The sequence below is a fragment of the Streptomyces malaysiensis subsp. samsunensis genome, assembly GCF_024519315.1.
Lineage (GTDB): Bacteria > Actinomycetota > Actinomycetes > Streptomycetales > Streptomycetaceae > Streptomyces > Streptomyces malaysiensis.
This window is the reverse complement of record NZ_JANIIC010000008.1, coordinates 114,176-219,257: the sequence shown is the minus strand read 5'-3', so window position 1 is coordinate 219,257 and position 105,082 is coordinate 114,176. Positions and strand designations below refer to the sequence as shown.

Annotated in this window: 78 protein-coding genes and 1 pseudogene (1 of these 79 only partly in view); 46 read left to right on the top strand and 33 right to left on the bottom strand. The window is 72.3% G+C overall.

All coding sequences use genetic code 11. From position 1 onward, the window contains the following. Both NQU54_RS10140 and NQU54_RS10135 read right to left on the bottom strand, forming a co-directional pair. A partial coding sequence (locus NQU54_RS10140) for a HelD family protein (RefSeq protein WP_372505841.1) occupies positions 1-2,137 on the bottom strand: 2,137 nt, incomplete at its 3' end. Between the two features lie 443 nt (positions 2,138-2,580). Then, positions 2,581-4,230 carry a DNA repair helicase XPB gene (locus NQU54_RS10135; RefSeq protein WP_257630754.1) on the bottom strand — a complete coding sequence of 550 codons (1,650 nt, stop codon included), beginning with the start codon at positions 4,228-4,230 and terminating at the stop codon, positions 2,581-2,583. A 713-nt stretch (positions 4,231-4,943) separates the two neighbouring features. Here NQU54_RS10135 and NQU54_RS10130 point away from each other — a divergent pair. Further along, on the top strand, positions 4,944-5,408 hold the full coding sequence (locus NQU54_RS10130; protein WP_308408476.1) for a VanZ family protein: 465 nt from the start codon (positions 4,944-4,946) through the stop codon (positions 5,406-5,408). Positions 5,409-5,450: 42 nt separating this feature from the next. Here the strand turns inward: NQU54_RS10130 and NQU54_RS10125 are convergent, their stop codons facing one another. Next, positions 5,451-8,906: a helicase-associated domain-containing protein gene (locus NQU54_RS10125; protein WP_257630767.1), complete on the bottom strand. Its 3,456-nt coding sequence runs from the start codon at positions 8,904-8,906 to the stop codon at positions 5,451-5,453. A 285-nt stretch (positions 8,907-9,191) separates the two neighbouring features. Between NQU54_RS10125 and NQU54_RS10120 the strand changes: the two genes are divergently transcribed. Then, the gene (locus NQU54_RS10120; RefSeq protein WP_257630753.1) at positions 9,192-10,475 is read left to right on the top strand and encodes a hypothetical protein; all 1,284 of its coding nucleotides are present in this window, start codon (positions 9,192-9,194) and stop codon (positions 10,473-10,475) included. A 249-nt stretch (positions 10,476-10,724) separates the two neighbouring features. On the opposite strand, the pseudogene NQU54_RS10115 reads toward NQU54_RS10120, so the two are convergent. The 6 genes and pseudogenes from NQU54_RS10115 to NQU54_RS10090 form a co-directional block, all read right to left on the bottom strand. Further along, positions 10,725-11,563, bottom strand: a pseudogene (locus NQU54_RS10115) (ABC transporter ATP-binding protein). 17 nt (positions 11,564-11,580) lie between these two features. Further along, positions 11,581-12,603, bottom strand: a complete 1,023-nt coding sequence (locus NQU54_RS10110; RefSeq protein WP_257630765.1) for a FecCD family ABC transporter permease — start codon at positions 12,601-12,603, stop codon at positions 11,581-11,583. Positions 12,604-12,854: 251 nt separating this feature from the next. Continuing rightward, entirely contained in the window at positions 12,855-13,040 is a 186-nt protein-coding gene (locus NQU54_RS10105) for a hypothetical protein (RefSeq protein ID WP_257630752.1), read from the bottom strand. Beyond that, positions 13,037-14,071 (bottom strand): FecCD family ABC transporter permease, encoded by a 1,035-nt coding sequence (locus NQU54_RS10100; protein ID WP_257630751.1) that lies wholly within the window; start codon positions 14,069-14,071, stop codon positions 13,037-13,039. The genes NQU54_RS10105 and NQU54_RS10100 overlap by 4 nt, the downstream gene beginning before the upstream one ends. An 83-nt stretch (positions 14,072-14,154) precedes the next feature. Continuing rightward, positions 14,155-15,399, bottom strand: a complete 1,245-nt coding sequence (locus NQU54_RS10095) for an IS630 family transposase (protein WP_257630750.1) — start codon at positions 15,397-15,399, stop codon at positions 14,155-14,157. Between the two features lie 459 nt (positions 15,400-15,858). After that, a complete protein-coding gene (locus tag NQU54_RS10090) occupies positions 15,859-16,431 on the bottom strand; it encodes a TetR family transcriptional regulator (protein ID WP_257630749.1) in 573 nt (190 codons plus the stop codon). Positions 16,432-16,538: 107 nt separating this feature from the next. Here NQU54_RS10090 and NQU54_RS10085 point away from each other — a divergent pair, with 107 nt between their 5' ends. The 4 genes from NQU54_RS10085 to NQU54_RS10070 all read left to right on the top strand — a co-directional run bounded on the left by NQU54_RS10085 (position 16,539) and on the right by NQU54_RS10070 (position 19,312). After that, a complete protein-coding gene (locus NQU54_RS10085) occupies positions 16,539-17,078 on the top strand; it encodes a cupin domain-containing protein (RefSeq protein WP_257630748.1) in 540 nt (179 codons plus the stop codon). 217 nt (positions 17,079-17,295) lie between these two features. Next, a complete protein-coding gene (locus tag NQU54_RS10080; protein ID WP_257630747.1) occupies positions 17,296-17,889 on the top strand; it encodes a carboxymuconolactone decarboxylase family protein in 594 nt (197 codons plus the stop codon). Between the two features lie 334 nt (positions 17,890-18,223). After that, the gene (locus tag NQU54_RS10075) at positions 18,224-18,463 is read left to right on the top strand and encodes a hypothetical protein (protein WP_257630746.1); all 240 of its coding nucleotides are present in this window, start codon (positions 18,224-18,226) and stop codon (positions 18,461-18,463) included. A gap of 90 nt (positions 18,464-18,553) precedes the next feature. Then, complete coding sequence (locus tag NQU54_RS10070) at positions 18,554-19,312, top strand: HAD family hydrolase (RefSeq protein WP_257630745.1); 759 nt, start codon at positions 18,554-18,556, stop codon at positions 19,310-19,312. A 77-nt stretch (positions 19,313-19,389) separates the two neighbouring features. Here NQU54_RS10070 and NQU54_RS10065 read toward each other — a convergent pair whose 3' ends face one another. Continuing rightward, the gene (locus NQU54_RS10065; RefSeq protein ID WP_257630744.1) at positions 19,390-19,698 is read right to left on the bottom strand and encodes a hypothetical protein; all 309 of its coding nucleotides are present in this window, start codon (positions 19,696-19,698) and stop codon (positions 19,390-19,392) included. Positions 19,699-19,866: 168 nt separating this feature from the next. On the opposite strand from NQU54_RS10065, the gene NQU54_RS49730 reads away from it, so the two are divergent. Further along, positions 19,867-20,250 carry a cold-shock protein gene (locus NQU54_RS49730; protein WP_069870586.1) on the top strand — a complete coding sequence of 128 codons (384 nt, stop codon included), beginning with the start codon at positions 19,867-19,869 and terminating at the stop codon, positions 20,248-20,250. Positions 20,251-20,507: 257 nt separating this feature from the next. Here NQU54_RS49730 and NQU54_RS10055 read toward each other — a convergent pair whose 3' ends face one another. The 4 genes from NQU54_RS10055 to NQU54_RS10040 form a co-directional block, all read right to left on the bottom strand. Further along, the gene (locus tag NQU54_RS10055; protein WP_257630764.1) at positions 20,508-21,374 is read right to left on the bottom strand and encodes a 1,4-dihydroxy-6-naphtoate synthase; all 867 of its coding nucleotides are present in this window, start codon (positions 21,372-21,374) and stop codon (positions 20,508-20,510) included. Between the two features lie 8 nt (positions 21,375-21,382). Next, a complete protein-coding gene (gene mqnB / locus NQU54_RS10050) occupies positions 21,383-22,213 on the bottom strand; it encodes a futalosine hydrolase (protein ID WP_257630743.1) in 831 nt (276 codons plus the stop codon). A gap of 214 nt (positions 22,214-22,427) precedes the next feature. Then, complete coding sequence (locus NQU54_RS10045; RefSeq protein ID WP_069870582.1) at positions 22,428-22,934, bottom strand: hypothetical protein; 507 nt, start codon at positions 22,932-22,934, stop codon at positions 22,428-22,430. Positions 22,935-23,074: 140 nt separating this feature from the next. After that, positions 23,075-24,787 (bottom strand): MFS transporter, encoded by a 1,713-nt coding sequence (locus NQU54_RS10040; protein ID WP_306278536.1) that lies wholly within the window; start codon positions 24,785-24,787, stop codon positions 23,075-23,077. 168 nt (positions 24,788-24,955) lie between these two features. On the opposite strand from NQU54_RS10040, the gene NQU54_RS10035 reads away from it, so the two are divergent. Beyond that, complete coding sequence (locus NQU54_RS10035) at positions 24,956-25,861, top strand: DUF3027 domain-containing protein (protein WP_069870581.1); 906 nt, start codon at positions 24,956-24,958, stop codon at positions 25,859-25,861. 1,007 nt (positions 25,862-26,868) lie between these two features. Continuing rightward, positions 26,869-30,321: a sacsin N-terminal ATP-binding-like domain-containing protein gene (locus NQU54_RS10030; protein WP_257630763.1), complete on the top strand. Its 3,453-nt coding sequence runs from the start codon at positions 26,869-26,871 to the stop codon at positions 30,319-30,321. A 6-nt stretch (positions 30,322-30,327) separates the two neighbouring features. Here NQU54_RS10030 and NQU54_RS10025 read toward each other — a convergent pair whose 3' ends face one another. Together NQU54_RS10025 and NQU54_RS10020 are read right to left on the bottom strand one after the other, a co-directional pair. After that, entirely contained in the window at positions 30,328-31,146 is an 819-nt protein-coding gene (locus NQU54_RS10025; RefSeq protein ID WP_257630741.1) for an SAM-dependent methyltransferase, read from the bottom strand. A 456-nt stretch (positions 31,147-31,602) separates the two neighbouring features. Beyond that, positions 31,603-31,881: a DUF2530 domain-containing protein gene (locus NQU54_RS10020; RefSeq protein WP_069870577.1), complete on the bottom strand. Its 279-nt coding sequence runs from the start codon at positions 31,879-31,881 to the stop codon at positions 31,603-31,605. Between the two features lie 202 nt (positions 31,882-32,083). Here NQU54_RS10020 and NQU54_RS10015 point away from each other — a divergent pair, with 202 nt between their 5' ends. The 4 genes from NQU54_RS10015 to thpR all read left to right on the top strand — a co-directional run bounded on the left by NQU54_RS10015 (position 32,084) and on the right by thpR (position 36,542). Beyond that, positions 32,084-33,553: an NCS2 family permease gene (locus NQU54_RS10015; RefSeq protein WP_079258033.1), complete on the top strand. Its 1,470-nt coding sequence runs from the start codon at positions 32,084-32,086 to the stop codon at positions 33,551-33,553. A gap of 210 nt (positions 33,554-33,763) precedes the next feature. Further along, the gene (locus NQU54_RS10010; protein WP_257630740.1) at positions 33,764-34,225 is read left to right on the top strand and encodes a MarR family winged helix-turn-helix transcriptional regulator; all 462 of its coding nucleotides are present in this window, start codon (positions 33,764-33,766) and stop codon (positions 34,223-34,225) included. Between the two features lie 33 nt (positions 34,226-34,258). Further along, positions 34,259-35,653: an MFS transporter gene (locus NQU54_RS10005; RefSeq protein WP_257630739.1), complete on the top strand. Its 1,395-nt coding sequence runs from the start codon at positions 34,259-34,261 to the stop codon at positions 35,651-35,653. Between the two features lie 304 nt (positions 35,654-35,957). Next, complete coding sequence (gene thpR, locus NQU54_RS10000) at positions 35,958-36,542, top strand: RNA 2',3'-cyclic phosphodiesterase (RefSeq protein WP_100806937.1); 585 nt, start codon at positions 35,958-35,960, stop codon at positions 36,540-36,542. 238 nt (positions 36,543-36,780) lie between these two features. Here the strand turns inward: thpR and NQU54_RS09995 are convergent, their stop codons facing one another. Both NQU54_RS09995 and NQU54_RS09990 read right to left on the bottom strand, forming a co-directional pair. Further along, a complete protein-coding gene (locus NQU54_RS09995) occupies positions 36,781-37,776 on the bottom strand; it encodes an aldo/keto reductase (protein WP_257630738.1) in 996 nt (331 codons plus the stop codon). Between the two features lie 224 nt (positions 37,777-38,000). Continuing rightward, positions 38,001-38,510: a hypothetical protein gene (locus NQU54_RS09990; RefSeq protein WP_257630737.1), complete on the bottom strand. Its 510-nt coding sequence runs from the start codon at positions 38,508-38,510 to the stop codon at positions 38,001-38,003. 528 nt (positions 38,511-39,038) lie between these two features. On the opposite strand from NQU54_RS09990, the gene NQU54_RS09985 reads away from it, so the two are divergent. Beyond that, the gene (locus NQU54_RS09985; RefSeq protein WP_257630736.1) at positions 39,039-40,043 is read left to right on the top strand and encodes a hypothetical protein; all 1,005 of its coding nucleotides are present in this window, start codon (positions 39,039-39,041) and stop codon (positions 40,041-40,043) included. A 78-nt stretch (positions 40,044-40,121) separates the two neighbouring features. Here NQU54_RS09985 and serC read toward each other — a convergent pair whose 3' ends face one another. Beyond that, a complete protein-coding gene (gene serC / locus NQU54_RS09980) occupies positions 40,122-41,240 on the bottom strand; it encodes a phosphoserine transaminase (RefSeq protein WP_257630735.1) in 1,119 nt (372 codons plus the stop codon). A 236-nt stretch (positions 41,241-41,476) separates the two neighbouring features. On the opposite strand from serC, the gene NQU54_RS09975 reads away from it, so the two are divergent. From NQU54_RS09975 to NQU54_RS09935, 9 genes are all read left to right on the top strand, one after another. Continuing rightward, positions 41,477-44,608, top strand: a complete 3,132-nt coding sequence (locus NQU54_RS09975; RefSeq protein WP_257630734.1) for an FAD-binding and (Fe-S)-binding domain-containing protein — start codon at positions 41,477-41,479, stop codon at positions 44,606-44,608. A 274-nt stretch (positions 44,609-44,882) separates the two neighbouring features. After that, positions 44,883-45,785 carry a TIGR03084 family metal-binding protein gene (locus NQU54_RS09970; RefSeq protein WP_257630733.1) on the top strand — a complete coding sequence of 301 codons (903 nt, stop codon included), beginning with the start codon at positions 44,883-44,885 and terminating at the stop codon, positions 45,783-45,785. A gap of 74 nt (positions 45,786-45,859) precedes the next feature. Further along, positions 45,860-47,500 carry an acyclic terpene utilization AtuA family protein gene (locus NQU54_RS09965; RefSeq protein ID WP_257630762.1) on the top strand — a complete coding sequence of 547 codons (1,641 nt, stop codon included), beginning with the start codon at positions 45,860-45,862 and terminating at the stop codon, positions 47,498-47,500. Positions 47,501-47,579: 79 nt separating this feature from the next. Then, entirely contained in the window at positions 47,580-49,178 is a 1,599-nt protein-coding gene (locus NQU54_RS09960; RefSeq protein WP_257630732.1) for an acyl-CoA carboxylase subunit beta, read from the top strand. A gap of 339 nt (positions 49,179-49,517) precedes the next feature. Next, on the top strand, positions 49,518-51,590 hold the full coding sequence (locus NQU54_RS09955) for an ATP-binding protein (protein WP_257630731.1): 2,073 nt from the start codon (positions 49,518-49,520) through the stop codon (positions 51,588-51,590). A gap of 85 nt (positions 51,591-51,675) precedes the next feature. Continuing rightward, complete coding sequence (locus tag NQU54_RS09950; RefSeq protein ID WP_079258023.1) at positions 51,676-52,836, top strand: acyl-CoA dehydrogenase family protein; 1,161 nt, start codon at positions 51,676-51,678, stop codon at positions 52,834-52,836. An 86-nt stretch (positions 52,837-52,922) separates the two neighbouring features. Next, complete coding sequence (locus tag NQU54_RS09945) at positions 52,923-54,506, top strand: 4-coumarate--CoA ligase family protein (RefSeq protein WP_257630730.1); 1,584 nt, start codon at positions 52,923-52,925, stop codon at positions 54,504-54,506. 221 nt (positions 54,507-54,727) lie between these two features. Then, a complete protein-coding gene (locus NQU54_RS09940; RefSeq protein WP_257630761.1) occupies positions 54,728-55,567 on the top strand; it encodes an enoyl-CoA hydratase family protein in 840 nt (279 codons plus the stop codon). Further along, positions 55,564-56,199 (top strand): TetR/AcrR family transcriptional regulator, encoded by a 636-nt coding sequence (locus tag NQU54_RS09935; protein WP_257630729.1) that lies wholly within the window; start codon positions 55,564-55,566, stop codon positions 56,197-56,199. The genes NQU54_RS09940 and NQU54_RS09935 overlap by 4 nt, the downstream gene beginning before the upstream one ends. A gap of 1 nt (position 56,200) precedes the next feature. Here NQU54_RS09935 and NQU54_RS09930 read toward each other — a convergent pair whose 3' ends face one another. Then, positions 56,201-57,304, bottom strand: coding sequence for a citrate synthase 2 (locus tag NQU54_RS09930; RefSeq protein ID WP_079258021.1), 1,104 nt, complete (start codon positions 57,302-57,304; stop codon positions 56,201-56,203). 350 nt (positions 57,305-57,654) lie between these two features. Here NQU54_RS09930 and pdxH point away from each other — a divergent pair, with 350 nt between their 5' ends. Both pdxH and NQU54_RS09920 read left to right on the top strand, forming a co-directional pair. Next, positions 57,655-58,356 (top strand): pyridoxamine 5'-phosphate oxidase, encoded by a 702-nt coding sequence (gene pdxH, locus NQU54_RS09925; protein ID WP_257630728.1) that lies wholly within the window; start codon positions 57,655-57,657, stop codon positions 58,354-58,356. Positions 58,357-58,836: 480 nt separating this feature from the next. Continuing rightward, positions 58,837-60,396 carry a PAS domain-containing protein gene (locus NQU54_RS09920; RefSeq protein WP_257630727.1) on the top strand — a complete coding sequence of 520 codons (1,560 nt, stop codon included), beginning with the start codon at positions 58,837-58,839 and terminating at the stop codon, positions 60,394-60,396. Positions 60,397-60,632: 236 nt separating this feature from the next. Here NQU54_RS09920 and NQU54_RS09915 read toward each other — a convergent pair whose 3' ends face one another. Continuing rightward, positions 60,633-61,388 carry an SIS domain-containing protein gene (locus tag NQU54_RS09915; RefSeq protein WP_069870533.1) on the bottom strand — a complete coding sequence of 252 codons (756 nt, stop codon included), beginning with the start codon at positions 61,386-61,388 and terminating at the stop codon, positions 60,633-60,635. 153 nt (positions 61,389-61,541) lie between these two features. Here NQU54_RS09915 and NQU54_RS09910 point away from each other — a divergent pair, with 153 nt between their 5' ends. From NQU54_RS09910 to NQU54_RS09895, 4 genes are all read left to right on the top strand, one after another. Beyond that, a complete protein-coding gene (locus tag NQU54_RS09910) occupies positions 61,542-62,234 on the top strand; it encodes an iron-dependent transcriptional repressor DtxR (RefSeq protein ID WP_037958355.1) in 693 nt (230 codons plus the stop codon). 795 nt (positions 62,235-63,029) lie between these two features. After that, entirely contained in the window at positions 63,030-63,899 is an 870-nt protein-coding gene (locus tag NQU54_RS09905; RefSeq protein WP_257630726.1) for an alpha/beta fold hydrolase, read from the top strand. A gap of 324 nt (positions 63,900-64,223) precedes the next feature. Further along, entirely contained in the window at positions 64,224-65,411 is a 1,188-nt protein-coding gene (locus NQU54_RS09900) for a lactate 2-monooxygenase (RefSeq protein ID WP_257630725.1), read from the top strand. Between the two features lie 174 nt (positions 65,412-65,585). Further along, positions 65,586-65,930, top strand: coding sequence for an SH3 domain-containing protein (locus NQU54_RS09895; protein ID WP_069870524.1), 345 nt, complete (start codon positions 65,586-65,588; stop codon positions 65,928-65,930). Between the two features lie 218 nt (positions 65,931-66,148). Here the strand turns inward: NQU54_RS09895 and NQU54_RS09890 are convergent, their stop codons facing one another. The 3 genes from NQU54_RS09890 to NQU54_RS09880 all read right to left on the bottom strand — a co-directional run bounded on the left by NQU54_RS09890 (position 66,149) and on the right by NQU54_RS09880 (position 69,422). Further along, a complete protein-coding gene (locus tag NQU54_RS09890; RefSeq protein WP_257630724.1) occupies positions 66,149-67,834 on the bottom strand; it encodes a transporter in 1,686 nt (561 codons plus the stop codon). Next, positions 67,831-68,640, bottom strand: coding sequence for an ABC transporter ATP-binding protein (locus tag NQU54_RS09885; RefSeq protein ID WP_079260525.1), 810 nt, complete (start codon positions 68,638-68,640; stop codon positions 67,831-67,833). Before NQU54_RS09885 ends, NQU54_RS09890 begins: the two co-directional genes overlap by 4 nt. 116 nt (positions 68,641-68,756) lie before the next feature. Next, entirely contained in the window at positions 68,757-69,422 is a 666-nt protein-coding gene (locus NQU54_RS09880; RefSeq protein ID WP_079153567.1) for a bifunctional DNA primase/polymerase, read from the bottom strand. A gap of 415 nt (positions 69,423-69,837) precedes the next feature. Between NQU54_RS09880 and NQU54_RS09875 the strand changes: the two genes are divergently transcribed. Together NQU54_RS09875 and NQU54_RS09870 are read left to right on the top strand one after the other, a co-directional pair. Beyond that, positions 69,838-71,235, top strand: coding sequence for an NsdA family TPR-like regulatory protein (locus tag NQU54_RS09875; RefSeq protein ID WP_167502086.1), 1,398 nt, complete (start codon positions 69,838-69,840; stop codon positions 71,233-71,235). A gap of 321 nt (positions 71,236-71,556) precedes the next feature. Beyond that, positions 71,557-73,188 carry a hypothetical protein gene (locus NQU54_RS09870; RefSeq protein WP_257630723.1) on the top strand — a complete coding sequence of 544 codons (1,632 nt, stop codon included), beginning with the start codon at positions 71,557-71,559 and terminating at the stop codon, positions 73,186-73,188. A gap of 94 nt (positions 73,189-73,282) precedes the next feature. Here NQU54_RS09870 and NQU54_RS09865 read toward each other — a convergent pair whose 3' ends face one another. Further along, positions 73,283-74,596 (bottom strand): ABC transporter substrate-binding protein, encoded by a 1,314-nt coding sequence (locus NQU54_RS09865; protein WP_257630722.1) that lies wholly within the window; start codon positions 74,594-74,596, stop codon positions 73,283-73,285. A gap of 171 nt (positions 74,597-74,767) precedes the next feature. Between NQU54_RS09865 and NQU54_RS09860 the strand changes: the two genes are divergently transcribed. Then, positions 74,768-75,214: an SCO4402 family protein gene (locus NQU54_RS09860; protein ID WP_208973081.1), complete on the top strand. Its 447-nt coding sequence runs from the start codon at positions 74,768-74,770 to the stop codon at positions 75,212-75,214. A 31-nt stretch (positions 75,215-75,245) separates the two neighbouring features. Then, positions 75,246-76,115 (top strand): formyltetrahydrofolate deformylase, encoded by an 870-nt coding sequence (purU, locus tag NQU54_RS09855; RefSeq protein ID WP_257630721.1) that lies wholly within the window; start codon positions 75,246-75,248, stop codon positions 76,113-76,115. 114 nt (positions 76,116-76,229) lie between these two features. On the opposite strand, the gene NQU54_RS09850 is transcribed toward purU, so the two are convergent. Together NQU54_RS09850 and NQU54_RS09845 are read right to left on the bottom strand one after the other, a co-directional pair. Next, on the bottom strand, positions 76,230-77,909 hold the full coding sequence (locus tag NQU54_RS09850) for a zf-HC2 domain-containing protein (protein ID WP_257630720.1): 1,680 nt from the start codon (positions 77,907-77,909) through the stop codon (positions 76,230-76,232). Continuing rightward, positions 77,906-78,484, bottom strand: coding sequence for a sigma-70 family RNA polymerase sigma factor (locus NQU54_RS09845; RefSeq protein WP_167502080.1), 579 nt, complete (start codon positions 78,482-78,484; stop codon positions 77,906-77,908). The genes NQU54_RS09850 and NQU54_RS09845 overlap by 4 nt, the downstream gene beginning before the upstream one ends. Before the next feature lie 309 nt (positions 78,485-78,793). On the opposite strand from NQU54_RS09845, the gene NQU54_RS09840 reads away from it, so the two are divergent. Continuing rightward, entirely contained in the window at positions 78,794-79,171 is a 378-nt protein-coding gene (locus NQU54_RS09840) for an STAS domain-containing protein (protein ID WP_257630760.1), read from the top strand. A 254-nt stretch (positions 79,172-79,425) separates the two neighbouring features. Here the strand turns inward: NQU54_RS09840 and NQU54_RS09835 are convergent, their stop codons facing one another. The 3 genes from NQU54_RS09835 to NQU54_RS09825 form a co-directional block, all read right to left on the bottom strand. Then, positions 79,426-80,820: a sensor histidine kinase gene (locus tag NQU54_RS09835; RefSeq protein ID WP_257630719.1), complete on the bottom strand. Its 1,395-nt coding sequence runs from the start codon at positions 80,818-80,820 to the stop codon at positions 79,426-79,428. After that, positions 80,817-81,485 carry a response regulator gene (locus NQU54_RS09830; protein WP_069870503.1) on the bottom strand — a complete coding sequence of 223 codons (669 nt, stop codon included), beginning with the start codon at positions 81,483-81,485 and terminating at the stop codon, positions 80,817-80,819. Before NQU54_RS09830 ends, NQU54_RS09835 begins: the two co-directional genes overlap by 4 nt. A 455-nt stretch (positions 81,486-81,940) precedes the next feature. Then, the gene (locus tag NQU54_RS09825) at positions 81,941-83,644 is read right to left on the bottom strand and encodes a helix-turn-helix domain-containing protein (RefSeq protein WP_257630718.1); all 1,704 of its coding nucleotides are present in this window, start codon (positions 83,642-83,644) and stop codon (positions 81,941-81,943) included. Between the two features lie 67 nt (positions 83,645-83,711). On the opposite strand from NQU54_RS09825, the gene NQU54_RS09820 reads away from it, so the two are divergent. The 6 genes from NQU54_RS09820 to NQU54_RS09795 all read left to right on the top strand — a co-directional run bounded on the left by NQU54_RS09820 (position 83,712) and on the right by NQU54_RS09795 (position 94,351). Continuing rightward, positions 83,712-85,070 (top strand): alpha/beta fold hydrolase, encoded by a 1,359-nt coding sequence (locus NQU54_RS09820; RefSeq protein ID WP_257630717.1) that lies wholly within the window; start codon positions 83,712-83,714, stop codon positions 85,068-85,070. Between the two features lie 149 nt (positions 85,071-85,219). Beyond that, a complete protein-coding gene (locus NQU54_RS09815; protein ID WP_257630716.1) occupies positions 85,220-86,587 on the top strand; it encodes a M64 family metallopeptidase in 1,368 nt (455 codons plus the stop codon). Between the two features lie 502 nt (positions 86,588-87,089). Further along, positions 87,090-88,784 carry a serine/threonine-protein kinase gene (locus NQU54_RS09810; RefSeq protein ID WP_257630715.1) on the top strand — a complete coding sequence of 565 codons (1,695 nt, stop codon included), beginning with the start codon at positions 87,090-87,092 and terminating at the stop codon, positions 88,782-88,784. Positions 88,785-88,871: 87 nt separating this feature from the next. Then, the gene (locus tag NQU54_RS09805; protein WP_257630714.1) at positions 88,872-90,719 is read left to right on the top strand and encodes a serine/threonine-protein kinase; all 1,848 of its coding nucleotides are present in this window, start codon (positions 88,872-88,874) and stop codon (positions 90,717-90,719) included. A gap of 121 nt (positions 90,720-90,840) precedes the next feature. After that, entirely contained in the window at positions 90,841-92,451 is a 1,611-nt protein-coding gene (locus tag NQU54_RS09800) for a succinic semialdehyde dehydrogenase (protein WP_257630713.1), read from the top strand. A 109-nt stretch (positions 92,452-92,560) separates the two neighbouring features. After that, entirely contained in the window at positions 92,561-94,351 is a 1,791-nt protein-coding gene (locus NQU54_RS09795) for a GMC oxidoreductase (RefSeq protein WP_257630759.1), read from the top strand. A 114-nt stretch (positions 94,352-94,465) separates the two neighbouring features. Here NQU54_RS09795 and NQU54_RS09790 read toward each other — a convergent pair whose 3' ends face one another. Then, entirely contained in the window at positions 94,466-95,494 is a 1,029-nt protein-coding gene (locus NQU54_RS09790) for an LAETG motif-containing sortase-dependent surface protein (RefSeq protein ID WP_257630712.1), read from the bottom strand. Positions 95,495-96,259: 765 nt separating this feature from the next. Further along, complete coding sequence (locus NQU54_RS09785; RefSeq protein WP_069870491.1) at positions 96,260-96,529, bottom strand: chorismate mutase; 270 nt, start codon at positions 96,527-96,529, stop codon at positions 96,260-96,262. Between the two features lie 308 nt (positions 96,530-96,837). Between NQU54_RS09785 and guaA the strand changes: the two genes are divergently transcribed. The 5 genes from guaA to NQU54_RS09760 all read left to right on the top strand — a co-directional run bounded on the left by guaA (position 96,838) and on the right by NQU54_RS09760 (position 102,097). After that, positions 96,838-98,424: a glutamine-hydrolyzing GMP synthase gene (guaA, locus tag NQU54_RS09780; protein WP_257630711.1), complete on the top strand. Its 1,587-nt coding sequence runs from the start codon at positions 96,838-96,840 to the stop codon at positions 98,422-98,424. A 139-nt stretch (positions 98,425-98,563) separates the two neighbouring features. Further along, complete coding sequence (locus NQU54_RS09775; protein WP_257630710.1) at positions 98,564-99,175, top strand: Uma2 family endonuclease; 612 nt, start codon at positions 98,564-98,566, stop codon at positions 99,173-99,175. A 65-nt stretch (positions 99,176-99,240) separates the two neighbouring features. After that, positions 99,241-100,038 carry a class II aldolase/adducin family protein gene (locus NQU54_RS09770; protein ID WP_257630709.1) on the top strand — a complete coding sequence of 266 codons (798 nt, stop codon included), beginning with the start codon at positions 99,241-99,243 and terminating at the stop codon, positions 100,036-100,038. 105 nt (positions 100,039-100,143) lie between these two features. After that, positions 100,144-101,439 carry a hypothetical protein gene (locus NQU54_RS09765; protein ID WP_257630708.1) on the top strand — a complete coding sequence of 432 codons (1,296 nt, stop codon included), beginning with the start codon at positions 100,144-100,146 and terminating at the stop codon, positions 101,437-101,439. Between the two features lie 76 nt (positions 101,440-101,515). Beyond that, complete coding sequence (locus tag NQU54_RS09760; protein WP_370685161.1) at positions 101,516-102,097, top strand: DoxX family protein; 582 nt, start codon at positions 101,516-101,518, stop codon at positions 102,095-102,097. 103 nt (positions 102,098-102,200) lie between these two features. On the opposite strand, the gene NQU54_RS09755 is transcribed toward NQU54_RS09760, so the two are convergent. Continuing rightward, complete coding sequence (locus tag NQU54_RS09755; protein WP_372505840.1) at positions 102,201-104,009, bottom strand: serine/threonine-protein kinase; 1,809 nt, start codon at positions 104,007-104,009, stop codon at positions 102,201-102,203. 122 nt (positions 104,010-104,131) lie between these two features. On the opposite strand from NQU54_RS09755, the gene NQU54_RS09750 reads away from it, so the two are divergent. Further along, on the top strand, positions 104,132-105,082 hold the 5' portion of the coding sequence (locus tag NQU54_RS09750; RefSeq protein WP_257630706.1) for a PspC domain-containing protein. The gene runs 360 nt beyond the window's last position; 951 of the gene's 1,311 nt are visible here — the first part of the coding sequence; the start codon lies at positions 104,132-104,134; its stop codon lies off the right edge, out of view.

Below are 105,082 nucleotides of genomic sequence, written 5' to 3'. Positions count from 1 at the left end.
CCAGTCGCTCCGGCAGGGGTGCGCCGTGGACGACCGTCAGGCCCGAGACCGCGCGGGTCAGGGCGACGTACAGGCGGCGCAGCCCGGTGCGTTCGTCGGGTTCGCCGTCGACCACGGCGGCCGGTTCGTCCAGTACCACGTAGTCGTACTCCAGACCCTTGGCCAGGGTCGCCGGGACGAGGGTGAGGCGGGCCTCGGCGCTGGTCTCCTCGCCGGGGGAGAGGTGGGTCAGGCCCGCCGCGTCGAGGGCCTCGGCCAGGGCCGGGACGCGGGCGTCGGCCGCGATCAGCCCGATCGAGCCCTCATGCCCCAGGGCCTCACGGCAGGCGGCGAGCACGGCCGCGTCCAGCTCGTCCGGGTCCACGGCCCGTACGGAGAAGTCGCCCGCCGCCTCGCGGATCGAGGTGGCCTCCGAGAGGCCGGGGGCGATGGCGGGCAGCAGCCGCGAGGCGTACGCGATCACCTCGCGTGGCACCCGGAAGCCCTGGGTCAGCTCCTCGACCGCCGCCCCGTCCTTGCCCAGATGGGTCAGGGCCTCCTCCCAGCTGGCCGTCGCCCAGGGGGTGGTGCCCTGGGCGATGTCGCCGAGCACGGTGGCCGAGCCGGTGCTGCAACGGCGGCCGACCGCGCGGTACTGCATGGGGGACAGGTCCTGAGCCTCGTCCAGGACCACATGGCCGAGGGACGGGGTGCGCTCGATGAGGTCGGCGGCCTCGTCGATCAGCACCAGGTCCGCCGGGGACCACTTCGCGGACTTCACCCCGCGCCCGGGCTTCGCCCACAGGATGGTCTTCTGCTCGTCGGCGTCGAGGATGCCGTCGGCGTGGGCGGCCAGGAAGTCGGCGTCGGAGAGCAGCCGCAGCACCAGCTTGGCCGGGTCGACCGGCGGCCAGATCGTTTTGACGGCGGCCTTCACGGCGGGGTTACGGGCCACCGCGTCCTGGACGCGGTCGTCGGGGGCCTCGCCCGCCTGCTCCATCCGGATGAGCACGGCGTGCGCGATGCGCTGCGGAAGCGCCTCGCGGGCCGCGCCGTAGCGGATGTCGCGGGTGAGCAACTCCTCGACGATCTCCTCCAGTTCGTATGCGGGCACCCGCCAGCGGCGTGAGCCGCGCACCACCACACAGGGTTCGGCGGGGGCGGTGACATGCGAGCGCAGGGCGCGGCGCAACACCTCGGCCAGCCGTGCGTCGCCCTTGATACGGGCCGCGTCGGCGGAGTCGGTGCCCCGCGACTCGGCGCCCAGGGACGGGCGGGTCACCAGGTCCTCGACGGTCGCCTGGGCCACTTGCAGTTCGCCGAGGGCCGGCAGGACCTGCTCGATGTAGTGGAGGAAGGACCGGTTCGGGCCGATGACCAGGGTGCCGGAGCGGGCCAGCCGCTCGCGGTGCGCGTACAGCAGATACGCCACCCGGTGCAGCCCCACGGCCGTCTTACCGGTGCCCGGCGCCCCCTGGACGCAGATGGTGCCGCCGATCCCCTGGCGGACGATCTCGTCCTGCTCCGGCTGGATCGTCGCGACGATGTCCCGCATCGGGCCGACGCGCGGGCGCTCGATCTCGGACTGGAGCAGCTTGCTGGTCTGCTCCGCCTCCTCGGGGTCGGAGAGCCTTTCGTCCTCGTACGCCGTCAGCTCGCCGCCCGTGTAGCCGAAGCGGCGGCGCAGCCCGATGTCCATCGGCGCCTTCTTGGACGCCTGGTAGAAGGGCTGGGAGACGGGGGCGCGCCAGTCGATGACCATGGGGTCGCCGTCCCCGTCGTGCACATGGCGGCGGCCGATGTAGAAGCGCTCCCCCGCCGCGCCCTCCGCCGACTCCGCGCCCGGTGTGTGCAGATAGTCCAGACGGCCGAAGAAGAGCGGCGTGTCGGCGAGGTCCGCGAGGGCCTTGATGCGCTCGCTGACCTGGTGGTGCAGCGCTTCGGCGTTGACCCAGTTCGCGGAGACGTCCCGGAGGTCGAGGGCCTCGACGTCGGCGCGCATGGCGCGCAGCGCGGCGCGGGACGCGGTCAGATGGGCGCGCTCCCGCGCGAGGGGGTCCGCGAGGGGGTCCGCGTGAGGATTCGTGAGGGGGTCCGCGAGCGGGCCTGTCAGGGGGTCTGACAGGGGGCCTGGGTGGTCAGGGGCGTGCGAGGGCACGGCGTAGCCTCCGGCGAGCGAGTACACAAAAGCGAGTGCACGAAGTGGGTGCGCGGTACGGATGACGCGCGGTACGAGATGCCGCCCGGTTTCCGTCCGGGCAGCGGCTCTCCCCGTTCGGGACGCGGGAGGCGGCAAGACCGGCGATTGTAGCCAGGGCATGTCGGGGAGGCGAATGAATTATGACCGGCCCGGGGGAGTGGGGCGGGCGGGCTCATGGGTCGGCTCGTGGGCAGGCCCCCGGTCCCAGGTCACGCCTTGGCCCACCGGTCACGCCTTGGCCACCGGCCGCGCCTTGGCCCACGGCCGCGCCTTGGCCAGGTGAGTCGGCAGGGCAGCCGGCGATCACCCGTCCCGCACGGCAGAAGTCATGGGGGACGGGTGAGTGGGACGGGCGAGTGATGACGGGTGACGGTGCCGGAGCCTGCGCCGGACCTCAGACGTCAGACGTCCTCGTCCGCCAGCAGCGCGCTCGCGTCCACGATCCGGTACGCGTACCCCTGCTCGGCCAGGAACCGCTGGCGGTGCGCCGCGAAGTCCTGGTCGATGGTGTCGCGCGCGACCACCGAGTAGAAGACCGCCGGGTGGCCGTCCGCCTTCGGGCGCAGTACGCGGCCGAGCCGCTGGGCCTCCTCCTGGCGGGAGCCGAAGGTGCCGGAGACCTGGATGGCGACCGTGGCCTCGGGGAGGTCGATGGAGAAGTTGGCGACCTTGGAGACGACGAGCACCGACAGCTCGCCCTCCCGGAAGGCGTCGAAGAGCTTCTCCCGCTGGGCGTTGGTGGTCTCGCCCTTGATGACGGGCGCGTCCAGGTGCTCGCCCAACTCGTCCAGCTGGTCGATGTACTGGCCGATGACCAGCGTCTGCTGCCCCCTGTGCCGGGCGACCAGCGCCTCGGTGACGATCCGCTTGGAGTCGGTGGTGGCGCAGTAGCGGTACTTCTCGTCGGTCTCGGCGGTCGCGTACGTCAGCCGCTCGGACTCGGTCAGATTGACCCGGACCTCGACACAGTCGGCGGGCGCGATATAGCCCTGCGCCTCGATCTCCTTCCAGGGCGCGTCGAAGCGCTTGGGTCCGATGAGCGAGAAGACATCGGACTCGCGGCCGTCCTCCCGGACGAGCGTCGCCGTGAGCCCGAGCCGCCGCCGGGCCTGGAGATCGGCGGTGAACTTGAAGACGGGCGCGGGCAGCAGATGCACCTCGTCGTAGACGATCAGGCCCCAGTCGCGGGAGTCGAACAGCTCCAGATGCGGATAGATGCCCTTCCGCTTGGTGGTGAGCACCTGGTACGTGGCGATGGTGATCGGGCGGATCTCCTTCCGCGTACCGCTGTACTCACCGATCTCCTCCTCGCTGAGCGAGGTGCGGCGCACCAGCTCGTGCTTCCACTGCCGGGCGGAGACGGTGTTGGTGACCAGGATCAGTGTGGTCGACTTGGCGGTGGCCATCGCACCCGCCCCCACCAGCGTCTTTCCCGCACCGCAGGGCAGTACGACAACACCAGAGCCGCCGTGCCAGAAGCCCTCCACGGCCTGCTTCTGATACGGCCGCAGCGCCCAGCCGTCCTCGCGCAGCTCGACGGGGTGCGCCTCGCCGTCCACATAGCCGGCCAGGTCCTCGGCGGGCCAGCCCAGCTTCAGCAGCGTCTGCTTGATCTGGCCGCGCTCGGAGGGGTGGACGACGACGGTCTCCGGGTCGATCCGGGCGCCGACCAGCGGCTGGACCTTCTTGGACCGCAGGATCTCCTCGAGGACCGGGCGGTCGCTGGTCTCCAGGACCAGACCGTGGGTGGGGTGCTTGAGCAGCCGCAGCCGCCCGTAGCGGGCCATGGTCTCCGCGACGTCCACGAGGAGGGCGTGCGGGACGGGGTAGCGGGAGTACGCGACGAGGGCGTCCACCACCTGCTCGGCGTCGTGCCCGGCGGCGCGGGCGTTCCACAGCCCCAGCGGGGTCACCCGGTAGGTGTGGATGTGCTCGGGCGCCCGCTCCAGCTCGGCGAAGGGCGCGATGGCGCGGCGGCAGGCGTCCGCCTGCTCGTGGTCCACCTCGAGCAGGAGCGTCTTGTCGCTTTGGACGATGAGGGGTCCATTCACGCGCCTGGGTCCTTTCGTGCTGCCGGCCAAAGAACCAGTGTCCCTCATCGAGAAGGCGTGGCGGAGAGCCACAGGGATACTCCGGGCGGCTACGGGCAAGCGGCGAAGACGGATTGGATCGACGGGGGCACGACAACTGAGCCCGAGCTACCTGGGCGGGAGGGAGTCCCTGTGATCAGCATCGCTGGATGGGAGATCCGGCGGACGGCGGACAAGAGGACGACGGTGAAGCGGGCGGCAGAGGGGAAGTCGGCGGAGGGGAAGTCGGCTGAGAGGAAGTCGGCGGAGAAGCGGACGGCGGCGAAGCGGACCGGGGAGGGCTCCCGGTCGACCGGGAGCCAGACGAAGGGGAGCGGCAAGGAGAAGGGGGCGCGGACGGGCGGGGGCCGACGAAGGGGGCCTCAGGGACCGCGAAGCAGCAGACCGCGAAGCGGCAGACCGCGAAGCCTGGGTCAACGAAGGCCCGGACGACGAAGGCCCAGTCCACGAAGGCTCAGTCCGCGAAGGCCCGGACCACGAAAGCCGCCCCGTCCGCCAAGGACCAGTCCGCGAAAGCCGCCCAGTCCGCGAAAGCCCCCCAGCCCACGAAAGCCCAGTCCACCAAAGCCCGAACCGCCGAGTCCCAGGCACCGGAGCCTCCGGGCGTCCCGGAGAAGGCGCTGCTCCAGCGCAAGTCGTTCGGCGCGCGCGTCGCGCGGGGGCTGGTGCTGCTCGTGGCGTTCGTCTGCATGGTCGGCTTCGCGGCGGCGCTCGCCAAGGCCACGCTGGTGCCCTCGCCCGATTCGGTCGACCTCGTGCACACCAATCTGCATCCGGGGCGGTCCCTGCGCACCTACATCGACCAGCCCGCCTTCCGGGACACGGTGCAGCAGATCGGCGGCAATGTGCTGCTCGGCGCGCCCTTCGGAGTGCTGCTGCCGATGCTGGTGCCCAGGGCGCGGGGCGCGGTGCGGGTGGCGGTGGTGACGGCTTTGGTGATGGTGGCCGTCGAGACCGTTCAGGGGCTGATCGTCGAGGGCCGGGCCTTCGACATCGACGACGTGATCCTCAACACGACGGGTGCGCTGCTCGGCTATGTCGTGGTCGGGCGTCGGCTCGGCCATGCCCTGTATCCCCGTCGCCGCCACTGGTGGCACCGGTGGACCCGGCGCGGGACCCAGCCACCGCCCGCCGCGTGACCTGTCGGCCCGTGGCTGCGGCTGGCGGGCTGTGGCCGTGGCCTATGTCGCGTCCTCGGCCAGTTCGGCGGCGCCCGTGATGCGGTGCAGTGGGTACGTACGGACTTCGTCCGAGGTGTGGTCGTACGCGGTGACGAAGCCGCCCTCGACCCGGACCGGGGCGATCACGCGCTGGGTGGCCGCGCCGTTCGCGTTGACGTAGCCGATCCAGACGTTGGAGCCGGTCAGGGCCGCCGCCTGCATGGTGGCGAGGGTGTCGGCGGAGGTGGTGCGGGGCAGCCGGTCGCCACCGGCCCCGGAACCGCCCCCGGACCTGGCGCCCCTGGCGCCGGACCGCGAACCGGCCCCGGAATCCGCCCCGGAACCGGCCCCGGACCCATGCGGCCCGGCCTCCGGCCCCGGCCCGGCTCCGGACGCGGCCACCGTTTTGTGGGGCGCGGTCGCGGCCAGGTCCCCGGCACGGATGGCGCGTACCGCCGCGCCCAGCAGGGTGGCGTCGGGCAGCGGCGGGCCCTCGGGGACCGGGACGGGCGGCGTACGGGGCGGGGTGCGCTGGGCCTCGGGGCGGCTGACCAGCACATCGCCCTCGGCGGACTCGGCGGCCGGGGCGTACCCCATCGCCCGCAAACCCTCCAGCAGCGTGTCCGGCGGCGCCTGCGCGGCCAGCACGGTGGGGGCGAGGCGGCGCAGCCGCAGCCCCGCCGAGCGGCGGTCGGCGAGGATCTCGGCGAGCAGCGTGTCGTCGTCGCAGCGCAGATACGCGGAGGCGGCGCCGATGCGCAACCGGCCGTGCTTACGGGCCACGTCGTCGACGAGGTAGCTGAGCGGCTGCGGTACCGGGGTGCGGGAGTGCGCGGCGAGGAAGGTGTGCACATCGTCGGCGGTCCGCCCGGCGTCCAACGCACGGCGTACGGACTCGGGCGTGAAGCGGTAGACGGTCGCGCCGCCCTTGGACTCGACATCGGCGAGGACGCCCAGCGTCTCGGCGAGCGGCCGTTCCAGGGGGCCGGGCGCGACGGCGGTGAGGTCGGCCTGGAGCAGGACGTGGTCGAGGGGCTCGGGGAGCAGCGGCGCGAGCAGCCGCGCGGCGTGCGCGGACGCGGTGTCGCTCCCGGCGGTGGGCGGTTCGTCCGGGTGGCGTTCCAGGAGGGCGCGGCCATGGGAGGAGAGCGCGGCCCGGCCGGTGATCCCGAGCATCTCGGCCTCCGCGATGGTCCAGCGGGCCAGCCGCGAGCGCAGGTCTTCGCTGGTGGGTGAGGTGGCGCCGGGGGCGGACCCGGTGGTTCCGGTAGGCGAGGTGGTGCCGGGGGTGGTTCCGGTGGTTCCTGTGATTCCGGTGGTTCCGGCGGACGATGCGGCCCCGGGGGCGGCCGCGGCGGCGGCTCCGCGGTGGCCGGTCGGCCGCTCCCACCGCAGCCGGGCCAGCAGCACCTCGGGGGCGGCAGCGGCACCGGGCGGCAGGGTGGCCAGGAGTCCGAGGATCCGGCGGCGGACCTCGGGGGCCGGGGAGCGGTCCAGGTCGGGGCCGAGCGCCGCGAGGGTACGGCCCCTGCCGTCCCGGCCGCCGACCAGCCCCGCCGTACGGGTCGCGGGCAGCCAGGCGGCGGCGAGCCGCGCCCAGCGCTCCTCGGCGGGCAGCCGCAGCCAGTCGTCGTAGGCGGGGGTGGGGGCGTAGCGCTCGTCGGTCTCGCCGTCGGAGGCCAGCAGCCCGGCCGCGTACGCCAGCTCGATCCAGAAGGCGGCCACCGGTTCGGACACGTCGAGTGCCACGGCGGTCCGCTTGAGGTCGCGGACGCTCAGCCCGCCCGCGCGCAACACGGGCGGCCCGGCGCTCTCCCACTGCCCGAGCAACTCCTCGACGGTGGCCAGGGCGGTGAAGGTCTGGCCCGCGGCGGTGTTGTCCACAGCCTGTGGATTGTGTTCGGTGGTGGGCGAGAGGGGCGGGGCCAGCGGCTCGGGGGCGCGGTGCGCGCGGCCGTGGCGCAGATGCAGGGCGACCTCGCGGGGCAGTACGACATTGCGCGGCCCGGACGGCAGCAGCAGCCCACGGTCCAGCAGCCAGCCGACGGGCGGAGTGGGCGAGGCGACGGACGCCTCCCCGTACGGCGGCCCCCAGGTCAGCTTGGCCAGCACGGCCAGCGCGCCCGCCGGCGCTCCGTCGAGCAGCGCCGCCATCCGGGCGCGGTCCTGGAACAGCTCGGCCAGGGCCGCCACCGCCGTGACCGGATCGTGCGTGGGCGCCAGCCCGTCCTCCGCCAGCAACTCCTGCAACCGGCCCGGCGACATCCCGGAAGCGGCCTCCTGCACGGTCGGGCCGAGACCGGTCGGGGAGGGGGAGGTGGGGGAGGGGGCGAGCAGTTCGCGGGCGGTACGGACCAGCCGGAGCCGGTCGTCACCACCCCAGACCAGGGCCTGCTCGCGCAACGTGGCCACAGCACGCGGCAGCTCTGCCGCGATCGCGGCGCGCTCCTCGGGGCTGAGGGGGGTGGCGATGTGCGATGCGGCGCCGACGCCTGCGGCGGTTTCGGCGGCCGGGGGGGGGGGGGGGCCGATGCCGGATGCGGGCCCGGCGGCCGGGATGGGGTCGATACCGGATGCGGGCCCGGCGGCCGCGGTGGTTCTGGCGCCTGGCGCGGGCCCGGTGCTTGGCGTGGTTCCGGTGGCCGAGTGGGTTCCGGTGTCTGGCGCGGGCCCGACGGCCGAGGGGGTCCCGGTCTCTGGCGTAGTCCCGGTGGCCGAGTGGGTTCCGGTGCCTGACGTGGTTCCGGTGTCGGACGTGGGCCCGACGGCCGAGGGGGTCTCTGCGGCCGAGGGGGTCCCGGTCTCTGGCGTAGTCCCGGTGGCCGAGTGGGTTCCGGTGCCTGACGTGGTTCCGGTGTCGGACGTGGGCCCGACGGCCGAGGGGGTCCCTGTGACCGAGGCGTCGCTCGGGCCTTGGGCGTTCCCGGTGCTCGGGGTGCCTCCCGGGCCCTGGGCCTCGCCGGGACGCCGGGCGTCCTTGAGGCCCGGGGCTTCGGCTGTGCCCCGGCCGTACTTGGGGTCCTGGGTGTCCCCTGGACCCTGGGCGTCCTGCGGCCCCCGGGCGTCCTCCCGGCCCCGGGCATCCTGCGGACCGTGAGCGTCTGCCGACCCCCGGGCGTCCCCGGGATCCTGGGCGTCGTCTGGCCCCCGGGCGCCCCCCGGCCCCCGGGTGTCCCTCGAACCCGGCACTTCCCACGCGCCCCGCGCGTTTTCCGTGCTGGCGTCGCCCGTCAGCAGATCGCGCAGGGTTTCGTACGGGCATGGGTCGGGTGCGATCGCGAGGGCCTCGGCGGTCTGTTGGGCGAATCGGTCGAGCCGCTCCACGGCTCGTACCACCGAGGCGCGGGTGCCGGCCCGGGTGGCGAGCTGGGTGAGGTCGTTCGGCACCGGGGAGAGCAGATCGGGGCGGGCGCTCAGCAGGGCGGCGAGGGCGTCGTCGGGCCGGGTGCGCAGCTCCTCGGCGAGGGTGCGCGGCACCCCGCGGCCGCGGTCGCCGTGGCCGCCGTTCCGTGGGCCGACGGTGCCTGGGCCGCGGCCCTGTGGGCCGCCGTCCCCGTGGCCGGTGTCTGCGGGCAAGTCATGCCTCCCGGTTGCGCGAGCTGGTCTCTTCGGGCATTTCAGCGCTCCCGATTCCATGAGCTGCTCATTCGATCCACAGTACCCGCGGGGTGCGGGACGCAGGGGATGCGGCGGGATTCCGCTTCCGCGCGGTAACGTCGGAGCGGACTGATACGCCGACGGTGCGCATTCTCAGGGGTCTTGGTGGGGATCGAGAGCGAGAAGCTCGTCTATGACTATCTGAGCCGTGTCGGTGACCTGGCTCAGCAGCAAGGTCTGTCGTCCGGTGAACGTATGCGGCTGGTCTCCGGACTCCGTGCCGATATCGACCATCGCCGGGCCACCGGAGGGGCGGACAGCCCGGCCGGAGTGAAGCGGATCCTGTCCAAGCTGGGCTCACCGGCCGACGTGGTGGCCGCCGCGGGCGGGCGCCCCGACCCGGGCTCGGGAACGGGCGGTGAGCCGGGCGGCGCCGAGAGCGGTGGCACAGGCGGGGCGGCCGGTGGCGTGGCGCCGCGGGGAGCGGCCGGGGCGGCGCGGGCGGCCCGCGACAAGCTGGCCGGGCTCGCCAAGAGCAGCGGTCTCACCGGTAAGGTGCCCTCCCCGCGCGAGGAGGACGCCCCGGGAGTGCCCGGCGCCGGCCGGAACGGCGGGCGGAACGGGAGCGGCCCGTCCGGGGGCGCCCCGGGCGACGGCGCCACCTCCCTGATCAAGCCGAGGCCCGCCACTCCCGCCACGCCCCCGCCCGACGCCGCCTCGCCACCGCATCTCGCGGGCGAGGACGAACTGGGCCCGCGCGAGTCCAACATGGACTGGTGGCATGTGGAGCCGGGTCCGTTCGCCCAGCCCGAACGGTCCGACGCGCAGTACGGCGCGGTGGAGGGGTTCACCGGCGGGATCGAGATCCCCGAACTGCTCGGCAAGGGCAAGTCGCCCGAGCAGCAGCGCCAGGAGCGGCGGGAGGCCGAGGAGAAGGCGGCGGCGGAGAAGGCCGCCACCGAGGCCAAGGCCGCCGAGGAGGCGAAGGCGAAGGACCAGGCGAAGGCCGAGGCCGGAGCCAAGAAGCGCGGTGCGCTGCGCCGTGTGCTGCTCGGGCCCGGTAAGGCGGGCGGTGAGCCCGCGGCCGGGGGCGGCGTCGTCAAATGGCTCGCCGGGCTCGGCCCGGTGCTGCTGGTGGCGGTCGGACTCCTCGTGGCGGGCGCCGGCCTGGGCAACTTCATCCTGATCGCCTTCGGCTGGGTGATCGCGTACTACGGCACCTACCGCCGCTCCCCGGCCGAGGCGAAGTGGGCCGCGCTGGGTGTGCCGGGCCTGGTCGCGGCCGGGGCCGTGGTCTGGCTGTGGGGACGGTCCGACGGCAAGTGGGGCGAGCCGATCCCCAAGGACGGCTGGCAGGACGTCCTGACGGACACCTGGCCCTACGTCGTCCGCGGCGCGGCCATCGCCTCCGTGCTGTTCCTGCTGTGGCGCGCCCGTCGCAAGGGCTGACGACAGGAGCCCCGTCGCCCATGAGCCGCGTGCCTCGCATGGCTGAGCCCCGTGCCTCGCATGGCTGAGCCGCGTGCCTCGCGTGGCTGAGCCCCGTGCCTCGCGTCGCTCAGCCTTGTGCCCCGCGTGGTTCAGCCCCGTGCCCCGGCGCGGCTGAGCAACGCGCCGCTTCGGCCCGCGCCCCGCTTCGGCCCGTGCCCCGCTTCGGCCACGCCCCGCTTCGGTCCCGCCCCGCAGGCCCCGCCCCGCTCAGCCCTTCTCGGCTCCCCAAGGCGTGCCCGGGACGACGAGGGGGTGCCTGTGACCGGGTCCGGGACGACCGCCGACTCCAGGCCGAAGACCTCGTGCACCAACTCCGCCGTGACGATGTCCTCCGGGCGGCCGCGGGCGACGATTCGGCCCGTCTTCATCGCGATCAGGTGGTCGGCGTAGCGGGCGGCCTGGTTGAGGTCGTGCAGGACGGCGACGACCGTACGGCCGCGTTCATGGTTGAGCTGGCGCACCAGGTCCAGCACGTCCACCTGGTGGGAGATGTCCAGATACGTCGTCGGCTCGTCCAGCAGCAGCAGATCGGTCTCCTGCGCGAGCGCCATCGCGATCCAGACGCGCTGCCGCTGCCCGCCGGACAGCTCGTCCACCGGGCGGTCGGCGAGCGCGGTGACGTCCGTGCGCTCCATGGCGTCCGTGACGGCCCGTTCGTCCTCCGCCGACCACTGCTGCCACCAGTGCTGGTGCGGCTGGCGGCCGCGGGAGACGAGGTCGGCGACGGTGATCGCCTCGGGCGCGACCGGGGTCTGCGGCAGCAGCCCCACCGACCGGGCGATCTTCTTCGTGGGGATACGCGCGAGATCCGTGCCGTCGAGCAGCACGGCGCCGCCGCGCGGCCGCAGCAGCCGCCCGAGGGCGCGCAGCAGGGTGGATTTGCCGCAGGCGTTGGGGCCGACGATGACCGTGACCTCGCCATCGGGTATCTCCAGGTCCAGCCCGTCCACGACGGTCCGGTCCTCGTAGGCGAGGGTCAGCTGATGTGCGGTGAGCCGGTTCGCGGTGGCGGGGCCCGCGGGACCCGCCTCCGGGCTCGTTCCCATCGTGGACGCCGAAGCGGTCATGCGGCGGTGCCTCCCTTACGGCCGCGTCCCCCGGAAGACAGCAGCAGGTGGATCAGATACGGGGCGCCGACCGCGGCCGTCAGCACGCCCACCGGCAGTTCGGTCGGCGCGAACAGCTTGCGGGCCAGCAGATCGGCGGTGACGACGATGAACGCTCCGGTCAGGGCCGAGCACAGCAGCGGGATCTGGGCGGTCCGGGTCATCCGGCGGGCGATCTGCGGGGCGAGCAGCGCCACGAAGTCCACCGGGCCGGCCGCGCCCGTCGCCATCGACGCGAGCACGATGCCGAGGGACGCCAGGCCCAGCCGCACCCGCCCGAGCCGTACGCCGAGCGCGGTCGCCGTGTCGTCGTCCAGCGACACCGTGCGCTGCGCCCGCGCCGCCCACAGCACACCGGGCAGCAGCACCAGCAGCGCCCAGCCGAGCGGAGCGGCCTCGCCCCAGCCGCGGCCGTTGAGCGAACCGGTCATCCACACCTTCGCCTGCTGGGCCACCAGATAGTCGCCCTTGGTCAGGAAGAGATGGGTGATCGAGCGCAGCGCGACGGCGAAGCCGATGCCGATGAGCACGAAGCGGGCGGCGTGCAGCCCGCCGCGCCAGGCGAAGACGTACACCAGCGCGGCGGCGGTGAGACCGCCCGCGACGGAGAGATAGGGCAGGACCGTGAAGGAGCCGATCCCGTAGGTCATCGCGCCCACGGTCACCGCGCTCGCGCCCTGGCTGACACCGATGATGTCGGGGCTCGCGAGGGGGTTGCGGGCCACCGTCTGGATCAGCGCGCCCGCGATCCCGAAGGCGGCGCCGACCAACAGGCCGAGCGTCATCCGGGGGAGCCGCAGCGTGCCGACGACGAGGTCGTTCGGGGTGGCCGGGCCGAGGCCCCACTGGGTGTGCAGAACGGCCTTCACGGCGCCGGCGGGGGCGACGAAGCCCTCGCCGACGCACAGATATGCCACACAGGCGGCGGCGGTGGCCAGGGCCAGCCCGATCGCGACGAGGGCCGAGCGGCGATGCAGCAGGAACGATCCGCCACGTACGCCATACCCACCGCGCGCACCACCACCGCGCCCAGCGCTTACGTCGCGCCCAGCGCTTACGTCGCGCCCAGCGCTTACGTCGCGCCCAGCGCTTACGTCGCGCCCAGCGCTTACGTCGCGCCCAGCGCTTACGTCGCGCCCAGCGCTTACGTCGCGCCCAGCGTTACGTCGCGCCCAGCGCTTACGTCGCGCCCAGCGCTTACGTCGCGCCCAGCGTTACGTCGCGCCCAGCGTTACGTCGCGCCCAGCGTTACGTCGCGCCCAGCGCTTACGTCGCGCTCGCCGCCCTTGACGCGGATCAGGCCGTACCCGGCGGGGCGGACGCCCGTACGGCCACACGGCCGGGCACCCGGCCGGGCACCCGTACGGACGGTACGGCTTTCGGCACCGTCGTCGGTGCGGCTCTCGGTGGTGGTCATGCGGCCACCGCCTTCCGGCGGACCAGCGTGACCAGGAAGGGCACCCCGATCAGCGCGGTCATCACACCCGCCGGGACCTCGCTCGGCGGGAAGAGGATCCGGCCCACCACATCCGAGACCAGCAGCATCACCGGGCCGATCAGCGCGGCCATCGGCAGGACCCAGCGGTGGTCGGTGCCGACGATCGCGCGGGCGATATGGGGGACCGCGAGGCCGATGAAGGCGAGCGGACCGGCGGCGGCGACCCCGACGCCGGTGAGGATCGTGGCGCCGAGGGCCGCGACGATCCGTACGGCGGCCACGTTCTGGCCGAGCCCCTTCGCGACGTCCTCGCCGAGCGCCAGTGCGTCAAGACCGCGTGCCACTGCGATCACCAGCACCGTGCCGACCAGCAGGAACGGCCAGATCTGGCCGACGAGCGCGGTGTCCCGGCCGGCGAGCGAGCCGATCTGCCAGAAGCGGAACTCATCCAGGGCCGCCGCCTTCGTCGTCAGCACGCCCGTTGTCACGGACACCAGCAGCGCGTTGATCGCGGCGCCGGAGAGCGCGAGTTTGACCGGGGTCGCGCCGCCCCGCCCGCTGGTGGCGATGGCGTAGACGGCGACCGACGCCAGCCCGGCGCCCGCGAAGGCGTACCAGACATAGCCGGTGAGCGTGTGCACCCCCGCGAAGGCGATCGCGAGCACCACGCCCACCGAGGCCCCCTGGCTGATGCCGAGGATGCCGGGGTCGGCGATCGGGTTGCGGGTGACGCCCTGCATCACGGTGCCCGCCATGGCGAGCGCCGCGCCGACCATCAGCCCGATGAGGGTGCGCGGCAGCCGCAGGGACCGCACGATGTCGGCGGCGTCGCTCGAACCGCCGTGCAGCAGCGCGTCCAGGACCGCGCTCGGCGCGATCTGGCGGCTGCCCACGGCGAGGCTCAGCAGGATGGCGAGCAGCAGGGCGGCGACGGCCACGGCCGTCCAGCCGAGACGACGGCGGACCAGGGAGGCTCTGGGAGGGCGGCTGCTGGCCCGGTCGGCGGTCATCGCTTCCGTTCGTTCGTCTCGCTCGTCGGCTACGAAGTTAGGCGAGGCTAAGTGATCGGCTCCGTAAATCCTTCGGGGGTTGATCATGTTGCTGGTGCGGCGGAGGATTCTTCTGGGTGGTCGGTGGTGTGCCGGTCGAGTCTGGCCAGTAGATCGTCCAGGTCGGAGGTGGTGGACGGCTGTGCTGTGGCGTTGTAGCGGTCTTCGAATGCTCGGAGCCGGTCTGCGACCTGGGTGAGGTCGGTGAAGTCGTTGAGCGAGACGACCTTGCGCTGCACGACGGAGAAGTAGATCTCCACTTGGTTTAGCCAGGAGGCGTGTACCGGGGTGTGGACCATCACCGCGTTCGGAAACGCGGCCGTCAGACGGGCGGCGGCTTTCTGGCCGCGGTGGGAGGAGCCGTTATCGACGATCCAGAACACGCGCTTGGCACTGGCGTAGGGTTCGGCGGTCATGACCTGGGTGACCAGGTTCATGAACGGGTTGATGCCTGTGGTGGGTTCGGTGCGGCCGAATACCTTCGCGTGGTGGACGTCGTAGGCGGCCAGGTAGGCCAGGGCGCCGCCGCGGCCGTAGGTGTGGTTGACGCGCATTGCCCTGGCCTGACCGGGGGCGAGGGTGGGGTGGCAGCGGCAGCGGGCCTGGATGGAGGTCTTCTCATCCGCGCTGATGACGTACTCGTCGTCGCCGAGCCCGATGCCCTGCCAGGTGCGGGCGTACAGGTCCAGTACCCGCTCGGCCTTGAGCTGGAAATCAGGGTCGGCGATGAAGATCCAGGAGCGGTACTGCCAGGGCTTGAGCGCGTTATCGGCCAGCCAGCGGCGCACGGTGGAAGCGGAGACCGAGCCGGCAATCGCCCGGGCGACGACCTCGCGGGCCAGTTCCGGGCATGACCAGCGGGCCAGTGGCACGCCGCTCTCGGCGGGCAACTGGCAGGCCAGGGCCTTGGCCTGGGCTACCTGCAACGCGGTGAACACCGGTGGCCGCCCCGACCGCTCGCGGTCGCTCAGACCGGCCAGGCCCTGCTCGGCGAACCGGCCGCGCCAGCACCGGACCGTGTCCACATGCAGGCCACTGTCACGGGCAATGCGCGCGTTGGAACGTCCCCGGGCGGCGTGCAGCACCACTTGCGCGCGCATCCGCAGCCGGTACTCGCTCTTGTGGCCGTAGGCCATCAGCTTCAGCCGCTTGCGCTCGGCGGCACGTAGAACAATCGGGCGGGCAACAGCGACAGGCAAGGCAGGCAGACCGATCGGCAGAAGTGGATCATTGGCAGGCCGAAGCCTGCCGCATCCGGTGACCAGCCACTCGGGCAGGATGGGTGCCATGCCCACGCCCTCGGAACACACCCGCCTCTCCCTGGAGGCACGCCTCAGCGAGCGCGCCCGCACCGCCTGGCCGCAACTTTAACCAGAGTGGCTACGCGGTCGGGGTCGCCGGCCTCGGCTATGGCTTCAGCCACCCGTGCCAGGACCCCCACCTGCCCAACGGGGGCGATGATGGAGCAGGCGATGGCCCAGCGCGCTTGACCAAGGCAGTCGCGCGATCGAGGTCGCCTGCCTCGGCTACGGCTTCAGCGCGTTTGCTCGTGCTGGATTTCCGTTGCTACGAAAGATGATCCTGCACGCCAGGTAGGACGTGCCCGCCAGCTCAAGCCTAGTTGATCACGCAACTTGGCCCAGATCCCCCAGTCACACCACTCGTTTTGACACACCCGCCACCGGGTGCCAACGCTTGACCACAGCGGACAGCCCCAGTCCCATGCGCGGATCGCAGAAGAGGACGGTCTAGCTCAGGCTGGCTGCGGCGCGGGCGGTCCGGTCGAGTTCGCGGTGGGCGAAGCCGGCGAACCTGCGATAGGTCGGGCTTGCGGCCCAGCGCGCGTATGCCGCGCCGAACGCCGCGGTGCCGGCCAGTCCGGCCAGCTCGGCCGTCCCGGCGGCGACGCCCCGAGCCTGCAGCGCTTTGGCCATCGTCTGGGCAAGCGCGGCGCGCTTGAGCACGGCCCGCTCGTGCAAGGTCGCCGAGGAAGCGATCAGGCGTTGACGGGTCGCGGCATGGCGGTGCCGGTCGGCGTCGAAAACGGGGTCGGCGGCGAGGACCGCGGCACGCACGAGCTCGAGTGGCGAGGCACCTGCCGCGCCGTCCGCGATGGCCTGCCGGAAGGTGTTGGCGAGCAGGTCTTGGCCCCAGAACAGCACCTCGGGCTTGTCGGGGAAGTGGCGAAAGAAGGTCGCCTTGCTCAGTCCGGCGCGGCCGGCAATCTCGGCGGCCGACACCGCCTCGAATCCGCGCTCGGCGAACAGCTCAAGGGCGGCGTCCTCCAGCCGTGCCTGTGTGTCCGGTTGCCAGCGGGCCATGACCCCACTATAGCGGTGCATTGCGACTCGGTCTCGTCACCGTATACGGTGTTGAGACCGAGACTCATCACTGGGTCTTGTTTGGACGCATTCGAGGAGAGCACAGCATGACGGTTCGCCGGGTCGTCACCGGGCACGACAGCGAGGGCAGGTCGCGCGTGGTCGACGACCAGAACGTGGAGCCGATCACCTCTGCGCTGACGCCCGGCTTCGCCGCTTACCGACTGTGGGGACGAGACGAGCCGCCCACGTTCCCGGACGACGGGTCGCCCAGCGGCGTCGAGACGTACTTCCCGCCGCGGGAGGGATCGCGCTTCGTGATCATTACGCATCCCCCGGAGGGAGTGACCCCACCGCCGGACGTGGACGCAGCCGCGGCTTCTGCCGAACTGGAGCGGCAGATGCCCGGCGTGATGGCCTCAATGGAGCCCGACGGCTCAGGGATGCACACCACCGACACGATGGACTACCTGATGGTCGTGCAAGGCGAGGCCACGCTCGAACTCGACGACGGCGAGCGAGTCGTGTTGCGGGCAGGCGACGTGGTCGTCCAGAACGGCACCCGGCACGCGTGGCGCAATTACGGGACCGAGCCCTGCACGCTCGTCGCTGTCTCGGTCGGCGCGGACCGCACGACAACCCGTTAGTCCCGCGCACCCCAGGGACATGGTCGGTCGGCCTCGAGACTCGATGCTCTCTACTGCCACCGCCTGAGTTGGCGGTGGCAGAGGAGAGCGCAGGACCGTTGGAGCAGCCCGAGGCGCAGGCCGGCATCAGAGGCGGACAAGGCCGGGAGGACCGCCACCTCGAACCTCTGCGAGATTCCGGCCAGCCTCAAACCACAGAAGCGAACGGAGAACACCAATGGCGGCCATAAATCATGATTTGGGCGGGCGTCTCCCGCTCGTCGACGCCACAGCACTGAGCCCAGCGCAACAGCGTTTCTACGACGCCGCGATGGCTGAGCAGTACCCGTGGTCTCTGGACGCGGGCTTTCAGTTCGTCACCGACGACCAACGTCTGATCGGGCCGTGCAACGCGTTCCTACGCCGTCCTGAGATCGCCGAAAAGTTTCAGGAGTTGGCCAAGGCCGAATCTCAGCACACGTCTCTGTCGCCGCAGCTGCGTGAGGTCGTGATTCTCGCGGTCGGGTCAGCCTGGGGCTCGGACTACGAGGTCTACGCCCACCGGATCCTGGCGCAGGCCGCAGGGATTTCCGCCGGCGATGCGGACACATTGGCCGCGGGTCGCTCCCCCGAGCAGCTCGGTCGCGAGGCAGAGCTTGTCTTTGCTCTCGTGCGTCAGCTGACCATTGAGCATCACATCGAGCAGACGCTCTACGACGAGGCCCTGTCCACCTTCGGCGAGCACGGCCTCTTTGACATCGCGGCGCTGATGGGCGTCTACCTCACTGTCAGTAGCGTTCTCAATCTCTTCGCCGTCCCCGCGCCTGAGTAGCCGGTCCTCTTCGACCTCACAGGATGCCGACAAAGTCGGTCGGCCGGTGCTGCGGTTGCGCGGATCAGCAGCCAGTGCCGTCCGGCCAACCCAGCGGGAGCGGGCTGCTCGGGTGGCGTGTCGTCCTTGGCCAAGGGTGTTTTCTGGTCGCTGGTGTCGATCAGGGCCAGTCGTACCAGCGGTGCACGTGAGCTTCCTGCCTGCCGACAGCCGCTGTCAGCCCGCGGCGGGCATGCTGACGGCGGCTTTCAGGCGGACGGCCTTCTCCTCGCGAGCACGGAAGCACAACACGAACATCGGGCTGAGGAATGGAGCACCCCCGGAATTTAAGCAGTTGCACGTCCGCCACCGCGGAGCCTTCGCCTACGTGGAGGGGGAACTGGCCGACGACGAACGGGTCAAGCTGATGCGGCTGCGCTACACCGGCGCCGTCGGCAGGTGGGGCCTCGCCCTCTACTACGCCAGCAGCGACCGCTACGAGGACTCCCTACTGCCCACCGGCAGCCCCACGGGCACCCCCGCAGATGCGCTCGACTGCGCCTGCCGACTCCACCTTGCCGCAGCTGACATCTGACCGGACACCGACCACAGCACCGCCTCCGAAGGCAACCCCCGAAGGATTTCCGGAGCGGACCACTAAGTGTATGGGGTGGACCAAGGCACAATGGCGGGCATGTCTTCGCAATCCGCTCCGTCCCCCGCCGCCACCACCGAACCGGGTCTCGCCGCGGACGCCGGGTCACACACGGTGACCGTCGGCTTCGACCTCGACATGACCCTCATCGACTCCCGACCGGGCATCAAGGCGACGTACGAGGCGCTCTCGGCCCGGACCGGCGCCTATATCGACGTCGACCTCGCGATCACCCGGCTCGGGCCGCCGCTGGAGCAGGAGTTGGTGCACTGGTTCCCCGATGAGCGCATCGAGGAGATGGGCGAGCTGTACCGCGAGCTCTACCCGGAGTACGCGATCCGGCCCACCCCGGCCATGACCGGGGCCCGTGAGGCGATCGAGGCCGTGCGGCGGGCCGGGGGCCGGGCTATCGTCGTCACCGCGAAGCACGAGCCCAACGCCAAGCTGCACCTGAGCCACCTGGGCATCGAGGCGGACGCGGTCATCGGCTGGCTGTGGGCCGAGGCCAAGGCGGAGGCGCTGCGGGAGTACGGGGCGACGGTGTACGTCGGTGACCACACGGGTGACGTACGGGGCGCCCGTACGGCCGGTGCGCTCTCCGTGGCGGTCGCCACCGGGCCCTGCGCGGCGGATGAGCTCCTTACGGCCGGCGCCGATGTCGTCCTGGACGATCTGACGGCGTTTCCGGCCTGGCTGACGGGCCACATGGACGGCCGTATGGACATGAGCGGCCGTATGGATATGGACGGTCGTACGGACATGGGCGGTCGTACGGCGACAGCGGGCTGATGGTTCCTGGCTGCCTAGGGCGTTTCAGCCCCTCGGGGTGTTTCAGCCCCTCAGGATGTTTCAGACCCCGGGCTGATTCACCCGGACGGCGGTACGGACGGCGGTGACACCTGGGCGGGCGCCGAGGCTTCCCGCCGCTGTGCCGCGATGGAGCGCAGCAGCCCGACGGTGGCGAGCGCGAAGCCGACGCCCATCAGCATGCATACGAAGTACGCCACCGACGGCAACGGATCCGCGCCCAGAAAGAGCGGTGCGACGGTGACGAGCGTGGCCACCGCTCCAATGGCGAAGACAATGACGCCGAACCGGATGAGCCGGTCGCCGGGAAGGGGCGCCTCCCGGGGGTGGCTGGGGGCGCCACCGTTGTGCGGGGTTTCATTACTCACCGGACCAGGGTAGATCCGTGCCAGAGCGCGCATAGGAACCACCCGGGTACGTCTTGTCACCAGGCTCGGGACCATTAGCCTTGGTGGTGGCGGGTCTTACGACCCGCTGTAGTGCTATCGAGAGCTGTTTTTCCGTGTTTTCCGACGAGCGACGAGGACGAGACAGACGTGCCTACCGGCAAGGTCAAGTGGTTCAACAGTGAGAAGGGCTTCGGCTTTCTCTCCCGCGATGACGGCGGCGACGTCTTCGTTCACTCGTCGGTGCTCCCAGAAGGCGTCGACTCACTAAAGCCGGGACAGCGCGTGGAATTCGGCGTGGTGGCCGGAAATCGCGGAGATCAGGCACTGTCCGTCACCATTCTCGAGCCGACCCCTTCCGTGGCGGCCGCTCAGCGGCGCAAGCCGGACGAGCTGGCGTCCATCGTCCAGGACCTGACCACCCTTCTGGAGAACGTGACGCAGCAGTTGGAGCGCGGCCGCTATCCCGACAAGGCCCATGGCCACAAGATCGCTGGCATGCTGCGCGCGGTGGCCGACCAGCTCGACGTATGACCTGATCCGGCGCGTGGGCGTATGACGCGCTGACGGTATGAAGCGCTGACGTATGACGCGTAGACGCCTGACGCACTGACGTATGAGGCGTAGACGTATGACCTGAACGGCCCGGCGGCACGTATTCCGCCCGGCATGTATGACGTTCCCGGATGGATACCCGCCAGGCCGAGCCTGACAGGTATCCATCAGCGGGAACCTGACGGGTATCCAGCAACGGGTATCCACCAACGGGAATTCGCCGGAACGCCGGAATGTCAGACGGCCTCCAGCGCCCCGGGGCCGAGGGGCGGCACCAGTCCCTCGGCCGCCGCGCGGGTCAGCAGCCCGCGCACCGCGGCGTAGCCGCTCTCGCCGAGGTCGGCGGTGAACTCGTTCACATACAGCCCGATGTGCTGGTCGGCGACGGCCGGGTCCATCTCCTGGGCGTGCTCCAGGACATACGTCCGCGACGCCTCCGGGTCGTCCCAGGCCATTCGCACCGATGTCCGGGCGGCATCGGCGAGTTCCCGCAGCCGCTCGGCGCCCAGTGAGCGCTTGGCGATGATCGCGCCGAGCGGGATCGGCAGACCGGTGGTCCGCTCCCAGTGCTCGCCCATGTCAGCCAGGCAGTGCAGCCCGTAATTCTGATAGGTGAACCGGGCTTCGTGGATGACGAGCCCGGCGTCGACCTCGCCGTCCCGCACCGCGGGCATGATCTCGTGGAACGGCAGCACCTTGATCTCGCCGATTCCGCCCGGCACCTCGGCGGCGGCCCACAGCCGGAAGAGCAGATACGCCGTCGAACGCTCGCTCGGCACCGCGACCGTCTTCCCCGCCAGGTCCTTGCCGGTGGGTTCCGGCCCCTCGCCGGGCCGCCGAGTGAGCACCAGCGGACCGCAGCCGCGTCCGAGCGCCCCGCCGCAGGGCAGCAGCGCATAGTCGTCCAGCACCCATGGCAGTACGGCGTAGGACACCTTCAGCACATCGAACTCACCGCGCTCCGCCATCCCGTTGGTGATGTCGATGTCGGCGAAGGTGACATCGAGCGCGGGCGCGCCGGGGACGCTGCCGTGGGCCCAGGCGTGGAAGACGAAGGTGTCGTTGGGGCACGGCGAGTAGGCGATCTTCAGAGGCTCGGTCAGGGGCTCAGTCACTGCCGGGTTCCTTCCGGGTCAAAGGTCCAGGTGCCGAGGAGGGGGGCGATGGTCGCGAAGGCGCTCGTGAGCGCCTCCATCGCCTCCCCGATCCGCCAGGCAGCGCGGTCGCGCGGCCCGACGGCGTTGGAGACCGTCCGTACTTCCAGAGCGGGCACGGCCTGGGCCGCGGCGGCCTCCGCCACGCCGAAGCCCTCCATGGCCTCGGCGACGGCGTGCGGATGGCGGCGCAGCAGCTCGGCGGCCCGTTCGGCGCTCCCGGTCACGGTCGACACGGTGAGCACGGTGCCGCGCACGGCGTCCGTCGCCTCGGCGACGGCGGCGACGAGCGGGGCGGGTGGGAGATGTTCGACGGTTCCGAAGCCCAGGTCGGTGACGGCGGCGAAGCCGTCGGGAGTCTCGGCGCCCAGGTCGGCGGCGACGATCGCGTCGGCGACGACGACGGAGCCGAGGTGCGTGGCGGCGGAGCCGGGGCGCGTGGTGGCGGGCGGCGCTGTGGTACGCGGCGTGGTGGCGGGCGCTGCCGTGGTGGGCGGCGCGGTGGTGAAGCCGCCGCCGATACCGGCCGATACGGCGAGGTCGTAGGGGGTGCGGGCGACCGCGGCCGCGGTCAGGGCGGCGGCGGTGCCGGCCGCCGCGGCCGCCGGGCCGACCCCGGCGGCCAGGACGTCCACGGTGAGCGGCCGCCCGGTGGGCGGCACCGGGCTCAGCCGGTGGATCACGCCGCCGGGGACGGGGAGTTCGGCCACCTCGGGGGCCGTGGCGGCGATGCCCCGTACGACGGCGTCCCGCTCGGCGGGTACGGCCGTGACGATCAGTACGCGCATCAGCGGCTCCCCCTTGTGACGGCTCGGCCGGTGCCCCGGCGTGTCCGGTCCTCCTGGCCTTCCCGGTGTGTCCGGTTCTCGCGGTGTCCTGGGTCCTCCTGGCGGGTACGGGCCCCGTACGACGGTGCCTCGTACGACGGGGTCTCGTCAGACGTCGCCTCGTCGGACGTCCCGCCCGGAGTTCCGTCCGGGGCTCCGCCCGGAGGGCCGTTCGTCAGGAATCCCGTTCCAGTGTGAACCGCCAGATGCCCTTGACGCCCTGGCTGCTCTTGCCGAGTTCGGCGATCGTGATCGTGACCTTCTTCTCGAGCGTGGTCTGGCCCGTCTGCGGGTTCTGCCGGGCGAAGAGCGTGTCGCTGTCGAAGCTGCGGTACGTCTCCTTGCTCGCCTCGGCCATGACCGGGTTGTTGGCGATCAGGCCCCAGCTGGACTTGGCGATCTCGGGGTCCACCCCGATCCGCACCTTGTCCCCGGGGGTCACCTTGATCGTCTTCTCGGGCTTGGCCGACAGGCAGTCCTTGAACTTCTGTGAGCTCAGGTCCTTGCCGTCCCCGTAGCAGCCGTTGCTCGCCTCGGCCGTCACGGTGTCCGAACCGACCGTCACCGTTGCCAGCGGGGTCGGCTTGTCGCAGGCGGAGAGGGCGACGAGCCCGAGGGACACGGCACAGGCGGCGGTGACGGCGCGGCGGCCCTTGCCCCTGGAAAACAGCGCAGCGGTCATGCGGGCAGGCTATCTGGCCGCCCCGATCGCCTCGCGCGCGGGTCGGGCCACGGTTCGGGGTAAGGGGCGGGTCACAGGCTCGCGTGCGGGGCGGGTCACAGGCTCGGGTGCGGGGTGGTCCGCTCGTGTTCCCGCGCCGGTCAGGCCACCCGTGGATACGGCGCCCCCTGCCGGGAGGCGCTCAGCAGCCCACGGACGCTCAGCGCCGCGCCCAGCGCGATCACCGCCGCGGCGACCGCCATCCCCAGCACCCCGTGGAGCGGCAGCGCGATGCCGATGGCGCCGCCGACGACCCATGCCATCTGGAGCGTTGTCTCGGAGCGGGAGAACGCGGAGGTGCGGACCTCCTCCGGGACGTCACGCTGGATCAGCGCGTCGAGCGACAGCTTGCCCAGCGCCTGGGAGATACCGGCGGTGGCCGCCACGGCGGCCACCGCCACCGCGCTGTAGAAGGCCGCCGATACGACGATCACGGCCAGGGCCGAGCTCAGCACCACCGCGATGATCAGCTCCGGGCCGCGCGCCCGCAGCCAGGCGCCGATCGCGGTGCCCAGCGCGTTGCCGCCGCCCGCACAGACCGCGGCCAGGCCGAGCGAGATCTCCGGGCCGAGCCCGCCCAGCGGCTGGTCGCGGAGGAGGAAGGCGAGGAAGAGGGTGAGGAATCCGGACAAGGTCTTCAGCGCGGCACACGCCTGAAGGGCGTGCAGGACGGAGGGGCCGACCGTACGGAGGCCGGGCCGTCCCGACCGGTTCCGCCAGAAGGCGGCCCTGCCCAGGGCGGTCCTGGCCCCGCCGACCCTGGCCTTGGGCTTGCGCACCGTCACCGGCAGATGCAGATGGTGCTGTCCCGAGGTCAGCTGCGCCTTGGCCTCACCCTTCGCGGAGTCCACCTTGTGCGGCAGGGTGAACGACAGGAATCCGCCCAGCAGGAAGATCACGGACGCCCCGTACAGCGGCCAGCCCGGACCGATCTGATGCAGCCCGGCCCCCAGCGGGGCCGCCACGCCGGTGGCCAGCAGCCCGGCCAGGGTCACCCGTGAGTTGGCCTTGACCAGGGAGAAGCGGGGTGGGAGCAGTCGTGGCACAACGGCGGAACGGACGACTCCGTACGCCTTGGACGCCACCAGCACGCCCAGCGCCGCCGGATACAGCTCCAGACCACCGCCCACCACCGCGCCCGCCATCGTGAGCGCGAGCACCGTACGGGTCAGCATCGCGCCCGCCATCGCCGCGCGGCGGCCGTGCGGCAGACGGTCCAGGAGCGGGCCGATGACGGGGGCGAGCAGCGCGAACGGCGCCATGGTGATGACCAGGTAGAGCGCGACCCGGCCGCGGGCCTCGTCGGTCGGGACCGAGAAGAAGATCGTGGAGGCGAGCGCGACGGTGATCAGCATGTCGCCCGCGGAGTTCACCGCGTGCAGTTCGATCAGCTTGCCGAGCCCCGACTCCCCGGCTCCATGGGCGTGGGTGGCCCGGCGGATGCCCCGCCCGGCCGCGGTGAAGGGGAGGCGGAGCGCGAATGGAAGACGGAGCGCGTGGACGACCCAGCGGCCCGACCGTTGGGTCGGGCCGCCGCCGTACCATCGCTTTTCTGCCACCTGACCATGGTGCAGCCAACACGGCCCGAGCGTCAGACCTTCGACGGCTTTCCGGATGGCGGCGTCGCAGAAGAGGACCGGCAACGCCCTGCTGTCCAGCGGAAATGCGGTTTTCCCGGGGTGGGCGGACGGGGGCCGCGCGGCGCCGGGGCGGGAGGCGGGCATGAGACGGGGGTAGGGGCGGCGCGGCCGGACAAGGTAGCGTGCGTAACCGCGCCACCGAGGGCCGTTCCTGGCCGTGTGCCGAGTAGCCATCCCGCAGAATGGGACGTACAAGGTGCGCCCCAAGGCCCGGATGGGGGCGGACGTCGACGCGGCCCCATGGTCCGCTCCGTCCGCGGTCCCGCGTTCCGGCCGTACGGCTGGCGCACCAGGTCAGACGGCTGCGACGGCGTGGAAGAGAGAATCGATCCTGTGAGTGCGATGCGAAGCCGTACCCCCGACCGCCTGTGCGCCGAGGCGGTCGAACTCGCCCGCGAGGCGGCCATGGAAGCCGCCCATCCGGGGAAGATCGCCGAGTATCTGGGCGCCGTCGCCGAGGGTGACCGCGTCGTCACGCATCTCTTCGAGAGCGCCGAACCGGGCTATCGCGGCTGGCGCTGGGCGGTCACGGTGACCCGCGCCTCCCGCGCGAAGGCCGTCACCCTGGACGAGACGGTGCTGCTCCCCGGCCCCGACGCGCTGCTCGCGCCGGAGTGGGTGCCCTGGAGCGAGCGGCTGCGCCCCGGCGACATGGGGCCGGGCGATCTGCTCCCCACCGAGGCCGAGGACCTGCGCCTGGAGCCGGGCTACTCGGGCGAGGACATCCCACCGCCCAACTCGGTCGTCTCGGAGGAGATGCAGCAACTCGCGGCGGTGGAGGATGCCGACGTCACGGCCGGCGCCCCCGCCGCGCAGACCGCCGCTCCCACCACCGGCTCGATCGCGGCCGTCGCGGAGGAGCTGGGCATGCGCCGCGCCCGGGTGCTGTCCCGCTACGGTCTCCACGTCGCGGCCGACCGCTGGGACGAGGCGTACGGCCCCAAGACCCCCATGGCCCAGGCGGCCCCCGGCACCTGCGCGTCCTGCGGCTTCCTGGTGTCCCTCGGCGGCTCGCTCGGGCAGGCGTTCGGGGTGTGCGCGAACGAGTTCAGCCCGGCGGACGGCCGCGTCGTCTCCCTCTCGTACGGCTGCGGCGCCCACTCGGAGGCGGCCGTGATGCCCAAGCCTCCCCGCCCGGCCCCGCCCGTCGTCGACGAAACCGTCGTCGAGCCGCTCCCCCTCCACCCGGACCGCACGGGCGGCTCCGTCGAGCCGGACACCCCACCGGAGGAACTGGGCCACAGCTGAGGCCGCCGCCCCGGCACCCCTCGCCGGACGCGCCGCCGTCACGAGGGCGGCCGGGAGCCCGCGCGGTCCCCGATCCACCGGGCGGGCCCCCGCGCCCGCGGCCCGCGCCCCTCGGCGGACGGCCTCGCACGACGCGTCCGGGCCGCGCCTGGCGCGGTACGCCTCTGACGCGTAAATAGAAGCGTTCCAAGGTCATCAAGCCCCGCACGCCTTCGATTTTCCCGTCCCACGGCGGGCGGCGAAGCCGCCCTGGGCCGCTGACCTGCGGCTGTGTGAACCGGCGCCGCTGCTGACTTGTCGGGTGATGGCTGTTGCCCGCCGTGGGGCGGGCTGGGGTCCTGCGGGGGCCCGGTGGGTGGTCTTGTGTGTGGTGTGGCCTGGCCGCGCCTGGCGCGGTGCGCCCTCGGCCTGGGGCTGTGGGGCCCAGGCCGCTGCTGACTCGCAGGGGGTGGCCGTTGGCCGCTGCCGTCGCTCCGGGCGGGGTCCTGCGCCCGGCGGGCGGTGCGGCGTGTCCGCGTTCCCCCGGTGCGTGCCTACGGTCCGCTCGCCGCTTCCCTCGTCGGGCCTCAACGGCGAGCCCGGCCGTATCCGTTCCGCCCCTGCGGCCTGCGGGTGCCCTCCCGGTGGCCTCCCGGTGGGGAGGGGCGGGCCGGTCCGTGCGCTTTCGGCTGGCGCCTGGAAGGGCCGGGGCGGCAGCGCCCCGGGGCGGCGGCGTGACGGCTCCCATGGCGGTGGTGTGAGGCTTGGTGTTGGCCCGAGATGGCGGGGGACCCCGCGGCGCGGGCCAGGCCGGTTCTCGCGGGGGAGGTGGGGAATCCGGTTGTGTGGGGCCCGAGGCGTCGTTCGGGCTCGGATAGCGGTACGTTCGCGGCTAGCAAGGGCGACACGCGAGAGAACGGCGAGCGCGGTGGGGTGATCCGCACCGCGGGGGACTCGACGGTGTGGCGCCGCGGCGCGGGACGGACCCCGACCAGGAACTCCGGAGGCAAGACGTGAGCAGCACGGCGATGGTGCGAGGCGCGACCGAGGACGTGGACCCGTTCGGGACCGCGCGGCTGCGGCGCGGCGTGCTGGACGCCTGGGCCGCGTCGCCCGCCCGGTTCCGGGAGGACGCCAACGCCGAGGAGGACCTGGCGCTGGGCGGCCACCGCGACCGGCTGGTCGTGGAGCTGGCCCAGAACGCGGCGGACGCCGCCGCCCGCGCGGGGGCGCCCGGACGGCTGCGGCTGACCCTGCGCCCGGCCACCGACGGCGAGCCCGCCGTGCTGGCCGCCGCCAACACGGGGGCGCCGCTGGACGCGGCCGGGGTCGAGTCGCTGTCCACCCTGCGCGCGTCGGCCAAGCGGGACGAGCCGGAGAGCGCGGTCGGGCGGTTCGGCGTCGGCTTCGCGGCGGTGCTCGCGGTGAGCGACGAGCCCGCGGTCGTGGGCCGCACCGGCGGGGTGCGCTGGTCGCTGGCCGAGGCGCGGGAGCTGACCCAGCGCGCCACCGCCGCCGCCCCCGGCCTCGCCGAGGAGCTGCGCCGCCGCGACGGCCACGTACCGCTGCTGCGGCTGCCGCTGCCCGCCGAGGGGATCGCCCCGGACGGCTATGACACCGTCGTGGTGCTGCCGCTGCGCGACGGCGCCGCGCTGGACGTGGCGGAGCGGCTGCTGGCCGGGGTCGACGATGCGCTGCTGCTCACCCTCCCCGGCCTGGCCGAGGTCGTGGTGGAGACGGTCGACGGCACCCGGACGCTGCGCCGCCGCCAGGAGGGCGCGTACACCGTCGTCGAGGACAGCGGCCCGCGCGGTACGACGCGCTGGCGCACCGAGAGCGCCGGTGGGCGGCTGGACGCTGAGCTGCTCGCCGACCGCCCGGTGGAGGAGCGGCTGCGCCCGGTGTGGTCGGTGACCTGGGCGGTCCCGGTGGACGCGGAGGGCGCGCCGACGCGCCCCGCGACCTCCCCGGTCGTCCACTGCCCGACGCCGACCGATGAGCCGCTGGGCATGCCCGCCCTGCTGATCGCGTCCTTCCCGCTGGAGCCCACCCGCCGCCACACCGCCCCCGGGCCGCTCACGGACTTCCTGCTGGACCGCGCGGCCGAGGCGTACACGACGTTGCTGCGCGACTGGCATCCGGTCTCGGTCGGCACGATCGACCTGGTCCCGGGCCAGCTGGGCCGGGGCGAGCTGGACGGGGAGCTGCGTCGGCGGGTGCTGGACCGGCTGCCGAGGGTGCCGTTCCTGCCGAGCGCCGCCGCACCGGCGGTGGGCGCGGGCGCCGAGGCCGTGGAGGGCTGGCTGGGCTCGCCGGACGCGCTCGGCCCGGACGCCGCCCAGGGCGGCCCCGCGGCGGGGGAGCCGGCCACCGCCCCGTCGGCGTCGCCCGCTCTCGCCGACTGGGACGACGATGTGCTGGCGCGCGGCGGCGCCGAGGGCGAGCCGTACGCGCTGCGGCCCCGGGACGCCGAGGTCGTCGAGGGCGCGGGCGCGGAGACGGTGGAGGTACTGGCCGAGCTGTTCCCGACGCTGCTGCCCGCGGGTCTCGAGCGCCGCTCGGAGCTGCGGGTGCTGGGCGTGGCCCGGGTGCCGCTGGGCGAGCTGATCGACCGGCTCGCGGGCGTGGAGCGCACCCCGGTCTGGTGGCGGCGGCTGTACGACTCGCTGGGCGGAATCGACCCGGACCGGCTGAGCGGGCTGCCGGTGCCGCTGGCGGACGGCCGGACGACGATCGGGCCCCGGCAGGTGCTGCTGCCGCTGCCGGGCGAGGCCGACGGCGATCTGGGCGACCTGGAAGCCGTGGAGATCGCGCGGAGAGTCGGGACCGCTGGGACTGTCGGGACCACCGAGACCGGCGGGGCCGGCGGGGCGGCGGAGACCCCCGAGCGCGGCGGTACGGTCGGCGAGACGCATCGCACCCTCGCCCGCCTCGGCCTGAAAGTTGCACATCCGGACGCCGCCCATCCGCTGCTGGAGAAGCTCGGCGCGACACCCGCCACCCCCCGCGCCGTGCTGACGACCCCGCAGGTGCGGGCCGCCGTCGCGCATTCGCTGGAGGCGGAGGACGAGTACGACCCGTTCGCCGAGGAGGGCGAGGCCCTGGGCGCGGCGCTGGACGCGGACACGCTGGCCGACACCGTCCTCGGCCTGGTCCAGCAGGCCCGGTTGGCGCCCGGCGACGAGCCGTGGCTGGCCGCGCTCGCGCTGCCGGACGAGGACGGAGAGCTCGCCCCGGCCGGTGAACTGGTCCTCCCCGGCAGCGCCTTCGAGCGGGTGATGCGGGAGGGCGAACTCGCCGCGTGCGACGCCGAGCTGGCCGAGCGCTGGGGTGAGCAGCCGCTGGCCGCGGTCGGTGTGCTGGCGGGCTTCACGCTGGTCAGGGCCACCGATGTGGTGCTGGACCCGGATGAACTGGAGCCGCGTGACGGCGACTTCGCCGAACCGGACGACGTCGGTGTGCTGGACGCCGTCGACGTGTGGTGCGAGGACGTGCTGGACCGGCTGCCACAGACGCCGGTACCGCCGGTGGCCACTGAGATCGTGGCCGTACGGGACCTGGACCTGGTGGACGACGACGCCTGGCCGCGGGCGCTGGCCATGCTCGCCCAGCCGCCGCTGCGCGACGCGCTGACCGCGCCGGTGCGGGTGCTGCTGCCGGACGGCACGACGGAGATCGTGCGCTCGTACACCGCGTGGTGGCTGCGCGGCCATCCGGTGCTGGACGGCCGCCGCCCCGCCGGGCTGCGCGCGGCCGGGGGCGATCCGCTGCTGGCCGGGCTGTACGAGTCGGTGGACGCGGCCGGGTTCGAGGACGAGCAGGTGCTGCGGGCGCTGGGGGTACGGACCTCCGTCGTCGCGCTGCTGGACGAGCCGGGAGGCGCCGCCGAGCTGCTGGCCCGCCTCGCCGACCCGGACCGCGAGGTGACCCCCGCCCAGCTGCACGCCGTCTATGGGCAGCTGGCCGATCTGGAACCCGAGCAGGTGACCCTGCCGGACGAGCTGCGCGCCGTCGTGGACGGTGAGCCGGCGGTGGTAGAGGCGGGCGAGGCGCTGGTCGCGGACGCCCCGGACCTGATGCCGCTGGCCGAGGCGGACGGCCGGGCGCTGCTGCCGGTACGGCCGGCGCGGGCGGCGGAGCTGGCCGAGCTGTTCCAGGTGCGGCGGCTGAGCGAGGCGTACCCGGCGCGGGTGACCTCACAGGGCGATCCGCATGAGGTGCCCGAGGCGGTCCGCGAACTCCTCCCGGGCGCCCCGCTGTCGTACATCGAGCACGAGGAGCTGCTGATCGAGGGCGCCGAGGGCGAGGCCGAGCTGGACTGGCGGTATGTGGACGGCACTCTGCACGCCTCGACGGTCGAGGGTGTCGCGGCCGGTCTGGCCTGGGCGGCGGGCCATTGGGCGCGCCGGTTCGAGGTGGCGGCCCTGCTGGAGGATCTGACCCGTACGGAGGAGCTGGCGCGGGCGCGCTGGTTCGACTGACGGACGTCAGGGCTTGCGCGCCACGCCCGCGAAGATCCACAGCTCCCTGGCCTCCGCCTCGGCCCTGGCCTCCTCGCTCCCGGGCTTCCAGCGGTGCGGCATCACCACGCCCGGATCGATGAGCTCCAGTCCGTCGAAGAACGGAAGGATCTGCTCCTGGGTGCGTCCCTGCACATGGATGCCGCTGCTGCGGTAGAGGGTGGTCACCGCGTCCGAGACGCCGGGGCGGGGGTCGAGCGCACCGTGCGAGAGCACGAGATAGCTGCCCGAGGCCAGCGGCTCGACCAGTTGCCGCACGATCTCGTACGGCTTCTGCTCATCCGAGATGAAGTGCATGATCGCGTTGAGCGACAGGGCGATCGGCTGGGACAGATCGAGGGTGTCGGCCAGATCCTCGGAGGCCAGGATCGCCCGCGGGTCGCTGACGTCCGCGTGGATGTAGGCGGTGCGGCCCTCGGGTGTGGAGAGCAACAGGGCCTGGGCGTAGGCCAGCACTATGGGGTCGTTGTCCGCGTAGACGACGCGCGAGGACGGGGCTACCTCCTGGGCGACCTGGTGGAGGTTGGGCTCGGTGGGGATCCCGGTGCCGATATCCAGGAACTGCCGGATGCCCGCCTCGCCCGCGAGCCAGCGGGTCGCGCGGTGCATGAATGACCGGTTGGCGCGGGTCCACGGCTTGACCTCGGGCCAGACGGCCTCGACCTGTTCGGCGGCGTGGGTGTCGACCGCGTAGTGGGTCTTACCGCCCAGGAAGTAGTCGTACATGCGGGCCGAGTGCGGCTTGCTGGTGTCGATCTCATCGGCACGAAAGCGGTTACCGGTCATATCCCTCACATTACTGATGAGTTGACGACCACAAGCCGGTAGTTCCCGAACAAAGTGCCCGTCGTGAGGCTTCCGCAACATTGTGAACGAACCGTGAAGATCGTGCAGTTGGCCCATCCGGCTCCGCCCGCGCGTCCCCGCGGCGGAGCCCTCATCTTTCCGTGTACGCCACAGACGGGTGAGCGGGCGCGCCACCAGGAGGGGAGCGCGCCCGCGCGCCGGGCCGGGGCGCCGGGCCGCCGCCGGGAACGGCGAGGTCCGGCGCCGCGCCATGCCGTGCCCTCGCGGGGCGCCGTCTGCCGTCCCGCGCGTGTCCCGCACGCCCGGGGCGGGCGCCGTTCCGGGTGCCGAGGGGGCGGGTGCGTCGGCCGTTCCGCATGCCAGGGGGGCGGGTCGGCTGTTCCGCGCGTTGGGGGGCGGGTGCGTCGGCTGTTCTGCGCGCCGGGGGCGGGTGCGTCAGCCGTTCCGCGCTTCGCTGTTCCGTGCCTCGTCGCTCCGCGAGCCGCGGATCGCCGCGTCCCGGGCCCGTACGTACCAGACGCCGAGCAGCCCGAGGCTGCCGCCGGCCAGACAGGTCCACAGCCACCACAGATGTCCGTGGTCGTCGAACCAGCCGTAGAAGGGCAGCTGGACGAGGAAGAGGACGAACCACACGATCGTGCCGCCGGTGATCGTGGCCACGACATTGCCCTCGAGGGGCTCCGGCGCCTCGTGCTTGGGGGTCCACTTCGTCATGGCCACAGCTTAAGGGGGCCGGTCGCGGGCTCGGCCGGGGTGGTGCGTGGGCCGGTCGGGGCGGTACCGGGGCGGTTTGGAGATCGGACGTTGATAGTTTCATACTGAATACTTCTGGGTCTGAGTGGAATGTCTTGTTCGATCATCCAAGATCCTCCAAGAGGACCCCACTGTTGATGTTCACGCACCACTGAGGTCCTTCATGTCCCCCTCGGCCACCGCGCCGGTCGGCGCCGGCGAGCAGCAGGCTCCGACTCCCCCCGCCAACGGCATCGACAAGTTCTTCAAGATCAGCGAACGCGGCTCCTCGCTCTCCCGGGAAATCCGTGGCGGACTGGCCACGTTCTTTGCGATGGCCTACATCGTCGTACTGAACCCGATCATCCTCGGGGCCGGAACGGACAAGTTCGGGCATCAGCTCAACAACGGTCAGCTGGTCACCGCCACCGCCCTGATCGCGGGCCTGACCACGCTGCTCATGGGGATCATCGGCAACGTCCCCATCGCGCTCGCCGCGGGCCTCGGCATCAACGCCGTCGTCTCCCTCCAGCTCGCGCCCAAGATGAGCTGGCCGGACGCGATGGGCATGGTGGTGCTCGCGGGTCTGGTGCTGATGATCCTCGTCGCCTCGGGGCTGCGGCAGCGGGTGATGGACGCGATCCCGTCCGGGCTGCGGCGGGCGATCGCGATCGGCATCGGGCTCTTCATCGCCCTGATCGGCCTGGTCGACTCCGGCTTCGTCAGCCGTAACCCCGACTCCGCGCACACCACCGTCCCCCTGGGCCTCGGGGTGGCCGGGCGGCTCCAGGGCTGGCCGGTGCTGGTGTTCGTGGTCGGCCTCGCGCTCACGTTCATCCTGATCGTCCGCAAGACGCGCGGCGCGATCCTGATCGGCATCGTGACCATGACCGTGGTCGCCATCGTGATCAACTCCCTGGCCCAGATCCCGGACGCCCAGTGGGGGCTGACCGTCCCCACGGTCCCGGAGAAGGTGGTCGACACCCCGGACTTCGGCCTCATCGGCCATGTCAGCCTCTTCGGCGGCTTCCATGAGGTCGGCCTGCTCACCGGCTGTCTCTTCGTCTTCACCGTGCTGCTCTCCGGCTTCTTCGACGCGATGGGCACGATCATCGGCGTCGGCGAGGAGGCCGGGCTGACCGATGAGCGCGGTCAGCTGCCGGGCATGGGCCGGATCCTGATGATGGACGGCGTCGCGGTGGCGGGCGGTGGCTTCGGCTCGGCCTCGGCCAACACCTGCTTCGTCGAGTCCACGGCGGGCGTCGGGGAAGGGGCGCGCACCGGGCTCGCGAACGTGGTGACCGGCGGTCTCTTCCTGCTCGCGCTGGTCTTCACCCCGCTGGCCAAGGTGGTGCCCTCGCAGGCCGCCACCCCCGCGCTGGTGGTCGTCGGCTTCCTGATCATGGCGGCGAACGTCAAGGAGATCGACTGGAGCGACTCCACGATCGCGATCCCGGCCTTCCTGACCATGATCTCGATGCCGTTCACCTACAGCATCACCAACGGGATCGGGCTGGGCGTGCTCTCGTTCCTGCTGCTGCGCATCGCCACCCGGCGGACCCGGGAGATCCCGTGGCTGCTGGGCGCGGTGGGGCTGTGCTTCCTGGTGTACTTCCTGCTCAACCCGATCGAGCAGGCGCTCGGCGTCTCCTGAGCCGAGGTCTTCCGAGTCGGGACCTCCCGATCCGAGGTCTCCCGGGCCGAGACATCCCGCTTTGAGCGCCCCGGACCAGATGTGTCCCGGGGCGCTCATGTGTTGCGCCACGCGTTACTACCCGGAGTCAACTCACTCGTTCGGGTGAAATAGAAATAGGGAAGTAACCAGGGTTTTCATTAGGCGAGGTAATGAGTTATGCTAAAGACCATGCCGGATCTGTCCCGCCCCCAGCGCCAGGCGGAGGCGCCCCCCGATGACGCGGCCGCGGTCAGCGCGCTGCGGTCCGGAGTGATGCGTCTGTCGCGGCGGCTCAAGCACCAGCGGGTGGACGAATCGCTCAGCCCGACCGAGATGGCGGTCCTGGGCACGTTGGCCCAGTGCGCTTCCGCCACCCCCGGCGAGCTGGCCCGTAAGGAGCATGTCCAGCCGCCGTCGATGACCCGCATCGTGGCGCTGCTGGAGGCCAAGGGACTGGTCAGGCTCGAGCCGCATCCGGAGGACCGGCGGCAGAAGGTCGTCTCGCCGACCGAGCGGGCAGAAGCCATGCTCGAAGAGAGCCGACGCAAGCGCAACGCCTGGCTGGCCGAGCTGGTCGGGGAGCTGACCGAGGACGAGTGGGACGTGCTGCGCGCCGCCGCGCCCGTGCTGGAGAAGCTCGCGCATATGTAAGAACGAACCGAGGCAGCCAGGAGGCGAACACATTTGAGTACGGGACCCGGAGCAGACTCCGCACCCGCACCCGCACCGAACAACCCCGCAGACTCGGCACCCGGCCCCGCGAGCGCCGCCACCACGGCATCCACCCGGGGCGGAACCTTCCGTTCGCTGAAGATCCGCAACTATCGCTTGTTCGCGACCGGTGCCGTGATCTCCAACACCGGCACCTGGATGTCGCGGATCGCCCAGGACTGGCTGGTCCTCAGCCTCACCGGCTCCTCCACCGCGGTCGGCATCACCACCGCGCTCCAGTTCCTGCCCATGCTGCTCTTCGGCCTGTACGGCGGGGTCATCGCGGACCGGTACCCCAGACGGCTGCTGCTGCTGTTCACCCAGGCCGCGCTGGGGCTGTGCGGGCTCGCCCTCGCCGCCCTCACCCTCAGCGGCCATGTGCAGGTCTGGCACGTCTATCTGATCGCGTTCCTGCTCGGCATGGTCACCGTCGTCGACAACCCGACCCGCCAGGTCTTCGTCAACGAGATGGTCGGCCCCAAGGACCTGCGGAACGCGGTCAGCCTCAACTCCGCGAACTTCCAGTCCGCCCGGCTGATCGGCCCGGCCGTAGCCGGTGTGCTGATCACCGCCGTGGGCAGCGGCTGGGCCTTCCTGATCAACGGGCTCTCGTTCGGCGCCCCGCTCATCGGGCTGCTGCTGATGCGCACCGGTGAGCTGCACAAGGTCGAGCGGACGCCGCGCGGCAAGGGGCAGCTGCGGGAGGGGCTGCGCTATGTCGCCGGGAACCCCGAGCTGATCTGGCCGATCGTGCTCGTCGGCTTCATAGGCACCTTCGGCTTCAACTTCCCGATCTGGCTCAGCGCCTTCGCCGACGATGTCTTCCAGGCCGGACCCGGTACGTACGGCCTGCTCAACACGCTGATCGCGATCGGCTCGGTGACCGGTGCGCTGCTCGCCGCCCGGCGTGTGGTGGCCCGGCGGCGGCTGCTGGTCGGGGCCGCGCTGTTGTTCGGCCTGCTGGAGGCGGTCGCGGCGGCCACCCCGTACTTCTGGCTCTTCGCGGCGCTCATGGTGCCGATCGGGATCTTCAGCCTGACGTTCAACGTGACCGCGAACTCCAGCGTCCAGCTCGCGACCGATCCCGCGATGCGGGGCCGGGTGATGAGCCTGTTCATGATGGTCTTCGTCGGCGGTACGCCGATCGGTGGCCCGCTGATGGGCTGGCTGACCGACACCTGTGGCCCGCGTATCGGCTTCGCCGCGGGCGGTCTGATCTCGGCGGCGGCCGCGGCCGCGGTGGGGCTGATCCTGGTCCGGGCCGGCGGACTGCGGGTGAAGCTGGACCTGCGCCGTGGGCATCCGCATATGGTCTTCGTGCCCCGCGTCCCGGACGCGGAGGACAAGGAACTGGCCGCCACGGCCTGAACGCCCCTTCGGCCCCCCGCTGGGGCTGCGCCCCTTCGGCCCGGCTGGGGCTGCGCCCCGGACCCCGCTGGGGCTACGTCCCCCTCGGCCCCGCCGGGGCTCCGCCCCTCGGCCCGGCCCCCCGCCGGGGCTCCGCCCCGGACCCCGCTCCTCAAACGCCGGAGGGGCTGGGTTGCACGCCGGAAGGGCTGGGTTGAGCGACGGAGGGGTTGAGGTGAACGCCGGTGGGGCTGGGTTCCCCAACCCCGGAGGTCGAACCCTCGAGCGGCTGAGTTCCCGAACCTCCGTGCGCGAGACTGGGCGGATGAGACTCTTCGCCGCCGTGTTGCCGCCGGACGTGGCCGTCGCCGAGCTGGCCGCGCGGGTCGAGGCGCTCCGGGCGCTGCCGGGGGCGGACGGGCTGCGCTGGACCGAGCGGGAGGGCTGGCACTTCACGCTCGCCTTCTACGGGGAGGTGGCCGAGGAGGTGCTGCCCGAACTGCACACCCGGCTGGCCCGCGCCGCCCATCGGCACCACCCCCATGAGTTGCGGCTCGCGGGCGGCGGCCGGTTCGACGACCGGGTGGTGTGGGTGGGCGTCGACGGCGACAGCGAGGCCATGCGGCGGCTGGCCGACTCCGCCGAGGCGGGGGGACGGCGGGCCGGGGTCCCGATGGACCGGCACCGTCCGTACCATCCGCATCTGACCATCGCCCGTGCCCGTACCCGTTCGGCGCATCACCGCCCCACCACCGGCCTCGCGCCGTACGTCGACGGGCTCGCCGACTTCGCGAGCCAGGAGTGGACCGTGGGCGAGCTCAGCCTGGTGCGCAGCCATCCGCCGGACCCGGGCGTCCCCGGGCGGCAGCCGCGTTACGAGGCGATCGCGGCCTGGCCGCTGGGCCACTGAGCCGTCCGGCTAATCTCGACTCGTGGACCCCAAGACCAGAAACATGATCATGAGCGGCGCGCTGGTGCTGATTCTCGTCGTCGTCGCCGCGGCGGCCGCCATAGGAGGCTGAAACGGGAGGGGGCGTGGGCCGCGCACGGCCCACGCCTCCCTCTTCGCTGGTCGCCGCCAGCGGCTACCGCCTCGGACGGCTGTCAGGCTGCCACCGGCCACCGCCTCGATGGCTGTCGCCCCATGGCTACCAGGCGAACGCCTCCGGGGACGGCCCCGGACCCGGGAAGATCTCGTCCAGCTCCGCCAGCAGCTCCTCGCTCAGCGTCAGCTCCGCGGCGCGCACCGCCGACGCCAGCTGCTCGGCCGTGCGCGGGCCCACGATCGGACCGGTCACCCCGGGCCGGGTGAGCAGCCAGGCCAGGGCCGCCTCGCCGGGATCGACGTCGTGCTTGGCCAGCGCGTCCTCGTACCGCTGGACCTGATCGCGCACCGCCGGGTTCTTCAGCGCGTCGGCGCTGCGCCCCGATGTGCTGCGCGATCCGCCGCCCTCGCGCTCCTTGCGGAGCGCGCCGCCGAGCAGTCCGCCGTGCAGCGGCGACCAGGGGATGATGCCCACGCCGTAGCCCTGTGCGGCCGGGATGACTTCCATCTCGGCGCGGCGCTCGGCCAGGTTGTACAGGCACTGCTCGCTGACCAGCCCGTACGAGCCGCGGCGGGCCGCGACCTCATTGGCCTGGGCGATATGCCAGCCGGCGTGGTTGGAGGAGCCCGCGTAGATGATCTTGCCCTGCTGGACGAGGACGTCGATGGCCTGCCAGATCTCGTCCCACGGGGTGGAGCGGTCCACGTGGTGGAACTGGTAGAGGTCGATGTGGTCCGTGCCGAGCCGCTTGAGGCTGGCGTCCACCGCCCGGCGGATGTTGACGGCCGAGAGCTTGTCGGTGTTGGGCCACGGCTCGCCCTCGGCGGCCATGTTCGCGTACACCTTGGTCGCGAGGACGGTCTTCTCGCGCCGCCCGCCGCCCTTGGCGAACCAGCTGCCGATGATTTCCTCGGTGCGGCCCTTGTTCTCGCCCCAGCCGTACACATTGGCGGTGTCGAAGAAGTTGATGCCCGCGTCGAGCGCGGCATCCATGATCGAGTGGCTGTCGGCCTCCTCCGTCTGCGGACCGAAGTTCATGGTGCCGAGGACGATTCGGCTGACCTTGAGACCTGTGCGTCCGAGCTGCGTGTACTCCATGGGATCAGCCAAGCCGTTGGAGTGCGCTCTAATCAAGGGGGCTGGGCCGGGGCGTCGGCGGCGGCCGGTCCTGGAATTCACCGTGGAAAACCCGAAGGCCCGCTTTTTGGCCCCCCGTGCGGTCAAAAAGCGGGCGTCTTTGGGGTTTTTCTGGGCTCCGGTCGAATGTGCCGACCGAAAGCGATCAACGAATATGGCAGCCGAATACGACCACCCTTTCCGGATCAGCGGGCGGCGCGGGCCTTCATAAAGCCGAGAACACCGAGGGCCAGGGCCACCACCGCGCCGATCAGGACCATGTAGAGCCCCGGTCCCGCGGTCATTTCGTACAGCTTGGCGGCCTGCTCCGCCGCCTTCTCCGCGACCTCCTGCGACACTCCCTCGTCGTCCTTCAGCTTCTGGACGACCAGCCGCTCGGGGTCCGCCATGTTGATGACCGCGACGATGGCCATGACCAGCCCCAGAACGCCGCCGACCAGGTAGAGCGCCGCCTTCTTGGTGACCATGGCGGCGATGAACAAGATCGCCGCGACCAGGGCGATGATCAGCGTGATGATGCCGTCGCCGTCGGTGCCCTTGATGCCGCCGGTGGCGCCCTCGGCGTCGGAGATCACCCAGTTCACCATGGAGCCGACCAGCGCTATGACCGAGCCGACGATCGCGAAGATCGCGATCTTCTTGGACGGCGCGGCCGGTGCGGTTTGCGCATAAGAGGACTGGCTGTATTCGCTCATGGGCTCAGACCGTAAGCGGGGCCTTTCTGCATTGCAATGCCGCCGCCCGCTATGCCGCCAATGACCGATAAATTTCTCGCCGAAATAATCCCCGGATGAGGTCAAATAATCTCGGGGTTATTTCGGGGTCTCCGTCCGCACAAATAATTGACAGACGTTATCTGCCCGTGATCGCGGAAGTCATGCCCGGGTGGGGTTCATGGGTGGAGGCGGAGGTTCATGGGCGGGTGGAAGTCTCGCCCGGACGGAGGCGTACCCGGTCGGAGGCGTACCCGGACGGAGGCGTACCCGACGGAGGGTTTCGCCCGGACGGAGGCCGTGCCCGGACAGCGGGTCGTGCCCGTACGGTGGCCGTTCCCGAATGGTGGCCGTGCCCGGACGGCGGCTGTGCCCGTACGGCGGGTCGTCCGCGCCGGAGGACGTGCGGAGGCGGCGACCAGGCCGGGCAGAGGCCGTGCGAGGCCGGTGGGAGCCCCTCGGCGTGGTTCCGGCGCGGTACGCCTCCGGCGGGATGGCAGGCTTGGGCCCATGCGTCCGCTTCCGTTCGTACTCGGTGCCGCCGCGCTGCTGGCCATGACCGCAGCCGCCCCGGCCGCCGCCGGTGACTCGTCGTCGCCGTCCCCCTTCACGATCGAGGATCCACGGATCACCGAGTCCAGCGGCCTCGCCGCGAGCCGAGTCCACCCCGGCGTCTACTGGACGCACAACGACAGCTCGGACGGGCCGTACGTCTACGCCGTCGACGGCAGGACCGGGAAGACGGTCGCACGGGTCACCCTGCGCGGCATAGGGGATCCCCGCGATGTGGAAGCGATCTCGATAGGGCGGGACGGGAATATCTACGTCGGCGACATCGGCGACAACCTGGGCGGTCAGTGGTCCCATGTGTGGATCTACCGCTTCCCCGAGCCGAAGCGGCTGGCGGACACCACCGTCACCGCGACCCAGTTCACCGTGCAGTACCAGGGCGGGCCGCGCAACGCCGAGGCGCTGATGGTCCACCCCGGGACGGGCCGCGTCTATATCGCCAGCAAGAGCGACGAGGACGGCGGGCTGTACGCCGGACCGGAAAAGCTGAGCCCCTCGGGGGTGAATGTCTTTCGGCGGGTCTCCGACCTCGACCTGGAGGTCACGGACGGGGCGTTCTCGCCGGACGGCACCCGGCTGGTGCTCCGCGGCTATTTCTCGGCCGCCGAGTACCGCTGGCGGGACGGAAAGCCGACGCGGCTCGACCAGGACCCGGGGCTGCCGCTCCAGCGGCAGGGCGAGTCGGTCACGTTCACCCCCGACGGCGGCACCCTCATGTACGGCACCGAGGGCGCGGGCTCCAAGGTGACGCCGGTGGACCTCGGCGGGGAGCTCCTGCCGGACGCCACGGCGAAGGAGCAGAAGAAGAACGGGGAGTACTCCGATCGGGTCGACGGCAAGTTCACCCACGACGAGAAGAACGGCAATCTGGTCAAGGTCGGGCTCACCTTCGCCGGTGCGCTGATCGTCTTCCTCGGCCTGCGCAGGCTCTTCCGCCGGAGCTGATCCCGATCTCCGGCGTATGTGAAGGGGCCCGCGGCCGGTGGTCGGCCGCGGGCCCCTTCACACGGGCTCGGGAACGCCTCAGAGGTGCTCGATGACGTAGTCCACGCACGCCGTCAGCGCCTGGACGTCCGCCGGGTCGACGGCCGGGAACATCGCCACCCGCAGCTGGTTGCGGCCCAGCTTGCGGTACGGCTCGGTGTCCACGATGCCATTGGCCCGCAGCGCCTTGGCGACCGCGGCGGCGTCGATCTCGTCGTTGAAGTCGATCGTGCCGACGACCTGCGACCGCTTGGCCGGGTCGGTCACGAACGGGGTGGCGAACTTGGACTCCTCGGCCCAGCCGTACAGCGTGCGCGACGAGGTCGCGGTGCGCCGGACCGCCCAGTCCAGACCGCCCTGTCCATTGATCCACTTGAGCTGGTCGTCGAGCAGGAAGAGCGTCGCAAGCGCCGGGGTGTTGTACGTCTGGTTCTTGAGCGAGTTGTCGATCGCGGTCGGCAGCGAGAAGAACTCGGGGACGTGCCGGCCGGAGGCGTGGATCCGGGCGGCACGCTCCAGCGCGGCGGGCGAGAACACGCCGAGCCACAGACCGCCGTCCGCCGCGAAGGACTTCTGCGGGGCGAAGTAGTAGACGTCCGTCTCGGCGATGTCGATCGGCAGACCGCCCGCCCCGGAGGTCGCGTCCACCAGCACCAGCGCGCCCTCGTCGGCGCCGGCCACCCGCTGGATGGGCATGGCCACACCGGTGGAGGTCTCGTTGTGGGTGAAGGCGTAGACGTCGGTGCCGCTCTCGGCTCGCGGCTCCGGGTGGGTGCCGGGGTCGGAGGAGATCACCGTGGGCTCCTCCAGCCACGGCGCCAGCTTCGCCGCCTTGGCGAACTTCGAGGAGAACTCGCCGAAGGACAGATGCTGGGACTTGGAGTCGATCAGCCCGTGGGTCGCGATGTCCCAGAAGGCGGTGGAACCGCCGTTGCCCAGGATGACCTCGTACCCCTCGGGGAGTTGGAACAGCTCGCGCACGCCCTCCCGCACCTCGCCGACCAGGTTCTTCACCGGGGCCTGGCGGTGGGAGGTGCCGAGCAGGGAGCTTCCGGTCGCGGCCAGGGCGCTGAGCGCCTCGGTGCGCACCTTGGAGGGGCCCGAGCCGAAGCGTCCGTCGGCGGGCTTGATGTCATCGGGAATCCGGATCTCAGCCACGAGCCGAAGCCTAATCCGTCGGCCCCAGCCGTCCGACCCTCCGTCCAGCGGCTGAGACGGTGTGTCCACATTCGATTGGCGCTCGAGCCGGTGCCGGTATGGAGCGCGAGCTGTGTCGGTACAGGACGCGATCTTGTGCCGGTATGGGGGGCGATCGCGGAGCATGGCGGCCCCGAGTCGACCATGAATCGGAATTGGACATTCTCAACTGCCCGCTCGCCGTGGACCATGGAGGCATGGCTGATCACCAGGCAGACGAGCTGGAGCAGGCGCTGCGACGGGCCGTCGGCGGGGACGTGTCCTTCGATACGGCGAGCCGGGCGCTGATGACCATGGACGCGTCGAACTACCGGCGGGTGCCCGCCGGGGTGGTCGCGCCCCGCGACGCCGACGATGTGGCGGCGGTGCTGGCCGTGTGCCGGCAGCGCGGGGTGCCGGTGGTCGCCCGCGGCGCCGGGACCTCCATCGCCGGTCAGGCCACCGGGCTCGGCGTCGTCCTCGACTTCACCCGCCATATGCGGAGCGTCCGCTCGCTCGACCCCGAGGGGCGGACCGCCGTCGTCCAGCCGGGCGTGATCCTCGATGACCTCCGTAAGGCGGCCGGCGCCCATGGGCTGACCTTCGGCCCCGACCCGTCCACCCACAGCCGCTGCACCCTCGGCGGCATGATCGGCAACAACTCCTGCGGCTCCCACTCCGTGGCCTGGGGCACCACCGCCGACAACGTCCACGAGCTGGACGTCCTCACCTACGGCGGGGAGCGGGTGCGCGCCGCCCAGGGCCTTCATGACCTGCCCGCCCGGCTCCGTGACGGCATACGGTCCCTGGCCGGCCAGCATCTGGCCCTGCTGCGCACCGGCTTCCCCGAGCTGCCCCGCCGGATCTCCGGCTACGCCCTGGACGAGCTGCTGCCCGAGAAGAATGCCGACCTGGCCCGCGCCCTCACCGGCAGCGAGGGCACCCTCGGCGTGGTGACCGAGGCGACCGTAAGGCTGGTGGAGGCGCCCGGCGCCCGCGCCCTCGCCGTGCTCGGCTACCCCGACGAGAGCGCGGCCGCCGAGGCCGCGCACACCCTGCTGCCGTACGGTCCGCTGACCGTCGAGGGCATGGCCGCCGATCTGGTCGCCGGGACGACCGGGCTGCCCAAGGGCGGCGCCTGGCTGTTCGTGGAGGTCGGCGGCGCCACCCGCGAGGAGGCGCTCTCCCGCGCCCAGGAGGTGGCCCGCGCCGCTGCCGAGGCCACCATGGGCCACACCGTCGTCGCCGACCCGGCCGGGCAGCGCGCCCTGTGGCGGGTGCGCGAGGACGCCTCCGGGACCGCCACCCGACTGCGTATTCCGGGCAGGGAGGACAGCGGCGAGGCATGGCCCGGCTGGGAGGACTGCGCGGTGCCGCCGCCCCGGCTCGGCGCGTATCTGCGCGACTTCCGCGCCCTGATGGCCCAGCACGGGCTGCGCGGCACGCCGTACGGGCACTTCGGGGACGGCTGCATCCACGTCCGCATCGACTTCGACCTGCTGACCGAGCCCGGGATCCGGATCTTCCGCGCCTTCTCCTCCGACCTCGCCGACCTCGTCGTCGCCCACGGCGGCTCGCTCTCCGGCGAACACGGCGACGGGCTGGGCCGCGCCGAGCTGCTGCCGCGGATGTACGGGCAGGAGATGGTCGGCCTCTTCTCCCGCTTCAAGGACCTGTGGGACCCGGAGGGCGGCCTCAACCCCGGCGTCCTGGCCCGCCCGCAGCGCCTGGACCAGAACCTGCGCTTCGATCCGCTGCCCAGGCGCCCGGTCGACGTGGAATTCGGCTATCCGCACGACAAGGGCGACTTCTCGGCGGCCGTCCGGCGCTGTGTGGGCGTCGCCAAGTGCCGTAACGAGTCGGTGTCAGGCGACGGCGTGATGTGCCCGTCGTACCGTGCCACCGGCGAGGAGAAGCACTCCACGCGCGGCCGCGCCCGGCTGCTGCACGAGATGCTCGCGGGCGAGGTCGTCCAGGACGGCTGGCGCTCGGAAGAGGTACGGGACGCGCTCGACCTGTGCCTGTCCTGCAAGGGCTGCCGCAGCGACTGCCCGGTGGAGGTCGACATGGCCACCTACAAGGCGGAGTTCCTGCACCACCACTACGAGGGCCGGGTGCGCCCCGCCGCGCACTACTCGATGGGCTGGCTGCCGGTCTGGCTGCGCGCCGCCGCCGCCCTGCGGTCGGCCCCCGTGCTCAACGCACTGGCCGGGGTGAGCCCGCTCGCCACCCTGGCCAAGCGCATGGGCGGCATCGCCCCCGAACGAGACATCCCGGAACTGGCCCGCGAGCCCTTCACCCGGTGGTGGCGAGAGCGAACCCGCGCGGCGGCGGCGCGGAGCGCCGAGCCCGGGGCGAGGCCCGGGGCGAGGCCCGGGGCCGGAACCGGGGCTGGATCCGGGGCTGGATCGGGGTGGCGGCGGCCCGGCGGACTCCTGGGCGGGGCCGGGGGCGCTACGGCGGAACGGGCGGCCCCGGCGGGACGGGCGGCCGCGGACCAGACAGCGGGGGCGGCGGCCCTGGGCCGGGGCGCGGGCCGTGTCACGGAGGGACCGGCAGGACCCGCGTACCCGGACCAGGGGGCGGGCCGTGTCACGGAGGGACCGGCAGGGCCCGCGGCCCCGGACCAGGCGGCCGGGCACGGGCGGACCGTCGTCCTGTGGCCGGACACCTTCACCAATCACCTCTCCCCGTCCGCCGGCCGGTCGGCGGTCGCCGTACTGGAGGCGGCCGGGCTACGGGTGGTCGTCCCGCCCAAACCGGTCTGCTGCGGCCTGACCTGGGTCTCCACCGGACAACTCGACCGCGCCCGCGCGGTCATGCGGCGCACCCTGGACGTCATGGCCCCGGCTCTGGACGCCGGGCTACCCGTCGTCGGCCTCGAACCCAGTTGCACCGCCGCCCTCCGCACCGACCTCCCCGAACTCCTCGGCGGCGACCCGCGCGCCGCGCGGCTGGCCGAGTCCGTGTCGACGTTCGCCCAGGCGCTGGAGCGGTACGCCCCCGATTGGCAGCCGCCGAGGGTGGACCGTCCCGTGGTCGGCCAGACCCACTGCCACCAGCACGCCGTCCTCGGCGACGCCGCCGAGCGCCGCCTACGCGAACGTGCGGGCCTTACGGGCGCGTTGAGCGGCGGCTGCTGCGGTCTGGCAGGCAACTTCGGCTTCGAAGACGGGCACTACGAGGTCTCGGTGGCCTGCGCCGAGGAGCAACTGCTGCCATCCGTAAGGACAGCGGAACCCGGCACGGAGGTCCTGGCGGACGGCTACTCCTGCCGCACCCAGCTGAACCAACTGGCGGGCCTGAAGGGACGCCACCTGGCAGAGATCCTGGCGGAACGGCTGCCGTAAGGCGGACCGTTCGCGGTTGCCGAGCGGGGCGGCTGGTGACGAAGCCGGCCGCCTCACACGCGCTGGTCGGCCAAGCCGCGTCCCATCGAGCCGAATAGCTCAGCCCGCATCGCCCGAGCGCGCCCCATTCGCCCCTCCCAACCGGCTGAATCATGCAAGCGTGCTTGATTGTTTCTTGCCGCGCTGCCACCCTCGCTCGACGAGACGTCGACAAGAGGCGTCGACGAGACATGGAGAAGCCGACACACGGCTGGCCCGACGACGGGAGCGACGCGTGTCCGAGACGGAGGCTCTGCTCGGCGATCTGCGGGCGGAGGGGGACGAGTTGGACGGCCTGGTGGCCGGGCTCGGGGGCGCGGCGTGGCGTACCGCGACGCCCGCGCCCGGGTGGACCATCGCCCACCAGATCGCCCATCTCGCGTGGACCGACGAGCGGGCCGTACAAGCCGCCGAGGACCCCCAGGGGTTCGCCGACGAGGTGCGCCGGGCGTGGGCCGCTCCGGACGCGTTCGTGGACGAGGGCGCGGAGCGTGGGGCGGCCGAGCCGCCCGAGGTGCTGCTGCGCCGGTGGCGCGAGGGGCGGGAACGGCTGCGCCGGACGCTGGCCGCACAGCCGTCGCGCGCCCGGCTGCCGTGGTACGGGCCGCCGATGAGCGTGATGTCCATGGCGACCGCCCGGCTGATGGAGACCTGGGCGCACGGCCAGGACGTCGCCGACGCGCTGGGCGTGCCCCGGGCCCCCACCGCCCGGCTGCGCCATGTGGCCCGGATCGGGGTCCGGGCGCGGGGCTACGCGTACGCCGCGCGGGGGATGGAGCCGCCCGCCGACGAGTTCCGGGTCGAGCTCACCGCCCCGGACGGGGAGTTGTGGACGTACGGGCCGGAGGACGCGGCCCAGCGGGTGACCGGGCCCGCGCTGGACTTCTGCCTGCTGGTGACCCAGCGGGCGCACCGTGACGACCTGGCCCTACGGGCCGAAGGGCCGGACACGGACCGCTGGCTGGACATCGCCCAGGCGTTCGCGGGCCCACCCGGCAAGGGCCGCGCCCCGGGACAGCGGACGGGCCATACGGCGGGCGGTAGCCCGTCAGGTGACAGTGCCACCGGTGGCAGTCCGACCGGTGGCAGTCCGCTCGGTGACCGCCCGGCGGGCGACTCCGCGGGAGGCGACCGGTGACGGCGGCGTCCTCACCGCTCCGGATCGGCAACGCCTCCGGCTTCTACGGCGATCGCTTCGACGCGGTGCGCGAGATGCTCACCGGTGGTCCCCTCGACGTGTTGACCGGTGACTATCTCGCCGAGCTGACCATGCTCATCCTGGGCCGGGACCGTGCCAAGGACCCGGGGCGCGGCTATGCGACGACCTTTCTGCGTCAGCTCGAGGACACCCTGGGGCTCGCCATGGAGCGCGGTGTGCGGCTCGTGACCAACGCGGGCGGGCTCAACCCGGCCGGGCTGGCCGACGCGATCCGCGGTCTTGCCGATCGGCTCGGCATCGAGTGCCGGGTGGCCCATGTCGAGGGTGATGACCTCCTGGGCGCCCGCGACTGGGGGCCGGGCGTGGTCACCGCCAACGCGTATCTCGGCGGCGCCGGGATCACGGCCTGTCTGCGGGGCGGCGCGGATGTGGTGGTCACCGGGCGGGTGACGGACGCCGCGCTGGTGACGGGTCCGGCCGCGGCGCACTTCGGATGGGCGGCCGACGACTGGGACGCGCTCGCCGGGGCCGTGGTCGCCGGGCACATCCTGGAGTGCGGCACCCAGGCGACCGGCGGCAACTACTCCTTCTTCGCCGAGCACGACGTCCGCCGCCCCGGCTTCCCCCTCGCCGAGATCCAGGCCGACGGCTCCAGTGTGATCACCAAGCATCCACACACCGGCGGCGCCGTCACGGTCGGGACCGTCACCGCCCAACTCCTCTACGAGACGGCGGGTGCCCGCTATCCGGGCCCGGACGTCACCGCCCGGCTGGACTCGGTGCGGCTCACACCGGACGGCCCGGACCGGGTGCGCGTCCACGGCGTGCGGGGCGAGGCGCCGCCCCGCACGCTCAAGACCGGGCTGACGCGGCTGGGCGGCCACCGCAACGAGGTGGTGTTCGTGCTCACCGGCCTGGACATCGAGGCCAAGGCGGCGCTCGTACGGGAGCAGATGGAGGGGGCGATGAACAAGCGCCGCCCCGCCGAGGTCCGCTGGACCCTCTCCCGTACCGACCACCCGGACGCGGCCGTGCAGGAGGAGGCGAGCGCGCTGCTGCGGCTGGTGGTCCGCGACCGGGATCCGGCCGCGGTGGGGCGGGTGATCAGCGGCGCGGCCGTCGAACTGGCCCTCGCCAGCTACCCCGGCTTCCATGTGACCGCCCCGCCCGGAAAGGGCTCCCCTTACGGCGTTTTCGAGGCCGTGGCCACCCCGGCCGACACCGTGCCGCACACCGCCGTACTGCCCGACGGCACCCGACGGACCATCCCACCGGCCCCCGCCTCGCCCGCCGCCGGGGGCCCGGTGCCTGAGCCCCCGCCACCGTTGGCCCCGCCGTTGCCGCCGCCGCTTCCGCCGGGGCCGACCCGCCGCGCCCCGCTCGGCGCGGTCGCCGGGGCCCGCAGCGGCGACAAGGGCGGCAGCGCCAACATCGGCGTCTGGGCGCGCGGTGAGGACGCCTGGCGCTGGCTGGCCCACACCCTGACCGTCGACCGGCTGCGGGAGCTGCTCCCGGAGACGGCCCCGCTGAACATCACCCGCCATCCGCTGCCCCGGCTGCGGGCCCTGAACTTCGTCGTGGACGGCCTGCTCGGCGAGGGCGTCGCCGCGCAGGCCCGTTTCGACCCCCAGGCCAAGGCCGTCGGCGAATGGCTGCGCTCACGCCATCTGGACATACCGGAGGTACTGCTTTGACCCCCCGTTCCGGCCTCCCGGCCGCAGCCGTCGGCGATGGGCCGCCCTCTCGCCGCCTGGACATACCGGAGGTATCGCGGTGACCGTGCTCGCGTCCGCGCTCGACCCCGCCGGCGCCGACCACACGGCCCATCGGGAAGCGATGCTCGCCAAGCTCGCCGAGTTGGAGGGGGAGCACGCCAAGGCGCTCGCCGGGGGCGGTGAGAAATACGTCCAGCGCCATCGCAAGCGCGGCAAGCTGCTGGTCCGCGAGCGGATCGAGATGCTGCTGGACCCCGACACCCCCTTCCTGGAGCTGTCGCCGCTGGCCGCCTGGGGCAGCGACTATCCGGTGGGGGCCTCGGTCGTCACCGGGATCGGGGTGATCTCCGGTGTGGAGTGCCTGATCAGCGCCAACGACCCGACCGTACGCGGCGGGGCCAGCAACCCCTGGACGCTCAAGAAGTCGCTGCGCGCCCATGAGATCGCCCGCGCCAATCGGCTTCCGCTGGTCAGCCTGGTCGAGTCCGGCGGCGCCGATCTCCCGTCCCAGAAGGAGATCTTCATCCCCGGCGGGGCGATGTTCCGCGATCTGACCAGGCTGTCCGCCGCCGGAATCCCCACGATCGCCGTGGTCTTCGGCAACTCCACCGCCGGAGGCGCGTACATCCCCGGGATGTCCGACCACGTGATCATGGTCAAGGAGCGCTCCAAGGTCTTCCTGGGCGGTCCGCCGCTGGTGAAGATGGCCACCGGCGAGGAGAGCGACGACGAATCGCTGGGCGGCGCCGAGATGCACGCCCGCACCTCCGGCCTCGCCGACTACTTCGCCGCCGACGAGGCCGACGCGCTGCGCCAGGCCCGCCAGGTCGTCGCCCGCCTCAACTGGCGCAAGGCGCACCCCGATCCGGGGCCCGCCGAGCCGCCGAAGTACGACGCCGAGGAGCTGCTCGGCATCGTCCCCGGCGATCTCAAGATCCCCTTCGATCCACGCGAGGTGATCGCCCGGATCGTGGACGGTTCGGACTTCGGCGAGTTCAAGCCGCTGTACGGGCGCAGCCTGGCCACCGGCTGGGCCGCGCTGCACGGCTATCCGATCGGCATACTCGCCAACGCCCAGGGGGTGCTGTTCAGCGAGGAGTCCCAGAAGGCCGCGCAGTTCATCCAGCTGGCCAACCAGCGCGACATCCCGCTGCTCTTCCTGCACAACACCACCGGCTACATGGTCGGCCGCGACTACGAGCAGGGCGGGATCATCAAGCACGGCGCCATGATGATCAACGCGGTCTCCAACTCCCGCGTCCCGCATCTGTCCGTGCTCATCGGCGCCTCGTACGGCGCCGGTCACTACGGGATGTGCGGCCGGGCGTACGACCCCCGCTTCCTCTTCGCCTGGCCCAGCGCCAAATCGGCCGTGATGGGCCCGCAGCAGCTCGCCGGGGTGATGTCGATCGTCGCCCGGCAGTCGGCGGCCGCCAAGGGGCAGCCGTACGACGAGGAGGCCGATGCGGCGCTGCGCGCCATGGTGGAGCAGCAGATCGAGTCCGAGTCGCTGCCGCTCTTCCTCTCCGGGCGGCTCTACGACGACGGCGTCATCGACCCCCGCGACACCCGCACCGTGCTCGGCCTGTGTCTGTCCGCCCTGCACACCGCGCCGGTCGAGGGCGCGCGCGGTGGCTTCGGTGTCTTTCGGATGTGAGTGAGGAACCCGTGAGCTGTGTCTGTGTGTCCGCCTGTTCGCTCGTCTCGCGCGCCGTGTTGGTGCGGGTCGTGTGCGGTGGTTTCGCTTCGGTGTCTTTCGGATGTGAGTGAGGAACCCGTGAGCTGTGTCTGTGTGTCCGCCTGTTCGCTCGTCTCGCGCGCCGTGTTGGTGCGGGTCGTGTGCGGTGGTTTCGCTTCGGCGTCTTTCGGATGTGAGTGAGGAACCCGTGAGCTGTGTCCGTGTGTCCGCCTGTTCGCTCGCCTCGCACACCGCGTTGGTGCGGGTCGTGTGCGGTGGTTTCGCTTCGGCGTCTTCCGGATGTGAGTGAGGAACCCCGTGATCCGTTCCCTCCTGGTCGCCAACCGCGCCGAGATAGCGCGGCGTGTCTTCCGCACCTGCCGTGACCTCGGCATCGCCACCGTCGCGGTGCACTCCGACGCGGACGCCGGCGCGCCCCACGCGGGCGAGGCCGACGCCGCCGTAAGGCTGCCGGGCGACGCCCCGGCCGACACCTATCTGCGCGGTGATCTCCTCGTCGAGGCCGCCCTGGCCGCCGGGGCCGACGCCGTCCATCCCGGCTATGGCTTCCTCTCCGAGCACGCCGACTTCGCGCGCGCCGTAAGGGGTGCGGGGCTGGTGTGGGTGGGGCCGCCGCCCGAGGCGATGGAGGCCATGGCCTCCAAGACCCGCGCCAAGGAGATCATGCGCAAGGCGGGCGTACCGCTGCTCGATCCGATCGACCCGGCCGAGGTCACCGCCGGTGATCTGCCCGTGCTGGTCAAGGCGGCGGCGGGCGGCGGCGGTCGTGGTATGCGGGTGGTCCGCGAACTCGACGCGCTTCCTGCCGAACTCGACTCCGCCCGCGCCGAGGCGGCCTCCGCCTTCGGCGACGGTGAGATCTTCGTGGAGCCCTATATGGAGGGCGCCCGCCATGTCGAGGTCCAGGTGCTCGCCGACACCCACGGCACCGTATGGACGCTCGGCACCCGCGACTGCTCACTCCAGCGCCGCCACCAGAAGGTCATCGAGGAGGCCCCGGCCCCCGGGCTGGACGGGGAACTGCGGCGGACCCTGGCCGAGTCGGCGGCGAACGCGGCGCACGCCATCGGCTACGAGGGCGCGGGCACGGTGGAGTTCCTGGTCTCGCCCGCGGGGCGGGCGTACTTCCTGGAGATGAACACCCGCCTCCAGGTCGAGCATCCGGTCACCGAGGAGATCCACGGCCTGGACCTGGTGGCGCTCCAGCTGCGGATTGCCGAGGGGGAGCCCCTCGACCCGGAGCCCCCGGCGGCCCGTGGGCACGCCGTGGAGGCGCGGCTGTACGCCGAGGACCCGGCGCGCGACTGGCGGCCGCAGACGGGCGTCCTGCACCGTCTGGAGGTCGCCGGGCTGCGGGTCGACGCGGGGCCGGCCGACGGGGACGCGATCGGCGTCCACTACGACCCGATGCTGGCCAAGGTCATCGCGGTCGCCCCCACCCGGGCCGAGGCCGTGCGGCGGCTCGCCCATGGGCTGGAGCGGGCCCGGATCCACGGCCCGGTGACCAATCGGGAGCTGCTCGTACGGGCCCTGCGCCACCCGGAGTTCGAGGCCGCCCGTATGGACACCGGCTTCCTCGAACGCCATCTGCCCGAACTCACCGCCGCCGCCTCCGATGACGACGAGGCGGCCCGGCTCGCCGCCCTCGCCGCCGCCCTGGCCGACGCGGCGCGGCGGCCCGCGACCACGACGGTGGCCGGGCGGCTGGGCGGCTGGCGCAATGTGCCCTCCCAGCCGCAGCTGAGGAGCTACCGCGCCGAACCGGACGGCACGGAGCACGAGGTGCGCTACCGCCTCACCCGCGACGGGCTGCTCGCGGAGGACTTCCCCGAGGTCCGGCTGCTGAGCGCCGAGCCGGGGCGGGGCACTGCGGCGCGGCGGGGCACTGCGGCGCGGCGGGGCACTGAGCCGACGCTGGGTGCCGAGCCCAAGCCGGGTGCCGGGCCGCGGCCGGTCACCGGCCCGGGACCGGGCGCCGACCCCGGGCAGGCCGCCACCCCGGCGCGGGTCGTCCTCGATGTGGCCGGGGTCCGGCGGACGTTCGAGGTGACGGCCTATGGGGACCGCCGCTATGTCGACACGCCCCAGGGCTGCCATGTGTTCACCGCGCTGCCCCGCTTCCCCGACCCCACCGCCCGCACCGAACCGGGCTCTCTCCTGGCGCCCATGCCGGGCACCGTGGTCCGGGTCGCCGGGGTGAAGGCCGGGGACCGGGTCGAGGCCGGGCAGCCTCTGCTGTGGCTGGAGGCCATGAAGATGGAGCACCGCGTCACGGCGCCCGCCGCCGGGGTGCTCACCGCCCTGCACGCCACCCCCGGCCACCAGGTCGAGGTCGGAGCCCTGCTCGCCGTCGTGACGGCGGAGGAGTGACGAAGTCCCGCACATCGCACGGACCGTCCGGGCCGCGCGGCACAGCGCGGCCCGCGCAACGCATCGCAAGTGGGAGGAGCCGTCCATGACCAGCCCGCACACGCCGGTGGACACCCCGGAGCGCGTGGCGCTACGCGCCGCGGTGTCGTCCTTCGCCAAGGGGCACGCCCCGGGCGGCCCGCAGGAGGGCGAGGGCATCCCCGAACTGTGGGCCGAGGCAGGCAAACTGGGCTATCTCGGCGTCAACCTCCCCGAGGAGTACGGCGGCGGGGGCGGCGGCATCACCGAGCTGTCCATCGTCCTGGAGGAGCTGGGCGCAGCGGGCTGCCCGCTGCTCATGCTGGTCGTCTCGCCCGCCATCTGCGGCACCGTCATCGCCCGGTTCGGCACCGCCGGGCAGAAGGAGCGCTGGCTGCCCGGTCTGGCCGACGGCAGCATCACTATGGCCTTCGGCATCACCGAGCCCGACGCCGGGTCCAATTCGCACCGCATCACCACCACCGCCCGCCGGGAGGAGGACGGCGGCTGGATACTCAACGGCCGTAAGGTCTTCATCACCGGTGTGGACACCGCGGACGCGATCCTGGTCGTCGGCCGCACCGAGGACGCCAGGACCGGGAAGCTCAAGCCCTGCCTGTTCATCGTCCCGCGCGAGACCCACGGCTTCTCTTACCACCACATCCCCATGGAACTGTCCGCGGCGGAGAAGCAGTTCGAGCTGGTGATCGACGATGTGCGGCTGCCCGCCGACGCGCTGGTGGGCGACGAGGACGCCGGGCTGCTCCAGCTGTTCGCGGGGCTCAACCCGGAGCGCATCATGACGGCGGCGTTCGCGCTGGGGATGGGCCGCTACGCGCTCGACAAGGCCGTGGACTACGCCCGTACCCGCCAGGTGTGGAAGGAGCCCATAGGCGCCCACCAGGCGGTGGCCCACCCCCTTGCCCAGGCCCATATCGAGCTGGAGCTGGCCCGGCTGATGATGGCGAAGGCGGCGTACCTGTACGACGCGGGCGATGACGCGAGCGCGGGCGAGGCCGCCAACATGGCCAAGTACGCGGCCGGTGAGGCGGCGGTGAAGGCGGTGGACCAGGCCGTGCACACCCTCGGCGGCAACGGCCTGACCGCCGAGTACGGGCTGGCGCGGCTGATCACGGCCGCCCGGGTGGCCCGGATCGCCCCCGTCAGCCGGGAGATGATCCTCAACTACGTCTCCCACCAGACCCTGGGCCTGCCGAAGTCGTACTGAGCGGGCGCCCGGCCCACCGCGGTCGTACGGACCTCGTGGAGGGGGCAGAACGGACAGGTAGGTCCATCGAGCTGAGGGGAACGGCCATGGTGCTGCGCAGCGAGTATCCCGATGTCCCGCCCGTCGATCTGCCCATCCACGACGCCGTACTGGCCCGCGCGGCCGAGGAGTTCGGCGATCTGGCCGCGCTGGTGGACGGCGTGACCGGGGCGGCCCTGAGCTATGCCGAGCTGGACCGCGCCTCGCGCCGGATCGGGGCCGCGCTGGCCGAGGCGGGGGTGCGCAAGGGCGATGTGGTGGCCCTGCACAGCCCCAACTCGATCATGTACCCGCCGGCGTTCTACGGCGCCACCCGCACCGGGGCCGCGGTCACCACGGTGCATCCGCTGGCGACGCCGGAGGAGTTCGCCAAGCAGCTGCGGGACGCGGCCGCGTCGTGGGTCATCACCGTCTCGGCGCTGCTGGGCGTGGCCCGGCAGGCGGCCGAACGGGCGGGCGGGATACGGGAGATCTTCGTCTGCGACGAGGCGAGCGGCCATCGCTCGCTGCGCTCCATGCTGGGGAGCACCGCGCCCGAGCCGGTGGTGGAGATCGACCCGGCCGAGGACATCGCGGTGCTGCCGTACTCCTCCGGCACCACCGGCACCCCCAAGGGCGTGATGCTCACCCACCGCAGCGTGGCCACCAACCTCGCGCAGGTGGAGACGCTGGTGCCCAGCCGGCCGGGGGAGCGGGTGCTGGCCGTCCTGCCGTTCTTCCACAGCTACGGCCTTACGGCGCTCATGAACGCACCCCTCCGCAACGGCGGCACGGTGATCGTGCTGCCCCGCTTCGAACTCGACACCTTCCTCGCCGCGATCGAGAAGCACCGCGCCCAGGCGCTCTATGTGGCCCCGCCGATCGTGCTCGCGCTGGCCAAGCACCCGGCGGTGGACGGCCATGACCTGTCGTCGGTGCGGTACGTGCTGAGCGCCGCGGCCCCGCTGGACGCCCGGCTCGCGGAGGCGTGCGCCCGGCGGCTCGGCGTACCGCCGCTGCTCCAGGCGTTCGGGATGACGGAGCTGTCACCGGGCTGCCATCTGGTGCCGCGCGACGCGAAGAACGCACCGCCGGGGACCGTCGGAAAGCTCCTCCCGAGCACCGAGATGCGCATCGTGGACCCGGAGACCGGCGAGGACCTGGCCGTGGGCGAGGACGGCGAGATCGTCATCCGCGGACCGCAGGTGATGAAGGGCTACCTGGGCCGCCCCGAGGACACCGACGCGCTGATCGACGCCGAGGGCTGGCTGCACACCGGCGATGTCGGGCATGTGGACGCGGACGGCTGGCTGTATGTGGTGGACCGGGTGAAGGAGCTCATCAAGTACAAGGGCTATCAGGTCGCCCCGGCCGATCTGGAGGCCGTACTGCTCGCCCATGAGGCCGTCGCCGACGCCGCCGTGATCGGGGTGACGGACGGGGCGGGCAATGAGATCCCCAAGGCGTATGTGGTGCCCAGGCCCGGGGCCCGGGTCTCGGCGGACGACCTCATCGCGTACGTTGCCGGGCAGGTGGCCCCGTACAAGAAGGTGCGGCGTGTGGAGTTCACGGACGCCGTGCCGCGCTCGGCCACCGGCAAGATCCTCAGGCGTGAACTGCGCGCCAGGGAAAGGAGCTCGACCGCCCCATGACCGACGGCCCCATGACCGACGGCCCCATGACCGACGGCCCCACGACAGACGGTCCCACGACAGACTGCCCGCTGACCGATGGCCGTAAGACCGATGTCCCGGCGACCGGAGATTCCGCGACCGGGGGGCCCACCGCCGGGGGGTCGCTGAGCGGAGGCTCCGCCGGGAGGCTGCCGACCGGGGATCCCGCGACCGAGGGGCACCCCACGTTCCGCGCACCTCTGCCGCTCGTACGGGCCACCTTCGCGCGCGGTATCGCCACCCTCACCCTGGACTCGCCGCACAACCGCAACGCCCTCTCGGCGCGCCTGGTCGCCGAGTTGCGCGAGGCGCTGGCGGCGGCCGGGCGGGACGACCGCGTCCGGGCGGTGCTGCTCACGCACACCGGCACCACCTTCTGCGCGGGCGCGGACCTGAGCGAACCGCCCTCGGCTTCGGGGACGTCCGGCCTGGTGGCGCTGTTGCGGTCGATCGTGGAGCTGCCCAAGCCGGTGGTCGCCCGGGTCACCGGGCATGTGCGGGCCGGTGGGCTCGGGCTGCTCGGAGCCTGTGACATCTCGGCGGCCGGGCGCGGCGCCAGCTTCGCCTTCACCGAGGCGCGGCTCGGCCTCGCCCCGGCCGTCATCTCGATACCGCTGCTGCCCCGGCTGGACCGGCGCGCGGCGGCCCGCTACTACCTGACGGGTGAGCGGTTCGACGCCGCCGAGGCGGCCCGGATAGGGCTGGTGACGATCGCGGACCCGGAGGGCGACGCGGACGAGGCGCTGGCGCCCGTCCTCGACGGGCTGCGCCGGGGCTCCCCGCAGGGCCTGGCCGAGTCCAAGCGGCTGGTGACCGCCGATGTGCTGGGCGCCTTCGACCGGGACGGCGAACCGCTGGCCGCGCTGTCGGCCCGCCTCTTCGCCTCCGAGGAGGCCCGCGAGGGCATGACGGCGTTCCTGGAACGGCGGGAGCCGGTGTGGATACGGGAGGCGGCGGACGCCGGGGCGGGACCGTCCGCGGGGACGGCACCGGAGACGACGGCCGCCGGGGACACGGGCGCCGCGGGGGCGTCCCGATGACCCCCCGTACCGCGCTGCGCGACCCCAAGCAGGACCGCAGCCGCGCGACCCGCAGGCGGCTGCTGGAGGCCGCCGTGGCCTGCCTCGCCGAGCGCGGCTGGAGCGGTTCCACGGTCGCGGTGGTCGCCGAGCGGGCCGGGGTGTCGCGGGGCGCGGCCCAGCACCACTTCCCGACTCGCGAGGACCTCTTCACGGCCGCCGTCGAGCACGTCGCGGAGGAGCGCTCGGCGGAGCTGCGCGCCCTCTCCGCCCCGCGCGGGGAGGGCCGCGTCCGCGTGGTGGTCGAGGCGCTGATCGCCCTCTACACCGGCCCGCTCTTCCGGGCCGCCCTCCAGCTGTGGGTGGCGGCCTCGTACGAGGAGCAGCTGGGCGCCCGGGTGGCCGCCCTGGAGGCGAAGATCGGCCGGGAGACGCACCGGATGGCGGTGGAGCTGCTGGGCGCCGACGAGTCGGTGCCCGGCGTCCGGGAGGCCGTCCAGGGCCTGCTCGACATGGGCCGCGGCCTGGGCCTGGCCAATCTGCTGACGGACGACGGCCATCGCCGGGAGCGGGTGGTGGCCCAGTGGGCGGGGATCCTGGAGGGGATCCTGGCCGCCCAGGACCCCGGCCACCCCTCCCGGGCCGTCTCCTGAGCTACCGCGAGGCGGTGCTCCCGTAGCCGTCGATGTCGTGCGGGCTGCGCGCGCCGGGGCCGATGTACCGGGCCGAAGGCCGCACCAGCCGGCCGGTCCGCTTCTGCTCCAGGATGTGCGCGCTCCAGCCCGCCGTACGGGCGCAGGTGAACATCGAGGTGAACATGGGCGCCGGGACCTCGGCGAAGTCCAGCACGATGGCCGCCCAGAACTCCACGTTCGTCGCCAGCACCCGGTCCGGCCTGCGGCTGTGCAGTTCGTCCAGGGCGGCGCGCTCCAGCGCCTCGGCGACCTCGAAGCGCGGTGCGCCCAGCTCCTTGGCGGTGCGCCGCAGCACCCGCGCCCGCGGGTCCTCCGCGCGGTAGACGCGGTGGCCGAAGCCCATCAGCCGCTCGCCCCGGTCGAGCGCCTGCTTGACGTAGCGGGTGGCGTCCCCGGTGCGCTCGATCTCCTCGATCATGCCGAGCACCCGGGAGGGCGCGCCGCCGTGCAGCGGCCCCGACATGGCGCCCACCGCGCCGGAGAGCGCGGCGGCGACATCGGCGCCGGTGGAGGCGATGACGCGGGCGGTGAAGGTGGAGGCGTTCATCCCGTGCTCGGCCGCGGAGGTCCAGTAGGCGTCGACGGCGGCGACATGCTTGGGGTCCGGTTCACCGCGCCAGCGCCGCATGAAGCGCTCCACGATGGTCCCGGCCTTGTCGATCTCCCGCTGCGGCACCATCGGCTTCCCCTGGCCGCGGGCCGACTGGGCGACATAGGACAGGGCCATCACGGCCGCGCGCGCCAGGTCCTCACGGGCCTGCTCCGCGTCGATGTCCAGCAGCGGTTTGAGACCCCAGACGGGTGCGAGCATGGCCAGCGCGGACTGCACATCGACCCGGACGTCCCCGGAGTGGACCGGGATGGGGAAGGGCTCGGCGGCCGGAAGCCCAGGGTTGAAGGCGCCGTCGACCAGCAGACCCCAGACGTTCCCGAAGGAGACATGACCCACCAGGTCCTCGATGTCCACACCTCGGTAGCGGAGCGCGCCGCCTTCCTTGTCGGGTTCGGCGATCTCCGTCTCGAACGCGACGACTCCTTCGAGTCCGGGTACGAAGTCGGACATCAGGCGGCTCCTCATTGCGGGACGGCGGTCGGCGGCGGACGGTGCCGGAACGGTTCCGCGGCCGCCTGACACGGCTCGCGGTCCGTACCGGTCACTCCGTGATGTGCCCCGTGCGGGTGGTGGTCACCCAACCGCGGCGGGGAGTGACCTCCGGGACACGGGGGGGTGGTGCCTGCCAGGCGCCCACGGGCGCGTGGTCCGCCTCAGTCTGGTCGGTGCGCTGCCCACGGGGAAGCGTGAGAAGTGGCACATCCCGCACGCGTCGGGGAAGGGTTACCGGGTGCCGGGGCGGGGGATGGAGATCACTCTTCCGGGGCCGCCCGTGCGACGGACCGATGATGTTGCAAGATATGCCCGTGCCTCACGTTGACTCGGAGCCCTCGGCTTCCTTCGCGCGTACGTACGACCCGGCCGCCATGCGCGAGCACTACCGCGCGGCCGGCTTCGACGAGGCGGATCTCGCGGGTGATCCGTTCCGGCAGTTCACCCGGTGGTTCGAGGACGCGGTCGGCAGCGGTCTCTTCGAACCGAACGCCATGGTCGTCTCGACTGCCGACGCGGCGGGCCGCCCCAGCTCCCGCACCGTCCTGATGAAGAGCTTCGACGAGCGCGGCTTCGTCTTCTACACCAACTACGGCTCCCGTAAGGGCCGTGAGCTGGGCGAGAACCCGCATATCGCGCTGCTCTTCCCCTGGCATCCCATCGCCCGGCAGGTGATCGTGACGGGCATCGCCCGGCGCACCGGACGGGACGAGACTGCGGCGTACTTCCGCACCCGGCCGCACGGCTCACAGCTGGGCGCGTGGGCGAGCTCGCAGTCCTCGGTGGTGGGCTCGCGGGAGGAGCTGGACCGCTCGTACGGGGAGCTGGCGGACCGCTATCCGCCGGGGGAGCAGGTGCCGGTGCCGCCGGAGTGGGGCGGGTTCCGGGTGGTGCCGGAGGCGGTGGAGTTCTGGCAGGGCCGGGAGAACCGGCTGCACGACCGGCTGCGGTACGTCCGGCTGCCCGATCAGGAGGGCGCGGGCTGGCGGGTGGAGCGGCTGTACCCGTAAGGGCGGCACCGGGGCGTGCGGGCGCCGGGAACACTGGCGCCCGTAAGGCCCTGAAGAGACCGCAAGAGCCCTGAGAACCTCAAGAGCCCTGAGAGCCCCCGGAAAAGCAGACGACCCGCGGGTCTCTCCCCTGACGCCCTGAGGCGGAAGGGGGCCGGTCGGACGTACCGGCGACCCGCGGGTCGGGTGACTGCTTGGGATTGGCCGGCCACGCACATGTCTCGTGCGCCTGTCCGGCGAATGCGCTGAGCGCGACGACGGACGACTAGCCCGCAGTCACCTCACGCGTCCGGATTTCATACATCTGCCGAACCACCTCCCTTCTCGTGTACCGCACAGCCTAAGAACCCCCTCGTGCCACACACAAGCGAATTTCCGTGAGGCAACGATTTCGACGAATGCGGTGTGGCGCGTGTCACGTTCGAGTTCAATGTCCGACGTGCCCCACCACAGACAGCCACGTCCAGCAAGGGGTGTCAGGTGAGCGCTTCACAACGGTCCGAATCCGCACAGCCGGCGCCTTCCGCCCAGTCCTCGCGGGGAGTCCCGGGCCAGCCGGGCGCGGCCCCATCGGCCTCCGGCCGCCCCGACCGCCCGGACGGACCCGAGCGGCCCGACTCCGAACTGCTCGCCGCGCTGCTCGACGGGATGGACGCCGCCCTGTGCGCGTTCGACGCCGACGGCACGGTCACCCACTGGAACCACGAGGCCGAGCGCATCCTCGGCTGGACGGCGGCGGAGGCGGTCGGCCGCAAGGGGCTGGGCGGCTGGGCGGCCCGGCCGGGGGACGCGCGGGACGTCGAGGAGCGCCTTACGGAGGCCATGGGCGCCACAGGACGCCGGGTGCACGAGTTCGCGCTGCTGACCAAGGACGGCGGCCGGGTCCTGGTCCGTACGCAGTCCTCACGGGTGCCGGGCGTGGACGGCCGCCCGGCCGGGGTGTACTGCGCCTTCAGCGAGGTGCACGCGCAGGTCGACCTGGAACGGTCGATCGCGCTGAGCGAGGCGCTGCTGGCGGACGCGTCGTGGAACGTGGTCCTGGTCGACGCGGATCTGCGGGTGGCCGTCGCCAATACCAGCGCGGCGGGCGCGCTGCGCACGACCCGCAGGGCCGCGCCCGGCCGGCCGCTGGGCGACTTCCTGGACCAGGGCGTCGAGGAGGCGGAGGCCGCGTTGCAGCACGTCCTGGCCGAGGGCGTGCCCCCGGCGCCCACCGAGCTGTGGGTGACGGTGCGGGACGCCGACCGGGCGGACGCGGCCGACGGCTTCGAGGGTGTGGAGGGCGTGCGCTACGAACTGCTCGACGACGACGAGGCGGTCCGCGGCGAGGGCGCCGACCGCGGCGAGACCGGCGCGGCGGCGCGGCGCCGCTGCTGGCGCAGCGGCTTCCTCCGGCTGGCCTCACCGCTCACCGAGGAGCCAGCGCCGCTCGGGGTGGCCTGGATCTTCCAGGACGCGACGGAGGTGAAGGGCCAGGAGCAGGAGAGCGCCCGGATGCGCTTCCGGGGCAATCAGCTGCACCGGGCGGCGCGGGCGGCGGCCGAATGCGAGGACCCCATGGAGGCGGCCTCGGTCCACCTGGACTTCGCGCTGGCGGGCTTCGCCGACCACGCCCTGATCGACCTGGTCCTGGACCCGCCGCCGGGCGCCCCGGCGGACCGGATCCGCCTCGTCCGGGCGGCGGCCACGCCCACCGGCACCCCCGGCCCCTGTCCGCCCGTCGTCCCGGGCGGCATCCCGCTCGCCTACCCGGAGGGCCATCCGGCGCTCCAGGCGGTCGAGCGCTGCGGTTCGGTACGGGCGAGCACCAGACGCTCGGACGAGCAGGCGGCGGTCCAGTGGGCGGCCGCCCGCAAATGGCCGGAGGGCGCGGTGCACGGCCTGTGCGCGGTGCTGCGCAGCCGCGGCCGCACCCTCGGCGTGGTCACCTTCCTGCGCACCTCGAGCCGCCGGGCCTTCGACCGGACGGACGCGGTGTACGCGGAGGACGTCGCGGCCCGGGTCGCGGCCTCGGTGGACCTGGCCGTACGCCGGTGCTGAGGCGGCACGGAACCGCGGCGGGGAACGGCCGGACCGGGAAGGACCGCACCGGGAAGGGTCCGGGGACTGGCCGTACCGGGACTGGCCGTACCGGGAACGGCCGTACCGGGAAGGGCCCCGGGACTGGTCATGCCGGGGACGGCCACACCGGGGGCGGCCGCGCGCTCGCGGCGTCCGCGACAGGGCCGCCGCCCGGTGCGGATCACGGGCGGCGGCCCCTCACCGGAAGCCGCCCGTCACCTGCGGTAGAAGATCCGGTCCCCGTACTCGGTCATCACCTTGCGGTTCCACTCGTGCCCGCCGTCCACGTTCCCCGACCTCAGCATGGGTGGCTCGATTCCGCGTTCGGCGAGCTCCGTGACCCCGGCGGCCACCATGGACTGCATGATCGCGCTCGTCACGACGGTGGAGGCGGGCGCGAAGGGCGCGCCGATGCCGTCCGCCGTGAGCTCCGCGTCGCCGATCGGGATCTTGTTGTCGACGACCAGATCGCAGTGGTCCTTGAGGAAGCCACCGGAGGAGTTGCGCGAGGTGGTGCCGGTCGCGTAGCCCACCGAGGTCACCGCGATCACCGTGATGCCGCGCTCCCGGGCGCTCATCGCCATCTCCACGGGCAGGGCGTTGCGCCCGGACAGCGAGATCACGATCAGCAGGTCCCCGGACCGCAGCGGGCTGCTGTCGAGGACGGTCGTGGCGAGCCCGTCGACGCGTTCGAGCGCGCTGCCGAGGGTGGCGGGGACGATGTCCACGCCCACCACCCCCGGCACCGGCAGCAGATTCATCAGCGCGAGTCCGCCCGCGCGGTAGACCACGTCCTGGGCGGGCAGGGAGGAGTGCCCGGCGCCGAAGGTGAAGAGGCGGCCGCCCGCGGCGACCGTATCGGCGATAAGGGTGCCCGCCGCGGCGATATGCTCGGCCTCCTCGTCCCGCACCTGCCGCAGCAGGCCGATGGCCGCGTCGAAGAATTGCCCGGCCGGCTTGGACTCGCTCATCAAGGCGTCGCCTTCCCTATGGGGGGTTTCGATCATGACGCTGTCAATAGCAGCCCGATCCCTTGCGGCGGAAGGGGCCGACTCGGCCCCGTTGTCGGTGGGATGCGTCAGAATTGCTTTCAGGGCCACCGCACGACACTTCGAGGGGCACGCATGTCCGGACTGATCGACACCACGGAGATGTATCTCCGCACCATCCTCGAGCTCGAGGAGGAGGGCGTGGTCCCCATGCGCGCCCGTATCGCGGAGCGGCTCGAGCAGAGCGGTCCGACGGTCAGCCAGACGGTGGCGCGGATGGAGCGCGATGGTCTGGTCACGGTCGCGGGCGACCGCCATCTGGAGCTGACCGAGGAGGGCCGCCGGCTGGCCACGCGCGTGATGCGCAAGCACCGGCTCGCGGAGTGCCTGCTCGTGGACGTGATCGGGCTGGAGTGGGAGCAGGTCCACGCCGAGGCGTGCCGCTGGGAGCATGTGATGAGCGAGGCGGTGGAGCGGCGCGTCCTGGAGCTGCTGCGCCATCCGACCGAGTCGCCGTACGGAAACCCGATCCCGGGCCTGGAGGAGCTGGGCGAGAAGGCCGAGGCCGATCCGTTCCTGGACGAGTCCATGGTGAGCCTGCGTGAGCTGGAGCCCGGTTCGGAGGGCAAGACGGTGGTGGTGCGCCGCATCGGCGAGCCCATCCAGGCCGACGCCCAGGTGATGTACACATTGCGGCGGGCCGGGGTGCAGCCCGGCTCCGTGGTGAGCGTCACGGAGTCGGCGGGCGGGGTGCTGGTCGGCAGCAGCGGTGAGGCGGCGGAGCTGGAGGCGGAGATCGCCTCGCATGTCTTCGTGGCCAAGCGCTGACGCGGTCCCGGCGTGGGCGTCTCTCTTCCGGATCCCCCGCCTGATCTCACCTGACCCCGCCTGATCCCGACCCGTGATCTCCAAGCCTTGATCCCCGCGCTCCTGTTCTCCGAGCCCTGATCATCATCCTCCGATTCCCGACCTCGCCCCGATTCCCGACCCCCTGACCCCGCTCCCCCTGCGTCGCCTCCCCGGCGCGCGGACGCCTCGAATCCGTCCGCCGCCGACCCGGCTTCCCAACGCCTCGCGAACGCGCTACCGCACAACCTCGCGCGCTCCGACACGCTGACCTATACACCCGGTTCAGACGATTCGGCCGTCACGACCTGCGAGGACGGATTTTCCCGAAACCGGAGTCGGGAGAAACCGAGCGGGCGGAGCCGCCGCGTGCGACGCTGTCGCTGACGCTCAGGCCGTCAGGGGAGGGGGCTCAGGTGGGCCCGAGGGGCTGTGCTGCCCAGGGGGTGTTCTTCAGCGGGGGCCCCGGTGCCGTCAGGTGCCGGGGCCCCGCTTCCCCATGTCCCCCCGCTGGGCCCCGGTTCGCACGGACCGCGCGAACGCGGCCGGTGCGACCCGGGCCCCAGGTGACCCGGAGCCCCGAGCTCTCAGGGTCGTCCCCCGCGGACTCCCTTCCCCAAGCAGTCCGCCTCCCGCTAGCTGTCTCCCCAGGGCACAGACGATCAATCCCTGCGCACGGTCACTCGAACGAGGGGTGTTGGACGCCAATAGCGCGTGTTCGAATATGAGTTCGATACTGTGAGGGTGTTCGGGAGAGGGCTGGAGGTGCCAGACCACATGGTGCGACGCATCGAAGTGAGTGGGGCCGGCGGCGTGCGGCTCGCCGCCTGGGAGTTCACCGATCCGCCCAAGGCAGGCGCCGGCCGCGAGGCAGCGCGGGGGCCCGGAGTGCTGTTGCTCCATGGGCTGCTGGGCCGCGCCGCCCAATGGGCGGAGACGGCCCGCTGGCTCTCCACCCGCCATCGGGCGGTCGCCCTCGATCAGCGCGGCCATGGCCGTAGCGAGAAGCCGGCCGAGGGGCCGTTCGACCGCTCCACCTATGTGGACGACGCCGAGGCGGCCGTGGAGCAGCTCGGCCTCGCCCCCGTGACGCTGATCGGCCATGCCATGGGCGCCCTCACCGCCTGGCAGCTCGCCGCCCGCCGCCCCGATCTGGTCCGGGCGCTGGTCATCTGCGATATGCGGGCCTCGGCCCTCGGCGCCGCCTCACAGCGCGAATGGGCCGCATGGTTCCGCTCCTGGCCGGTGCCGTTCGCGACCCTCGCCGATGTGCGCAAGTGGTTCGGTGAGGACGATCCGACGCTGGAGCGGCCGAATCCGCCCCGGGGCGACTTCTTCGCCGAGGTCATGGCCGAGCGTTCGGACGGCTGGCGTCCGGCCTTCTCCTGCCGTCAGATGCTGAAGGTCCGTGAGACCTGGGTCCATGACGCCCATTGGGAGGAGCTCGCGCTGGTCGAGTGCCCCACCCTGGTCGTGCGCGGGCTGGACGGTGAGCTGGGCCGCGCGGAGGCGCAGGAGATGGTCCGCGTCCTGCCCCGCGGCCAGTATGCGGAGGTGGTGGACGCGGGCCATCTCGTCCACTACGACCAGCCCGACGGCTGGCGCCGCGCCGTGGAGCCCTTCCTGGCCTCCGTGCTGCCCGTCTAGCGGATGGCGGATGGCGGCTGACGGGCTGATGGTCCGGTACCCGGGTCAGTCCGGCGTCCGGTTCAGAACGTCCGGACGGGTTCAACACATGGGCCACCGCCGGCACCTTGCCCTCGGCGTCCGCCGGATCCGACACCAGCGCCTCGGCCTCCGCCGCCGTACCGATGTCGACCTTCCGCGCCACGATGCGGGAACTGGCTCACTGTCTCCATCGCGTTCCGGTTCGCTCCCTTGAACGCGATCGACGGGTGGTCGATCCTACGAGTCCTCTACTCCCTTCCAGCAATGGGAATTGACCAGCAGTGAACAGGTGAAGGGGCGCACATGATCGGTGGCGACATCACGGATCCGGAACCCGGCAGGGACTGGGCGGCATTTCAGTACGAGATCTATCTGAACGGGATGACCGGAGCCGTTCCCCGGCTGCCCGCCGATCTGACCCGGCTCGAGGAGGTGGCCGAGGCCCGGCTGGGGCCCGGCCCGGTGGGCTATGTCGCGGGCAGCGCGGGCAACGGCAGTACCGAGCGGGCCAACCGGGCCGCGCTGGACCGGCATCGGATCGTGCCGCGGATGCTCCGTGACGTACGGCGGCGGAATCTGTCGGTCGAGCTGTTCGGCACCAGGCTGCCCGCACCGCTCGCGCTCGCCCCGATCGGCGTGCTGTCGATCATGCACCCGGACGCCGAGTGCGCGGCGGCGCGGGCCGCCGCGGCGCAGGGCGTGCCGTTCATCCTGTCCTCCGCGTCCAGTACGCCGATGGAGCGGGTGGCGGAGGCGATGGGGGACGGTGAGCGGTGGTTCCAGCTCTACTGGGGCAAGGAGCGCGAAGTCACCAGGAGCTTTCTGGGCCGGGCGAAGACCTGTGGCTTCACGGCCCTGGTGGTGACCCTCGACACTCCGCTGCTTGCCTGGCGGCCGCGCGATCTCGACCAGGCGTATCTGCCGTTCCTGCGCGGAGTGGGAACCGCCAACTACTTCACCGATCCGGCGTTCCAGGCCGGGCTCGCCAAGCCGGTCCACGAGGACCTGGACGCCGCGGTGCTGCACTTCGTGCAGATGTTCGGCGACCCCGGGAAGACTTGGGAGGACCTGGCGTTCCTGCGGGAGCACTGGGACGGCCCGATCGTGCTGAAGGGCGTGCTGCACCCCGATGACGCCCGGCGCGCGGAACAGGCGGGGATGGACGGCGTGGTCGTGTCCAACCACGGCGGCCGCCAGGTGGGCGGTTCGATCGGGGCGGCCGACGCGCTGCCGGGGGTGGTGGAGGCGGTCGGCGACCGGCTTGCGGTGCTCTTCGACAGCGGGGTGCGCACCGGAGACGATGTGTTCAAGGCGCTCGCCCTCGGCGCGCGTGCGGTGCTGCTGGGGCGGCCGTACGCCTATGGGCTGGGGCTGGACGGGCAGCCGGGGGTGGAGCATGTGATCCGTGCCCTGCTGGCCGAGTTCGAGCTGACCCTGGCGCTCTCGGGCCATACCGATGCCGCGGGGCTCACCCCGGAGGCGCTCGGCTGACAAATTCCCTTCGGCTTTCAACGTGTCAGCCACACCGGCCCATCGGCGACTCGCCGATGGGCCGTCGGGGTTTTACCGCGTCCTGAGCTTCCGGATTGACGGGTGCTACGCTCTTCGGCGCGCGATGAATTAATCGATCATGCAGTGAATTAACCGATCACGGGGGGTGGTTGCGTGAAGATCAAGCGTAAAGCCTCGATGGTCGTGCTCTCGGCGGCACTGATGCTGGGCGGTTCCGTGGCCCTGGCGCCAACGGCGTCGGCGGTGGGGGCATCGGCGTGTCAGTTCAATTCCCCGGATGTCAATTTCAAGGTCTCGACGAGTGGAGCGAGATTCCGTACCGGACCGGGAAAGCGCTACCGCGCCATAGGAACGCTTTACCGGGGAGATTCCTTCCGGTACTTCTGTCGCACCCGGGGATTCGAGAAGAGCTGGTCCTACGGAAAGATCCTCAAACGGACCACCACCGGAATTCGGCCCGGGACCAGGGGCTGGGTCTACAGCAAGTACCTCGACTAGCCGGAACGTTACGGCAGTTGGGCGAGGGCCGTCCTCCGTGCGACGTGAACGGTGCGTGTGACGTGAACGGTCCGTGCGACGTGAACGGTCCCGGCGACGCGGATAGTCCGGGCGCCGCGGATGGTCCGTGCGACGCCAAGCGGCGGGGCCAAGCGGCGGGGCCGGGCCAAGCGGCGGCCCCGGGGTGAGCCCCCGGCCCCGCCGCCCGCGCCCGGGGCTCACCCCTTGCTGACCGCCGCCAGGATCTCCGGCAGCCGCGCCGCCACCCGCGGCGCCGCCACCCGCAGGCCGATCTCCGCGAGGGCCGCGCCGTACACCGTGCCCACCGGAAGCAGCACCCACAACAGACCGTGCTGCCCGGAGAGATGCAGCCAGAACGTCAGGCCCAGCACCGGCGCGCACAGCACGGCGCCCGCGATCAAGCCGCCGAGGATGCTGAGCCAGGCGATCCCCGCCTGCGCCGGGACGACGTTCTTGTAGCCGCTGTCCTGCGGAATGGAGTACGGGGCCAGCGCCGAGGTCATGGCGCCGGTCGCCACCATCGAGCCGAGCAGCGCAAGGGCGAGCCCGAGCGCCTCGGGGGCGGCCGACCAGTTCTTCAGGAAGGCGGCGGAGGCGAACACCGCCACCACCACGTACACCACCGCGACCAGCAGGAGCGCCAGCGCACGGCCCCGCAGCTCCAGATAGGCGTCACGGCGAGAGGAGATCGTCTGCGCGACCATCCAGAAAGCGGAGCTGTCCTGGCCGAACTGGTTGTACATCAACATGCCGAGCAGCCCCGATGCCCAGCAGGCCGTGTAGATCGAGCCATTGCCCTGGACGGCCGTGATCACGGGCAGCAGCAGTCCGACGGCCAGCGAGGTGACCCATGCCGACTTGGTCTTCGGGTCCCGCACGGCGTAGCGCAGCGTCCGCAGCAGCACCGTGCCGGCGCGGCCGGCGGGCAGCAGCCGGGCGAATGGGCCCGAGGCGTCCGGGGTGCCGGCCGCGCCGGAGCGCCGCCGCTCGCGCGGGGCCGCCGCCTGGAGAGTGGAGGCGTCCGGGGTGGTCATCAGATGGGTGAGGGTGCCTTTCCACCACCACATCAGCAGCCCCAACGCGCCCACGGTCAGCGCGAACTGGGCCGCAGCGACCCCATACGCACCGTCGCTGACGCCCTGGACGGCGTCCACGGCCGCCGCGGGCGGCACCCAGCGCAGCACCGCCGCGGCCGGCTCCAGCACGGCCAGGCCGTTCTCGCCGCCGAGCTGCTGGGCGCCGAGGTTCACGAACTGCGCGCCGACGGCCACGAACAGACCGCTGAGCACCGCCAGATCACGGCCCTTACGGCTGGTGAGGAGGCGGGTGTTGGCCGTCGCGACGGCGCGTGCCAGCGCCACGCACACCAGCACCGTCAGCACCACGGCCACGACCCCCGCCACCGCGGCCGCCGCCCCGTGCGCGACGGCGATGGCCGAACCGGCCACCAGGGTCAGGGTGAACAGCGGGCCGATGCCGATCAGCGAGGACACCAGCAGCGCGGTGATCAGCGAGCGCGGCCGCAGCGGCAGCATCACCAGCCGGGTCGGGTCGAGGGTTTCATCGCCGCCGGGGAAGAACAGCGGCATCACCGCCCAGCCGAGGGTGAGCACCGCCGTCAACAGCGTGACCAGCGCGTCGGCGTGGTCGGTGCCGCGCAGCAGCACCAGGCCGAGCAGCTGCAACACGGCGACCAGCAGCGCCAGCACCAGCGAGGTGATGTACGCGGCCCGCCGGCCGCTGGACTGGCGCAGCCCGTTGCGCAGCAGCGCCAGCTTCAGGGAGACGAAGACGGGGGTGGGGGACGCGGTGGGGGCGGCGGGCGGCTCGGGCACCGTGGCGCCGAGCGGGTCCTTGGCGCCGAGCGGGTCGGTGAGCGTCATCGGGCGCCGCCGCCCAGCCAGTCGAGGCTCTGGCCCGCCTCGCGCCGGTTGGCGCCGACGAGCTCCAGGAAGGCGTTCTGGAGGGACGGCGCGTCGCCCCGCACCTCGGCCAGCGGGCCATGGGCCCGGATCCGCCCGGCGGCGATCACGGCCACCCAGTCGCACAGCGACTCCACCAGCTCCATGACATGGCTGGAGAAGACGACGGTCGCGCCGGAGCGGGTGTAGCGCTCCAGGACGCCGCGGATGGTCTGGGCGGAGACCGGGTCGACACCCTCGAAGGGCTCGTCGAGGAAGAGGACTTCGGGGTTGTGGAGCAGCGCGGCGGCCAGTCCGATCTTCTTCCGCATACCGGTGGAGTAGTCGATCACCAGCTTGCTCTGGGAGCCCGCGAGATCGAGGACGTCCAGCAGCTGGGTGGCGCGCCGGTCGATCTCCTCGCCGGGCAGCCCGCGCAGCCGTCCGATGTAGGTGAGCAGCTCCCGGCCGGAGAGCCGCTCGAACATCCGCAGCCCCTCCGGCAGCACCCCGATCCGCGCCTTGACCCCGACCGGGTCCCGCCAGACGTCATGGCCGCCGATCTCCACGGTTCCCGAGTCGGGGCGCAGCAGGCCGGTGATCATCGACAGCGTGGTGGTCTTACCGGCGCCGTTGGGCCCGACGAGCCCGATGAACTGCCCGGCGGGCAGCTCCAGGTCGATCCCCGCGACGGCGATCTGCTCTCCGTAACGCTTCCACAGGCCGCTCACCCGCACGGCGGCGGCCCTGGACGGCCGCGTGGTGGCCGCTGATTGCTCCTGAGGCACCGGTTCACCCCGTTTTCCCGTGGGACGCATCCCACTGACGTATCACTCGGGGGCCGGTCTCCGCCCCCGCCCGGCGCTCCACGATAGGGGCTGGCCCAGGGAGCGCTCCGGAGACGTCAGCGGCGCTCGCGGCCGCAGGCGTAGGCCAGGGCGCTCACCAGCTCTTCGGCGTCGGGCAGCCAGCGGTTGGCGGCGGTGGGCCGCCGGGCCCACTGGATCGGGCCGCGCACGCCCACCCGGGTCGGCGGCGCGACCACGTAGTCGCCCTCGCCGCGGGCGGTCAGGTCGATCGCGTTCGGCGGCCAGCCCAGATTCCGCACCAGGTCGGGGACCTTGGCGGCGGCGCCGGGGAGGACGAAGAAGAGCATCCTGCGGCCGGGGGTGCAGGTGACCGGGCCCAGCTCGACCCGGCGGCGCTCCATGCGCGCGAGCGCCAGACAGCCCGCCGACTCCGGGACGTCGAGTGCGTCGAAGGTGCGGCCGGTGGGCAGCAGGATGGAGGCGCGTGGCGCCCTGCCCCACATGCGGCGGACCACGACCGCGCTGCCGGTGGCCTGGTTCACCCAGTCCCGGCCGGTCGGATGGGCGCCGGGGGCCGGGCAGCCGGCGCTTCCGCAGGAGCAGCGCTCCACCCCGTCCACGGTCTCCAGCCAGGCGCCGGAGAGCACGTCCCAATGCCGGTCCTCGGCATATCGCACCGCCGCGTCGCCCAGCCGCTCCCCGCGCTGCTGGGGGATCTGCGAGGTTCCCGCGGTGAACCGCGAGGGTTCTGTCACGTCCATGGTCTCTTCCACGCACAGGACAACTTCCGCCGTCAACGAGGGTTACGGCCGGGCCCCCGCACGGCCGGGCCCCGCACGGCCGGGCCCCCGCACGGGCGGGGCCCGTCGGGGGCCGGGGTGCGCGGTGACGGCACGGCGGGGCGCATGGATGCACGGGCGGGGGCGCGTATGGGGTTGCGGCTCCGTAAGCGGGTAGCCACCATGCGTGACGGGCGTGCGAGTGTCCGGCGGCCATGCCGCAGCGCCAGGGGGAGGGCGTCCCGGACTCGTATCGGCGCCGTACGCGAACGATGCGGTCGATGTGGTCAATGCGGGCAAGTTCCGCATTCACCGTATACCTGCGATATCTGCGGGGCATCACTCAGCAACAGGAACGGATACGCCGAGAACGCAAGCAGTCACAGGGGGTAAAGCCATGGCCGCTAGGCCGCTTGTGGCGCGGCAGCCGAACGAACGGTTGCAGGCGCTCATCCAGGAAGCCGGGTGCTCCAACGCCGGGTTGGCGCGCAGGGTCAACATGTGCGGCGCCGAGCACGGTCTCGATCTGCGTTACGACAAGACCTCGGTGGCCCGCTGGCTGCGCGGCCAGCAGCCCCGGGGCAGGGCGCCGGGCATCATCGCCGAGGCGCTCGGCCGGAAGCTGGGCCGTACGGTCACGATCGACGAGATCGGCATGGCCAACGGCAAAAACCTTGCTTCAGGGGTCGGTTTACAGTTCTCGCCGACCGTCCTCGGCGCTATAGAGCAGGTCTGCGAGTTGTGGCGCAGCGATGTGGGGCGCCGTGACTTCCTCAGCGGTTCGACGGTCGCCGCCTCCGCGCTGGTCGAGCCCAGCCGCGACTGGCTGATCACCGGTGCGGACACCCAGGTCGCGCGCACCGCGGGCGCCCGGGTGGGGCGCTCCGACGTGGCCGCGGTGCGGGCCACCACGGACGCGCTCGTCGACCTGGACCACCGCTACGGCAGCGGCCATGTGCGCCCCGTCGTCGTCCACTATCTGAACAGCGTGGTCTCCGGGCTGCTGGCCGGCTCGTACACCGAGGCGGTGGGCCGTGAACTCTTCGCGGCGGTCGCGCGGTTGACGGAGCTGGCGGGCTATATGGCGGTCGACACCGGTCAGTCCGGTCTCGCCCAGCGCTATTACATCCAGGCGCTGCGGCTCGCCCAGGCCGCCGGGGACCGGGGCTACGGCGGCTATGTGCTCGCCGCCAGCATGAGCCATCTCGCCGCCCAGCTGGGCAATCCCCGCGAGATCGCCCAGCTGGCGAAGGCCGCTCAGGAGGGCGCGCGTGGCCAGGTGCCGCCGCGCGCGGAGTCGATGTTCCTGGCGGCCGAGGCGCGCGGCCACGCCCTGATGGGGGACGCGCGGGCCTGTCAGACGGTGGCCGGGCGGGCGCTGGACGCGCTGGAGCGGGCCGTGGGCAGCGGTTCGGGCTCCGTCACGGGCGACGACCCCATCTGGATCCGCCATTTCGACCATGCCTATCTGGCCGATGAGCTGGCCCACTGCCATCGCGACCTGGGCCAGGCCGAGCAGGCCCGGCGGCGCGCCGAGGAGGCCCTGGAGGGGCTTCCGGAGGGGCGGGTGCGGCGGCGGGCGATCGGGCTGCTGCTGCTGGCCACCGCGCATGTGCAGCAGCGCGAGGTGGAGCACGCCTGCCATATCGGCACCCAGGCGGTGGACCTGCTGGGCACGCTGCGGTCCAACCGGGGCGCGGAGTACCTGGACGACTTCCAGCAGCGGCTGGAGCCGTATCGGGACGAGCCGGTGGTGCGGGAGTTCGGAGCGCGGATGCAGATGCAGGTCGCCTGAGATCGGCGCCGGGACTTTCCCCGGAATTTCCGCCGCATTTCCTTTGAACGCACCGGTGTTGTGGGGTGCGGGGCGCTACGGGTGCGTTGTGCTGTGATCACTGGTGCGTGTGTTGTGTGGCGTGTGCGGTGTGGAGTGCGTTGCGTTGTGATTACTGGGGGTACGGGTAGGGTTCATATCGCCCCTGATCGCGGTGATGTGCCCCATGTTCGCGGTGACCAGTCTCTCCCTGCCCCGACGGCCTCATGGGCACCGTGCCGTCTGGGGAACCGGTAGCGTGAGCCGACGATTCCGTAGTCCCCGTATAACCAAGGAGTCCCGGTGACGCAGAGCGGTCAGGGGAATGAGCCGCGGCTTCCCGCGGTCCCACCCGCGCAGCCTGTGCGCGAGGGGGTCGTGCTGCCTGCCCAGGGGGACTACAAGCCCTCGGACACGCATCAGGCGGCCCCGGCCGGGGGGCAGGCGTGGGGGCAGCCCTGGGGGCCGCAGAGCGCTCCGGAACCGCCACCGCAGGGGGAGTTCGGCGCACCGCTGCCGCCCGAGGGTCAGCCGTACGGACAACAGCCCGAGGGCCAGCCGTACGGTCAGCAACAGCCCGATGGACAGCCTTACGGGCAGCACCAGGCCGAGATCCAGCCGTACGGGCAACAGCCGCCCGAAGGGCAGTACGGGCAGCGACGGGCCGAGATCCAGCCGTACGGACAGCTGCCCGAGGCGCAGCCTGACGGGCAACAGCAGCCCGAGGGGCAGCCTTACGGACAACAGGGCTGGCCGGCCGCTCCGGAGAGACCGGCCCAGCCGCCGTACCAAGCCGCCGACGAGACCCAGGTCATGCCGCCCCAGCCCGCCGGGGACGCCGACGCGACGCAGGTCATACCCCCGGTCCCGGGTGAGGCCCCGCCGCCCCTGGACACCCCCACCACCACGCTCGCCGCGGTCAAGAGCGCGCCACTGCCGCCGGAGAACCGGCCCGAGTCGCCCGCCGAGTCCACCACCCAGCTGCGCGCCGTACGCCCCGGCCGCCGGGGCGCCCACCGCCAGCAGCCCCCCGCGGCCGCCGCGGACGAGACCGCGGTGCTCCCGCCCACGCCAGCCGCCATGTCCGCGCCCGGCTCCGCGCCGCAGGTCCCGGAGCGGCCCGGCGGCGCCCCGTACGCGATCCGGCCCGGCCGTCCCGGGGACCGGCCGCCGCCCTCGGAGTTCGACGGTCTGTTCCGTGACAGTGGCGGCGCCGACGAGACCCAGCAGCTCCCGCAGTTCGGCCCCGACGTTCCGCAGCCGCCGTCCCCGCCGTCCGGTGGCCATGGCGGCGGCGGTGGCGGGCGCCGCCGGATGTCGCGGGGCATGCTCATCGGCGTCGTGGTGGCGGGCTGCGCGCTCGCCGGTCTCGCCGCGGGAGCCGTGCTCAGCATGGGCGGCGACGACGACAACAAGAAGAACGACACGACGCTGAGCGACTCCTCGCCGAGCGCCGAGCAGTCGTCCGAGCCGGCCGACCCCGCCGAGCCCCAGGCGAAGGCGCTGGACGCGCTGCTCGCCGACAGCAACAACAGCCGGGCGTCGGTGATCAAGGCCGTGGACAACATCAAGTCCTGCAAGGACCTGACCACGGCGGCATCGGATCTGCGCACGGCCGCGGGCCAGCGCAATGACCTGGTGACCCGGCTGGGCAAGCTGTCGGTGGACAAGCTGCCCGACAACGCGCGGCTGACCGCCTCCCTCACCAAGGCGTGGAAGTCCTCGGCCAGGGCCGACAACGAGTACGCGGCCTGGGCCGACCAGACCGGCGGCAAGAGGGGCTGCCACAAGGGCAAGGCCCGCCGTACGCCCCGGGTCGGGGCGGCCGAGCGGGCGAGCGGCGAGGCGACCCAGGCCAAGAAGACGGCCTCGGGGCTGTGGAACCCGATCGCCTCCAGGTACGGCCTCACCACGCACGAGGCCACGGAGCTGTGACCGGCGGCCGGGGGCGGCCGCGCCGTCCCCGGCCCGGGTTCGGCGGGCGGCAGCGGCTCGGCGCGCCCGGGTCGGCCCGCCGGGCGGTCGCGGCTCAGTCCGCCGGGTGGTAGCGCTCCAGGATCTTGGAGACGTTGACGAACCCCTTGCGCACCGCCACCAGTCGCCCGTCCCGCACCATTTGGTAGGTCACGTCCGCGTTGACGATCCGCGAGTAGTTGGGCACGTGCAGCGTGTCCTCGTAGCCCCAGCGCAGCGTCGGCGTCAGCCCGCCGGTGTCGACCGCGTGGCCGTTGTCCAGCGCGTTGCGCACGGTGCGGGCGCTGATGTCGTCGGCGTGCAGGGACATCAGGACCGAGCGGAGCACGGTGTAGGCGATCCAGGTGGTCTGCGTACCGGGGTCGTCCGGGTCGATGCGGTTGTCGTCGAAGGCGTACTTGTTGATGACCTTCTTCATGGGGTTCCAGTGCGGATCGTCCCCGGCCGGGTACCAGCCGGTGGCGTAGGTGCCCTCCAGGGGGCTGGAGCTGCCGCCGGTGGAGTCTATGAGGGACTGCCGGACGCCGCCGAGTATGGAGGCTATCCGCACCTTCGGATGGTTCTCCTGTACCCGGCGGAAGGAGTCGAAGAAGGTGCCGGTGCGGTTGCCGAGCGCCGCGGTGACGCACGAGCTCTCCAGGGTCGCGCCCTGGTCGGCGGTGCCGAGGGAGGTGTCGGCGCCGACGCTCTCCAGGGCGCTGGTGGCCTGCTTGCTGTAGTCGCCCGCGTCCTCGGGGGCGCGGACGTCATGGGCGGTGGCGCGCTTGCCCGCCTTGAGGCCGGTGTTGAGGAGCTGGGGGAGCTCGTCGCCCGCGATGGTGTCGGGGCGCACGAGCGCGGTGCGCTCGCAGCGGGCGGCCAGCTGGCGGCCGTTGCCCACCAGCAGGGCGGCCTGGCCGCCGTTGACCGGATAGGAGTACGGGCTGTCGAACTCCTCCTGCGTCACCCCGTAGCCGCCGACGTAGGGGATGCCGGCGACCTCCAGCGGGGAGATGAAGGACCGGCCGTACTGGCTGTACGAGCCGACGACCGCGACGGCCTTGTCATCCTTGGCCTGCTGTGCGCAGCCGGCGGCCTGGACGGCGTCGTTGCGCTCGTTGCAGGTGACGACCTGGAGCTTGCGGCCGTGGATTCCGCCCGAGCCGTTGACCCAGCGGGCAAATGCCTTCGCCATGGCGGGCATTCCTGGCATATTGGTGGCTTTGGTGCCTTCGGGAGCCCAGGTCATGACGGTGATGGGCTCGTTGTCGCCCTCGTTCGACAGCACCGCTCCACAGCCGGTCAGCAGCGACACACCGACCGCCGTGGTGCACAGTGCCGCAACGGCGGCTCGGATGGGGCGGGAGGAGGGGCGTCGCCGTCCGGTCATGGCAAGCGAGCCTGGCGCTTCGGGAGGAACACAGCCGTTATGACAAGACAAGGGATGGTGACGTAGGGGTGAACAGCGGGGGTTGAGCCGACTCTATGTGTGAAGAACGTACGATCAGTGATTGTGCAAGGTTCGGAGAAGTCTTCCCGTCGTGCCCGTCGCTCGACCACCATGGGAGCCATGCCTGTCAATGACATGCCGTGGTGGCGCTGGCGCACCAATGTGCGCTCGGCGCTGCATATGCTTTCGGATCCCGTCTTCCAGCAGGAGTGCTGGCTGGCCGGCCAGCCCGGGTACGGGGATGTGACGGACGCCGTCTACCGGCTGGTGGAGGACACCTGGCTGGACAACTGGTCGGCCGAGAAGTACGTCGGGACGATCTTCCGTGACTCGCAGGAGGCGGCGCTGGTCGATGTCGCCGTGCTGCGGGTGCTGAGGATCATGCACCAGGCGGGCGCGGACGCCCCGGTCTCGGCCTACCTCGAGCACCATGGCTGGCCGGAGGCCGTACGGGCCGCCCGCGAGGCCCATGTGCGGCTGGCCACCAACGACGGCGAGGACCCGGATGTGCCCCCACGCACCCTCGAAGTACTGGCGATCATGACGCAGGCGGTCTGAGCCGTATCACGGGTGTGGGACGCTAAGGGTCATGAGTGAGTCGCGTGCCGTCCCCGACCAGTACATCCTGACGCTGTCATGCCCGGACAAGCAGGGCATCGTGCACGCCGTGTCGAGCTATCTCTTCATGACCGGCTGCAATATCGAGGACAGCCAGCAGTTCGGGGACCGTGACACCGGGCTCTTCTTCATGCGGGTGGCCTTCCGCTCCGTCTCACCGGTGCGGGTGGAGGACCTGCGGGCCAGCTTCGCGGCGGTCGGCGAGTCCTTCCAGATGGACTGGGAGATCCACCGCGCCGATCGGAAGATGCGCATTCTGCTCATGGTCAGCAAGTTCGGGCACTGTCTGAACGACCTTCTCTTCCGGTCGCGGATCGGCGCGCTGCCGGTCGAGATCGCCGCGGTGGTCTCCAACCACACGGACTTCGAGGAGCTGGTCGGCTCCTACGGGGTTCCGTTCCACCACATCCCCGTGACGAAGGACACCAAGCAGCAGGCCGAGGCCCGGCTGCTGGACCTGGTGCGCACGGAGCATGTCGAGCTGGTGGTGCTGGCCCGCTATATGCAGGTGCTCTCCGACGACCTGTGCAAGGAGCTGTCGGGCCGGATCATCAACATCCACCACAGCTTCCTGCCGAGCTTCAAGGGCGCCAAGCCGTACCACCAGGCGCATGCGCGCGGGGTCAAGCTGATCGGGGCGACCGCCCACTACGTGACCGCCGATCTGGACGAGGGCCCGATCATCGAGCAGGAGGTCGAGCGCGTCGGCCATGGGCTCACCCCGGATCAGCTGGTGGCGGTCGGCCGCGATGTGGAGTGCCAGGCGCTGGCCCGTGCCGTGAAGTGGCACAGCGAGCGCCGGGTGCTGCTCAACGGCCATCGGACGGTCGTCTTCGACTGACGGCCGTCGACCGGCTGTTTTCGGCGGGCTGCTCTGTCCGCCGACTGCTCGCGGCTGTTCTCGACTGCCGACTGTTCTCAACTGGCTGTTTTCGACTGGCTGTTTTCGACCGGTTCAGAGCCGGGACAGGGACGCGGCGGCGAAGAGGACGTCCCGGATCGCCTCGGTGTCCCCGGACAGGCCCGCCGCCGCCTCCTGCGGCGGCACATGCCCGGACGCCAGCAGGTAGAACGCCTCCTGGTCCAGCGCGATCGTCGCCACCGCCTCCTCCGGTGCGGCCATCGCCGCCGGGGAGTCCAGCGGGATGTACCAGTCGCCGCCGCCCGTGCCCTCGACCTGGAGATGGAGCGTACGGCCCGGGGTGCCCGCCTCGACCAGCCGGCGGGGCGGGGACGCGAGCCCGGCCCGGCGCCGCTCGGCCAGCGTCCCCGGAAGCAGTCGGGCACACAGGTCGATCATGGCCTTGAGGTGGGTGGAGGCCGGTGGTTCATAGGGGTAGTCGATGGCCTCGGCGATGTCCCCGGCGTGCACCCAGCACTCGAGGGCACGGTCGAGGAAGGCGTCACGGATCGGCAGCGCGAAGTCCCCGTACGGCACATCGAGCTCGGCGACGCCGCGCCCGGCGAAGGACACCGTACGGACCAGGGCATGGCCCTGCTCACGCCACAACTCCCGGACCGCCCCGGGCGGTCCCGACCCGTACGCGGCGCCGGGCTCGTGGTGCCAGTACGCCTCCGTGCGGGCCTGGGGCGAGCCGGGGGCGTCGGCGCCCAGCGGGTCGGGGAGGCCGAGCGAGGTGGCGACGATGCCGTCCACGACCATCAGATGGCCGATCACCCCGGCGACGGTGGTGTCCCGGCTGGTGAGCCGCCGCCCGTCGAACCACTTGAGCCGCACCGGCGCACGCCACTCGGCCTCGCCCATGTCGCGCAGCAGCGCGTCCAGCCGGGCGGCCTCGGCGTCGTAGGCACCGGCCCAGCCGGGCATGGGTATCCGGGCCGGACGGCGGCCCAGACAGCCCGCGAGCACGCGGGAGCGCAGCATCGGGTCGAGGTCGAGGCTGTGCTCGGTGTGCAGCAGCCCGACGGCGTCGCGCAGCCGCAGCGCCTCCTCGGCGCACGAGGGGCAGTGGTTCAGATGCGCCTCGACGGCGGCGGTCTCCTCCTGCGAGCACGCGGTCAGCGCCCAGGCGCCGAGCAGCGATCGGAGCAGATCGTGCGGGAGCGGAAGGGGCGCCGAGGGCGTGGGCGCCGCCAGGGGTGCGGCCGGTGGCGCGTACGGGGACGGTGGCGTGTACGGGGGCGGGGACGGGGGCACGGAGGCGGGCCGTTCCGGCTCCGGCTCCGGATTCGCTTCCGGTTCAGGGCCCAGGGCGGCCGGTTCCGGTTCAGCTCCCGGGGCGGCGGGGTCAGGGCGCGGCTCCGGTGCCGATTCCGGTTCGGAGTCCGCGGCGGGTTCCGAACCGCGTTCCGGGCCGCGTTCCGGGCCGCGCTCCGAACCGCGTTCCGGGCCGAGCTTTGAGTCGCGTTCCGAACCGCGCTCCGGTGTCCGTTTCGCCGTTGGTGTCTCGTCCGCCGTGGGCGGGCGCGGGGCGGGGATGCCGCCGTCCAGGGCGCCCGGCCAGTGGCCGCTGTCCTCGGCGGCCGGCCGCTGCGGCGGTATGCGTGGTGGCCCGGCGGGGTGGGAGGGCAGATCCGGTTCGCCTCCCCGTCCGGGCCCGTCTCTGCCGTCCCCCGGGCCGGAGCTCTCGCCGTAGGCGTCGTCGTACGGGTCCGGCCCGCCGCGCCCGCTCACAGCGCCCGTCCGTAGCCGGGGGGCGAGACCGCGCGGGGCGGCTGCACATGGGCCGTCGACAGCAGCTGGAGGCCCAGCCGCAGGCGGCGTCTGGCCTCGTCCTCGGTCACCCCGAGGGCGGCCGCGGCCTGGCGGTAGTCGCGGCGGTCGAAGTAGGCGAGCTCCAGGGCGGCGCGCAGCGGGGCGGGCATCGAGGTGACGATGTAGTCGGCGCGGGCGGCCACGGACGCCTCGCGGATCCGCTCCTCCAGGGCCTCGGTCGAGAGCGTGTCCCCGTCGGCCGGGGCGGTCTGCGAGGTGCGCAGCCGGTGCACGGCCTGGCGCTGGGTGAGCATGGCGATCCAGGCGCGCAGCGAGCCCTGCTGGGGGTCGTACGCGTCCGGGTTCTCCCAGACGTAGCCGAAGACTTCCCGGGTGATGCGGTCGGCCGCCGTCTCGTCCTCCAGGACCCGATGCGCCAAATTATGGACAAGTGAGGCGAATCGGTCGTAGAGCTCGGCGAGTGCGGCCGCTTCACCGCGCGCCAGACGCTGTTGCATCCTTCGGTCCCAGCGGGGTGGTGCGTCATTCGCCATGCGACCCCCTTCCCGAGTCGTCCGGCCGGCCCTCCAGGCACTATGCCCGCGTTCATATCGAATGTAATGCCGGTTGCTCACACAACACGCGTCCATCAGGCAAAGTGCGTGGGAATCAGGCCGCGCATGGTATTGGCGCGGTCACTTTGCGCAGGATCGGGGAGACGAAACGCTTCGCCGCGGCATAGGGTCGTCCCTCACGGCGTATGCCTGGGGGAGTTTCATGCGCCGACGGGCGGGCAGCCGCCCGGGAACAGCAAATTCCGGTTGCGGCGAGCGAAGGGCTTCGGGCGCGTGACGTTGAAGGTGATGGAGGACCGGCGGGGGGAGTGGGTCGTTCTCCAGGTCTCGGGGGAGATGGACCTGGTGACCTCGCCCGCAGTCCGGCAGCACGTCCACGACGCGGTCGCCGAGGGCCGCCACTGGCTGGTTCTGGACCTCTCGGAGGTCCGGTTCTGCGACTCCAGCGGGGTCGGCGTACTGATCGCGGCGCGTCGGCTGATGAGATCGTGCTCGGGCCGGCTGCGGCTGATCCTGCCGCCGCAGGGCGCCGCCCACGGTTCGCATGTGCACCGGGTGCTGGCGGCCCTGGGGGTGCGGCGGCTGTTCGATGTCTATCCCGATCTGGGGGCGGCCACCGAGCCGGACGGGGAGGACGAGGACGCGGTCGACCCGCTGTCCGCCTGAGCGCTCCGCCGGACCCGCCCTGACCTGCCGTCGATCGTCCGCGGCGCCGTCGCCGTCGTAGCCGGTCGCGCCCGTGCGGCGGAGCGGCATGTCGACACAGCCCCGCGCCCCTTCGGGGCGCCGCAGAACCGCAGCCGACTTCCGCGCCGATCCGCTCAGGGGTGTCCGTCGGCCCCCTGGAGCCGTCCGTCCGCCTTCCAGAGGCTTCCGTTCGCCCATGGGTGTCCCTCCGCTCAGGGGCGTCATCGGCCTGTTCATGCCGCCGGTCCCGTGGCGCGTGGGGACTCGGGGAAGTCGGCCCGTACGACGAAGCCGCCCTCCTCCGTGGGCCCCGCCTCCAGCGTGCCGCCCAGCAGTTGAGCGCGCTCCCGCAGCCCGACCAGACCGTGACCGCCGCCCGGCAGCCCGGGGGCCACGGCGGAGGCGTCGGGCGGCCCGTTGCGCACCTCGACCCGCAGGCCCCGTACCTCCTCCGCCTGTTGAGCCGCCCCATGAGCCGCTCCCGGCACGGCGGCCGCCTTCGGCCGCGTCGCCTGGCGCCCTGCCGACTCCGGCCGTGCCGACTCCGACCCCGCCGATTCCGGGCCCGGCGCCTCCGCCTCGTTCACCCGTACCGTCACCCGCGCTCCCGGCGCGTGCTTGCGGACGTTGGTCAGCGCCTCCTGGACGATGCGGAAGGCGGCCCGTTCGACCGCCTCCGAGTGGCCCGGCCGCTCGGTCGCGCCGTCCGTCTCGAAGGTGACGTTCAGGGCGCTGAGTTCGATCATCCGGGCCAGATCGGCCAGCCGGGGCTGCGGGGTCAGCTCCTCGTGGTCGCCGCCCGCCGCGCGCAGGATGCCGACCATATGGCGGAGTTCGTCCAGGGTCCGCACCGACAGCTCGCGGATCGTCCGCGCGCCCTCCCGCGCCTTCGCGTCCTCCGCGCTGATCTGCACCGCGCCGGCCTGGAGGCTGATGAGGCTGACTTGATGGGCGACCACGTCATGCATCTCGCGGGCGAGCCGGGCGCGTTCGGTGGACAGCACCTGTTCGGCGATCAGCTCGTCCGCATGGCGGCGGCTGCGGGTCAGATCCTCTATGCGGGCGGCGAGTTCGCCCCGGGTGCGCACCAGGAGGCCGAGCGCGATGGGCCCCACGGAGGTCACGCACGCGTCGATGAGGGTGAGGGTGTTCTCCCGGTACGCGGTCGGCTCGAAGTCGGAGACCGGCCAGGGGATGAAGTGCGCGGCGGCCAGCAGCAGCGCGGAGATGCCCAGCAGCCGGTGGGCGGGGCGGAGTACGGCCACCGTGTAGAGGGCGATCATCGGCGCGAACCATACGTAGCCGATGAGGATCCCCGGCAGCGTGACCAGGAAGACCAGCGCGGGCAGCTTCCGGCGCACCAACAGCGCGGCGGCCGCCACCAGCGAGACGTTGAGCTCCAGCCCGAAGGTGACGCCGTTGACGAGCAGCGCGTCGGCCACCGCGAGCAGGACGGGGACGATCAGCGACCCCCAGCGCATGACCCGGCGCGGCGGCCGCCACCGGGCGGGCGGGGTGGGCGGCGGTGACGAGGGGGACGCGGGTGGCGAGGCGGGCGCGGGCGGCGGGGCCGGGGGCGCGCCCGGCTTGTCCGGGGAGGAACCGCGGGACAGCGGGGAGACGCTCATCGAGGGCCGCCTATCGGCGGCCGGCTGCTGACGAGCCCGGCCCGGTCGGCGACGATCGCCGCCTGGACACGGTTGAGCCCGCCCAATTTGCCGAGGACCGCCCGCACATGGTCCTTGACGGTGCTGGGCGCCAGCCCCATCCGCTCGGCGATCTGCGGATTGGCCAGCCCTTCCCCCAGCAGCGCCAGCACCTCCCGTTCGCGCGGGGTGAGTGCCTCGACGGCCTCGGCGGCCGTCGCCTCCGCCTCGGCGGCGAGGTATCCGCCTATCACGGCGCGGGTCACGGCCGGGTCGAGCACACTGCCGCCCTGGGCGAGGGTGCGCACGGCCCGTACGAGCTGTTCCGGATCGGTGTCCTTGAGGAGGAAGCCCGCGGCCCCGGCGCGCAGCGCGGCCGCCAGGTACTCCTGGACGTCGAAGGTCGTCAGCATCGCCACGGCGGGGGAGCGGGGCGCGGCCCGCAACTGTCTGAGGACGCTGAGCCCGTCGGCGTCCGGCATCCGGATGTCGAGCAGGACCACATCGGCTCTGCTGCCCAGCACCGTGTCCACTGCGGCGGCCCCGGAACATTCGGCGACCACTTCGATATCCGGGGCCGTGCCCAGGATCAGTCGCAGACCGGATCGTACGAGCGCCTCGTCGTCCACTACAGCCACACGGATCACCGGCCGCTCCCTCGCCTCAGCTGTCATGCCCATTGCTCGGACAGCCTGCCCCATCGGCGGGCGAATATGGAGTGGTTGGCTCCGTCAGTGGGCGGGAACACCCCCGCCGGTCGGAGGGGGTGACGGCAGACCAATGGGGGATTTCCCTGGTGGTTCCCACCAGGCAGAGTGGAGCTCAAGCCGCATCACCCCGTGGGGTTCGTCCCGGAACCCCAGCACCGTGAACGCGCCGGAGTGCCTCCCGATGCGCGTCCGGAACGGCAGCGGGGCGTTGCCGCGGTCAGGCCGCCGCGACCCCCACACGCGGCGGCCTGTTCGTCTCTCCGACCGCCCGCCGTGCGGTGCGCCCCGACCAGGCGCTCCGACCGGCGACCCAGGCGCCGGCCGGCCCCCGAGAAGGTACGGGGAAGGGCCGGGCGGGCGGTCGGTGGGGGCGGGAGGGGCCGATGGACGCCTCACATGGGGGGCTCGGCGGGAGCCGGGCCCAGGGTGGTGGTGCCGGGCGCGGCGCGGTGGCCGAGCCCGGTGCGGTAGGCGTCCATCGCGGCCTCCAGGCGGCCCTCCCGGCGCAGCAGGTCTCCCAGCAGTCGGCACAGATCGGCCAGGTCGCCCGCCGCGCCGGTGCGTTCCAGCAGCGACAGCGCCGCGCAGTAGTGCTCCTCGGCGGCCTCGACGTCGCCCCGCTCGTCCGCGATCAGGCCCAGCAGTCGGTGTGCGCCGCCCGCGTGGACCGCGCCGCGCTCGGCGGTCAGCCCGGCCTCGTCGGCCGTCGCGCCCGGCCCTCCGGGGGCGGTCATGGGTTCCGGGGCGGCCCCTGGGGCGGTCGCGGGTTCCGGGGCGGCCCCTGGGGCGGTCGCGGGTTCCGGGGCGGCCTCTGGGGTGGTCGCGGGTTCCGGGGCGGCCCCAGGGGCGGTCATGGGTTCCGGGGCGGCCCCTGGGGCGGTCGCGGGTTCCGGGGCGGCCCCAGGGGCGGTCATGGGTCCCGGGGCGGCCTCTGGGGTGGTCGCGGGTTCCGGGGTCTCCACCGGGCCCGGGGCGTTCACCGGCCCCGGTGCGGGGGAGCGCGCCAGCAGCGGCAGCAACAGGGCTTCCGCCTCCGCCGTACGGCCGCGTCGGCGCAGCACATCCGCCAGCTCGACCTCGACCTGCACGGTGAACAGCGCGGCCCGCTTGGAGGCCAGCATGTCCCGTGCGGTGCGCAGTTCGCGCTCGGCGCGCTCCAGATTGCCGTCCTGGGCGTGCACATAGCCGCGCATCCAGTGGCAGTGCGCCAGGTCGGTGTGGATGCGCAGCTGTTCGTACAGCTCCTGCGCCTTGGCCAGGGAGGCGTCGGCCTCGGCCGTCCGCCCCTCGGCGATCAGGGTGCGGGCCACTCCGCGGTGCATCCGGGCGATGAGCCCCGGGTCGTCCACGCTCGGGGCCAGCGCGAGCGCCAACTCGGCGGCGCGTACGGCACGGGCGTGCGCCCCCATGTCCATATAGGGCGCGATGGCCGCCGTATAGAGCAGCAGCAGCGCGTACGGGTCGTGCAGCCCCGAGGCGTTGAGCTCGTCGATGGCGCTCTCCAGCAGATAGCAGGAGTAGCGCAGTTCGCCCGCGAGGAGATGGGCCACGGCCCGGCCGCGGATCGCGGGGATCCGGCGGGGCAGCGGTTCCCCGGCGAGCAGCCGCTCCACGTCCTCGAAGTGGTCGCGGGCGAGGGTGAGTTCGCCGGTCTCCAGCGCGCAGTCGCCGAGCCCCAGCAGGGCCGCCGAGCGCTCCTCGGCGAACCCGAGCCGCTCCGCCTCGTCGCGCACCTCCTCGAAGAGCCCGGTGGCGTCCTCGGCGGCGCCGGTCGCCAGTGCCCGCCGGGCATCGGTGAGGGCGGCCCGCAGCCGGGTGGCGTCGCGCGGTGAGCGGCCCGTGGTCAGCTCCTCGTAGCTGACGCCGAGCCGGTCCGCGAGATGGCGCAGCGCGGCTTCGGAGGGGCGCACCTTCCCGGCCTCGAGGGTGGAGACATAGGCGGCGGTGTACGCGGGCTCGGCCAGCTGCCGCTGGGTGAACCCGCGCTCCGTGCGCAGTCTGAGCACCCGGCGCCCCAGCTCGGCGGTCGACTCCGCCCCGGCCGCCCCCGTCACCGTTCCCGCCGTCCGCCCGTCACCGGCGCTTCTGTCGGCCACCGTGCCCTCTTCTCCCCGGCGGTAACTTAATCGCCGGGCTAAGTCCATTTAACGTGAGGATTGAAGGATGCAGCAGGCAAGCACAGCGGTACCGGCCGGGCCGGGCGCCGTGACGACCGTCCGTCAGCCGGAACTGCTCCTCGCCGACTATCACTTCGACGTACCGCTCGACCATAAGGCTCCCGAGGGCGAGCTGATCCGGCTTTACGCACGAGAGGTCGTCGCCGCGGGGAAAACCGCGGCCCAGCGCGAGCGGCTCCCCTGGCTGCTCTACCTCCAGGGCGGACCCGGCAGCGGTGCGGACCGTCCGGTGGGCCGCTCCGGCTGGCTGGACCGCGCGCTCGACGATTACCGCGTGCTCCTCCTCGACCAGCGCGGCACCGGCCGCTCCACCCCGGCCAACCGCCAGACCCTGCCGCTGCGCGGCGGCCCCGAGGAGCAGGCCGAGTACCTCTCCCACTTCCGCGCCGACGCGATCGTGCGCGACTGCGAGCTGATCCGGCGCCGGCTCATCGGGGACCGCCCATGGACCGTGCTCGGCCAGAGCTTCGGCGGCTTCTGCGCCGTGACCTACCTGTCCCACGCGCCGGAGGGGCTGGACTCGGTGCTGCTCGCGGGCGGACTGCCCGCGATCGACAGCGGGATCGACACGGACGCCGTCTACCGGACCGCCTATCCGCGGATGGAGCGCAAGACCCTCGCCCACTACGCCCGCTACCCGGACGACGAGGCCACCGTCCGTGCCCTCGTACGGCATCTGACCGACCACGAGGAGGTCCTGACCGACGGGACCCTGCTCACCGTCCCCGCCCTCCAGCAACTCGGCTTCCTGCTCGGCACCGGCTATGGATCGCACCAGCTGCACTACCTCCTGGAGGACGCCTTCGTGCCCACCGCCGACGGGCCGCGGCTGAGCGATACGTTCCGCGAGCGGATGGCGGCGGTGCTCTCCCGCGCCGCCAACCCGCTCTTCACCCTGCTGCTGGAGTCCATCTACGCCCAGGACGGCCGGGCCACCGACTGGGCCGCGGAGCGGGTCCGCGCGGAATTCCCCGCTTTCGACGCCGGTAAGGCGCTCGTGGAGGACCGTCCGGTGCTCCTCACGGGCGAGACGGCGCACCCCTGGATGCTGGACACCCACGCCGCGCTGCGCCCGCTGCGCCGCACCGCCGAACTGCTCGCCGAACGCACCGGCTGGGGCCCGCTGTACGACACCGGGCGGCTGGCCCGTAACACCGTGCCGGTGGCCGCCGTGATCTACCACGACGACCTGTACGTGGACACGGAGCACTCCCTGGCCACCGCCCGGTCGATCCGGGGCCTGCGCACCTGGGTGACCGACGAGTTCGAGCACGACGGGATACGGGCCGGGGGCCGCCGGGTGCTGGACCGGCTGCTGTGGCTGGTGCGCGACGGGAGGGGGTGAGGGGGTGGGCGCCGGGCATGGTTGTCCGGTGTCCGATTTCCTAGCCACTTCCCTAATTCCCATTGCCCCCGACCCCCGGACCCCTTAGGTTGAGCGGCGAATTAATCCTGCTTAACTGGCCGCTTATCGCGAAGACTTCGGGAGTCACCGTGCGCAGACGCATACGGAGCCGCATACGCAGCCGCATCCCCCTGCGCACCGCGGCCGTCGCCGGAGGCATCGCCCTGGCGGCGGCCGCGGCCATGTCCGCACCGGCCACGGCGTCGCCGGGCTCGACCGGCTCCTCCGCCACGGCCGACCCGGCCCCGTCGCAGCGCACCGTGGACGTGGAGTACTTCACCGGTCCGGGCGGCCACCCCCACCACACCGAGGTCCCGGCGGCCGCCCCCGAACGGCTGACCCGCGCCGCCCGCTCCCTGTCCGCCGAGGAGGCCGCCGCGGACGGCCAGGTCACCTCGCTCATCGGCAACGGCACCACGGCCGACAAGCTGGACGTCGTCTTCATCGGCGACGGCTACACCGCGGGACAGCAGGCGGACTTCCAGGCCGACGCCCGCTCCAAGTGGGACCAGATGTCCGCCGTGGAGCCGTACGCCTCGTACAAGGACCTCTTCAACGTCTGGACCGTGGACGCCGTCTCCAACCAGTCCGGCGTCTCCGGCGACCCCTCCAGGGACGTCGTCAAGGACACCGCCCTCGGCTCGTACTTCTGGTGCGACAACACCGAGCGGCTGCTGTGCGTCGACACCGCCAAGGTCGAGTCCTACGCGGCCAAGGCGCCCGAGGCCGATCTGGTGGTCGTCCTGTCCAACTCCACCAAGTACGGCGGCGCGGGCTACACCCTCACCTCGCAGGTCGGCTACGACGGCATCGCCACCGCCTCCTCCGACCACCCCGACTCCGACCAGATCGCGGTGCACGAGACCGGCCACTCGCTCGGCAAGCTGGCGGACGAGTACTTCTACCCGGAATACGGCACCTACACCGGCGCCGAACCCGGCGAGTCCAACGCCACCAAGCTGACCGCGGCGCAGCTGACCGCCCAGCAGAAGAAGTGGTACCGCTGGATCGGCCAGACCTCGCCCGACGGCGGCACGGTCGGCGCCTATGAGGGCGGCCGCTACTACCCCAAGGGCATCAACCGCCCCACCGAAAACTCGATCATGCGCACCCTGGGCCGGGAGTACAGCCTTCCCGGCCGTGAGGCGATGATCGCGGGCTTCTACAGCCACGCCAGCGTGCTCAGCAGCCGTACGGCCACCGCCACGGCCGTCAAGCGGTCGGCGGGCATCGAGGTGAGCGTCCCCAAGAGCGCGTCGCTGAAGTGGTACGTCGACGGGGCGGAGGTCACCGCCGCGAACGGTAAGGCGAGCGTCACCCCGGCGGACCTGGGCGTCCCGAGCGACGGGGCGAGCCACACCGTCACCGCGAAGGCGACGGACGGCACGGCCGCGGTGAAGGACCCGGAGCTGCGGAAGCGGCTGAGCGACTCCCGGACGTGGAAGGTCACCGGCTGACCCTCCCGTCCCCCTGACTGGCCGCCCCGTGGACCCCCGCCGCGGGGCGGCCAACCCTCCTTTTTTTGGAGGCTCGGTTCGCCTCCGGGGCGCTTGTGCCGCTGTCGACGGTCGACCGTGCTCGGCCCCTCGTTCCTCGGGGCCTCCGCGCGCTCTCCCTTTCGACAGCGATGCGCCCCTTCGGCTCACTCGCCGGAAGAGCCAAGCACCCGGAGGCTCTACGGCACCCTGAGACTCGTCCCTAGTGCCCCGGCCGGTAAGACCAAGAGCTCGGATGCTCTACTGCGCCCATAGGCCCGCCCGGTTGGTGCGGGGAGGTGCCCCTCGGCCGGTCAGCCCCAGGGGCCGGAAGCGTGAAGTTGCCGATGGGGCGGCCGCGGTCCGCCCCTTAACATCGGCCCGCCCTAGATTTCCGTATGCCGCGCCCGGGTTCAATCGCCCGTGGGGGTGGGGCGGCGGTCCGGTGTTCTAGGGCCTCGGCGGGGTGAGGCAAGATGAGCCCATGGGTACCGGGGGAGAGGGTCGCCTGATCGCCAACCGCTACCGGTTGGCCACACGGCTCGGACGCGGCGGAATGGGCACGGTCTGGCGGGCCGTCGACGAGCTTCTGGGGCGTGAAGTCGCGGTCAAGGAGCTCCATGTGGACGAGGGGCTCGCGGCCTTCGACGCGCAGTTGCGCGGTGAGCGCACCCTGCGCGAGGCGCGGACCGTCGCGCAGATCAAGCATCCGAACGTGATCGTGCTCCACGATGTGATCGAGGAGGACGGCAGCGCCTGGATCGTCATGGAGCTGGTCGACGGGTTCTCGCTCGCCGACCGGTTGGGCGCCGAGGGCCCCGTCGGGGCGCGTGAGGCGGGGCGGGTCGCGGCCGCGCTGCTGGGCGCGTTGCGCGCGGCGCATGCGCGCGGGGTGCTGCACCGGGACATCAAGCCCGCCAATGTGCTGGTGGAGTCGGGCACCGGCCGGGTCGTGCTGACGGACTTCGGGATCGCGCAGGTCACCGGGTCCACCACGATCACCGAGACCGGCTCGTTCGTGGGCTCGCCCGAATACACCGCGCCGGAGCGGATGTCGGGGCGTCGTACCGGGCCGGAGTCGGACCTGTGGTCGCTCGGGGTGCTGCTCTGCACGCTGGTGAGCGGTGAATCCCCGTTCCACCGCGAGTCCCTGGCCGCGGTGTTGCACGCCGTGGTGTTCGACGAGATCCCCGTGCCCGAGGCCGCCGGGCCGCTGAAGCCGGTCATCGAGGGGCTGTTGCGGCGGGCTCCGGAGGAGCGGCTGAGCGCCGACGAGGTCGAGCGGATGCTGGTGATGGCCCAGGAGGTGGGCGACACCCCGGAGATCCCGCTGGAGTACACCCCGACCCAGCCCAGCGTGCCGTTCGGGCCGGACGGCCGTGGTTCGTCGGCGTCCGTGCCCGTGCCGCCCCCGGGGCCTTCCCCCGCGTCCGTGCCTCCGGCATCTCCGGCCGCCCCGGCCGCCCCGGCCGGACGGGCCCGTTCCGGTCGTGGTGCGCGCCGTCGTGCCGTCCTTATGGCGGCCGCCGCGGTGGTCGCGCTCGCCGGTGTGGCCGCGGGCGTCGTGGCGATGCTGGACAACGGGGGCGGTGAAGGCGACAAGGCGTTGGGCGGGCGTACGAGCCAGAGCGCCGACAAGGAGAGTACGCACGGCCCGAGCAACCCCAAGAAGTCGCCGCAGCGCCCCGTGAAGGACTCCGAGCCCACGGCGAGTCCGCCGGCCGGGATCCCCGAGGGCTATGAGCTGGTGAACGATCCGCTCGGCTTCTCGCTCGCCGTGCCCGAGGGGTTCGCCCGCGAGTACAAGGCGCCCCGGGTCTACTACAACTCGCCCGGTATGGAGTTCCGGATCGGGATCCATGTCCAGGAGCAGAGCCCCGAGGGCCCGCTCGGGCTGAGCCGTAAGGCGGACGCCAAGGGCCCGCAGGACTATCCGGGTTACCGCAGCGGCCAGGTCATCGAGACGGAGCACGACGGCCGCCCCGCCGCGCTCTGGGCGTTCATCTGGAACGGTTCGGCGGACGACGGCGGCTCACGGCAGACATACGACCTGAGCTGGAACGAAGACGGGAAAATGTTCGACCTGTGGCTATCCGCCCCGGTGGGGGAGAAGTCCGTAGGAAAGCGGCATTTCGACACCGCCGCCGTCACCTTCTCGCCTCCCGGCGCGGCGAACTGAACGGCGGCGCAACGGCTTTGTCACGAGCGTCCACAGCGGCTTCCCAGCGGTGGCGGACGGTGCCACACCCTGGGTAATGATGGGCGCATGACGAACGACGGGGGACGGGCGAACGAGCCCACCAGCTACAGCCTGCGGCCGCCGCACGCTCCGGCCGCCCCGGTGCCGGCGCCCCAGCCGCCACCCGAGGCATCCGATGCGCCGCCTCAGGGGTCCCGGCCGCCGGGCCGGGCGGCCGAGGCGGCGGGGCCGGGGCGGAGCGCGTACGAGCCGACGCAGTTCGCCGATCCGCGCGGCGGGCCCCAGCCGCCGACCGGAGAGCCGCCGACCGGAGAGCCGCCCACTGGAGAGCCGCCGACCGGGGACCGGTCCGCCGAAGAGCCGCCCGCCGGGCAGCAACCGGCCGCCGGGGCGCAGGATCCGAACAGCGGGCGGCTCATCGGCGGCCGCTATCAGCTCGTCTCCCGCCTGGGCCACGGCGGTATGGGCACCGTATGGCGGGCGCACGACCAGATCGTGGACCGCGATGTCGCGGTCAAGGAGCCGCGCGTCCCCGACCATCTCCCCGAGCGTGAGCGGCAGACCGTCTACCAGCGGATGCAGCGCGAGGCGCGCGCCGCGGCCCGGATCGACCACCCGTCCGTCGTCACCGTCCATGACGTGGTGGTCGAGGGCGGCCGCCCCTGGATCGTGATGGAGCTGGTGCGCGGCCAGTCGCTGGGCGACCGGCTGATGGAGGGCACGCTGGATCCGCGCGAGGCGGCCCGTATCGGCCTCTCCGTGCTCGGCGCGCTGGCGGCGGCCCATGAGGCGGGTGTGCTGCACCGCGATGTGAAGCCGGACAATGTGCTGCTGGGCCGGAGCGGCCGGGTGGTGCTCACCGACTTCGGTATCGCGCAGATCGAGGGCGAGCAGCGGCTCACCGAGACGGGCGGCTTCGTGGGCTCGCCCGAGTTCATCGCGCCCGAGCGGGTGCTGGGCCAGCGGCCGGGGCCGGAGTCCGACCTGTGGTCGCTGGGCGTCGTGCTGTACGCGGCGGTCGAGGGCATGTCCCCGTTCCGCCGCTCCCACGCCCCCGCGACCCTCCAGGCCGTGCTCGGCTCCGAACCGCAGGTCCCCGCGCGCGCCACCGGGCCGCTGGCCACGCTGATCATGCAACTGCTGCGCAAGGACCCGGCGATGCGCCCGGCGGCGCCCGAGGTGCGGCAGGCCCTGGAGGCGGCGGCGAAGGAGCCGCAGCCGGTGCCCACCATGCTCGCGACGGCCGGATACGCGCCGGGCGGCGCTCAGCGGTCCGCGGGCAGCCGCTTCGTACCGCCCATCCTGCACAGGAACCGTAAGGCGCAGCTCGGATTGGGCGGTCTGGTCCTGGTGGTGGCCGCCGCCCTGGTGCTGACGATCATGAAGCCGTTCTCCGGTGAGGGGCTGCCGCCGGGCTGGACGGTCCGGGAGGAGCGCGATGTCGTGGGCGCGTCCCTGGCCGTGCCCGGCGAGTACCGGCGGGTCCAGGACGACAGCGACTCGGACAACCCGGTGGTCACCTACTACGACCCCAGCGGGGTCTTCACCGTCTCCCTGAAGCGCTCCACCCCCGACGGCGAGAACGACCCCGCGAGCCTCGACGCGGCGGCGGACCAGATCGTCGCCTTCTACAAGGACGGCGGCGGGGCGACGGTCGAGGAGGCCAAGAGCGAGCAGACCGGGGCCGGGCAGCAGGGGAAGGCGGCGCGGGACGTCACCACCTCCTATCTGCCGTACGGCACCAGCAGCAACAAGAACCCCATCCGGTATGTGAAGCGCGATCACCTCTACATCAACAAGGCCAAGGTCGCCTGGGATCTGACGGTCACCATGCCCGCCCATGGCGACGCCCAGGAGCACGGCGAGGAGCTGTACGAGCGCATCGTGCGCAATCTGAGGATCGACCAGCTCTGAGGGGATCGGGCGGGTCCGCCGAGGGTGGCGGACCCGCCCACGGCGGACCCGCGGGGGCCGCGTGACGAAAGTTGTTACCGCCGGGTACCCAAAGCCGCCGGGCGCGCCTACCCTCGCCCCCATGACGGACTCGCACATAACGCAGGACGGCACCGGTAACCCGGTCGCCCCCGAAGGCACCCGCACCGCGGCCGATGTCGTCACCCCGGAGCTGATCGCCCGGCTCACCCGGGGCGTCGTCGGCAGTGGCACCACCGTCAGCCACACCCCGTTCACCGGGGAAGTGCTCGCCTCCGCCCTGCCCGAGTCCACCCCCGAGGACGTCGCCACCGCCTTCGGATGCGCCCGCGCCGCCCAGCGGGCCTGGGCCGCGACCCCCGTACGCCGGCGCGCCGCCGTCCTCCTCCGCTTCCACGATCTGCTGCTGAGCCGCCAGCCGGAGATCCTGGACCTGATCCAGCTGGAGACCGGCAAGACCCGGCTGCACGCCCAGGAGGAGGTCCAGGGCGTCGCCGTCGTGGCCCGCCATTACGGCCGTAAGGCGCCCGCGTATCTGCGCCCCAAGGGGCATCTGGGCGCGGTGCCCACCCTCACCAAGGTCACCGAACTGCGCCAGCCGCGCGGCGTCGTCGGCCTCATAGCGCCCTGGAACTACCCCCTCCAGCTCTCCGTGGGCGATGCGATACCCGCCTTCGTGGCGGGCAACGCCGTCGTGATGAAGCCCGACACCGAGACCGCGCTGTCCGCCCTGTGGGCGCGTGAGCTGATGGTGGAGGCCGGGCTGCCGGCCGGGGTGTGGCAGATCGTGATCGGGGACGGCCCGGTGGTCGGCCCCGCCGTGGTCGAGGGCGCCGACTACGTCTCGTTCACCGGCTCCACCCGCACCGGCCGCGAAGTGGCTCGGGCCGCCGCCGCCCGCCTGGTGGGCTGCTCCCTCGAACTCGGCGGTAAGAACGCCATGCTGGTGCTGCACGACGCGGACCTCGACCGCGCGGTCGACGGCGCGGTGCGCGGCAGCTTCGCCTCCGCCGGGCAGCTGTGCATCTCCATGGAGCGGCTGTACGTCCACGAGTCGATCGCGGACACCTTCCTGGAGCGCTTCGCGGCCCGTACGAAGGCCATGCGGCTCGGCACCGCCCTCGCCTACGGCGCGGAGATGGGCTCGCTCGTCTCCGAGCGCCAGCTGGAGACCGTCACCCGCCATGTGGACGAGGCCGTCGCCAAGGGCGCCACGGCGCTCGCCGGCGGCCGCCCCCGCCCCGACATCGGCCCGTACTTCTACGAGCCGACGATCCTGGACGGCGTGGAGTCCCCGATGGCCGTCTGCACCGAGGAGACCTTCGGCCCGGTCGTCTCCGTCTACCGCTTCGGCGACGAGGACGAGGCGATCGTGCGCGCCAACGCCACCGCCTACGGCCTGAACGCCAGCGTCTGGACCAAGGACGCCCGGCGCGGACGCGCGATCGCCGCCCGGCTGCGCGCGGGCACGGTCAACCTCAACGAGAGCTACGCCGCCGCCTTCGGCAGCGTCGCCTCTCCGATGGGCGGCATGGGCGACTCCGGGCTCGGCCGCCGCCATGGCTCCGAGGGCATCCTCAGGTTCACCGAACCGCAGACGGTCGCCCAGCAGCGGCTGATGCCGCTCGCCCCGGCCTTCGGGATGACGGACGAGAAATACGCGGACTTCATGACCCGCAGCCTGCGCGCGCTCAAGGCACTGCGCCTGCGCTGACCAGTACATTTCAAGGGAGGTACCAGTGTCAGGGGAGAAGTCTGCCCACAGCCGGGAGCAAGGGCCCGGACCCGATGAGGACTTCGGCACGGTCGAGGCCCTCGGCGCCGTGGACCACAGCGACGACGCCGACTTCGACTACGACGTGATCGTGATCGGTTCGGGATTCGGCGGGTCGGTCTCGGCCCTGCGCCTGACCGAGAAGGGCTATCGGGTCGGCGTCCTCGAGGCGGGCCGCCGCTTCACCCCCGAAACCCTGCCCAAGAGCTCCTGGGACCTCCGCAACTACCTCTGGGCCCCGGCCCTCGGCTGCTTCGGCATCCAGCGCATCCATGTCCTGGGCAAGGTCATGGTCCTGGCGGGCGCCGGGGTCGGGGGCGGCTCGCTCAACTACGCCAACACGCTCTACGTACCGCCCGAGCCGTTCTTCCGGGACCGCCAGTGGGGGCACATCACCGACTGGCAGGAGGAGTTGCGCCCGCACTACGACCAGGCGCGGCGGATGCTCGGAGTGCGCCTCAACCACACCCTCACCCCGTCCGATGCGCACCTCAAGGCGGCCGCCGAGAAGATGGGCGTGGGCGACACCTTCCATATGGCACCCGTGGGGGTCTTCTTCGGGGACGGCCATGACGCCGACGGCGCCACGAGGGCCGAGCCGGGCCAGGCCGTCCCCGACCCGTACTTCGGCGGCGCCGGCCCGACCCGTAAGGCGTGCACGGAGTGCGGTGAGTGCATGACCGGCTGCCGCCACGGCGCCAAGAACACCCTGAACGAGAACTATCTCCACCTCGCCGAGCGGGCCGGTGCCGCCGTCCACCCGATGACCACCGTCGTCGCCCTGTGCGACGACCCGCACGGCGGCTATACGGTCACCACCGTCCCCACCGACAACCGCCGTAAGGGCAAGCCGAAGGCGCTGCGTTCCCGGTACGTCGTCCTCGCCGCCGGTACGTACGGCACTCAGACGCTGCTGCACACGATGCGGGACAAGGGGCTGCTGCCGCGCGTCTCGGAGCGGCTCGGCATCCTCACCCGCACCAACTCGGAGGCCCTGGTGGGCGCGCAGACCACCGACCGCCGCTACCGCCGGGCCCGGGACGGGGATTCGCGGGCGGACTTCACCCGGGGCGTCGCGATCACCTCGTCCATCCACCCCGACGAGAACACCCATATCGAGCCGGTCCGCTACGGCAAGGGCTCCAACGCGATGGGGATGCTCTCGATCCTTCAGATCCCGCACGGCGGCCGTCTGCCGCGCTGGCTGCGCTTTCTGGGCGCCAACCTCCGGCATCCCACCCTGGCCGTGCGCTCGCTGTCCAACCGCCGCTGGTCCGAGCGGACCATCATCGGCCTGGTCATGCAGACCCACGACAACTCGCTGACCACCTACCGCAAACCGAAGGGGCCGGGGAAGGGGCTGCTCACCGCCCGCCAGGGCCACGGCGAGCCCAACCCCGACCACATCCCCGAGGGCGCCGAGGCCGCCCGCCACATCGCCGACTCGATCAACGGCTTCGCGGGCAGCAACGTCGGCGAGCTCATGGGCACCCCGCTGACCGCCCACTTCCTCGGCGGCTGTCCGATCGGGGCGTCCCCGCAGGAGGGCGTCATCGACCCGTACCACCGGCTCTACGGCCATCCGGGCATCCATGTGGTCGACGGCGCCGCGGTCTCGGCCAACCTGGGCGTCAACCCGTCCCTGACCATCACGGCCCAGGCCGAGCGGGCGATGTCCCTGTGGCCCAACAAGGGCGAGCCCGACCCGCGTCCGTCCCCGGAGGAGCCGTACGAACGCCTCCGGCCCGTCCCACCGCGCGGCCCCGCCGTACCGGCGGACGCCTACGGGGCCCTGAGGCTCCCGCTGCTGCCGGTGCCGAAGGTCCCGCCGGGCACCTGAGCGCCGGGCACCTGAGCGCCGGGCACCTGAGCGCCGGGCCTGAGCGCCGGGCCGGGCTCAGCGCCGGGCGGCCGGACGGGCCGGGATCGGCCCGTCCGGCGCCCCTCGGGACCGTCAGACGGCGGTGGCGCGACGGCGGCGGACCACGAAGACCGCGCCTCCGCCCGCGGCCATCGCCACACCGCCGATCACGGCGATCATCGGCAGCGCGGAGGAGGAACCCGTTTCGGCCAGGCTGCCCTGCGGGTTGATCTCCGTGTCGCCTTCCGGCTTGTGCGGCAGCGGCTTCTTGCCACCCTGCGGCTTCGGGTCGGCCGGCGGCACCTTGCCCGGCTCCGAACCCGCCTTCAGCACGTCGAACTCGTAGTACTCACCGGTCGAGTAGACGCAGTTGCCCTCGTCGTCCGCGTACACGCCGACGCTGATGGCGTAACCGAAGCCCTCGGGCGCGCTCTTGGCGACGCTCAGCCGGAGGTCGACCGTAAGGGTCTCGTGCGGGCGCACATCGGTGTAGCCGATGTAGCCCGAGCCCGGGTCGTTCTCATCGGTGGAGATGGCCTTCCAGGCGCCGGACTCGGGGTCCTTGAACTGGAGGGTCAGGTACTTGCCCGTCCCGTCGGGGGCGGACTCGTGCACCGTGCCCGCGAAGACCCCGAAGTCGACCCGCTGGTAGGCGCGGTCCGAGTCGTTCTTCACCTGGACCTTGAAGCCGTGGAAGCCGCTGCCCGCCACGACCTTCGACGGCAGGCCGACCAGGGTGGTGCTGAGCTCCGGGTCCTCGTTGTAGTCCCCGTCGTCCGCGCACTCGCCGTCGCCCGGCTCCTCGGTCGGCCCGGGGGTCGGGGTGGCGGTCTCGGTGGGGGTGCCGGACGGGGTGCCGGACGGGTCGCCGGGGGTCGGAGCCTGGGTGGCGCTCGTGGACGGCGCCGGGGTGGTCTGCGTGGGCTCGTCGGTCGGAGCGGTCTCCGTCGGGGTGGGCGACGCCGACGGGTCCTCCGGAGACGGTGTGACGGTCTCGGAGGCGGACGGCGACGGGCTCTCGCTCGGCGGCTCCTCGGCGAACGCGGCGGGGGCCGCGAGGAGCGCGGCAGGGGCTATGGCGGCGGTCGCTGCGGCAGCCACCAGGGCGCGGCGTAGCTTCATGAAGACCTCTCTGGGTCCGTACGTATCCCTCGTGGGCGATACGCAGGTGGAAGGCCGTCGCGGTGGGGGCGCGGGATGGCCGTGCGTTTGCACGTACATGACCAGGCCGATGGCCGAAAGGTTGCCTTCACAGTTGCCCACAGAATGGTCACAGAATCCGCGACGGACGCCCGACCTCGCACGTCATCACCCGTACGGCGCGTGACCGGCCCGAGCGCGGGCTCGTTGTGCCCGGTGCCGCGCCAGCCAGGAGCGGCCCGGAAAATCCACGCGTGGCTCAGATCCGCCGAAGCGATGAGACGCGGCCCCTGTGGTGATTCAGGCGGCGCGTCGTGGGACCTCGCTTCGGCGAGGTGACCGGTCGGCAGGGGACAGCAGCCCGGTCACCACCTCAAGGACGGTCGGTCCCGGGGACGCCTGGGGCCGACCGTATCCGGTCGAAACGGTTGCGCCCGGCGCTCCGCATCCACCACGATGCTGAGAGGGAAAACGCCCCCGGTCACATCCCGACATTGGTCCGACCACGCGGGCGTACGCCGTTCAGACACCCCTGACATACGGGCCCCAGAAGCCAGCGGCGCAACCCCCCGGCGCCGCCCCTCAGCACCGGCGCTGCCCTGACGCCGGTGCTGACCGCCTAGGGCCCCGGGGGCGCCCGCCCCGTTCGGGCGCCCCCGGGGCCCTTCGCCTCTCCGCGGGCCCTTCGCGTGTCCTTGGGCCCTTCCGCCTGTCCGCGGGCCGTTGCCCGGTCGGAAGGCGGAGGCGTCAGACCCGGCCCCGGCACAGCTCCAGCAGCGTCATGGCGAGCGTCGTACCGGGCTTGCCCAGCCGCTGCCGGTAGCGGTCGAGGATCTCCATCTCGCGGGAGAGCTGCACCCGCCGCCCGCCCGCCGCGATCCGCGCCTCCTGGACGGTGGCGGACACCGCCATCCGCTCCCGGACGAGATCGAGGATCTGCCCGTCCAGGGCGTCGATCCGCTCCCGTGCGGCGCCGATCACATCCGCGGTCTCCGCGCCCGTACTACTGCTGCTCATATCCGTGTCTCCTGGTCCATGTCGCGGAGCCCTGGGGTCCGGCCGAGGCCCGGAGGAGAAGACAGAGCGCCCCGGGCCTTTGCCGGCCCGGGGCGCCTGGGAAGTCGCTGTCAGTTCTTACGCAGCACGACCATGGCAGCCGGACGGGCCGGTGCCATAGGTAAAGACGAAGGTCATGCGCGTGGACATGGCGCCGATTATGAGCCCGTTAGAATCGAAAGTCCAAACCTGCGGTTCCGGCCCCCCAGGCCGCGGTCCCGCCGCAGACCCGTTCCACCGCACGCCACCACCGCCGGAAGGCCGCCGAAGTGCCATCAGCGACCCCTGCTGCCGCCCCCGACACCGTCCTGGTCGTCGACTTCGGCGCGCAGTACGCCCAGCTCATCGCCCGCAGGGTCCGTGAGGCCCGGGTCTACAGCGAGATCGTTCCGTCCACCATGCCGGTGGCCGAGATGATCGCCAAGAATCCGAAGGCGATCATCCTCTCCGGCGGCCCCTCGTCGGTCTACGCCGAGGGCGCGCCCACGCTCGACCCCGCGATCTTCGAGGCGGGCGTCCCGGTCTTCGGCATGTGCTACGGCTTCCAGCTGATGGCCACGGCGCTCGGCGGCAGTGTGGACAACACCGGGGCGCGCGAGTACGGCCGTACGGCGCTCGCCGTCAGCAAGCCGGGCTCGACGCTGTTCGCGGGCACCCCCGAGGAGCAGCAGGTGTGGATGTCGCACGGCGACGCCTGCTCCAAGGCCCCCGAGGGCTTCACCGTCACCGCGTCCACCGATGTGGTGCCGGTCGCGGCCTTCGAATGCGATGAGCGCAGGCTGTACGGCGTACAGCACCACCCCGAGGTGATGCACTCCACCTACGGCCAGCAGGTGCTGGAGCACTTCCTCTACCGGGGTGCGGGTCTGGAGCCCACCTGGACCACCACCAATGTGGTCGAGGAGTCCGTGGCCGCGATCCGGGAGCGGGTCGGCACCAAGCGCGCGATCTGCGGGCTGTCCGGCGGTGTGGACTCCGCCGTGGCCGCCGCCCTCGTCCAGAAGGCCATCGGCGACCAGCTGACCTGCGTGTACGTGGACCACGGCCTGATGCGCAAGGGTGAGTCCGAGCAGGTCGAGAAGGACTTCGTGGCGGCCACCGGCGTGCATCTGAAGGTCGTCGAGGCCGAGGAGCGGTTCCTGTCCGCGCTCGCCGGGGTGTCCGACCCCGAGGAGAAGCGGAAGATCATCGGCCGGGAGTTCATCCGGGTCTTCGAGCAGGCCCAGGCCGAGCTGGTGGCCGAGGCGGGCGCGGCCGGTGAGGCCGTGGAGTTCCTGGTCCAGGGCACCCTCTACCCCGATGTCGTGGAGTCCGGGGGCGGCACCGGCACCGCCAACATCAAGTCCCACCACAATGTGGGCGGGCTGCCCGACGACATCGAGTTCAAGCTGGTCGAGCCGCTGCGCAGGCTGTTCAAGGACGAGGTGCGGATGGTCGGCCAGGAGCTCGGCCTGCCGGACGAGATCGTCCACCGCCAGCCCTTCCCGGGACCCGGCCTGGGCATCCGGATCGTCGGCGAGGTCACCAAGGAGCGCCTGGACCTGCTGCGCGAGGCCGACGCCATCGCCCGCGAGGAGCTGACCGCCGCCGGCCTGGACCGCGACATCTGGCAGTGCCCGGTGGTCCTGCTCGCCGACGTCCGCTCGGTCGGCGTCCAGGGCGACGGCCGTACCTACGGCCACCCGATCGTGCTGCGCCCGGTCTCCTCGGAGGACGCGATGACGGCGGACTGGTCGCGGCTGCCGTACGACGTGCTGTCGCGGATCTCGACCCGCATCACGAACGAGGTCGACCAGATCAACCGCGTGGTGCTGGACATCACCAGTAAGCCGCCCGGCACCATCGAGTGGGAGTGACCGCCGCGCCCCCTCCGGGTCGGATGGTCATCTGGTCGTCAAACGCCGACGCCGTCGCTCATTCGTTTGAGCGGCGGCGTCGGCGTTTGCGCTGGGTACTCTGTGCGCAGAGGCGAGACTCCGTCCTATGGGAGCAATCATGAGCGCCGCACACGAGTACGGGCTGGACGAGCAGTACGGGCAGTGCGAGTGGCCCCGCCCGCCGCAGGGCGGCTGGACGGCGGACGACCTCGACCGGCTTCCGAATCTTCCTCCGCACACGGAGCTGATCGACGGGAGTCTCGTCCTCGTGAGTCCGCAGGCCGCGTTCCACGCACGTGTCATGAAACTGCTCCAGATCGCCTTGGCGAACCAGGCGCCGGTGGAGTCAGAGGTCCTGCCGGAGATGAGCATCCGGCTCGATGAGAAGAATCAGCTCGAGCCGGACGTCTTGGTGACGCGGGCGTACGAGTTTCTTGACGCGTACCAGACCTGGTACGGCCCTCAGCAGATCCTTCTGGCCGTGGAGGTCGTGTCGCCGGACTCCAAGGAGCGCGACCGCGAGGTCAAGCCACGCAAGTACGCGGGTGTCGGCATTCCGCATTTCTGGCGGGTGGAGGAGGACGGCGGCCTTCCCATCGTGTACGTCTACGAACTCGACCCCGCCGCGAAGGCGTACCAACCCACGGGCATCTACCACGACAAGCTCCGCCTGACCGTTCCGTTCCCCATCGAGATCGACCTCACCGCGATCAATCGCCGTAGGCCCTGACTCTGGCCTCCTGCGATACCCGGAGGTAGCTTCCGCTCCAGCACCCCAGAGGAGCGGAGCTGCCGATGACGAACGAGCCGCAGACCCCCACCCCGATACCGACCGATCAGCTGCGGTTCACCATGCCCCCGCAGCACACCTCGCTCCCTGACGAGCGCCGCCATCGCAAGGAGCGGCTGGCCGCCGCGCTGCGCCTGTTCGGGCGGTTCGGCTACGAGGAGGGGGTCGCGGGGCACATCACCGTACGGGACCCGGAGTTCACCGACTGCTACTGGGTGAACCCGTTCGGCATGCCCTTCGGCCACATCACCGTGAGTGATCTGCTGCTCGTCAATGAGGCGGGCCAGGTGGTCGAGGGAGGCTCCCACGTCAACCAGGCGGCCTTCGTTGTTCACTCTTCCGTGCATCGGGCGCGGCCGGACGTCGTGGCCGTCGCACACAGCCGCTCGGTGCACGGCCGCGCGCTGGCCGCGCTCGGCGAGCCGCTGGAGCCGATCACCCAGGAGGTGTGCGCGTTCTTCGAGGACCACGCGGTCCACGGGGGCACCACGGGGGTCGTCGTGGACGAGGACGAGGGGCGCGCGATCGCGGCCGCGCTCGGCGGGTACAAGGCCCTCATCCTGCGCAATCGCGGTCTGCTGACGGTCGGGGACTCGGTCGACGCGGCCGCGTGGTGGTTCATCACGATGGAGCGGGCCGCCCAGGTGCAGCTGACCGCGAAGGCGTCGGGCAAGCCGGTTCCCATCGACTACGCCGACGCGATGCGGACGCGCGAACAGCTGGGAAACGATCTTGTGGCCTGGATCAACTATCAACCTCTGTATTTGCAGATCACCCGCGATGAGCCGGACCTGCTGAGCTGACACCTTCCGCGGTGCGGCACAATCCCCTCTCAACACATGTCAGTTGGGCGGTGCCGTGCGAACCCGCGGCCCCGTACGGAACGAGTGAGCGACGGAGCGACCCGCGTGGCGTTGGAACAGGCGGAGAACGCCACGACGGCAGAAGGACAGCATCCCCATGGGCACCCTCATGGCCACAAGGGCTGTGAATGCCCTCAGGGGGCCCGTGAGGGCCATCGGAGGGCCGTGGCCGCGTTCGTGGCCCTGCGGGAGCGTTTCGCGGCCGGAGAGGGCCTTCCAGCGGCTCTCGTCCACTCGGCCGGGGCGTCCCGGCAGTGGGTCTCGGACGAGTTGGCCCACGCGGCCCGTTCGGTGGGCGACAGCGGCCGCGCCGAGACCTCGGCCTGGCGCCACCGGGTGTGGCGGCGCACGGCGTTCGTGGTGTGGGGCGCGGTCGGGGCGCTGCTGATCGTCCAGCTGGCCACGGCGATCGGCGCGGGCTGGTCGGTCGCGCGGACGGCCGGGCTCATCGCGGCCGTGGTCACCGCGGCGCTGCTGACCCTCGCCGCCCGGCTGCACCGCGGGGGCGGCGGCCCGCTGGCCCCGCTCGTCGGCGAGGACAACCGCCTCTCCACCTCCCGTACCGTCGCCGCCGCCTGGCTGCTGATCGCGGTCTTCGCGGTGCTGGTGCTCGGCGGCGAACTGGCCGTGGACCCCGGCGACCGGCGGCGGCTGACCGACGGTCTGGCCCTCGGCCACGCCGCCGGGCTCCTTACCGTCGCCGCGTCGACGTGTGCGGTCGCTGTGCTGGCCCGGCTCGTCGTGGCGGCCCGGGTGCGGGCGCAGCGGCTCCAGAAGGTGCGGGCGGTGCGCCCGCGCGCCGCCGATCTGCTGACCGACGACGCGGGCCGCGGCAGCTTCGCCGATGTGCAGTACGTCGTCGTCCACACCGCGGCCCTCGCCTTCACCGCCGTCCGCCTGGCCCGCGAGCCGTGGCGGCTGCCCGATGTGCCGTGGGGCCTGACGCTACTGGCGGCCGTGTCCGCGGTGATGTACCTGACCGGGAAGTACGCGGAGGGCGGCCGGCCGACCGTGCTGTCCGTCGTGCGGGTCCGCCCCGAGGAGGGCGCCATCGACCGCGACGCCGCGATCCGCACCGGCGACGACATCGAGATCCGCGGCAGCGGCTTCGTCCCGCCGGGGGCCCAGGACCCGGAGCGGCTGGCCAAGCTGGTCGTCCGCATCGGCGCGGTGCATGTCCATGTCCCGCTGGTTCCGGAGGCCGGGGGCTTCAGCAGCCCGACGGACACCGCGCTCACGGTGCCGGTCCCGGTGGACGTGGAGCCGGGCCGGGTGGATGTGCAGGTCGTGACGGCCTCGGGGGCGGAGACCAACCGCTATCCCATCGATGTTATGGACTGAGTCGTTCCGGACCGCCGCTCCGTATGGTTTCGTCGAGCGCGCAACTAAACGGCGTGCGACGGGAGAGGCGGGCGGCATGAGACACGCGGATCGTATGGCCGGTTCGGGGACGGCGGGCAGCGGCGGCAGTGTGCACGGCATGAGTGCGGTGAGCGGTATAGGCGGGCAGCAGCCCGTCGGGGTCAGGGCCACGGCCGCCCGTTACGCGCTGCTGCCACTGAGGATCTTCCTCGGCGTCACCTTCGTCTACGCCGGAATCGACAAACTCACCGACTCCGCCTTCCTGGCCGACTCGGGCACCGGCTCCATCGGCGAGCTGATGCGTCAGGTACGGGACAGCTCGGCCATACCGTGGCTGGTGGACCAGGGCCTCAAGGACCCCACCGCCTTCGGCTACGCCATGGCCTACGGCGAACTGGCCGTCGGCCTCGGCATCCTGGTGGGTCTCCTCTCCCGCCTGGCCGCCCTCGGCGGCGCGCTGATCTCGCTGAGCCTGTGGCTCACCGTCAGCTGGCAGTCGGACCCGTACTACTACGGCAACGACCTGGCCTATCTGATGGCGTGGCTGCCGCTGGTGCTGGCCGGGGCGCCGTATTTCTCCCTGGATGTCCTCATTTCCAAGCGCAGGCGCCGGCAGGGCTCGCAGCTCTTCACCTAGCCCGCGACCCTTCACATGGCCCGCGGCTCCCACGGGAGGCGCGTCCCCACGCGGGGCGCGCCTCTGCGAACAGGCCCGTGGCCGGGGCCCGGCCCCCGTCCCGTCAGTCGATGATGCGGAAGCCGTTCCGGACCTCGTCGAAGATCGGCCGGTAGGTGCCCCAGTCCGCGTCCGGGGCGCTCAGGTAGATCGCGTACTCCTTTTCGCCCTCCTTGCCGAAGCCGAGATCGATCGCGCGGAACATCCGGGCCTCGCCGCGGAATTTGCACTCCCAGATCGCGGCCGGCATGCCCTGGTACTTCGTCTCTTGCAGCCGCAACCGCTGGTAGATCGGGTATGCCTTCTTGAACGCGACCTCGACGTCCTCGAAGTGCTGGACCTGGTCGGCGGAGGCGAAGTCGAGGACGTTGATCCGCAGACCGATCATCCGCGTGGGATCGAGGTAGCGGACCTCCTGGGTGCGGTCGACGGTGTTGCCGTCGGGGTCGTTCTTCTCCTGGCGGGTCCAGCCGTCGGGGATGGGGAGGGAGAAGCCGAACTTCTTCTCGGTGACCATGTGGTAGCCGGACGGCGGGGTGTACGGCTTGGCCGGGGAGGCCGACGGGTTGTTTGTGGGCGACGACTGCCCCCCGCCGTTGTCGTGGTCGATGCCGAACATATAGACGCCGCCCGCCACGGTCACGACCGCGAGGGAGGCCGCCACGGCGGTCCACACCGCCTTACGGTTCGACTTCGGCGCCGGAGGAGGGGACGGGGGAACGGGCACCGGGCCCGGTGTGAACAGCGGGGTCGCCGTGCTCGAGGTCGGGGTCGGGCCCGGGGCCGGAACGGCCGGCCCGGCCGGTGTCGAGGCGGTGACCGAAGGGAATGGCGTGGGCGGCGTGGGCTGCGCCGGCGTGGGCGTCGGCGGCGTGGGCTGCGCCGGCATCGGAGTGGGCGGCGTCGACTGATACGGGGCGGGGCCCCCGTGCGCGGGGGGCGAGTTGTGGCCGGTGGTGCCCGTGGTCCGGTCCGGGGCCGGGTTGGCGGGTCCCCGCAGCGTCGTCAGGTTCATGGTCGAGTCCAGCGGCGGCGTCGGCAACGATGTCGTCTCGACCTCCGCCGCGGGCAGCCGTAGCGCCCGTTCGGTCTCCTCCGCGGTGGGCCGCAGCTCCGGTTCCTTCGCCAGCAGCCGCTCGATCAACGGAGTCAGCGTGCCCGCCTGTTTGGGCGGGTCCAGCGGATCGACGGCGATCGCGTAACCCGTCTCGATCGCCGTGGCCTTGCGGAACGGCGGCCGCCCCTCGACCGCCTGATAGAGCGTCGCCCCCAGCGCCCAGAGGTCCGACGCGGGGCCGGGCTTGCGGCCCCTGACCCGCTCGGGCGCGATGTAGTCGATGGAGCCGACGACCTCGCCGGTCTTGGTCAGCGTCGAGGTGCCGGTGGCCACCGCGATGCCGAAGTCCGTGAGCACGACCCGGCCTTCGGGGCCGAGCAGCACGTTGCCGGGCTTGACGTCCCGGTGCAGCACTCCGGCCGCATGCGCGGCGCGCAGGGCGGCGATCATGCCGCGGCCGATGCGGGCGGCTTCGTCGGGGGAGACGCTCCCGCCGTTCTTCAGCAGGTCGGCGAGGGTTGTGGAGGGCACGTACTCCATGACGATGCACGGCAGTCCCTGATGGTCCACCACGTCATGGACCACGACCACATTGGGGTGGGTGATACGGGCCGCGCTGCGCGCCTCGCGGCGGGTGCGTTCATGCAGCGTCGTCAACTCGTCCTCGGCGAGGTGCGGAGAGACGTAGAGCTGCTTGACCGCGACCTGGCGGCCCAGCAGTTCGTCCTCCGCGCGCCACACGGTGCCCATGCCACCACGGCCGATCTTCTCGGCCAGGCGGTAACGTCCGGCTATCAGGTGGCCTTCGTCCGACACCGCTTTCCCCTCCCGCACACGTTCGTCCGACACGATAGCCGCCGTGACCCCTGGGAGATCTCAGGGAAGACCTAGGGGCATGCCGGATGTCGCGGGTGCGGCCGTGTTGTCACCATGGACGTATGACCGATGCACCCACCGTGGCGGACGAGGCCGAGGCCGCGTCCGGTTCCCGGCTGTCACAGACGCCACTTAGGCGTAGCCGTGACCACAAGGTGATCTCGGGGGTGTGCGGAGGGCTCGGCCGCTACTGCGATCTGGACCCGGTGATCTTCAGGGTGGCGCTGTCGGTGCTGGCCGTCGCGGGCGGCCTCGGCCTGATCGTGTACGGCTTCTGCTGGGTGCTGATCCCGTTCCACGGCGAGGACGAGAACGAGGGGCGCAGGTTGCTCTCGGGGCGGGTCGAGGGCCCGGGGCTGACGGCGGTGCTGGTGGCGCTGGTGGGCTGCGGGCTGTTCCTGTCGATGCTCAACAACGCCAGTGTCATGTACTTCTCGTTCATGCTCGCCCTCGCGGCCGCCGGTGCGGGCTACTGGTCGCACCACCGCCGCCAGGCGCAGAGCGTGGGCGCGGTGGACGCGGCCACGGCCCAGGCGGTCGCCGACGCGCCGCCCGAGACCAAGGCCCCGCCCACGCGCGGCGGCCCCTCCTGGTGGCGTGACCCGATCATCAAGGACGGTACGACCGGGCCGCTGGGCTCGGCCGCGGGGGCCGGGTCGCGGACCGGCTATCTGTGGGGGCCGGACGACGGCCCGTACGACAAGGCCGAGGCGAAGGCGGAGCGGGCCCGCCGGGTGCCGGACCGGGCGTCGATCGGCGGCTGGGCCTTCCTGGTGGCGGTCGCCGCCGCCGTGGTGGGGGCGCGGGCGGGATGGTCCTCCCAGCCGCTGGGCACCAGCCTGGAGATCGGGTTCGCCTGTGCGCTGGGGGTCTTCGGGCTCGCGCTCGTCATCGGGTCCCGCTGGGGGCGCGCCGGAGGCGGCACGGTGTTCCTCGCGCTCCTTACGAGCGTGCTGCTGGCGGGCGCGGCGGCCCTCCCCGACTCCGTCACCCCCGACTGGGCCCGCCGCACC

Bases quoted from the DNA above. Each gene is read 5' to 3' on its own strand.
- NQU54_RS10040 (WP_306278536.1), bottom strand. From the start codon at position 24,787: ATGGCTACTCGGCACACGGCCAGGAACGGCCCTCGGTGGCGCGGTTAC.
- NQU54_RS10080 (WP_257630747.1), top strand. From the start codon at position 17,296: ATGGCGGCCATAAATCATGATTTGGGCGGGCGTCTCCCGCTCGTCGAC.
- NQU54_RS09810 (WP_257630715.1), top strand. From the start codon at position 87,090: ATGGGTACCGGGGGAGAGGGTCGCCTGATCGCCAACCGCTACCGGTTG.
- NQU54_RS10070 (WP_257630745.1), top strand. From the start codon at position 18,554: ATGGCGGGCATGTCTTCGCAATCCGCTCCGTCCCCCGCCGCCACCACC.
- NQU54_RS09985 (WP_257630736.1), top strand. From the start codon at position 39,039: ATGCGTCCGCTTCCGTTCGTACTCGGTGCCGCCGCGCTGCTGGCCATG.
- thpR (WP_100806937.1), top strand. From the start codon at position 35,958: ATGAGACTCTTCGCCGCCGTGTTGCCGCCGGACGTGGCCGTCGCCGAG.
- NQU54_RS09835 (WP_257630719.1), bottom strand. From the start codon at position 80,820: ATGAGCGTCTCCCCGCTGTCCCGCGGTTCCTCCCCGGACAAGCCGGGC.
- NQU54_RS09965 (WP_257630762.1), top strand. From the start codon at position 45,860: ATGCTCACCGGTGGTCCCCTCGACGTGTTGACCGGTGACTATCTCGCC.
- NQU54_RS09945 (WP_257630730.1), top strand. From the start codon at position 52,923: ATGGTGCTGCGCAGCGAGTATCCCGATGTCCCGCCCGTCGATCTGCCC.
- NQU54_RS09905 (WP_257630726.1), top strand. From the start codon at position 63,030: ATGGTGCGACGCATCGAAGTGAGTGGGGCCGGCGGCGTGCGGCTCGCC.
- NQU54_RS10100 (WP_257630751.1), bottom strand. From the start codon at position 14,071: ATGACCGCCGACCGGGCCAGCAGCCGCCCTCCCAGAGCCTCCCTGGTC.
- NQU54_RS10045 (WP_069870582.1), bottom strand. From the start codon at position 22,934: ATGACCGCTGCGCTGTTTTCCAGGGGCAAGGGCCGCCGCGCCGTCACC.
- NQU54_RS09800 (WP_257630713.1), top strand. From the start codon at position 90,841: ATGACGGACTCGCACATAACGCAGGACGGCACCGGTAACCCGGTCGCC.
- NQU54_RS10015 (WP_079258033.1), top strand. From the start codon at position 32,084: ATGTCCCCCTCGGCCACCGCGCCGGTCGGCGCCGGCGAGCAGCAGGCT.
- NQU54_RS10090 (WP_257630749.1), bottom strand. From the start codon at position 16,431: ATGGCCCGCTGGCAACCGGACACACAGGCACGGCTGGAGGACGCCGCC.
- NQU54_RS09890 (WP_257630724.1), bottom strand. From the start codon at position 67,834: ATGACGCTCACCGACCCGCTCGGCGCCAAGGACCCGCTCGGCGCCACG.
- NQU54_RS09860 (WP_208973081.1), top strand. From the start codon at position 74,768: ATGGGAGCCATGCCTGTCAATGACATGCCGTGGTGGCGCTGGCGCACC.
- NQU54_RS09900 (WP_257630725.1), top strand. From the start codon at position 64,224: ATGATCGGTGGCGACATCACGGATCCGGAACCCGGCAGGGACTGGGCG.
- NQU54_RS10010 (WP_257630740.1), top strand. From the start codon at position 33,764: ATGCCGGATCTGTCCCGCCCCCAGCGCCAGGCGGAGGCGCCCCCCGAT.
- NQU54_RS09930 (WP_079258021.1), bottom strand. From the start codon at position 57,304: ATGTCCGACTTCGTACCCGGACTCGAAGGAGTCGTCGCGTTCGAGACG.
- NQU54_RS09775 (WP_257630710.1), top strand. From the start codon at position 98,564: ATGAGCGCCGCACACGAGTACGGGCTGGACGAGCAGTACGGGCAGTGC.
- NQU54_RS09935 (WP_257630729.1), top strand. From the start codon at position 55,564: ATGACCCCCCGTACCGCGCTGCGCGACCCCAAGCAGGACCGCAGCCGC.
- NQU54_RS10025 (WP_257630741.1), bottom strand. From the start codon at position 31,146: ATGACCGGTAACCGCTTTCGTGCCGATGAGATCGACACCAGCAAGCCG.
- NQU54_RS09770 (WP_257630709.1), top strand. From the start codon at position 99,241: ATGACGAACGAGCCGCAGACCCCCACCCCGATACCGACCGATCAGCTG.
- NQU54_RS10085 (WP_257630748.1), top strand. From the start codon at position 16,539: ATGACGGTTCGCCGGGTCGTCACCGGGCACGACAGCGAGGGCAGGTCG.
- NQU54_RS09785 (WP_069870491.1), bottom strand. From the start codon at position 96,529: ATGAGCAGCAGTAGTACGGGCGCGGAGACCGCGGATGTGATCGGCGCC.
- NQU54_RS09880 (WP_079153567.1), bottom strand. From the start codon at position 69,422: ATGGACGTGACAGAACCCTCGCGGTTCACCGCGGGAACCTCGCAGATC.
- NQU54_RS09865 (WP_257630722.1), bottom strand. From the start codon at position 74,596: ATGACCGGACGGCGACGCCCCTCCTCCCGCCCCATCCGAGCCGCCGTT.
- NQU54_RS10105 (WP_257630752.1), bottom strand. From the start codon at position 13,040: ATGACCACCACCGAGAGCCGCACCGACGACGGTGCCGAAAGCCGTACC.
- purU (WP_257630721.1), top strand. From the start codon at position 75,246: ATGAGTGAGTCGCGTGCCGTCCCCGACCAGTACATCCTGACGCTGTCA.
- NQU54_RS09915 (WP_069870533.1), bottom strand. From the start codon at position 61,388: ATGAGCGAGTCCAAGCCGGCCGGGCAATTCTTCGACGCGGCCATCGGC.
- NQU54_RS09990 (WP_257630737.1), bottom strand. From the start codon at position 38,510: ATGAGCGAATACAGCCAGTCCTCTTATGCGCAAACCGCACCGGCCGCG.
- NQU54_RS09805 (WP_257630714.1), top strand. From the start codon at position 88,872: ATGACGAACGACGGGGGACGGGCGAACGAGCCCACCAGCTACAGCCTG.
- NQU54_RS09910 (WP_037958355.1), top strand. From the start codon at position 61,542: ATGTCCGGACTGATCGACACCACGGAGATGTATCTCCGCACCATCCTC.
- NQU54_RS09760 (WP_370685161.1), top strand. From the start codon at position 101,516: ATGAGACACGCGGATCGTATGGCCGGTTCGGGGACGGCGGGCAGCGGC.
- mqnB (WP_257630743.1), bottom strand. From the start codon at position 22,213: ATGCGCGTACTGATCGTCACGGCCGTACCCGCCGAGCGGGACGCCGTC.
- NQU54_RS09950 (WP_079258023.1), top strand. From the start codon at position 51,676: ATGACCAGCCCGCACACGCCGGTGGACACCCCGGAGCGCGTGGCGCTA.
- pdxH (WP_257630728.1), top strand. From the start codon at position 57,655: ATGCCCGTGCCTCACGTTGACTCGGAGCCCTCGGCTTCCTTCGCGCGT.
- NQU54_RS09975 (WP_257630734.1), top strand. From the start codon at position 41,477: ATGGCTGATCACCAGGCAGACGAGCTGGAGCAGGCGCTGCGACGGGCC.
- NQU54_RS09820 (WP_257630717.1), top strand. From the start codon at position 83,712: ATGCAGCAGGCAAGCACAGCGGTACCGGCCGGGCCGGGCGCCGTGACG.
- NQU54_RS09845 (WP_167502080.1), bottom strand. From the start codon at position 78,484: ATGGCGAATGACGCACCACCCCGCTGGGACCGAAGGATGCAACAGCGT.
- NQU54_RS10095 (WP_257630750.1), bottom strand. From the start codon at position 15,399: ATGGCACCCATCCTGCCCGAGTGGCTGGTCACCGGATGCGGCAGGCTT.
- NQU54_RS10020 (WP_069870577.1), bottom strand. From the start codon at position 31,881: ATGACGAAGTGGACCCCCAAGCACGAGGCGCCGGAGCCCCTCGAGGGC.
- NQU54_RS09995 (WP_257630738.1), bottom strand. From the start codon at position 37,776: ATGGAGTACACGCAGCTCGGACGCACAGGTCTCAAGGTCAGCCGAATC.
- NQU54_RS09840 (WP_257630760.1), top strand. From the start codon at position 78,794: ATGGAGGACCGGCGGGGGGAGTGGGTCGTTCTCCAGGTCTCGGGGGAG.
- NQU54_RS10030 (WP_257630763.1), top strand. From the start codon at position 26,869: ATGGTGCGAGGCGCGACCGAGGACGTGGACCCGTTCGGGACCGCGCGG.
- NQU54_RS09790 (WP_257630712.1), bottom strand. From the start codon at position 95,494: ATGAAGCTACGCCGCGCCCTGGTGGCTGCCGCAGCGACCGCCGCCATA.
- NQU54_RS10035 (WP_069870581.1), top strand. From the start codon at position 24,956: ATGCGAAGCCGTACCCCCGACCGCCTGTGCGCCGAGGCGGTCGAACTC.
- NQU54_RS09875 (WP_167502086.1), top strand. From the start codon at position 69,838: ATGGCCGCTAGGCCGCTTGTGGCGCGGCAGCCGAACGAACGGTTGCAG.